The sequence below is a fragment of the Collinsella bouchesdurhonensis genome (genome assembly GCF_900155365.1).
GTDB classification, from domain to species: Bacteria; Actinomycetota; Coriobacteriia; order Coriobacteriales; family Coriobacteriaceae; genus Collinsella; species Collinsella bouchesdurhonensis.
Genome location: NZ_LT699743.1, coordinates 1 through 115,343, shown reverse-complemented (window position 1 = coordinate 115,343; position 115,343 = coordinate 1). Strand labels below are relative to the sequence as shown.

The window sequence follows — 115,343 nt, the reverse complement described above, 5'->3', positions numbered from 1 at the left end:
GCTTCTCGACGACTGGCGGTTTTCTTTCGTTTGAGAACGAATGGCGGATCTGCATGCGTTTGCGGGAGGGAACCTGCTGAATAGTGTGCGAGTTTCCGCCACTTATTTCGAAAACGTATGAATTTCCGCCACTCATTCGTCGGTAATGTCCTGGATGGATGCCGAGGTGGACAAGGGGAAGATGCCCGGCGGTTCTGCATACGTTTTGAGTTGCCGCAGTGGAATCCCTGGCGGTTCTGGATGCGTTTTGGGTTGCCGCGGCGGACGACTGGCGGCTTTTCGTTTGTTCTGGACTGGCTGGCAAAATCGCTGGCGGAAATCCGCGTCTTTTCTAAATGGCTGGCGGAAAACGGTGCATTAAACGACTGTTTTCCGCCATTTTTTGTTCGAGAAATCGCCATTCATTTGCGATTGTATGTAAAATCGCTATTCATTGGGGGCGGACTCACGCCTCCAGGAGGAGCTCATCGCCTGCACGAGCTGCCGCAGCACGGCGGGCGGACTCACGTCTGTTGATGTTCACTAAGAAGTGGTCCGAGTGATCATCGGGAAATGAGCACCGTGAGCACGAAAAATTGAGCAGTTTAAGCAAGAGGGCCAAGCTCCGGGGCTCGCGTTTCCTGTCAATTTTTTTCGGCTCGCTGACTGAGAAGAGGCGACCTGAGAATCGTTTTTTAAAAAAACGATGGAAGGTTCGCCGCCTGGTTTCATTTTCCGCGCTCAGAGACTGTCACCGGGGGCACCAAGACGGAGAGAATCGCTCAATGGGATTCTTGGAATGCCCGCAAGTTCCATTTTTCTATAGAGACGTTCCGGTACGTTCACGTCTTCCATGGTGAACCTCATGACCGTGAAGCCTGCTAATGAAAGACGTGATTCGCGTTGCCGCTCGCGCATCATGACGTTGAGCGCGTGTTGTTCGTCATCTTCTGTCTTGGCTGCGCGGTATTTTTCGAGCCCATCGAGCTCGCCGATAACGGGTTTTGTGAGGTGGGACCAGAGGAAATCGACACGATAGGGGTTTCCTGGATGCTCGGGATCGTCGATTTCAACCTGTAGATCGGGCGTTTCCCATCCGCCTTCGATCATTACGGCGCGCGCTTTCGATTCCCCACCGTTCTCTGATCTTTCGTCGGCGTAGCGAGCAACTCTGAGCGCACATGCTTTGCCGGGTCTGTTTTTTCCGATGCATAGAAACTGGGTGTACAACTGCCTGCTATCCATGTTGTTGTTTCGCAGAAAAGAGTCGGCAACAATCAGTCCTTCCGAGAAACCTCCGCGTGCGGCGCAGCAAAAGACCGTCTCGACCTCTGGGGTAGTTTTAAGTCCATTGATGGTGACGACCGAGAGCTGAGACGGACGATAGCGGACCACACCAGTTGGCGCCTCTCCGCAATGATTGGCTGGAGAGGCAATGTGGATTGCGCGAAGCTGCTTTTTCGACACCGCAAGTCCTTGGATGACAGCAGCGCTAAACGAGCAAAACACCCAATCCGGATGTTTTGCGGCCATACTTCGCAGGACGTGGAGATAGCGTTGCCGATCACCGAGCTTGTTCCAGCAGTCGACAGGCGCGAATACTCCGTGCCGTGGCTCTACGACCTTTTTCTGGTTCATTCGCCTTTTGAGCAGCTGATAGTCGCGCTGCATAGCGGGAGCCAGACATGCCCCGCGCGCGATGGCGTCTTCGAATTGCGCCGCGAGCCGCAGCTCTGCTTTTCTGCTGTTCATGATCGCCCCTCGAGTCTGGAGTTTTTTAAGGAGCATATGCGGTCGTATTCAGCGATTTTCCCCGTTGTCTTCCAAATAACTGGACGGCTTTTCTGCAATATCTCCCCAAAAACTAACAGCGCTGGTCAATGTCCTGTTTCGTGCGATTTGCTCACGGTTGTTTGCTGGGTGTTCGGTTTGCAGCATGGATAAATACAGCTCTTTTTCATAAAGACGCATGTCGGAGAGTGAATGCGCGGCGAGCGCGAGCATTTGTGTAAACGCTGGGGCGTCATTCCCCTTTGAGAGCCGATGACGTGTTGCTTGAAGCGGCCTATTTTGCCTGGCATGAAAGAGCTCTTTACGGTTGCTAATAGGGCTTATCTTTCGGAGCGGCGGCTTGCCGCCCGGGTTGTGCTGGATCGCGTGCGGGTCTTAGGTGTGGCTCATCTTTCAAAGTAACGCTTCTGTTGATCGTCTTAGGGGTGCCTGGTCCGGTTGTCATCCATTTGATACAGAGGCTCCTGATGGGTACCGAGACGGGAGAAGGAGAGGCGACTGACGGCTTTGAGTGTGTTTTGCGGTTCCTGCAGCAGATGGCTGGCGGATTTTTTTCGTTTGAGAACGAGCGGCGGATCCGGATACGTTTTTCTGTCCCTCTGCCCCCGAACGACTGGCGGTTTTTCATTCGTTTTTCGATGATTGGCGGGTCTGTGTACGTTTTAGTGACGAATTTAGCCGGATAGCGAGTGATTCTCCGCCAGTCATTTCGGAAACGTTAGTATTTCCGCCGGTCATTTCCGCCCGGCATCGGAAAAAGCGCGATATCCGCCAGTCATTTCGGGAACGTTAGAATCTCCGCCAGTCATCCGGCGGCGGGGACGGAGTGCAAATAAAAGAGAAAGCCGTTTTAGTAGCCGTTTCAGGCAGCCGTTATTGGAGAGGTTTTCAGGCAGTCGTTTTAGGCAACCGTTTTAGGCGGTCGTTTTAGAGACCCGTTTTTGCATTGACGGGAAATCGGGCTTCGGACAGAGTCGCGGTAAACGAAAGGAGAGCCGCCGTCTGCTGCTCGCCACCAGTCGCCCGCGACCGATGCGGCACGTTGCGGATATGTGGATTTCACCTGCTTATAAACCTTTTTGTGGCACAGGCGGCAAAACACGCGTATAGTAACGACTGTTTTGTCGGCTCCTGTCGAGGTTTCGTCATGCCTACTTTTAGCCATAAGGGCATGTCGTACGACAGGAGGCATGAGGACAACCCGCAGCTCACGGTTGGTGAGTTGCGTGGCCAAGCCCCATGCTTAAAACCCCATGAAGGAGTGAACAATGGCTGAAGAGAAGTACGTCCCGCGTCTCAAGACCAAGTACCAGAACGAAGTCAAGCAGGCTCTGCACGACAAGTTCCAGTACGAGAATGTCATGATGATCCCGAAGTTCGAGAAGATCGTCGTGAACATGGGTGTCGGCGAGGCCGCTACCGATTCCAAGGCAATCGAGGGCGCTGTCCGCGACCTGCGCGCCATCACTGGCCAGCAGCCGATGGTGACCCGTGCTCGTAAGTCCATCGCTACCTTCCACCTGCGTGCCGGTATGCCCATCGGCGCCAAGGTCACTCTGCGCGGCGACCGCATGTGGGAGTTCTTCGATCGTCTGACCTCTGTGGCGATCCCCCGTATCCGCGACTTCCGCGGCATTTCCGCTAAGAGCTTCGACGGCCGTGGTAACTTCTCCATGGGCGTTACCGAGCAGCTCATCTTCCCCGAGATCGACTTCGATTCCGTCGATCATCAGCGTGGTATGGATATCACCATCGTGACGACCGCGAAGACCGACGAAGAGGCCAAGGCCCTTCTCGACGCCTTCGGGTTCCCGTTCAAGAAATAGGTTCATCTGCTCCGATGCCGGCGGGCACGTGCAAGACGCGCGTGCCCGCCGCGGAGCGAACAATACTCAATGTGAGGAGGAAATAAGTGGCTAAGACATCGATGATCGTCAAGTGCAGCCGTGAGCCGAAGTTCTCGACGCGCAAGTACAGCCGTTGCCAGCGTTGCGGCCGTCCGCATTCGGTTTACCGCAAGTTCGGCCTGTGCCGTGTCTGCTTCCGTGAGCTTGCACTGAAGGGCGAGCTTCCCGGCATCAAGAAGGCCAGCTGGTAAGTCACTACCAGTGCATGCGGTGTGCAGCCGCAATGCAAGGAAGAACGTGCGAGGTAGGCTCAATCGCTATGGGCGAGGGAGAACCACTGCACGTGTTCATCAAGAACGAAGGAGAATCTGCATGAACGTCACAGACCCGATCGCAGACATGCTTACGCGTATTCGTAACGCGAACTCTGCGAACAAGGCCACGGTCTCCATGCCGAGCAGCAAGAAGCTCGTGGAGATCGCTCGTGTCATCTACGAGGAGGGCTTCATCGAGGGCTACACGGTGGAGGACACCATGCCCCAGAAGACCCTGCACATCACCCTCAAGTACGGTCCCAAGAAGGCTAAGGTCATCAACGGCATCCGCCGTATCTCCAAGCCCGGTCTGCGCAAGTACGCCGGCGTAAAGGACCTCCCCCGCGTCCGCGGTGGTCTTGGTACCGCGATCGTTTCTACCAGCAAGGGCGTTATGACCGACCGCGACTGCCGTGCTAACGGTGTCGGCGGCGAGATCATCGCTTTCGTCTGGTAATTGATTCGGCGAGTAGAAGGAAAAGGAGATCACCGTGTCTCGTATCGGTAATAAGCCTGTCCAGATTCCCGCTGGAGTCGAAGTGGCAGTCAACGGCACTCACGTGTCCGTCAAGGGTCCCAAGGGCACCCTTGAGAATGATTTCTATGAGAAGCTGACCATCGAGGTCGAGGGCGACACCCTGCATGTCTCCCGCCCCGATGACGAGCGTGAGACCCGCGCTATGCACGGCCTCACCCGCGCCCTCATCCACAACATGGTCGTGGGCGTTTCCGAGGGCTACACCAAGGGCCTCGAGCTCGCCGGCGTCGGCTACCGTGTCCAGCTCAAAGGCAAAGACCTCGAGCTGTCCCTCGGTTATTCTCACCCCGTCAACTATGCAGCTCCCGAAGGCATCACCTTCGAGGTGCCCGATAACACGCACATCAACGTTAAGGGCATCAACAAGCAGCAGGTCGGCCAGGTTGCCGCGGAGATCCGCAGCAAGCGCGCCCCCGAGCCTTACAAGGGCAAGGGTATCCACTACGTTGGCGAGCACATCCGTCGTAAGCTCGGTAAGGCCGCTAAGTAGTAGGTCCCACCTAATGCGCAAGTCCGATACCCCGTTAGGTGTCGGCACTGACTTCTAAGGAGTATTCAGCATGAATAAGCATAAGGCGAAGTTGGCGGGTCTCAAGCGTCGTCAGCGTCGTGTTCGCGGTAAGGTCTCGGGCACTGCCGAGCGTCCGCGTCTGCGCGTTACCCGCACCAACGCCAATATCTACGCCCAGATCATCGACGATACCGAGGGTTCCCGTACCCTGGTTTCCGCTTCGACGCTCGAGGCTGAGTTCGAGGGCATGACCACCTCGAACAAGACGGCTGCCGAGAAGGTTGGCGAGCTCGTCGCCAAGCGCGCTCTCGAGGCCGGTATCACTACCGTCGCTTTCGACCGCGGTGGCCGCATCTATCACGGCCGCGTCAAGGCCCTCGCCGACGGCGCTCGCGCCGCTGGTCTCAAGTTCTAGGAGGTTTGTAGCACATGGCTCGTAATCAAAAGCAGCGCGAGGCCTCCGAGTTCGAGGAGCGCGTCGTTTTCATCAACCGTGTTTCCAAGACCGTCAAGGGCGGTCGCCGCATGTCCCTCGTCGCTCTCGTTGTCGTGGGCGATGGCAAGGGCAATATTGGTCTTGGCATGGGCAAGTCCGCTGAGGTGCCCCTGGCCATCTCCAAGGCTTCCCTGGACGCCAAGAAGAACATGTTCCACGTGCCCGTGACCGAGGATGGCACCATTCCTCACGAGGTCGAGGGTCACTTCGGTGCTGGCCGCATCGTTATCAAGCCCGCTGTCGAGGGTACCGGCGTTATCGCCGGTGGCGCAGTGCGTCCCCTCTTCGAGCTTGCCGGCATCAAGAACGTCCTGTCCAAGTCTCTCGGTACCGATAACGGTCTGAACATCATCAAGGCCGCTTGCGAGGGCCTCAAGGAGCTCTCCGCTCCCGAGGATGTCGCCGCTCGTCGTGGTATCACCGTTTCCGAGATGTTTACCGGGAAGGTGAAGTAGGAATGGCTAACACCATCAAGATTCGTCAGATTCGCAGCACTAACGGCTGCAAGGACGATCAGGTTAAGACCGTTCGCGCCCTCGGTCTTCACAGGATCCGTGAAGAGCGCGAGATCACTGATAACGAGAGCGTTCGCGGTATGCTCTTCAAGGTCAAGCACCTTGTCGAGATTGTAGAGGAGTAGCAATGCAGCTTCACGATCTTACTCCCGCACCGGGCTCTACGCACAAGCGTAAGCGTGTCGGTCGCGGTAATTCTTCCGGTCACGGCACCACTGCCGGCCGTGGTCAGAACGGCCAGGGTTCCCGTTCCGGTGGTACCAAGGGCGCTGGCTTCGAGGGTGGCCAGACCCCGCTCGCGATGCGTCTGCCTAAGCTCCCCGGCTTCCGCAATCCCCGTCGTATCGAGTACAGCCCGATTAACATCTCCGCTCTCGATGCCCGTTTCGAGGATGGCGCTGTGGTCGACGGTGCTGCTCTGAAGGCCGCTGGCCTCATCAAGAGCGAGTTCGAGCCCGTCAAGGTGCTCGGCAACGGCGAGATCAGCAAGAAACTCACGGTCAAGGTCGACAAGGCTTCGGCTTCTGCCAAGGCTAAGATCGAGGCCGCCGGAGGGTCGGTCGAGCTGCCGTGCTAACTGGTCTTAAAAACGCATTCTCTATCAAAGAGCTGCGCGGCAAGATCATTTTCACCATCGCCATGCTTGTGCTGTACCGTCTCGGTGCGCACATTCCCGTGCCCGGTATCCCCTTCCAGGGGATAACGGGCCTTTTCTCGAATACCGGTACCTCGGTGGCTTCGGGTGCTATGGCCCTGCTGAACTTGTTCTCCGGTGGCGCTTTGGCGTACGTATCGGTGTTCTCTTTGGGCATCATGCCCTACATCACGAGCTCGATCATCCTTCAGATGCTTCAGGCCGTGGTGCCGTCTTTGCACGAGCTTGCTCGTGAAGGCGAGGTCGGTCAGACCAAGATCACCCAGTATTCGCGTTATCTCACGCTTGCTCTCGCGATTCTGAACTCGATCGGTTATCTGTTCCTGTTCAAGAGCTTCGGTATCAGCTTCAACGGCGCCGATGCTCCCGAGATCATTTTCGATATCGTGATCGTGGGTACGCTTGTCGCCGGCGCTATGCTCATCATGTGGATGGGCGAGCTCATCACTCAGCGCGGTATCGGCAACGGCATGAGCCTTATCATCTTCGCCAACATCATGGCGGGCCTGCCTCAGTCGATCTACTCGAGTGTTGAGAACGGAAACAGCGGCATCCTGATGACCGTTATCGTTTGCGTCGTTATCCTGATCGTCATTCCGCTGATCGTCTACATTGAGCGTGGCCAGCGTCGTATTCCGGTGCAGTATGCCAAGCGCGTTGTCGGTCGTCGTATGATGGGCGGCCAGTCCACGTATCTTCCTATTAAGGTCAATACGGCGGGCGTCATCCCCATCATCTTTGCGAGTGCACTTCTGTACTTCCCGGCGCAGATCGCTGTGTTCTTCCCCGGTGTGGCTTGGATTCAGGTTGTCGCTGGCGCGCTGTCTTCTGGTTGGCTCAACTGGGTGCTTAACGTCGTGCTCATCGTGTTCTTTGCGTACTTCTACACCTCTATGGTGTTCAATCCCGAGGATACTGCTGACAACTTGCAGAAGCAGGGTGGCTTTATCCCTGGCGTGCGCCCGGGTCGCGCTACCGCTGCCTACATCAAGAACGCGCTGTCCAAGATCACCCTGCCTTCTGCCATTTTCTTGGCAATTATCGCCATTGTGCCTTCGATTGTGTTCAGCTTCACCGGCAACACGCTGATCCGTGCTTTTGGCGGTACTTCCATCCTTATTATGGTGGGCGTCGTTCTCGATACCATCGCTAAGGTGGAGAGCCAGATGAAGATGTACGATTACGACGGGTTCTTTAAATAACTCGAAGAAGGAGCATCTCATGAATCTCGTACTTTTGGGAGCACCCGGTGCCGGTAAGGGCACGCAGGCTCAGCGTCTTGTTGCCGAGTTTGGCGTCGCTCACATCTCCACGGGCGACTTGCTTCGTGCTGCCGTCAAGGGTGGTACCGAGCTGGGAGTTCAGGCCAAGAAGTACATGGATGCTGGCGAGCTTGTGCCCGACCAGTTGGTGATCGATCTGGTCAAGGAGCGCCTTGCTGCCGACGATGCCCAGAAGGGCTTCATCCTCGATGGCTTCCCGCGCAACACCGCTCAAGCCGTGACGCTCGATTCCGAGCTCGCTGCTATGGGCCGCTCTCTTGACTGTGCCCTGCTGGTGGACGTTCCTGGCGATGTTATCATCGGACGTTTGTCTTCGCGTCGCACCTGCCGTGACTGCGGCTACACCGGTACCGCTTCCGATACCGTGTGCCCCACCTGCGGTGGCGAGATGTATCAGCGCGACGACGATAAGCCTGAGACCATCAAGAACCGTCTCGATGTCTACGAGAAGAACACCAGCCCGCTGGTTGAGTACTATCGTGGACAGAACATCTTGAAGGTCGTTGACGGCGATCGCGATGCCGATGTCGTTTATAACGAGGTCAAGGACGTTCTCAGTCTATGATCAAGATCAAGACCGCGGCACAAATCGAAGAGATGAAAAAGGCTGGAGCGCTATCTAAGATGGCGCTCCGCCATGTTGGAGCCATGGTGCGCCCTGGCGTTTCCACCTTCGAGCTCGATCAGCTGGCAGAACAGATTATCCGTATGCATGGGGGCAAACCTGCCTTCAAGGGATACGGTGGGTTTCCTGGAACCATCTGCGCCTCTGTTAATGATCAGGTGGTTCACGGGATTCCCAATCCCGATGTCATCTTGCGCGATGGCGACATTTTGTCGGTTGACACTGGTGCTGTCGTCGACGGCTGGGTAGGGGATAACGCGTGGACGTTCTATTGTGGAACTCCCTCTGCCGAGGCACAGACCTTGTGCCAGGTTACACGCGACTGTTTGATCGCAGGCATCAAGCAGGCAGTGCCCGGTAACTCCATTGGGGATATCGGCTATGCAATTCAATCACTTGCCGAGTCTCATGGATTTGGCGTCCTGCGCAATTATGTAGGTCATGGTGTTGGCCGTGACATGCATGAGGAGCCTAACGTTCCCAACTTTGGTAAGAAGGGGAGGGGCGTGCGCCTTCGTGCGGGTATGGTCATTGCCATCGAGCCCATGATCACCTTGGGCTCCAATCACGTTTCCACGGGAGCGGACGGTTGGGTGGTCTCTACTCGCGATCACCTATGTGCCGCCCACTTCGAGAACACCATTGCCATCACAGAAGATGGTCCTGTGGTTCTCACCGCCGACGAGCACGGCGCGTGGTGCAGTCTCCAAGGTGGCTGCATGTAATGTCAATAACGCATTTGTTGTGGAGCGATTACGAATCTTTTACTGCTCTGCCTATTGTGTTATAGAATTCTCAATTGCTGTCGTTTTATAGAGAAAGATGATTGCTTGTGAAGAAGGAAGATGCTATCGAACTCGAGGGTACGGTAACTGAGCCGCTCCCCAACGCCATGTTTCGCGTCGAGCTCGAGAACGGTGCAACGGTTCTGTGCTCTATTTCGGGCAAGATCCGCATGAATTACATCCGTATTCTTCCCGGCGACAAGGTTGTCGTGGAGATTTCCCCGTATGACCTGACGCGCGGGCGCATCACCTATCGCTATAAGTAGCGATAAGCACAAAGTGCATGTCGTCGATCGCAGGAGTGCTCAACCCGCGATCGCGTTTGCATGTGTATCCAGCCTATCGTTTTTAACGCCTGCGGCTGGGCGAGTAGATATAGTACGTTGTAGTTTGAGCACTACCGAGAGGAAGAACGATGAAGGTACGTCCTTCGGTCAAGAAGATGTGCGATAAGTGCAAGATCATCCGACGCCACGGCAAGATTCTCGTTATCTGCGAGAATCCTCGCCACAAGCAGCGTCAGGGCTAAGAGAGGAGACCAACGTTGGCCCGTATTAATGGTGTCGACCTTCCGCGCGAGAAGCGTGTTGAGATCGGTCTGACCTACATCTACGGCATCGGCCGCACTACCGCCACCAAGATCTGCAATGAGTGCAACATCAATGTTGACACCCGTGTTAAGGATCTTACGGAAGACGAAGTCGATGCAATCCGTAAGTACATCGACAACGCCCAGCTCATGGTTGAGGGCGATCTGCGCCGTGAGCGCAACATGAACGTCAAGCGTCTGATGGATATTGGCTGCAACCGTGGCCTCCGTCACCGCAAGGGCCTCCCTGTCCGTGGACAGCGCACCCACACTAACGCTCGTACCCGCAAGGGTCCGAAGCGTCAGATCGGTGCCAAGAAGAAGAAATAAGGGAGACTGACGCATCATGGCTACTGCTAAGAAGAACGTTCGCAGCGCCCGCATCAAGCGCTCTGATCGTAAGAACATCTCTGTTGGACAGGCGCATATCCGCTCCACGTTCAACAACACGATCGTTTCCATCACCGACGCCCAGGGTAATGTCATTGCCTGGAAGTCTGCCGGAACGGTTGGTTTCAAGGGCTCCCGTAAGTCCACCCCGTTCGCTGCTCAGATGGCTGCCGAGGCTTGTGCCAAGATCGCCATGGAGCACGGCATGCACAAGGTTGCCGTCTTCGTTAAGGGCCCTGGTTCTGGCCGCGAGACCGCAATTCGCTCCCTCCAGGCCGCTGGCCTCGAGGTTTCGAGCATCCAGGACAAGACTCCCATCCCGCACAACGGCTGCCGCCCCAAGAAGCGTCGTCGCGTGTAACTGAAAGGATCGATAAACTATGGCAATCGACAGGACTCCGGTTCTCAAGCGCTGCCGTCAGCTCGGGATCGATCCCGCTGAGCTTGGTTACAGCAGCAAGAAGGAATCTATCCGCCAGCCCAAGCGCCGTCGCAAGGAATCCGAGTACGGCATGCAGCTGCGCGAGAAGCAGAAGGTTAAGTTCATCTACGGCGTGCTCGAGAAGCAGTTCCACAGCTACTTCGTCCGTGCTCGTAAGATGAAGGGCGTTACCGGCGAGAACCTGATGATCATTCTCGAGACCCGTCTCGACAATGTTGTTTTCCGTCTGGGCTTTGCCCGCACTCGCAAGGAGGCACGTCAGTCCGTGCGTCACGGTCACTTCACCGTGAACGGCCGTCGTGTTGACATCCCGTCCTATCTCGTCAAGCCCGGCGACGTTGTCGCTGTCGGCGAGAAGTACCGTGATCTCCTTCCCATCAAGGAGGCTCTGATCTCCTCCGAGCGTTTCGAGGTCCCCGGCTGGCTCGAGGTCGATATCGAGAAGCTGTCTGGTAACGTGCTCGCTCTGCCGACGCGTGAGCAGATCAGCGGTGATATCCACGAGCAGCTCATCGTCGAGCTCTACTCTAAGTAGTCCATTCGGGCTGCTGAGGCTGGAGGTAATACATGTCAGAATTCATTAGGCCCCAGGTTCAGGTCGAGGAAATCAACGAAACGTCTGCGCGCGTCTCCGTTGAGCCTCTCGAGCGTGGTTATGGCGATACGCTTGGTAACTCCCTGCGTCGCGTCCTGCTTTCCTCGCTCGAGGGCGCTGCGGTTGAGGCCATCCAGATTGATGGTGCGCAGCATGAGTTCATGACTATCCCCAACATGGTTGAGGATGTCACTGATATCGTTCTGAACGTCAAGGGTCTGGTGTTCCGTTCGCTCGGTACCACCGATGAGGCTACTGCGACCATCTCGGTCGACGGTCCTTGCGAGGTTACCGGTGCAGACTTCTTCATTCCTTCGGAGTTCGAGCTCGTCAACCCCGAGCAGCACATCGCTACCCTCAACGAGGGCGGCCACCTCACGATGAGCATGCGTATCGGCTATGGTCGCGGTTATGTCTCCTATGAGTCGAACAAGCGCGACAGCGATCCTATCGGCATTATTCATGTCGACTCGCTGTACTCGCCCGTTCACCGTTGCGCCAAGCTCGTTGAGGCTTGCCGCGTGGGTCAGCACACCGACTACGATCGCCTCGTTCTCGAGGTCGAGACCAACGGTGCGCTTTCTCCTCGTGACGCCGTCGTGCAGGCTGCCAATATCATCAACCAGCACATGGCTGCCTTTATGAATTTGGCTGAGACCCCCGAGGAGGAGGAAGAGATTTCGATCTTTGCTCCCGAGCAGACCAGCGACAATGCTGAGCTCGACAAGCAGATCGAGGATCTTGACCTCTCGGTTCGCTCCTACAACTGCCTGAAGCGCGCGAGCATTCACTCCGTGCGTCAGCTGGTGGAGTTCTCCGAGAACGACCTGCTTAACATCCGTAACTTCGGTGTTAAGTCGATCGAGGAAGTCAAGGACAAGCTTGAGTCTATGGGCCTGAGCCTCAAGGCATAGTGCCCTGTTTTTAGAGGAGAAACCAGACAATGCGTCACAACGTCAAGAAAGGCCTTAAGCTCGGCACCGACGCCAGCCACACCAAGGCCATGAAGAAGAGCCTCGCTAAGGCTCTCTTCGAGAACGATCGCATCAAGACCACCGAGACCCGTGCCAAGGCCCTGCGCTCTTTCGCTGAGCCTATCATCACGTGGGCCAAGAAGGGCGACCTGCATTCTCGTCGTCTTGCTATCGCCAAGCTTGGCGATAAGCAGCTTGTGGCTGAGCTCTTTGACAAGGCCGCTCAGGGCATGTGGGCCGACCGTAACGGCGGTTACACGCGCATCATGAAGCTTGGCCGCCGTAAGGGCGACAATGCCGAGATGGTCATCATCGAGATCGTTTCCGAGCCTGTTACCAAGAAGGCTCCCAAGAAGGCTGCTAAGAAGGCTGCTGCCCCCAAGAAGGTTGAGGCAGAGGTCGAGGAGACCGTCGAGGCTCCCGCAGCTGAGGTCGATAAGACCGCTGACGCCGAGTAGCGTCAAAGATCATTTGATCAAATTTAAAAGGGGTGCGCGCATGCGTGCCCCTTTTTTCGTATGATGGGCCGATGTGCCCGCAAGGCGTAAGGATGCCACGATCGATAGCTGGGGGGTGAATATGCTCGAGGTAAGACACGCTGCTGTTTCGCTGGGGGATACCGGTGGGTCTCGTTTTGCCCTGCACGACATCTCGCTGAGCGTTGCTCCCGGTCAGATTGTCTCCTTGGTTGGCTCCAATGGAAGTGGCAAGTCGACCCTTGCGGCATTGATGTGCGCTGTGCGTCTTAGCCTTGAGGGGATGGTTGTTGTTGACGGGTTCGATCCCGCTGTGGATGAGCATTCTCGTCTCGAGGTCCGTCGTCTTGTGGGGCTGGTGAGGCAAAACCCCCTTGATCAAATTGTATCGACACTCGTTTTTGATGAGGTTGCTTTTGGTCCGCGCAACCTAGGCTTGCCCGAGCTGCAGGTTCGTCAGCGCGTTAAGGAGGCTCTTGAGCAGTGCGGCCTTTTGGGCTTTGAGAAGCGCGATACGACGGCGCTTTCGGGCGGGGAACAGCAGCGTTTGGCTCTTGCTGGCGTACTCGCCATGCATCCGCGTTATTTGGTTCTTGATGAAGCAACCTCGATGCTTGATTCTGCCATTCGGTCCTCGTTTCGCACGCTTGTTTTCCAGCTGGCACGGGAGCAGGGTATTGGCGTGGTTCAAATCACCCACGAGCCGCAGGAAGTGCTCTCGAGTGATCGCGTTGTGCTGATGCACGATGGCGAACTTGGCTGGGAGGGCACTCCGCTAGAGCTTTTGTGCCATGATGGAGATCTTCCGGGCGATCCTCTTCGGGACAGCGGCTTTGTCAGGGCTCTGAGAGCCGCTATGCGCCTTGGATTTAAGCCGAGCGCGAGCGTTGCACCTAACACCATTAAAGAGTGGCTTATTTTGGCTCTGGAATCCCGTGCGATTCGAAAGACAGACGTTTTGTCTGTGATAGAGGCATCCCGTGCACGTGCTCATTCTTATGAGCGGGGGACTGTTCCCGAGCAGCCCGGAATCGTGGCAGAGCACATCGTTCATTCTTATGAGCCCGGCAATCCCGTTCTAAATGATGTTAGCCTCGAGGCCCCGGCCGGTACGGTCACTCTCCTTGCTGGTGCTTCGGGCGGCGGTAAATCGACGCTTTCGACGATCCTCGCGGGCTTGGTTAAACCCGATTCTGGTGCCGTGAGCATCTGCGGTACACGCCCGTCTCCGGGTGTGTGCGGTATGTCTTTCCAGCGACCCGAAAATCAGCTGTTTCTCAATTCTGCGTATGATGAGATTGCCCTTGCGCCACGTTGTGCGCATCTTGATGCGGTGGATGTGGACAAGGCGGTGCGTCATGCGGCACGCCTTGTTGGTCTTTCCGATGAGCAGCTCGATTTCTACCCTTATGCGCTTTCGGGCGGGCAGCGCCGTCGTGTTGCCATCGCATCCGTTCTATCTATTGGCGTGAAAGCCTATCTTTTTGATGAGCCGACGGCCGGTTTTGATGTTCAAGGCCGGCGCGACATGCATCGTTTGGTGCGAGAGCTTGCCAATGCGGGCGCGCCGGTTGTTGTGGTGAGCCACGACTTGGAGGAGTGGCTGGCCGTTGTTGACCGCGTGGCGTTGCTTTCTTGCGGCAGCATGCTATGGCAAGGCGATGCTGCGGAGGTGTGTTGCCATTTTGAGCTGTTTGAACGCGCGGGCATAAAAGCGCCCGAAAATGCCGTGCTGGCGCAGGCGCTTTCCGATGCCTTGCAAGTTGATGGCGAAACGGGGGAGGACAATGCGCAGTAATCCTTTGGGCTCTTTTGTTGCCGCCGACACGCCCCTCTCTCACATCGATGCCCGCGTCAAGCTGCTTTTGCTTCTTGTTTTCACCGCAGGGGTTTTTGCCTGCCAGGCGGCATGGGCGATTATCGTTTGGTTCGCGCTGTTGGCCTTGGCGATGTACGCTGCGCGCGTCGAGTGGAGATCGCTTGTGCGCGCCGTACGACCGGTGACGGTCATCTTGCTGTTTACTCTTCTGGCAAATGCCTTGGTGTTGGACGGGCACGGCGATATTGCGATCGCGGGTCCGCTTGGCATCAGCAGCGCTGGCGCGATACGAGGCGCCTGCGCCGTTTTGCGCATCGTGCTTCTTGCCGGGTTTGCCTGTGCGGTTTCGGCGTCGACCACGCCGCCGGAGATTTCCGATGCATGCGTGCGCCTTTTGCGTCCCCTGGGTGCTGTGGGGGTACCGGTTGCCGATATTGGCCTTGTTCTTTCTTTAGCGTTGCGCTTTATTCCCATTGTTGCCGAGGAATATGGCCGTATCCAGATGGCCCAACGCTCGCGAGGGGTTCGCTTTGACGAAGGCGGTCTATTTGAGCGCGTTCGCGTTTGGGCGTCGGTTCTCACGCCGCTGGTTGTGGGCCTCTTTCGCCGGGCGGACAGCTTGGCGGAATCCATGGCGTCGCGCTGTTATGCGGACGGCTCTTCTATAGAGATTCCCGCGCGTGGTTTATGCCGGAGTGATTGGGTCCTTTTGATTGCTGGTATTGTTGTGACGTGTTCCATGGTGCTTACGGGCGTCTTGGGCTGGTAGACGACGTTTGGAAAGGAATGCCGTGATGGGTCGGGAAACGCGGGAATTCGATGCCCCCGAGGTGCTTGATGGGACCATCGTCTTGCAGCTGGGCTACGACGGTACGGGCTACAGCGGATTTGCCGAGCAGCCGGGCCAGACGACCGTTGCGGGCGAGATCCGTCGCGCGGTGGAGACCTTTTTGCGTCGCCCAATCGAGTTGACCTGTGCCGGCAGGACCGACGCCGGCGTTCATGCCATTAGCCAGTACGTGAGTTTTCCCGCCACGGCGGCGGAACTCGAGATCACGCGCTCGCGTTGGATGCGTGCGCTGGTGGCGCTGTTGCCGCGCGATATAGCCGTGCGCGAGGTGTGGCATGCGGCGCCGGGTTTCTCGGCACGTTTTGATGCGCGCTCGCGTACGTATACGTATCGCATTGCTACAGGTGATGCACCGCCGTTGCTCACGCGCAGTGTGACCTGGTGGCACAGGCAGACGCTTGATGTGGAGGCGATGCATGCTGCCGCTCAGCGTATGTTGGGGGAGCGTGATTTCAAGAGCTTTTGCAAAGCGTCTTCTGCCGAGGGCAAGCCTACGCATCGCTGCGTGATATCGGCGGGGTTTGGTCACGAAAACAGCTTGGGAGAAGACTGCATCACCTTTACCATTTGCGGAAACGCCTTTTTGCACTCGATGGTCCGAACGATTGTGGGGACTCTTGTCGAGGTGGGTATGCATCGGCGCGAGCCCGAATGGATCGATGAGGTTCTTGCCGCCCGTTCTCGACAGGCAGCTGGCCCCACAGCCCCTGCGCAGGGTCTGTGCTTCATGGCGGTGGAATATGACGAGGGCGCATTGACGCAAGCTGAGTAGGCACGTTGAGTAGTCAGCGGCTCTAAACCGTTCCAGCGTGCTGTCCTACCGTTTAATGGTGTTGTTATTTTGCACATGTGCGGCGCGACGGGGGACAAGGACGGCAACGTGGGTAGAGATGCTACCATCAGATGCAATTGAGGTCTGTATCGGAGGGTCTGCTCTTGGCTCATCGCGAATCAAAACGTCCGCTTGTCTCCGTCGTGATGGTGCTGCATAACGACGCCGATACTGCTGTGCGCGCGATCGAGAGCGTGCTCAACCAGTCGTTTGAGGACCTCGAGCTGGTTATAGCGGATTGCGCCTCGAGCGATCGGACACCTTCGATTTGCGAACGTTTTCATGACCGCGATATCCGTGTTGAGTACATCCACCTGGATACCGACAACCTGGCGGTTGGCAACCATGCCGCCTTGTGTGCGGCGCGCGGCTCGTACGTTATGATGCTGCGCCCCGGCGACTGGCTGGGCAGCGGGCTCTTGTACGATGTGATGCCTTTTATGCGCGCCAACGATTTGCAGCTGGCCATTCCCACGCAGTCGTTCGATGTCTATTCCGGGCGCAATCACGAGCGCTCTTCGAGCGTTACGACGTTTAACACAATGACGTGGAAGACCGCTGCCGATTTTCATCATGCGGTGGGCGAGCTGCTGATGCTGGGTGTCCTGGACGATCCCTTTGGGATGGTCATCGATGCCGATGTTATGCGCTCGTTTGTTCTTTCTCATATGTCTGAAAAACCCCTCGATGTCGTTATCGCCTGCCTTGAGCGCGTGGAACGTGCGGGCGTGTTTGCCGGCCCCAGTTACCATGTGACGAGACAGGTGCCGGCGGCCCTGTCGTTCGATCCAGACCGTTATCCTTCGTGCGAACGTGAGCATACGGAGCTTTTGGATCTGTTTCGTAGCTGGGGTTTCGATCTGGATGCCGAGGAAATGGAACCCGTTTATCGGCGTTACTTGTTCGATGTTATCAGCTGTATTGACAATGCCTGCATTGGCCACAGTTCCGTATCGTCTGTGGAGCGAACCCAGCGCGTGCAGGACATGCTTGATGACGAGGGTACGCAGCGTGCGGTACAGAGGATGAGCCATGCCGCTCGCGAATTTGGCTGTATGTACAAGCCGATGGCAAAAAAGAACGCTGCTGCCTGCTGCATGGGCTCGAGGCTGCGCGAGGTGGCGCGCATTTCGCATATACCCTTGGGACCCATCGTGCGTTAACGTACGCTCATACGTAAATCTGGCGTTACTGGCTGGATATATTCGTTTTCTTGCACATTTTGGTAAAACTATGCAGCTATAATCATTCCGTTAAAGATGTACCCCTGTGGTGCATTTCTCTTTTCAAAAAACGGAGAGGACGCGTACGGGCATGGCAAAAAAACGCAATGGACGCCAGGACGCGATTCGTGACATCGTGCGCAATCGCGATGTCCGCACGCAGCGCATGCTTGTGGATGAACTCAAAGCCGAGGGTTTCGATTGCACACAGGCGACGGTTTCGCGCGATATTGCCGAGATGGGGCTGCGAAAGCTTCCGGAGGGCGTATATGTGCTGGCAGAGGATCTTCATCTGCAGCGTATGGTTTCCGAGCTTGTGGTAGATGTGCATCGCGCGGATAATATGTTGATCGTCAAGACGCAGCCGGGCACGGCAAATGGCATTGCCGCAGCAATCGATGCCGCCGAGCTGCCCGATGTTTTGGGCTCGCTTGCCGGAAACGACACCATTTTCGTGGTCTCACAAACAGGGGAGGACTCCCAGCGCCTGGAGGCGCTGCTTCAGAAGTTGAGGTGTGCCAAAAGCTAAGGGATTCCCACCCGGTATCGGGATGTGACAGAGTATGTATGGGGGGGCGCAGGCGTTGATGCCGGCGCCCCCCATACGTTTGAATAGGTGCGAAGTGCTGCTGCAACGCGCCCACGAGATCAATGCATCGAGCGATAAAAAATCCCCCAGCGATAAAGCTGGGGGATAAAGAAGCTGGCCTTATGAAGTGGTTCCGCCTGTACCGGGGTCTGGCGTAGGCGCCGGATCCGGAGTGGGCGTTGGCGTGGGCGTGGGCTCCGGAGTAGGCGTTGGCGTTGGCGTGGGCTCCGGAGTAGGCGTTGGCGTGGGCTCGGGTGTCTCGCCGCCGCCGGTGCCGTCGCCGCTAGGAGTATCGCCTTCCGTCTCCTCGGGGCTCTGCTCTTCCTCTTCTTCCTCGTCCTCCTCATCGTCTTTCTTGGCGCTGCCGCCAACGAAGGTCCAGGAGGAGTTGTCCTTATAGGAAGGCGTTTCGCCCGTGGGGAATTCCTCGCGAGCAACGCCGGCAAGAACCGTATTCATGAACTTGCGGAAGATAGGCAAGGTGATCTGCGTGTTGTGCCAACGCGTGATGGCGGCGTTGGAGTTGGAGCGGCCTGCCCAGATGGCGACGGAGTACTGCGGGGTGTAGCCGCAGAACCAGATGTCGCTGGTGGTGCCAGCGTCACCGGCGGTACCGGTCTTGCCGGCAACAGGCTGATTGACGGAGAGGGCGCCGGAACTGCCCGTGCCGCCGCCTTGCATGACGGTCTTGAGCACGTTGGTCACGGCCTGGGCTTCGCCGGTGGTGAGCACCTGGTCGTACTTGTCCTCGTGCTTGTAGAGCGTGGCGCCCGAGCGCGAGGTGATCTCGGTTACGGCAACGGCATTGCGATGCTGCCCGCCCGAGGCGAAGGTCGCATAGGCCTCTGCCATCTCAAGCGGGGTGATGCCTTGTGCCATGGCACCCAGGGTAAGCGAGAGAACGGAAGGATCCATGCCCGCGGCCTCGGTATCGATGCCAAGGTCCTTGCACATGGAGATGATCTTGTCATTGCCGATAGCGAGGGCCACCTGGGCGTAGCCCGTGTTCGAGGAGACCGCCGTTGCCTGTGCAAGGGTTTTGGTGCCGTAGTTGGTGCCGCCGTAGTTTTGCACGGTGTAGCCATCGGCGATTTTCATAGGCGAGGTGCAGTTGAGCGTGATATTGGGGTTCATACCGTCGTGGATGGCGGCGGCCAGCGTGAGGCCCTTAAAGGTCGAGCCCACTGCGCGGCGCGAGGTGGCATGGTTGATGTGGCTGTCGTTGGCGTAGTAGTCGCGGCCGCCTACCATGGCGCGGATATAACCGGTCTGAGGCTCAATGACGACCATGCCCACGTCGAGCTCGTCGGCGCCGGCGTCAACGAGCTGCTGGACGGCCGCATCCTCTGCTGCCTTCTGGATCGTGGGGTCGATGGTGGTCTTGATGGTCAGGCCGCCCTTGAAAAGCACGTCGGTGGAGAACTGCTCCTGAAGCAGACTGCGCACGTAGTCGACAAAGTAGGGGTAGGCGATGGTGCCCGACTCGCTGATGCCCGAAACGTTGAGTTTGAGCTGCTCGGCCTTGGCAGCATCGGCCTCTTCCTGTGTGATGGTTCCCAGGCGCAGCATGTTGTCGAGAACCTTGTCGCGACGGGCGAGGGCACCTTCGGGGTTCACCGTGGGGTCGAGGTAGGAGGGCGAGTTGGGCAGGCCCACGAGCAGCGCCGCTTCGGCGAGCGAGAGCTCGCTGGCATGCTTGGAGAAGTACATTTCGCTTGCGGCTTCGATACCGTAGGCGCCGTGCCCGTAGTAGATCGTGTTGAGGTACATGGTGAGGATCTCGTCTTTAGAGAAGATCTTCTCCATCTGCAGGGCGATCCAAGCCTCGCGGACCTTACGCTCGATGGTGTTGTCGAACTGCTCCTCAGACAGAATGGTGTTACGCACCAGCTGCTGGGTGATGGTCGACGCGCCCTCGGAGCGACCGGAGAGCTGGCTTAGCACGGCGCGGCCGATGCCGATAAAGTCGACGCCGTTATGCTCGTAGAAGCGCTCGTCCTCAACATCGACAGTGCCCTTAAGCACGTATTTGCTAATCTGGTCTTCGGTGACGCTGTCACGGTTTTGCACATAGAGCATCGCGATCTGGTTGTTGTTGGCATCCAAGATCGTGGTGGGCTCGGAGGCAAGGTAGGCGTTGGCGTCGGTATAGTCCGGAAGATCGGACAGCCAACGCGAGACATTGCCCACCATGCCCACGGCAAAGGCGATGCCGCAGATCAACATGAACCCGAAGAACGAGCCCAAGATGATGGGGATGGTATGTGTCTTGGCGCGGGTGCGTGCGTGTCGCTCGCGAGGACCCATGGAGTACCTCCTGTGGATGTGACGGGGCGCGATTGCGCTCCGAGAGCATACGGTCATGCATACTCAGACACATTAGCGCAAAGCGCGTCCATCGTCCTCGTGTATCCTTATTAGTGCTAAATTCCAGACCGATTGCATACCCGGACACACTGGTACCGGTATGCCTCGCAAGCGATAGCCAGGTGAACATGAATCGACCCTTACCAGAGCTTTTGGCCCCTGCGGGCTCTATCGATGCGCTCCTTGCGGCTGTTGCCGCGGGTGCCGATGCCGTCTACTGTGGGCTTGGCGCCTTCAACGCCCGCGCGAGTGCGAAAGATATCGAGCCTATCGAGTTTGCGCGCGCGGTGCGCTTGGCGCATGCGCATGGTGTGCGTGTGTACGTGACATGCAATGTCTACCTGCGCGAACATGAGCTCGTGCCCGCGCTGGACCTTGTGCGTGAGGCCGATGCCGCGGGCGCAGATGCCTTCATTGTTGCCGATGTCGCACAGGTACGGGCAATCCGGCGCGCCATTCCTCATGCCGAGATTCATCTCTCTACCCAAACGGGGGTCATGTCGCCTGCGGGTGTCGAATATGTGCGTGAGCACTTGGGGATCGAGCGCATCACGGTTTCGCGCGAGCTCTCCTTGCCTGAGATTGCGAGCGTATGCTCCGTTGGCATGCCCATCGAGGTTTTTTGCCACGGAGCCATCTGCATCTGCTATTCGGGGGCGTGCGCGGCGTCCGCCTTGCGAAGGGGGCGCTCGGCAAACCGCGGAGACTGTACGCAGCCGTGTCGCTTTACCTACGATTTGCAGGATGGAGAGGGGAGCTCCGTTAACGTGCAGGAGGGGGAGCGCCTGCTGTGTCCGCGCGACTACTGCTCGATTGATCATGTGCGCGAGCTTGTGGAGGCAGGTGTTTCGGCCCTCAAGATTGAGGGGCGCATGAAGAACCCCGATTACGTCTTCAACGTGGTGGGGGCCTATCGCCGTGCGCTCGACGCCGTGGGTGCGGGCTCGTGGGACAGCGATGTTGCCGCTGCATGCAAACGCAAGCTGGGCATGTCGTTCAATCGCGGCTTTACCGATGCGTATCTGCGGGGGGCCTCGGGTGCAGAGCTCATGAGTTTCGAGCGCGCGTGTAACCAGGGATTGCGCGTGGGAGAGCTCGTCGAGCGCCGGTATGAGGAGGTTTCCGTTCGCCTGTGCGCCGCCGTGCGCGCGGGTGACATGCTTGAGATTCGCTCGACGCCCGGCCCCGACGCTCCGGCAGATGTTCCCAAACGCTGGCCGCAGGTTCCCTGCCCTGTCGATGCGAAAGCTGGCGAGGTAATCGACGTCCATTGCAAGCGCAAGGTCGAAGTGGGGAGCATCGTCAATCGAATTAGCTCGGTTGAGGTGCTGGAACGTACCGATGCCGCGCTTGCGCGCATGCACGCCGAGTTGGAGTCCTATTCTTCCGATTATCTACCGGCGCATGTCGGTCGGTGCGCTTCTGAGCCTTTGGGCCTGTCGGTTGAGCCTGCTGTTTCTACCGCTAGGGGTGCCTGTCTTTCCGTGGCGGTCGACACCCCCGTGCGAGCGGCGGCCTTGCTTCACGACGTTCGAGTTGACGAGGTGGTCGTGCGTCAGATGGCGCTTGACGAAGACGCGGATGCATGGGAAGACCTCTTGCCGCGCCTTACCGTCATGCTCGACGAGCCTGCGCGCATGATCGATGAGGCGCGCACGCGCTACCTTTGCCGTCGTGCCCGCAAGGTCATCTGCCGCAATTACGCGCATATGCAGATGGCAAAGGAGGCGGACGTTCCTTTTGATGTGGCCGCTCCGCTTTCGGCGACCAACGGGCAAAGCGCCGCGTGGTTTGGGCAGCGCGGTGCGAGCTGCGTTTGGCTGCCCGATGAGCTCTCTTTGGACGAGGCGCGTGAGGCGGTGTGCAGTGCTGCTCACGAGGGAGTGCGCGTTGGCATGCTTGCCTGCGGATATCCGCAGCTGATGGTGACTGAGCATTGCCTTCTTACTGCCGAAGGCCCGTGCTCGCATTCCTGCGGTACATGCGAGCGTCGCCGGCAGGAACGCTATCTGGTGGAGGCTTCGGGCGCACGCCTGCCGGTTCGCGTGGATGCCCATGGCCGCACGCGCACCTTTGATGCTTGTATGCTCAATCGCACCGAGGATGTCGATGCGCTGCTGCGCTTTGGCGCGAGCGGCTTTGCCATCGACGCCATGTTGCTTGACGAGGGCGAGCTCGAATGCGCCATCGACACTCTTGCTGCGGCATGTGCCGCTGCCAGCGAGGCGTGAAGCTTGCTCATGTCGGGCAAATGACCTCGCACGAAACTTCAGTCTTCGCTACAATCAACGAGTTACCAACCATAATCAGCACCGCTCTATCGGGGCGAGGGCGCTATAACCGTTTAAAGGAGAAGCGATGCTTCCAGTCGACGAACAGATGAAGATCATTACCTCGGGCGCCGCCCAGATCGTCCCCGAGGTAGACCTGCGCAAGAAGCTCGAGAAGGGCACGCCGCTCAACATCAAGCTCGGCGTCGATCCTACCTCCCCCGACCTGCACCTGGGTCATGCCGTTCCGCTGCGCAAGATGCGCCAGTTCCAGGATTTGGGCCACAACGTTACCCTCATCATCGGCAACGGTACCGCGCTGATCGGCGATCCTTCGGGCAAGAATTCAACGCGTCCGCAGCTGTCGCAAGAGCAGATCGAGGCCAATGCCGAGACCTACGTCTCTCAGGCAATGAAGATCCTCGATCCCGAGAAGACCACCATCGTGCACAACGGCGACTGGATTTTGTCGATGGACCTGGCCGGCCTGCTGCAGGTGTGCTCCAAGTTCACCGTTGCCCGTATCCTCGAGCGCGATGACTTCACCAAGCGTTATCAGTCCCAGACCCCCATTGCCTTGCACGAGTTCCTCTATCCCGTGATGCAGGCTTACGATTCGGTCATGATCAAAGCTGACGTCGAGATGGGCGGCACCGACCAGCTGTTCAACCTGCTTGCCGGCCGCGAGCTCATGGAGAAGATGGACATGGAGCCGCAGATCGCGCTCACCATGCCGCTGCTCGAGGGCACTGACGGCGTGCGCAAGATGTCCAAGTCCTATGGCAACTATATTGGCCTGACCGACGAGCCCAAGGATATGTTTGGCAAGACCATGTCCATTCCCGACGAGATGATTGGCAAGTACTACCGTCTGGCCAGTTCCCTATCTCCCGCTGAGGTCGATAAGATCGACGCTGCCCTTGCCGATGGCTCTGCCGACCCGTACGAGCTCAAGCGCGCCCTTGGCCGCGACCTGTGCGACACCTACCACGGCGCCGGCGCGGGCGACGAGGCACAGGCCGAGTTCGATCGCGTGTTCAAGGAGGGCCAGCTCGCCGACTTCCCCGAGAAGCACGTTGAGCTTACCGTCAACGACGAGGGCATGATCTACCTTGCGGGTCTGCTCAAGGACCTTGGTCTTTCTGCCAGCGCGGGAGCGGCTCGCCGCGACATCGACGGCGGCGGCGTGAAGATTAACGGTCAGGCCGTAGCACCCAAGAGCTACAACATCGATCCGTCCGAGCTCAAGGTGGGCGACACCCTTTCCGTGGGCAAGCGCAAGGGCTTCAAGCTGATCTAAGGACGGGCTTGTCTTTTCTTATTTGGGCTACGACAGCGAAGCGGCGTCACATCGGTGGCGCCGCTTCTTTTTTGCATTGCTGTTGGGTTTAGGTGTCGCCGCGGCGTTATAGGACGTCGACGCCCGCGGCGGTGCAACGCTCGAGAAAATCGGCGGGCATGTTGCCATCGGTGACGATGACGTCAAACTGGTCGATATCGCAGATGGCAAACGTCGAGATTTTGCCCAGTTTGGTTGAATCGAGCAGCAATACCTTCTGTTCTGCCTGCTCGAGGCATGCGCGCTTAAGCTCGGCTTCCTCGTCGGAGCCGCAGGAGAGCCCTGCCGTTTTACTGTATGAGGCGGCGCCGATGAAAACCTGGTCGAAGCGCAGCTTGCGAATCTCGCGGATGGCGCGGCTGCCATGCAAGCACATGTTGTAGCGGTTGAGGGTGCCGCCCGGTACGATCACGTCAACGGTGTCAAAATGGCCGAGCTCCATAACGTTATAGATACCGCAGGTGAAGACCATGAGGTGCTCGTCGGGTAGCGCGGCGGCGAATTTGGCGAGCGTGCTGCCCGAATCCAGATAGATGGTGGTGTTGGGTCGAACGAGCTTTGCCGCCTTTTCCGCTATGGCCGCCTTGGCATCGACGTTTTGATTGCGGCGCACGTCAAAAAGGCCGTCGGCGCCCACGGCGAACTCGAGCGAACGCACCCCGCCGTAGACGCGCACGAGCTTGTGCTCACGGTCGAGCGCCTTGATGTCGTTTCTAATGGTCATCTCGGAGACCTCGGGAAAAGCCTCTTTAAGCTGTGCGATGGACACGCTGCCCATCTTGTTGACGAGCTCCACGATGGCTCGGCGGCGTTCTTCCATGGGATCTCCTGGTTTAGAAACTATAACGATTGACGTCTCTCATTATAGTTTCTGCAAAACAAAAGGCTCTAATAATTGAATTCTAAAACAATAATTTGAGAAACTAGCCATTTGGCGTTGGATTTCGACCGTTTACAGAGCCTAGTTTTACAGTTTCTACAATCAAAACTATATATTTCTATAGTCACAGGTGAGCAAAGAGGTGCTCGCGCGGCTGCGCTGCAAGAGGGGAATGCGGCCGTTCGAAACGAGGCGAAGGAGACTGATCCGTATGCTCGAGCCCATGAAGGACTTGCTGGTGGAAGCAAAACGCGGCGGCTACGCCGTGCCTGCCCCCAACGTGTTTGACAAGGAGAGCGTCGAGGCGGCGTTTAACGCGGCCGAGGAGCTCGATTCCCCGGTGATTCTTGATGTGGGCTATGCCATGGGCATTGAAGAGACGGGAATGATCGCCAAATACTACGGTACCAAGCATCCGCGTATCCCCTGGGCGCTCAACCTCGATCACGGCGGCCCGTTTGAGCATGTCATCTTGGCTATTCGCTCCGGTTATAGCTCTGTGATGGTCGATCGATCAACGCTTTCGTTCGAGGACAACGTGGCACAGGTTGCCGATGTGGTTCGCATCGCCCATGCCGTGGGCGTCTCCGTTGAGGCGGAGCTGGGTCATGTTGGCCAGGGCGTCGAGTACGAGGCGACGCGCGATGCGGGCCTCACGCATCCCGAGGAGGCTGCCGAGTTCGTCGAGCGCACGGGTGTCGATTGTCTTGCCGTGGCGGTGGGCACCTCGCACGGTGTCTACAAGGGCACCCCGCATCTTGAGTTCGACCTGTTGTCAACCTTGGCTAGCGACCTTGAGATTCCGCTTGTGCTCCACGGTGGTTCTGGCACCGGCGACGAGAATCTCCAGCGTGCAGTTAAGACGGGCATCCAGAAGGTCAACCTCTATACCGATCTGGGCGAGGCCTGGCTGCAGGCCCTCAAGCGCGAGATCGCCATTCATGAGGGTACGGCCGAGGAAGTAACCGAGGACGAGTTCAAGAACGCCAAGAAAAAGATCACCCAGCTTATGGAGGACAGCTGCAAGAACGGCTACCAGAAGAAGCTCATGCACTACATGGAGCTCTTTGGTTCCGCCGGTCGCATTTAACTCCATTCCCGGAAACCTATCATCTGCCCCACACCTGCGTGCGGCACCGACGACACCATCTTCAAAAGAAAAGGGGAGACCATGAAACCCATCGTTACCGAAACCCGTACCGCCATCATCAACGCCGCTCACGACGCGCAGATTGTCGTTCGCCCCATCCACGACTTGGGCGAGCACGATGTGCTCATCAAAATTTTGTCCTGCAACCTGTGCACGTCCGAGTACGGCCTGTGGAGCGGTGCTCGCACCAATAAGCCGCTGCCCATGACGTTTGGCCATGAGTGGGCGGGCGAGATCATCCAGGTGGGCGAGAGGGTTTCCGGCCTTGCCGTGGGCGACTTCGTGGGTGGCTCCTACACCTTTGACCCGTACTCTACCGAGGCGCTCGAGGGCCGCACTTCCGAGGCTCCCGGTGTGAAACCTTACGATACTCAGTGGCCCGACGGCTACTATGGCCGCTATGACGGTTGTGCCGAGTACCTGGTGCAATCGCAGGAGTCTATCTATAAGTTTGAGAACAAGATTCGTCCCTCCGAGGCAGGCTTTTTGGAGCCGCTCGCCACGGTGATCAACGGCATCAAGAAGCTCGATATCAAAAAGGGCGAGACCGTGGTGGTCATTGGCGGCGGCACCATGGGCGTGCTCAATGCGCTCGTTGCCAAGCAGAAGGGCGCTCGCGTGATCGTCTCCGAGCTCATGGAGAAAAAGATCCGCGTGGCAGAACAGCTTGGCCTTGAGGTTATCGACGGTTCTATGGTCGATCCTGTAGAGGAGGTGCGTGCGCGCACCGATGGTCGCGGAGCTGACACCGTGATCTTGGCAGTTGCCGCGACGGCGGCCAACAAGCAGGGCTTCGCTATGCTCAAGAAACTACATGGCAAGGTTTTGATGTTTGCCGCCGGCTATCCTGCGCCGGAGTTGGGCGTGGACGCCAACAAAATCCATTACGGAAAGATGCAGATCTTCGGCACCTTCCTGGGCGAGTTTGCAGACTTCAAGGAGTCCTGTCATCTGCTGGGATCGGGCGAGATCGACGTGTCGCCGCTCGTCGATAAGGAGTATCCGTTCGACCAGATTCAACAGGCCTTTGAAAACGCGATCATCCCGGGCGGTTACCGCACGACCGTCGTCATGCAGTAAGGAGGCTACCACGTGGCACGTTTGTTTTTGATGCCCTCGCGCATTGTATCCGGGCAGGGAGCGCTCGACGATTCGCTCGACATCCTGCGCGGTTTGGGAACCAAGGCTTTTGTGGTGACCGACCCCATGATGGTCAAGCTTGGCAACTGCAAAACGGTAACCGACGCCCTTGAGCGTGCGGGGCTTGGCTTTGAGGTGTTCGACCAGATCACGGGCGAGCCGAGCGACGTCATGATCGAGGCGGGAATCACCGCATTCAAGGCATCGGGCTGCGATATGTACGTGGGCCTTGGCGGCGGCAGTCCCATCGATGCCATGAAGGCCATCGCCATGATGGCTGCTTGCGATGGGGATATCGACGAGCAGATGGGCGTTGCCCTGGACTTTGATCGCCCGCCGCTTGTGGCCATCCCCACTACGGCGGGTACGGGTTCGGAAGCCACGCAGTTCACGATCATCAACAACACGCGCCAGGGCATCAAGATGCTCCTTGCGGGTGCCAAGGTTTTGCCCGACGTTGCCATTGTGGACCCGCAGTTCACATGCACGGCGCCGGCGAGCGTCACGGCAAACACGGGCGTTGACGCTTTGTGCCACGCGCTCGAATCGGCTACGTCCAAGAAGATGCAGCCCATGAGCTATACCTTCTCGATAAGTGCCATCAAACGTATCTTGGCACATCTTTACACGTGCTATACCGAGCCCGAAAACGTTGAAGCGCGCACCCAGATGGCCATTGCCGCGACCGAGGCGGGTGTCGCCTTTAACAATGCGAGTGTGACTATCATCCATGGCATGAGCCGTCCCATCGGTGCGCTCTTCCATGTGCCGCATGGGCTCTCTAATGCCATGATCATGCTGGAGTGCCTGCGCTACGTGGTGGACGGAGCCTATCCGGAGTTTGCTTCCGTGGCGCGCGAGGTAGGCGCGTCTGTTGCGGCCGATGACAAGGTGGCGGCAAACGATCTGCTCGATGTTATTGCCAAGCTGCTGCGAAAGCTCAATATCCCTACGCTTGCCAGCTATGGCATCGATGTCGATGAATTCCGCGCACAGATTCCCAAGATGGCAAAGGACGCTATCGATTCGGGCAGTCCGGCAAATACGATCAAGCCTTTGACGGTTGCCGATCTCGAGGCGATCTACGAGCGTTTGATTTCTGCCTAACGCAGTTTCGACATCACGCTAACGGTGCCCCCTTTTTTCGCGTGCGCCCGCTTGTGACGATTGTTGCAAGCGGGTGCATTGTTGATATGGCGGTAATGAGAAATGGGTATGCTTGGCGTGAGAGAAAGCTATCGCACAGGTTGTTTAGGAGGCCCTGTTCGCATGATCAAACTTATCGCTTCTGACATGGACGGCACTTTGCTTGACGAGCACAGCAAGGTTCCGCCCGAGACGTTCGAGCTTATCGAAGCCCTGCGCGAAAAGGGCGTTCATTTTGCCGTTTCTTCTGGTCGTCGCTATGATCGCCTGTGCACGTTTTTCGAGCCGGTGCGCGACCACATGGATTTCGTGGCGTCAAACGGCGCGCAGGTCTACGCAGACGGCAAGTTGATCGATCGTGAGGTGTACTCGCATCTTGCTATTCGCGAGCTTGCCCGCGTGATCGAGATGTTCGACAACCTTCACCTGGCGTTGTTCGACCGTACGAAGTCCTTTTTGCTTGACGACGAGAGCAAGTTCGTGCGCGAGGTGGACAAAGACCTTCCCAACGCCGAGCGCATTTGGGATCTGCCCGATCCCGAGGTGAATATCCTTAAGGCGTCGATCTTTTGCGATGACGGCAACGTGATGGATAACGCGTACGTGCTTCAGCGCGAGCTGGGCGACAAATTTGTGTTCGCACCTTCCGGCAACGCATGGATCGACGCTCTCCAGCTTGGCGTGACCAAGGCTTCGGGCATCGCTCAGATCATGGGCCACTACGGCATCAAGACCGAGGAAGTCATGGCCTTTGGCGACTCCATGAACGATTACGAGATCGTGCGCATGGTGGGCTGTGGTTGCGCCATGGCAAATGGCCGTCCCGCCCTCAAGGCCGTGGCCGACCGCGTGGTGGGCTACAACTACGAGCATGCCGTTCAGGCCGAGATGCGCCGCATTTTGAGCGAGCAGAAGTAAGTTTCCGTGCTTGGGCGCGCGAGACCCCGATACGCATCCCTCCATGCTCAAACATACTCGAAAGGCCTTGGCTCAGCTTTGCTGAACCAAGGCCTTTCTGCGTAACTGCGCGTGGAGGGATGCGTAGCGGGGCCTCGCACGGCAGCCTTTGGCAACTTGTTTATTTCTCACTGCAGCTCCGTACGCCGACATCTCTCGACCGCTGCCGAGAACTATGGGCAGGGTGCACAAAGGGGAATCTCATCTTCCCCGTAGAATCTCATAGCAGCTATGGCAAATGCTCGAGGACGGATGCGGCTATGGGATATGCAGACGAGCCGGACTATACGGAGCTCAATCGGATCACGGAGCAGCTCCAGGCCCATATGATGCGCGGTGAATACGCCCTTGCGTATCCTGTGGCATGCGAGGAGCTTGCGTGTGCGCGCTCTGTCTGTGCGCCGGGGGATGTACATCTGGCCATTGCTTTAAACGATGCCGCTTCGGTCGAGCGCTATCTTGGCCGCTACGACGATGCCCGCGAGCACTTTATCGAGGCTGGGGAGATCTTGCGCGAAGCGTGGGGCGAAACAAATTCCGAGTATGGTACGACGGTCAACAACCTGGCTGGTCTTTACCGTCTCTGCAGGGATTTCGATAAGGCCGAGGAGACGTTCAAGCACGCCCTTAAGATCTATCAGGCAAGCTTGCCCGAGGACGACTGGCGTACCATCAGCTGCTACAACAACATCGGCCTGCTCTACCAAGACCAGGGCCGCTATGATGAGGCGCGCGCATGTCATGAGCGCGCTTTGGCGCTGCTCGAGGGTTCGGCTGCCGGCACCCAGCATCCCAATTCTATTGCAACAACGCTTATGAACCTTGGTGTCTGTCTGTGGCACGCGGGCGATATCGCGCGTGCAAAAGACCTTTTTGAGCGCGGACGCGCTATGACGCTCGAGCTTAACGGCCGCGTGAGCGCCAGTTACGCGAGCGCTCTTAACAACGTGGCAGGATTCCTTGCAGATCAAGGGGAGCCCGAGCATGCGCTTGAGCTTTTTGAAGAGTCGCGCGAAATTGCAGGTGAGCTGTTCGGTACCGAATCGCGCGCCTATACGATAGTCTGTCAAAACATCGAGCGCGTGCGGGGGGACCTGAATGCAAGGTCTTGAACTGACGCGTGAATATGCCACCAAGGTGGCCTTGCCCGAGCTGCGCCGCGGCCTGGGAGACGAGGCGTTTTCTCGCATTGCCGTAGGCAGCGTTGGCGACGGATCGGATCGTTTTGGCTTTGATGACGACGTTTCTCGCGATCACGACTGGGGCGTTTCCCTGTGCGTTTGGGTCCGCGACGGAGAGCAGGCGCTCGCTGCCTCCGCCGACCAAATCATGCGAGCGCTTCCTTCGAACTATTGCGGCTATCCCATCTTGGGATTTCATGCTCCGGTTCCTCAGGGGAGGGCCGGTGCATGGACCGTGGCAACTCACTACGCGTACTTTACGGGATGCCCCGAGGGCCCGTGCACGCTTGCCGAGTGGACACGTACGCCCGAGCACGCCCTCGCGGCAGCCACGAACGGCGACGTTTTTTACGATGGGCCGGGCGATTTTTCGCGTATACGCGAGCGCTTGCTTTTGGGATACCCCGATGCCGTGCGACTGCAGCGCATCGCGCAGCGATGCATGGACTTTGCTCAAGCGGGCCAGTACAACCTGGTGCGCGCTGCGGTTCGTGGCGACGAAGTTGGCTGCTGCTTGGCCTATGCGCGTGCCGTCGAGGCCGCATGCCTGCTTGTGCACGAACTGTCGCATCGCTTTTGCCCGTACTACAAATGGGCCCTTATCTCGTGTGAACGCTGCTGCGGAGAGCTGGGCCGTGCCGTTGCGGCGCATCTGCGCGCTGCCGGGTCGTTTACGGGTGCGCTTGGAACTTGCAACGCGCGCGCCCTCCAAAACGAGCTTGACGATGCAGCCGCGCTGATCGTGGCAGAGCTGGCGCGTCAGGAACTTACGGATGATACATCGGTCTTCTTGCTTGACCATGTGAACGCCATCAGGACATTGGGCACCGCGGCGGGAATGGCGCCGTGCGCGATGCCGTGCGACTAGAGACAGGAGTGACTATCATGTCCAGAGCAGAACTTATCGACACAATCGTACGCATCGAATGGGAGGACTTCCTGCATGTGAATAACGAAGGCGGTGTTGCGTCTTGTCAGCGGCGCCCCGACACCTTCAAGATCATGCGCACCTCGCTTTTGCAGACCTATTCGGACGAGCTTCTCGAGTCGTATCTTGATGATGTCTCGACCGCTTCGGCAACTGGTCGTTCTTTGATGACCGAGAAATACGCCTGGATGATGGAAAACACCGACGACACGGCGTTTAAGCAGATCGCCTCTCAGCTCCCGCTTCTTCCGTATGAGGTGTGTGAGCGCATCGAACATATCGTCAAGTTCTTCCTGGTGTGGCAGGCGCAGGCAAACGTTTTGTTCCCGCGCATGGCCGAAGGTGGGCGCCCGCTTCTTTCCGAGGACGACAAGCCCGATTCGACTTCGTTTGAAAGCTACCTGCGCGGCGAGCTCAAGAGCTATTCTGCCCGCACGATCGCGATTTACGAGCGCTATGCAATTTCGTGCTGGCATAACGGCGTAAACCTTGCCATTGCGAACATGGATAACATCGCGCGCCACTACGGTTATGCCAACGCCACCGATGCTGAGCACAACAGCGGCAGGGGGAAGTGAGGCTTCTCGATGTATGCGGCGGTCTGCGGAATGGTTTGTTTCGCGACCGCCGTTTTCTTGCAGGCGATTATGGGCGGCTGCTGCGACAGCGTTTGGACTCCAAATAATTCTGACGAGTGGCGGCTTTTCAATCATGTTTAAATGAGTGGCGGTTTTCGAAGCGTTTTGAGCTCGAATGTGACGCCAGGATGCACGATTATCCGCCACTCGTTCGAAAACGTTTGATTTGCCGCCACACATTTGCGTTTCAAAAGGGCCACCTGGACCCACGCGTTGTCGTTAACATGCAGTGATGCAGAAAGCTCTGGCTCGATTTTGCTGAGCCGGAGCTTTTGGACGCATTTGAGCATGGGGAGCGGGGTTTTACCGTCCGAGCTTTTCCATAATCACTTTGGCAACGCCATCTCGATCGTTGTAGTCGGCAACCAGGTTTGCTGCCGCGATGTCTTCGGGCTCGGCGTTTTTCATCGCCACGCCGCAGCCCGCCGCTTCGATCATCGAGATGTCGTTGATGTTGTCACCAAAGGCAACCGAATCTGCAATGTTGATGCCCAGGTGCCCGCACAGCCAGGTAAGGGCGCCGCCCTTGGTTGCTGCAGGGTCGGAAAGCTCGATGTTATTGGGCGCGGAACGCACAATGGCGAGCGTGGGGTCTTGGCTATAGGCGGCTTTGAGCTCGATGGCGTCGCGCTCGTTTTTCCAATAAATGGTAATGCGCTCAAAATCGTCGTGCTCGGCAATGAACTTCTCGCAGGGCTCGTCGTAGGGCGTGCGGTTGCTCTGGAGCGACTCCAAGGTGGAGAGCTTGCCGGCGAACTCGGCAAGGCGATCGTAGCGCGCCCGCTCAGAATAGCAGGTGCCATTGGAAAAGATGTCGAACGTGATGTCGCGATAGCCGCGGGCCACCTGGTAAATGTCAAGCACGTGCTGTCGCGTGAGATGCACGGCGTGGATTTGGGCTTGCGTTTGCAGGTCCACAACCGAGGCACCGTTCGATGTCACGACGTAGCGCACGGACGGATGCGCCAAAAGCTCCGCCGGCACGCCGTTGAAGGCACGCGCTGTGCAGGGGACGAATTGCATGCCCGCATCGTGGATCGCGTCGAGCGCAGTCCAGGTTTCGGGCGTGATGCGCTTGTCGGAGGTGAGCAGCGTTCCATCCATATCGGAAAAGAAAATCATAGGGTCCTTTCGGAGGACAAAGCGAAAAAGCCTACTGACGTTCGTTGATGGGCAGGTAAGTGACGTCATCCAGCACCGATTGATAGCCCGGGCGGATGATGCGATGTGCGCAGAAGAGTTCCTCCATGCGGTGGGCTGCCCAACCTGCCATGCGTGAAACGGCGAACATCGGGGTGAAGAGCGTCTCGGGGATGCCGAGCATCGAATAGATAAAGCCGGTGTACAGGTCGATGTTGGCGCAGATAGGTTTGGTAATGCCGCAGACATCGCGCATGAGCTGCGGTGCGAGGCCCTCGATGCGCTCGATGAGCGCAAACTCATCGCCCAGGCCCTTCTTTTGCGCAAGACTGCGCGCATAGGTGCGGCAGAGTTCGGCACGCGGGTCGGAAAGCGTGTAGACGGCGTGGCCCATGCCGTAGATGAGGCCGGAGCCGTCGAATGCTTCGCGCTTGAGGATGCGCGTGAGGTACGCGGCGAGCTCGTCTTCGTTCTCCCAGTTCGAAACATTCTTGCGAATGTCCTCGTGCATGGCAACGACCTTGGCGTTGGCTCCGCCGTGGCGCGGACCCTTGAGGGAGCCGATCGCGGCGGCATAGGCGGAGTAGGGGTCGGTTGCCGAGGAAGAGAGCACGCGGCAGGCGAACGTCGAGTTGTTGCCGCCGCCGTGCTCGGCGTGCAGCATCATCATGACATCGAGCAACATGGCTTCGTCATGGGTGAAATCGTTTCCGCCACGCAGGACCTGCAGGACGCTTTCGGCGGTGGAGAGGTCGGGGGAGGGCTGGGGAATCTGCGGCATGCGCCCCTCGCGCTGGGCGACGCGTGCCATGTGGGCGAGAGCGGCGATGCGCGGTAGACGCGCGATCATGGACATGGCGACGTCGATCTCGTGTTCCGGCGAAATCTCGTCAGGCTCGGCGTCAAAGCGGTATAGCAGCAAGACGGCGCGTGCCAGCGTGTTCATGATGCTTTTGGAGGGCGTGGTGAGCGGGAACTCGTGGATGTAGTCGCCGGAGAGGTGACGGAATGCGCGCAGGCGCTCGCAAAAGCCCTCGAGCTCTTCCTTGTTGGGAAGGGAACCGGTGAGCAGCAGGTAGGCGACTTCCTCGTAGCCAAAGCGGTCTTCTGCTTGGGCGTGATTCACTAGGTCGTCGATGCTGTAGCCGCGCAGGCTCAAGCGGCCCTCGTCGGGGACGACGCGACCGTCGATCCGGTTGTAGCCGTGGACGTCGGAGATGCGCGTAAGGCCCGCGACGACGCCGGAGCCGTCGGCATTGCGCAGGCCACGCTTGACGTTATGCTGCTCGAAGAGCGATTCGTCGTAGGGCGCATTGGGAAAACCGTGGTACAGGCGTTCACTGTCCTCGTCGATCTGGCGGCTTGCCTCGTAGTCGAGCACCAGGCGGCTCAGATAGTCGTCGAAGCGGTAGTAAATCTTTTTAGCGTCATATGCCACGGTTAAGGCTCCTTTCGCAAAGCGCTGTTTGAATGTCGTTGGAATACCGTAGGGCTTAGAGGCGGTACATGAAGTTAAAAACGTCCTCGCGCTGAATGTTCACGGTTACGCCGGAGAGCTCGCCTGCTTGGACCAGTGCTTCTTGCAGGTCGGTGAAGTCGAGCGTGGACTCGGAGCAGTCTGCGAGCATGGTCATGGTGAAGATGTCCTCGAGGATGGACTGCGTGATGTCGCGGATGTCGACGTTGGCCTCGCCCAGCACGCGGGTGACGCCGGCGACGATGCCGGGGCGGTTTTCGCCCAGGACGGTGATGACGATACGGTTGGAGGCGGTCTCGGCCATGAGAGTCCCTTCGACGTGTGCGCAAGGCACGGCGCCGCGCACAGAGATAACAATACTCACCATTGTAGATGTACCGGCGCGCTTTACACATGCCATTCACGCGGGTAACACGGCGGAAATCGGAAGGGGGAGAGCAGCTCGTGCCCAGGGCGCGCCGTGCGCGAGTATTGGCGTGGTGCTTTTGTGGGCTTGGCGAGGTCGATGGGGTCTGTGCTATCCTAGGCAGGCTGTCTTGTCTTGGTCGGAAACCAAGACACCCCTAGTCCTGGTCGGAAACCAGGACGCGATTCCAGAGGAGCCCTGCCATGAAGCAAGGAATTCATCCGGAGTACGTCGAGTGCACCGTCCGCTGCAGCTGCGGCAACGTGTTCAAGACCCGCTCCACCAAGTCTGAGATTACCGTCGAGCTCTGCAACGAGTGCCACCCGTTCTACACTGGCCAGCAGAAGTTCGTTGACACCGGTGGACGCGTCCAGCGCTTCGCCGACAAGTTCGGTGGCGCCGCCGCTGCTCAGCTCAAGAAGGCTGAGGAGGCCAAGGCTGCTAAGGCCGCTAAGGCTGCCGAGGCCGAGGCTGCTCGCAAGGCTGCCGCTGAGGCTAAGGCTGCCGAGAAGGCAAAGCGTGCCGAGAAGTTCGCTGCTGAGGCTGCCAAGAAGGCCGCCGAGGCTCCTGCTGAGGCTCCGGTCGAGGAGGCCGCTGCTGAGGCCGAGACCACCGAGGCTGCCGAGTAGCATTTGCTGCTTGCAACAAAGTGCACGTATGGGGGCTGCGATCCTGTGGGTCGCAGCCCTTTTTCTATTTCGAGGGGACGTTGCCACGGGTCAGATGATCGGCAGCTGATACAGGGTAGCTGATGAGTGGCGGCTGACGGTCGGCGGCTGACGGTCGGTGGCTGATGCACGGTGGCTGATGAGTGGCGGTTTTCAAACGTTTTTAAATGAGTGGCGGTTTTTGAAACGTTTTGGGGAGGAAATCGACGAGATTGCGCGCGTTTATCCGCCACTCGATTCAAAATGAGTGATTTACCGCCACTCGTTTTAAGGGAGGCGTGCGTGAGAGCCGGGAACGGTCATCGATTTGGGACATCAGGCCGCCGTCTTGGGGTTGAGATAAAGGGGACGTTCTCGATAATAATTAACAAGATACAATAGTCTGTCCCCATATGTCGGGCGACATCGAACGAAAGGAGCATGTCGTGCAGTACAAGATTCTTGGAGGAACCTTCCCGGTTGTTACGTGCAATCTTGCCGATGGTGAATCGATGATCACCGAGAGCGGCACCATGGTTTGGATGACCCCCAACATGGAGATGTCTACCACGGGCGGCGGGCTTGGCAAGATGTTTTCAAAGGCCGTATCGGGCGAAAGCATGTTTCAAAACATCTGGACCGCGCACGGCAGCGCCATGATCACGTTTGGCTCGTGCTTCCCGGGTCGTATCGTCCCGATCGAGATCGGTCCTAACAAAAGCTGGGTTTTGCAGAAGCGCTCGTTCCTCGCTGCCGAAAGCGGTGTTGAGCTGAGCGTTCATTTTAATAGAAAGGCAAAGACCGGCATCTTTGGCGGCGAAGGCTTCGTCATGCAAAAGCTTACGGGCAGCGGCATCGCTTTTGCCGAGATTGACGGCGACCTTGTTGAATATCAACTTGCCCCGGGACAGCAGATGATCGTCGATACCGGCAACGTTGCCGGCTTCGAAGAGACGGTCAAAATCGATGCACAAATGGTCAAGGGCGCCAAGAACATTGTCTTTGGCGGCGAGGGCCTGTTCAACACCGTGCTTACGGGTCCGGGCCGTATCTGGTTGCAAACGATGCCCGTCAGCAATCTTGCGGCGGCTATCGCGCCGATGGTCTCTAGCGGCAATTAAGGCAATTAAGAATAGACGCGAGGGACGCGAGGCGAGCCGTTGCGGGTTTGCCTCGCGCTGGAGTCTCACCTATTGCTTGGGTGCGCGCTCCTTGGCCGAGAGCGTGTCAACATCGATGCGAAAGATCGCGACGCGCGCGAGCGCATCGGGCATGAAGACAGGGGAGGGCATATCGGGCGCCGCGTGCGCCATGATGAGGTGAAGGGCCTGCTCCTTTTCTGATGGATCATCAACCGCAAACACGATGCCCGATCCCATGATGGAGCGGTATGAACGCGAGTACGCGCAGGCAAATGTGCCTGTGATGTTGCCACGGTCCTCTTCAAGTTCGATCGCTACGCGAACGCCGCCTTTGCCGCCCGCGAAGAACGCCTCGGCTTTGCGACCTTCTCGTGCCGAATGCAGGTAGAGCGATAGACTTTCCGCTCCGTCGCGCTCTTTGTGCCACCGGTAGCCGTAGTTCACGGGAACGACGAACATGCCGTCGCCATCCATGGCGCCAATGTGCAGTATCTGCGCGGAATCTACGATGTCCTTGATTGCGTCGGCGTCGGTTACCTGACGCTTGATGAGTCTCATCGGTCGCATTGCTCCTCCTGGCTTGAGCTTGTCTGCCACGTGCGGCTTTGCATGCGGCTGATCGCCACATGATACGCCTGCGGCATGTTCTATACCGTCTATACCGAGCATGGTTTATACGTGGGGGAGCAATATATGACTCTGCCAAGGTGCAAATATGGCTAAAGTAAACTCAACTGTGTATTCATCGAGCTTATTTGGCTCGGTTAAGTAAAGGACACCGTCTATGGGTTTCATGTCTAAGCTGCTCTCGTTTGGCTCCGACAAGGACATTAAGCGCTACGAGAAGATCGTTGAAAAAATCAACGGCCTCGAGCCTGATTTCGTCAAGATGTCTGACGAAGAGCTGGCGGGCCAAACGGTCAAGTTCCGCGAGCGCTACGAGGCGGGCGAGACGCTTGACGCGCTGCTGCCCGAGGCATTCGCCACCGTTCGCGAGGCTTCCAAGCGCACGCTTGGCATGCGTCATTTCGATGTGCAGCTCATCGGCGCCATGGCGTTGCATGAGGGCATGATCGCCGAGATGAAGACAGGCGAGGGTAAAACGCTTGTCTCCACGCTCGCCGGCTACCTTAACGCCATTCCCGCCAAGGGCGTCCACATCGTTACCGTTAACGATTACCTGGCAAAGCGCGACTCCGAGTGGATGGGCAAGATCTATCGCTTCTTGGGCATGACTGTGGGCCTGCTGCAAAACGGCATGCCGCTCGAGGACAAGCTGCCCGCCTATGCCGCCGACGTCACCTACGGCACCAATTCCGAGTTCGGCTTCGACTATCTGCGCGACAACATGGTGGTGCGCGCTGCTCAGCGCGTGCAGCGTGGTCACGCCTACGCCATCGTCGACGAGGTCGACTCCATCCTTATCGATGAGGCGCGTACGCCCCTCATCATCTCGGGCGCTGGCACCAAGTCTGCAAGCACCTACAAGGACTTCGCCCGTGCCGTGCGCGGCCTGGAGCGCGGCGAGGAGGTCCAGCACGATATGCTTGCCTCCGTCGAGCCCCAGGAGGAGACCGGCGATTACGTGATGGACGAGGCCAAGCACACCATCGCGGCTACCGAGCGCGGCTTAAAGAAGATCGAGCAGCGCCTGGGCATCGAGGACATCTACGCCGACCTGTCCGGTCAGCTGGTCAACCACTTGCAGCAGGCGCTCAAGGCCCAGTACATGTTCCATCGCGATAAACAATACGTCGTGCAAAACGGCGAGGTTAAGATCGTCGACGAGTTTACCGGCCGCATTATGGAGGGCCGTCGTTACTCCGAGGGCCTGCACCAGGCTATCGAGGCAAAAGAGGGCGTGCTTGTGCGCGAGGAGAATCAAACGCTCGCCACCATCACCCTGCAAAACTACTTCCGCCTGTACGACAAGCTTTCTGGTATGACCGGTACCGCTTTGACCGAGGATGCCGAGTTCCGCGAGATCTACAAGCTTCCCGTTCAGGTGATTCCTCCCAACAAGCCCGTTATCCGCGTGGACCACGATGACTTGGTCTACCGCACTATCGATGCCAAGTTCAACGCTGTCGCCGACGACGTCGAGGCTCGCCATGCCAAGGGCCAGCCTGTGCTGGTGGGCACCGTTTCTATCGAGAGCTCCGAAAAGCTCTCGCGCCTGCTCGATAGCCGCGGCATCAAGCATGCCATCCTCAACGCCAAGTTCCACGAACACGAGGCTCACATTGTCGCTCAGGCCGGCCGTTATGGTGCCGTGACCATCGCCACCAACATGGCTGGCCGTGGTACCGACATCCTGCTTGGCGGCAATCCCGATGAGCTCGCGCGCGAGATGCTCGCCAATGCGGGCATCGAGATGGCCGACGCCACGCTCGAGCAGCTCGAGAGCGCACGTGAGCAGGCCGTTGCCACCTGCAAGGCCGAGCGCGAGCGCGTGCTTGCAGCCGGCGGCCTGACCGTCATTGGCACCGAGCGCCATGAGTCCCGCCGTATCGACAACCAGCTGCGCGGCCGCTCCGGCCGTCAGGGCGATCCGGGCGAGACGCAGTTCTATCTGTCGCTCGAGGACGACCTCATGCGCCTGTTTGGCGGCGACAAGATGGACCGCATCTCCAACATGATGATCTCGGCAGATATGCCCGACGACATGCCTATCCAGCACAAGTTTGTGTCCAAGGCCGTGGAGAGCGCCCAGCGCAAGGTCGAGAATATCAACTTCTCCATGCGTAAAAACGTCCTTGAGTACGACGACGTCATGAATAAACAGCGCCAGGTTATCTATGCCGAGCGCAACATGATTCTGGACGGCAAGGACCTTAGCGACCATGTCTCCGATGTCATCAAGGACACCGTGGCCCGCTGCGTGCAGGAGTTCTGTGCCACCGATAGCCATGAGGGAGAGCGCGACCTTGAAGGCCTGCACAAGTGGGTTGTGGAGCTTACGGGCAACGTGGACGCTCCCCAGTTTGCCGACAGCGCTTATGACGAACTCAACGCCGAAGTGCTGGCGTATGTTCAGAAGTGCTACGACGCCAAGGCCGAGCGCCTGGGCGAGGACCTTATGCGCGAGCTCAACTGCCAGGTTATGCTGCGCGTAATCGATACCCGCTGGATGAACTACCTGCAGGAGATGGACTATCTCAAGACCGGCATTGGTCTGCGAGGCTTTGGCCAGCGCGACCCATTGGTCGAGTACAAGTCCGAGGCCTTCGCTGCCTTCCAGACGCTTGTCGACACCATGTACGAGGATTACCTGCGCACCGTTTTGCGCATCGAGGTCAAGAACGCTCCCGCGCCTACGCACGACGCCCCTGCCGAGCTTGAGGGCGCCCAGTACTCCGGTCCGGGCGAGGTCGATGGCGACGACGCATCTGCGACCGTTCGCCGCGAGGCTGCTGCCCGCGCTCGCACCACCGTCACGGGCGGCTCCGGCGCTGCCAATTCCTTTGGCCACGTGCAGACCTACCGCAAGGACGAGTCGGACGACCCCTATGTCAACGTGGGGCGCAACGAGCCGTGCCCTTGTGGCTCGGGTAAGAAGTTCAAGAACTGCCACGGTAGGAACCGATAAGTGTCGACTGAAATCATGACAACCTCGGCCGAGGTCCTGGACGCCCTGAGCGCGCGTCTGGCCGAGGTCGAGGCTTATCTTCATTTAGATGAGAAGCGCGCCCGCGTGGCGGAGCTTGAGGCAAAAAGCGCCGAGGCTGGCTTTTGGGATAACCCCGATGCCGCCCGCACGCTTATGGCCGAGCTTTCCAGTTGCAAAGAGGACATCCAGGCCGTGGCGGATGCGCGTGAAGGCATCTCCGATGCTCTTGCCGCACTCGAACTTGCCGACGAGATGGGCGGCGACGAGGAGCTGTTGACCGAGGCGGCGTCTACGGCGCAGGCCCTTGAACGCAAGATCGACGATATGGAGCTCTCCAGCTGGTTTACCGGCGGGTTTGACCACGGCAACGCGATTCTCACCATCAAGCCCGGCCAGGGAGGTCTTGAGGCGCAGGACTGGACCTTCATGCTCTTTAAGATGTACATGAAGTACTGCGCGCGCCGCGGTTGGAAGGTGACGGTCAACGACTGCCCCGCGGCAGAGGTTATCGGCATCGACCGTGCCACCATCACCGTTGAGGGCAAGAACGCCTTTGGCATGCTGCGTGCCGAGGCGGGCGTGCACCGTTTGGTGCGCATTTCGCCTACGGACGATAAAAAGCGTCGCCAGACTACATTTGCGGGCGTAGAGGTCATCCCGGTGCTGCCCGATGATATCGAGGTCGAGGTCGATCCCGGCGATATTCGCGTGGACGTGTACCACGCGAGCGGCCCCGGCGGACAGGGCGTCAACACCACCGACTCTGCCGTGCGCGTCACGCATATCCCCACAGGTATTGTGGTCACCTGTCAAAACGAGCGCAGCCAGATACAGAACAAAGCCGCATGTATGCAGATCCTCAAAGCGCGCCTCTACGAGCTGGAGCTTCAAAAGCGCGAAGAGGCTCTCGACGAGATTCGCGGGCCCAAGCATACGATCGGCTTTGGCAACCAGATTCGAAGCTATGTGCTCTATCCGTATCAGATGGTCAAAGACCTGCGTACAGGTGTAGAGACGGGCAACCCCGATGCTGTTTTGGAAGACGGGGACCTAGACCCGTTTATCTTTGGCTATCATCGCTGGGCAACCGGCAATGCCGAGGGTCCGTCTGCAGAGGATACCTTGCTGGACGAATAGCCTACGCTGACGGAAGGGGCGGTGTTCGAGCCGCGCTTCATCCGGTACAATCGAGCCGTTGATACCTAAGGGGCGCACCGCGAACGTTGCGATGCGTCCTTTCTCATGAGGAGGAATAGTGGGACATCGTTTGGATATCAAGCGCATCATCCAATCGAACTTCGTGCGCGATCTGCCGATGGTCGTGCTCGGTTGCGCTATCGCGGCGTTCGCAACCGACATGTTCATGATTCCCAACGGTCTTGCCGCGGGCGGCGTTACCGGCGTGGCGACGATTATCCAAGAGCTGGGCGCCCGCAATGGCCTGACGCTTCCCGTTGGCATCCAGACCATTGTGATCAATGCCGTTCTGCTGCTGGCGGTGGCACGCGCCGGAGGCCTGCTCTACGTTATTCAAACCGTGACGGGATTTGTTTTGCTCGGTGTGTTCACCGACCTCTTTGCGCCTTTTGTCACGCCGCTTGGCGGCGAGGAGCTGATGCTTTCGGCTCTTTGGGGTGCGCTGGCGTGCGGCCTGGGTTACGGCTTGGTGCTGCGTTGCGGCTCCAATACCGGCGGGTCGGATACCATCGGCCAGATCATCTCGCGCAAGACGTCGTTGCCGGTGGGCGCTACCACCATGGTCATCGACGTTACCGTCTGTGCGCTTTCGATTCCCGTGTTCTCGCTCATCAATGCGCTTTACGCTGCGCTCGCCATGGTGCTCATGGGCATCGTAGTCGATGCCGTGGTCGACGGCGGCAACAAGCGCCGCATGGCTTTTGTCATTTCCGATAGTTTTGACGATATCGCGGACGATATCTTGCACGGCTTGGGGCGCGGCTGCACCAAGCTGAGTGCGACGGGCATGTGGAGCGGTAACGACAAGCCAGTGCTCATGGTGATTTTGGAGCGCCGCGAGCTTTCGCCCCTAAAGGCTATTGTGGCCGAGCGCGACCGAGACGCCATCGTCATCATCTCCGATGTCACCGAGGCGTTTGGCGAGGGATTCAAAGAGCTGGGCGTGTAGCGCGGCGGCGGGTGTGCGATGCCCGCTGCTGTTTTTTACATGAGTGAAAAAACGTTTGCGCCCACTGGCCGATTGATAACCCCGTAGCGCAGTTGTGCCTGGCAATGGGAGGCGCTTGGTTCATAATGGGGAAGCGTACGTGTCGCTTTGCAAACCAAGGCGGCGCGGACGTATTCGTAACCGACGACACAACGTGCGAAAGGAAGGCACCATGAGCGATGAAGAGCTCGAGCACCTTGCCAACGAAGTGAGGAAGGGAATCGTCACCGGTGTCCATGCGGCGAAGTCGGGACATCCCGGCGGCTCGCTTGGAGCTACGGAGATCATGACCTACCTGTATTTCGAGGAGATGAATATCGACCCGGCCGACCCGCGCCGTGCCGATCGCGATCGCTTCGTGCTCTCCAAGGGCCACTGCGCGCCCGCCCTCTACGCCGTACTTGCCGAGCGCGGCTTTTTCCCCAAGGAAGACCTACTTACGCTTCGCCACATTGGCAGTCACCTGCAGGGCCATCCCAACATGAACGATACCCCGGGCGTGGACATGTCCACCGGCTCACTTGGCCAGGGCGTCTCCGCTGCCGTGGGAATGGCGCTTGCCGCTCAGCATTGGGGCGATACCTATCGCACCTATGCCCTGTTGGGCGACGGCGAGATTGAGGAGGGCCAGGTGTGGGAGGCCGCTATGTTTGCGGGCAACCACGCGCTCGATAACCTCTGCTTGATCGTCGACCACAACGGCTTGCAGATCGATGGCACCATCGAGGAAGTCAACTCCGCGATGCCCATCGCCGATAAGTTCCGTGCGTTCAAGTTCCATGTGATCGAGGTCGCCGACGGCAACGACTTCGCTCAGCTGCGCGCCGCCTTTGCCGAGGCCCGCGAGACCCATGGCGTGCCCACGTGTATCGTGTGCGAAACCACCAAGGGCAAAGGCGTTTCCTTCATGGAGGGTCAGGTTGGCTGGCATGGTAAGGCTCCTAACGACGAACAGTACGCTCAGGCCATGGCCGAGCTCGACGCTCATGACAAGGAGGGCGAATAATGGCAGACGTGAAGAGAATCGCCACTCGCGCGAGCTATGGTGAGGCCCTGGTCGAGCTGGGTGCCGAGCACGACGACTTTGTCGTATTCGATGCCGACCTGGCGGCTGCTACCCAGACGGCAAAGTTCAAGGCGGCCTATCCCGATCGCTTCTTCAACGCCGGTATCGCCGAGTCCAACCTGATGGGCATGGCTGCGGGCGTTGCCACCACCGGTCGCGTTGCCTTTGCGAGCACCTTTGCGATGTTCGCTGCCGGCCGCGCTTTCGAGCAGGTTCGCAACTCCATTGGCTATCCGCACCTCAACGTCAAGATCGGCGCCACGCACGCCGGTATCTCGGTGGGCGAGGACGGAGCTACGCACCAGTGCAACGAGGATATCGCCCTCATGCGCACCATTCCGGGCATGACGGTGGTTGTTCCTGCCGATGACGTCGAGGCAAAGGCATGCGTACGTGCCGCCTATGAGTTCGATGGCCCTGTCTACATGCGCTTTGGCCGCTTGGCTGCCCCCGTCATCAACGACCCCGAGACCTATGAGTTCGAGCTGGGTCGCGGCATCCTTATGCGCGAGGGCTCCGACGTGACTATTGTCGCCTGCGGCCTTATGGTCTCTGCCGCCCTCGAGGCTGCCGAGGCTCTTGCCGAGCGCGGCATCGATGCCGAGGTCATCAACATCCACACCATCAAGCCCATCGACGCCGATATCATTTTGAAGAGCGCCGAGAAGACCGGCCGCGTGGTGACGGTCGAGGAGCACTCCGTGATCGGTGGCCTGGGCGATGCCGTTGCCGACGTCTTGGTCCAAAACCACCCGGTTCCCATGAAGAAGATCGGCGTGGAGGATGTCTTTGGGTACTCCGGTCCCGCGCTCGACTTGCTCCAGGAGTTTGGTCTCGATGCTGAGAGCATCACCAAGAAGGTTGCTGCCTTTATGGCGTAGCACCCGTTCTCACTGTCATCGCAAAGCGGTTTTATTGGGCTTCGTTCGTCTTTTTTGGCGAGCGAAGCCTTTTTGATGGCGCACGGTGGCGTGCCTTTCGTGCAAATGACGTTCAAACATATGCCACTTTGATGACGCGCCAAGTGTCTTGCTACAATAGGTGCGCTCATGTAGTTTAAACGCACGACGTAAAGGAGCTTTTGTGGGTAACCACTTCCGTAAGCCCGGAGACGGGCAAGCGGCGCCGAAGGTCGAAGACCCTCGGTTGTCGGTTGTCTCGGCAGACGATATCGTCGCTCCGGAAGACACGGGCTATGAGCCCGTAACCGATCCCTTTGCATACACTCCTGCACCCGACGTGACCGCTCCGGTGGCCCCGCTCGATATGGCCGATGCCGCCGATGACATCACCATGTCATCTTTGGATGCCGATATGGACCCGCAGGTTACGCAACCCGGACTCCTCAACATCCCTTCGCCGACAGATCCCGTTGCTCCGTCTTCCACGGGCGCCTTCATGACCTCTGCCGGTGCGGTCGATCCCGCATCCACGGATGTTTCCGAGCAAAAGCAGGTTGCCTCGCTTGACGCCGCCCTGCAGAATCCAGACTTTACCTCTGTCTTTGCTCCGCAGGTGGATTCGCGCAAGAAGATGGCCCGCGATGCGGGCGTTGAGCCCGTTATCCTGATGGAGCACCTTACCAAGATCTATGCCGCGCAGCCCAATAAGCCCGCGCTGGACGATGTGAACATCGAGATTTACCCCGGTGAGTTCGTCTTCCTCGTCGGCCACTCCGGTTCCGGCAAGACCACGCTGCTTTCCACCTTGATGCGTGATGTCAAGCCCACGTCCGGCCGCGTGCTCGTTGCCGGCCAGGACCTCATGCGCATCAAGAACCGCAAGGTCCCGTTCCTCCGCCGTCAGATCGGCGCCGTCTTCCAGGACTTTAAGCTCCTGCCCAACAAGACGGCTTACGAGAACGTCGCCTTTGCCCTTGAGTGCATCGGCAAGCCGCGCGGCGTCATTCGCAGCCAGGTTCCCGAGGTGCTGCGCCTTGTTGGCTTGGCAGACCAGATGGACTCCATGCCCGACCAGCTCTCCGGCGGCGAGCAGCAGCGCGTTGCCGTTGCCCGCGCTATGGTCAACCGCCCGCCGCTGTTGATTTGCGACGAGCCCACCGGTAACCTCGACCCCGCCATTTCGCTTGGCATCATGAAGCTGCTCGAGCGCATTAATCGCACGGGCACCACGGTTATCGTGGCCACGCACGACCGCGCCATGGTCGACTCCATGCGCCGTCGCGTTATCGCGCTCGAGGCCGGTCATGTCATTCGCGACCAGGAGAGGGGAGGTTACGGCAACTATGGCGCCTAGCAATCTGGGTTATTCCATCAAGGAGGCCAATAGGCACTTCTTCCGCAACTGGACCACGTCTCTGGGTGCGGTCATCACCATTTTCCTGTCGCTGTTCATCATCGGCCTGTTCATCGTCGGTTCCGCGATGGTCAATGCCGCGATCGGTACGGTGGAGCAGGAAGTTACCATCAACGCGTTTATTTCCGACGACGCCGCCGACGATGATATCAAGGCATTCGAGTCCGAGCTCAAGAGCTGGGATAACGTCAAGAACGTAACCTTCAAGACGAAAGAAGATGCCCTTTCCGACTACAAGAGCAAGGTGTCCAACAACGCCGATGCCACTATGTCGGCACTCGACGGCGAGAACCCGCTGCCGCGCTCCTTTGTGATCGAGATGGAGGACCCCTCGCAAGTTGCCTCCACCGCCACAAAGATCAAGCAAAGCTCGAGCTTCCGCAAGATCGTTGACGACGAAAACACCGGCGTAGACGATAAAGACGCCGATGTCGAGGCAAGCGTTTTGTATGGTCAGGAGGAGGTTGGCCGTCTGTTCCAGGTGACTAACTACATTCGCATCGCCGCTATTGTGGTCGTGGCGCTCCTCACGTTTATCGCCTTCATCTTTATCAACAACACGATTCGCCTCTCGATCACCGCGCGTCGTCGCGAGATCGCCATCATGCGCCTTGTGGGCGCTTCGAACGGCTTTATCCGTGGACCGTTTATCACCGAGGGTGTTTTGCAGGCCCTGCTGGGCTCTGTGCTCGCCATTGGCGTGCTGGAGATTATCCGCAACGTGGGTATCCCCGCGCTGCAAAACAGCATCAAGTTCCTCACCTTTGCGATTCCTATCCAGATGTTTTTGGCCACCTATGGCGCGCTGCTTCTTGTCGGCGTGGTCATTGGCCTGTTTGGCTCTGCCATCGCTATGAGGCGCTACCTTAAGGTATAGCCTGAGGGCCCAAAGGGGTACACGATAGGGGCGGGTCGCATTATGCGGCCCGCCCTTTGCTGTTTTTTGTGAATCGATTGGAGGTTCGCCTTGGGGCGTAAACATAAGACGAACGGGCACCGTTCTCCCGTGCGTTCGCGCCGCGTAGCGGGCCTTTTGGGCGCGGTGCGCGTGACGGGCGGCGTCGCTACGGTAGAGACTGCCGAGGGCGTGCTCAGACTTACCGAGCGCGGTATGCGCGAGGCCATGCCGGGTGACACCGTAACGGTGAGCTTGCATCGCGGGCCGGGCGGCGAGCACCGCGCGCAGGTCGAATCGGTGGAGGAACGTTCCCAGACCGTCTTGGTGGGAACCTATCACCAGGCGGGGCCGCTGGGCGTCGTGCGCCCGCTGGATAAACGAGCCAAGCTCGATTTCTTTGTTCCCCCGCGTGACCAGTCGCCCGAGCGGTTGGGCGTGACCGATGGCGACCTTGTCGTCGCGCGGATTGTGAGCTATCCCACGCGCATGGAGTCGGGCGTGGTGACAATCGAGCGGTGCATCGGTGGAGAAGACGCCCCGGATGCTGGCATTCAGACCGTCATGGCGCGCTACGACTTGGCCGACGGCTATGCGCCGATTGCACTCGCGGAGGCCGAGTCACTGGAGCTCGATGTCGAATCTGCGTTGCAAGATCCGCTGCGCCGCGATATCCGCGACCGTTTCTTGCTGACGATCGATCCGGTGGATGCGCGCGACTTTGACGACGCCATTTCCGTTGAACGCACGCCAGCGGGCGGTTGGAAGCTTGGGGTGCATATCGCCGACGTGTCGCATTACGTGCTATGGGAGAGTTCTATCGATCTTGAAGCTCGCATGCGCTCCACCAGTGTTTACCTGGCCGATCGCGTGTTGCCCATGCTGCCCGAGCGCCTGTCGAACGATCTGTGCTCCTTGCGGCCGCACGAGGATCGCCTTGCCTTTACCGTGGATATCGAACTCGATGCGCGCGGGCGCGTGGTATCGAGCCGTGCCTATCCGAGTGTGATTCAGTCGCGCGTGCGCCTTGATTACGATGCTGCCGATTGGTTGCTTCGGGGCGGAGAGGCAGCAAGCGATGGGGAAGACGCCGAGGATGTCGATTTGGCATGCGTGGAGCGTGCCGAGCGGGCGCGTCGAGACGCTGCTGCCTGCGGGATCGAAATCACTGCGTTTCTTCGCGATGCCGACGAGCTTGCACATGCGCGCCAGGGGGTTAGGCGTCGCCGCGGTGCTATCGATTTCGAATCAAGCGAGGTCCATGCGGTCCTTGACGACGAGGGCGTGCCGGAGCGCATCGATGTGCGCCGTCGTACCGCGGCGACGTCGCTTGTGGAAGAGGCCATGCTTCTTGCCAACGAGTGCGTGGCAAGAAAGCTGGTGGCGGCGGGGGTGCCTGCGGCGTTTCGCGTGCACGAGGACCCTTCGTCCGACGAGTTGACGGCTGCGGCAGAAGTGCTGATCGAGGCTCAGGCGATCGACCGCCAAGAGGCGCTGGGCATCATGACCGGTGACTCCCATGCTATCGAGGCCGTGCTGGAGCGCAGCGCCCAGACCTCTCAGGCCCCTATGGTGAATGCTTTGCTCCTGCGTGCGATGCAGCGAGCTGTGTATCGTCCGCATAACCTGGGGCACTATGCCCTGGGCGCCGAGGCATACTGCCACTTTACAAGCCCTATTCGACGCTACCCGGACCTGCTGGTCCACCGCGCCCTCAAGATGCTGCTCGCGCGCGAGCGGCTGGGCGCCCGCGTGGCGCACGAGCGAGCGCCGCACCTGGTGGGGACGGGCGCCCAGGATATGGAGCACATTCTGCCGGCACTTTGCCGGGAGGCGTCTTCGCGCGAGCGCATCGCCGACGCTGCCGCGCGCGACTCTCAAAAGGTGAAGGTTGCCCAATACTACGCTCAGCGTGTGGGCGAGCGCATGGCGGCAACCGTTACCTGGATCGACCAGATGGGCGCTTTCGTGCGCGTGGACGAGACCGCGGCGGAAGGCTTGGTGCGTATGAGCGCGCTGGGCGGCAACGAGTGGTGGGAGTTCGATGAGCGTCGCCTTACTCTTACCGGCACGTCTTCTGGCGAGGTCATCTCGCTTGGTCAGCGGGCAATCGTGGAGGTTGTGGGCACCGACTGCATGCGAGGCCACCTCAACTTCAAGCTCATACATACCTTGAGCATTTAGGCTACACTGAGAAACCGAACCGAGACTCAGGAGGACATGTGGAAACGCCGATTTCCGAACAAGATATCGAGTACGCCGAGACGTATCTGGCGGCGGGCGACATTTCGACGGCATCGCAGATGCTTGAGCGTTATCTGGAGCTTGCCGAGGAGTATATTGCCGAGGAGTGCCAGGCAACGGACGAGGTGCAGTACTTTAGCTTCCAGGACTCCTTTGAGCGTCTATGCTATGCGCGCGTTGAGCATGATCCGCGCCGTATCGTTGCGGTGCCGGCTCCGTTTGATCGCCTGTATTCCGATGTAGCATACGTGTGTATTCAGCAGCAAGATTACGAGCGCGCACGCGATGCGCTTGTTCAAGCGGTGCGCTGGAACCCCATGAACTGCAAGTATCGTCTTGATTTGGCCGAGATTTTCCGTGCGCTGGGCGATATTCAGGAGTGGGCGGCACTCTCCAACTCTGTGCTCGAGCGCGCTTCCGATGGTCGCGTCGCCGCGCGCGCCTATTCCAATCTGGGCCAGCTCTTTATCGACCAGGACAACGCCGTTGCCGCTTCTGGGTGCGCGCGCCTGGCCGTGCGCTTGGCTCCTGCCGATGCGCGCACGGTAGCGCTGATGGACCGCCTTGCCAAGGAACATCCCGAGGTCGCTAAGGATTCCGACGACCATGTTATGGGCGAGCTCTCGATCCAGGGCATTCCCACGAGTCCTTCGGCCGATGTTGCCATCTGCCTGCTCATCTGTGCGTCCGATGCCGCAATGGCGGGGGACCGCGCCCGGGCTGCCGAGTATACGGCACGCGCAAACGGGCTTATTGGCAAGGAGGCTTGCTCCGCGCTGATCAAGATGATTCGCGAGGCAGATAACGAGGGTGGCGCCAATGCCCAGTAAGAAGGAGCACAAGCTCATCTCTAAAAACCGCTCGGCGCACCACGAGTATTTTATCGACGAGACCATCGAATGCGGTGTTGAGCTTGCCGGTGCCGAGGTGAAAAGCATTCGCGAGCGCGCCTGCCAGATTACGGACACCTTTGCGATTATCCGTGGGGGAGAGTGCTGGCTTGTGGGCCTGCACATCCATCCGTACAGCAACGGCGGCGTGTGGAACCGCGACCCCGATCGTCGCAAGAAGCTTTTGCTTCATCGTAAAGAGATTGATTACCTGGATGGCAAGCTGCGTAACCGCGGCTATGCGCTTGTTCCACTGGAGCTGTACTTTAACGATTCGGGCCGCGTGAAGCTGCTCCTTGGTTTGGGCCGCGGCAAGAAGCTCTATGACAAGCGCGAAGATATGGCCAAGCGCGATGTGCAGCGGGAGATCGACCGAGCCCTCAAAACACGCCTGCGCGGCTGAGATGCCGCACCTCGGCGCTCAATCGTCGGGCGCCGCACGCAAGGCGTGCGCCCTCCTCTTTCACGCCGATCTGCGGCATCTCAGCCACGCAGGAAGGGCGACGGGGTCGGGCGCAGAATCTTGGCGTCCAATCGTCGCTTACGTACCTTGTGTACGCTGCGCTCCTCTTTCGCGACAACCTGCGGCACCCCAGCCCCGCAGGGGCGTGAACGGGGGCACCACACTTCGGTGCTCAATCGTCGGGCGCCGCACGCTAGGCGTGGTACCCTCCTCGGTCAAACCGCTCTACGGCATCTCAGCCATGCGGGTGCGCGGGCGTCATGGCGACTTCAATTACGGCTTCCTTTGGGAGGCCGTTTCTTTTTGCTCAACTGGCATGAAAAGACTTGCGTTTATTAAATAGGAACTTATACTATTAATAAGTACATAGCCAGTTCTAGGGAGGACATCATGGCTGAAGAGAAGAAGACCTACAAGTTTGTCTGCACCGTTTGCGGCTACGAGGTCGAGGTCGATACGCCTGAGCTGCCGGAGGACTACGTTTGCCCGGTATGCGGCGTGGGCCCCGATCAGTTTGAGCGCGTCGACGAGTAACATGTGCTAGATACATCATGCGTTTCCCAACGCGGGGCGAGGCCATAGGGTCTCGCCCCGCGTTCGTTTTTTGCGTACGCGTTACGCATATGTTTCGAAACAGCGGGGAAACATCTCCGTAAACCTACCGCCGTAGTATGGAGCCCTCACGCACTACGTGAATACTGTGTGTGCGTGATGGAGCTAGAAGCTATCGGGGAGGTAAACGATGCAGGAGCAGGGAAATCCCGCTGACCAGCACCATCAGGGACTGTATCGTCCTGAGTTCGAACACGACGCGTGCGGCATTGGCGCGCTCGCTAATCTTCATGGACAAAAGAGCCATCAGATTTTGGACGATGCGCTTTCGGTACTCGTCAATTTGGAGCACCGTGGCGGCACGGGTTTGGAGAAAAACACCGGCGACGGTGCCGGCATCCTCTTTCAGGTTCCGCATCATTTTTTCCGCAAAGAAGCACAGAAGTGCGGTCAGATTCTGCCCGCCGAGGGCGATTACGGCGTTGCCATGCTTTTTTTCCCGCAGGACGAATGCGGTGTTGAAGACGCGCGCCGCGTCTTTGAAGAAGGCTGTGCCGAGGCCGGCGTGCCCTTGCTGTTTTGGCGTCGCGTCCCGGTAGACCCGCATGATCTGGGCGAGACGGCCCGTGCCTGCATGCCTACGATCCTGCAGGCGTTTTTGGGCCGCCCCGAGGGCGTTGAGGCCGGTGACGACTTTGAGCGCCGCCTGTACGTTTGCCGACGCACCGTCGAGAAGCGTGCCGATGCCGAGTATTCCCTGAAGGGAAAGATCTTCTACGTTTGCTCCATGAGTTCGCGCACCGTGGTCTACAAAGGCATGCTCGTGGCTACGCAGATGCGCCGCTTCTTTATCGACCTCAACGATGCTGCGGTCAAGACGGCGGTGGCCCTTGTCCATTCCCGTTATTCCACCAACACCACGCCCAGTTGGGAGCGCGCGCACCCCAACCGCTACATCATCCACAACGGCGAGATCAATACCCTCAAGGGCAACGTCAACTGGATTCGCGCCCGCGAACCAAACCTCTACTCGCCGGTGCTCCAGCACGACCTTGAGCGCGTGCTGCCTATCATTAACCGCGAAGGTTCCGACTCCGCCATTCTCGACAACGTCCTTGAGTTCCTGGTCATGAACGGGCGACCCCTCACGCGCGCTGTCTCTTTGCTGCTGCCCGAGCCGTGGGACCACAACGCGAATCTGTCCGAGGCACGTCGTGCCTACGACGCCTACCAGTCCATGCTTATGGAGCCCTGGGACGGTCCTGCCGCAATCGCCTTTACCGACGGTCGTACCTTGGGCGCCGCGCTCGATCGCAACGGCCTGCGCCCGGCTCGCTATTATGTGACGCGTGACGACCGCTTCCTGCTCTCCTCCGAGGTGGGCACCATCGAAATCGATCCGGCAAATGTGCTTACGGCGGGCTGCTTGGGCCCGGGCGAGATGCTCGAGGTCGATTTTGCGCAGGGCCGCGTGAAGTACAACGACGAGATTCGCCGTGCCCTTGCCATGCAAAAGCCCTATCGCGACTGGATTGCCGAGGAGACGCTCGATATCGAGGACCTCGATGCCGCTAAGACCGAGCCTCCCTGCGAGGACGCCGATGTTCCCGAGGTTGTGCGCATGGCCCGTTTGGGCTACCACTGGGACGACGTCGACGAGGCGGTGCGTCCCATGGCGCAGGCAGGCAAGGTGCCTCTGGCCTCTATGGGCATCGATGCGCCGCTTGCAGTGCTCTCCAAGAAGAACCGTTCGTTCTTTGATTACTTCTATCAGCTGTTCGCGCAGGTTACAAACCCGCCGATCGACGCGTTGCGCGAGAGCTTTGTGACTTCGACCAAGCTGTACCTGGGCAACCACGGTAACTTGCTTGAGGATTCCCGCACCGCCTGCCAGCTGGTGCGCCTGCCGCGTCCGCTGCTGGATAAGGAGCAGTTCGAAGCTATCTGCGCCATTGATCACGTGGGCTTCAAGACAGCGCGTTTCCGTGCGGTCTATAAGCGCGACGATGCTCCCGGTGCCTTGGCTTGTGCGCTCGACAAGCTAGCGCAAGACGTTGAGTCCGCTGTTCGCGACGGCGTGAATATCGTGGTGCTTTCCGACCGCGCTGCCGCAGGTGAGGTCCCCATCCCATCGCTTTTGGCCACGGGCGCTGTGCATAACCACTTGATCCGCGCCGGCGTTCGCACCTTTGCCGACCTTGTGGTCGAGACGGGCGACGCCCTGTGCGCGCACGATTTCGCAACCCTGGTGGGCTACTCCGCAAGTGGCATCTACCCCTATATGGCACACGATTGCATCCGCGGCCTCGCCGCGCGCGGAGACCTGGACGTTTCTGCCGAGGAGGGCATTGCCAACTACAACCGCGCCGTGACGGCGGGTATCGTCTCCATCATGTCCAAGATGGGCATTTCCACGGTGCAGAGCTATCACTCTGCGCAGATCTTCGAGGCCGTGGGCTTTAATGACGAGTTTATCGACCGCTATTTTGCCGGCACCGTCTCGCGCGTGGGCGGCATGGGCATAGCCGATGTCGAGCGCGAGGAGAACAAGCGCTATGACGATGCCCTTGCCATCTTAAAGACCGCAGCCCCCAACCAGCTGCCCACCCTTGGCCTTACCAAGTGGCGTCCGGTGGTTGGCGAGGACCATCTTATCGACCCGCAGAGCATCTACCTGCTGCAGCGTGCCTGTCAGCAGGGTGATTACGACCTGTTCCAGGAGTACAGCGCTCATGTGCACCGGGCCGGCCGTGCCGTTCGCCTGCGCGACCTGCTCGACTTTAACGCGGGCGGGCGCACGCCAGTGGCGCTTGACGAGGTGGAGAGTGCGCGCGACATCGTGCGACGCTTTAACACCGGCGCCATGAGCTACGGCTCCATTAGCCAGGAGGCACACGAGTGCATGGCTATTGCCATGAATCGCCTGCACGGCCGTTCCAACTCCGGCGAGGGCGGCGAGGATCCGCGTCGCGAGACGCCGCTTCCCAACGGCGACTCCAAGAACTCCGCCATCAAGCAGATCGCTTCGGCACGCTTTGGCGTGACGAGCCGCTATCTGTGCTCGGCTATCGAGATTCAGATCAAGATGGCCCAGGGCGCCAAGCCCGGCGAGGGCGGCCACCTGCCCGGCAAGAAGGTGTACCCCTGGATTGCTGAGGTGCGCCAATCCACGCCCGGCATCGGCCTCATCTCGCCGCCGCCTCACCACGACATCTATTCCATCGAGGATCTGGCCGAGCTTATCTTCGACCTTAAAAACGCCAACCCGGGCGCGCGCATATCGGTCAAGCTCTGCTCCGAGGCGGGCGTGGGCACCATCGCCACAGGCGTTGCAAAGGGCGCTGCCAACAAGATTTTAATCTCTGGCCATAACGGCGGAACGGGTGCTGCTCCGCGCGATTCCGTCTGGCATGCTGGTTTGCCGCTCGAGCTTGGTCTTGCCGAGGCTCAGCAGACGCTGCTGCAAAACGGCCTGCGCTCCCGCGTGGTGCTTGAGGCCGACGGCAAGCTCATGGACGGCACCGACGTCGCCGTGGCATGCTTGCTGGGCGCCGAGGAGTTTGGCTTTGCCACCATGCCGCTCATCACCATGGGCTGCCTTATGCAGCGCGATTGCCAGCAGGACACCTGCCCGGCCGGCATCGCTACGCAAAACTGCCGTCTGCGCGGCGGATTCCGCGGCAAGCCCGAGTACGTTGAGAACTTCATGCTGTTTGTGGCCGAGCAGATGCGCGAGGTCATGGCTCGCCTGGGCTTCCGCACCGTCGAGGAGATGGTGGGCCACCCCGAGTGCCTGCAACAGGTTGAGGTCGAGGGCAACTGGAAGGCAAATCTGCTCGATCTTTCCGCGTTGCTCGCTCCCGGCGAGTGTACCTTTGGCGCCCATATCGAGGGTGCCGATGGCAAGCACTATCTGCCCGAGATGGCTGCCGATTCCGGCTTGGAGCGCGCACTTGACTCCACGCTCTTCGTGCCGCTTACGGCCGATGCCCGCCGCCATCTGCGTCCGGTGCACTTCCGTGCCGATATCGCCAACGTCAACCGCTGCGTGGGCACCATCTTGGGCAGTGAGGTGACGCGTGCGCATCCCGAGGGCCTGCCGGAGGGTTCTATTACCATCGACTGCGACGGCTCCGCCGGCCAGAGCTTTGGCGCGTTTTTGCCCGCGGGCATTACGCTCAACGTGCGCGGCGACGCCAACGACTACTTTGGCAAGGGTCTTTCAGGCGGCATTGTCTCGGTGCGTCCCAACGAGAGTGCAACCTATAAGTTTGACGAGAACATCATCGTGGGCAACGTCGCCTTCTTTGGTGCCACCTCGGGCCGCGGCTTTATCAACGGCCTTGCAGCCCAGCGTTTTGCCGTACGCAACTCCGGCGCCACCGTGGTGGTGGAGGGCTGCGGCAACCATGGCTGCGAGTACATGACGGGTGGATGCGCTCTGGTGCTTGGCGAGGTGGGCCAAAACTTTGCCGCTGGCATGACCGGCGGCGTGGCCTACGTCTTTGACGAGTACGGCACGCTGGCCTCTCGCTGCAACCAGGAGAGCGTGGAGCTCAAGGCCCCGACCGATGCCGAGCTTGAGCAGATTCGTGCGCTCATCGAGGAGCACGTGCGCTATACGGCAAGCCCGCGCGGCATCAAGCTGCTCTATCGCTTCGCTGCTCTTTCGCGCCACTTTGTGAAGGTTATCCCCACCGAGTACGAGCGCGTCTTGCGGATCGTGGCCGATGCCGAGCGTGCGGGCAAGACCCATGCGCAGGCCGAGGAGCTTGCCTTCGAGATCGTCACGCGCGGTGCCACCGCACCCGCATCCGCACCCGCCGCATGCCCCGCATGCGCTATGAACCAGAAGGAGGGACGCTAGTCATGGGTAAGCCAGGAGCGTTTCTTGAGCATGATCGCACGGCCCATGCGCTGCGTCCGGTGGACGAGCGCGTGCGCGATTTTGATGAGCTGTATGTTGAGCTGGATGACGATGCGCGTCGCATCCAGGCGAGCCGCTGCATGATGTGCGGCGTGGCGTTTTGCCAGATGGGCGCCTCGTTTGGCAAGGCGCGCCCATCGGGCTGCCCGCTGCATAACCTTATCCCTGAGTGGAATGAGCTGGTGTATCGCGGGCGCTGGAAAGAGGCCGCGGAGCGCCTGGCGCTCACAAGCCCGCTGCCGGAGTTTACGAGCCGCGTGTGCCCAGCGCTTTGCGAGGCCGCCTGTAACCTGGGTTCGGTGGACGGTGAGCCCACGACCATTCACGATAACGAGCGTGCCATCTCCGACCACGAGTGGGCGACGGGCGGTCCGCGTCGCTTTGAGCCTGCGGACGAGGATGCCCCACTCGTATCTGTGATTGGCTCCGGTCCTGCCGGTCTGGCGGCAGCATGGGAGCTTGCGCGCCGTGGTGCTCGCGTGCGTGTGGTTGAGCGCGATAACCGCCCCGGTGGTCTGCTCATGTACGGTATCCCCAACATGAAGCTCGAGAAAGATATCGTGAAACGTCGTTGCGACCTTATGGAAGAGCTGGGTATCGAGTTTGCCTGCGATACCGATGCGGCAGATCCTACGGTGGCAAAGGAGCTTCTTGAGCAGAGCGATGCTGTAGTTGTTGCAGCGGGTGCTCGCGCGGCGCGTGGCCTCGGCGCCCGCAATATCGATGCGCCCGGCGTGGTCTATGCGGTCGATTACCTTACGGCGTCTACCAAGGCCGTTCTCGATGGGGGAGAGCCCGCTATCAGCGCCAAGGGCCTCGACGTCATCGTCATTGGCGGCGGCGACACAGGCAACGATTGCGTGGGCACGGCAGTGCGCCAGGGTGCCAAGAGCGTACGACAGTTTGAGTTCTTGCCCGCCGCACCCGATAAGCCGCTGCCCAACAACGCATGGCCCGAGTGGCCCAACGTTAAGAAGACCGATTACGGGCAGCAGGAAGCCATTGCTTTGATGGGCGGCGAAATGCGAGAGTGGGCGATCGATACGCTCGAGGTCGAACTTGATAAGGAGGGCGCCGCACGCGCCCTGCGCGTGGTCGACCTGGACTGGAGTCATGGCAAGCCCGAGCGCCTGGATGATACCGAGCGCGAGTATCCCGCGCAGCTCGTGCTCATCGCCTGCGGCTTTACCGGCCCCGAGCATGACGTTTTCGATGCTCTGGACGTCCAGATGGCTACCGAGGGACGTCCCCTGCCCGTGACCGAGCCCGCCGCGCACCAGGCGCGTCGCACGGCCGAAGCAACCACTCCCGTCTACGTAGCAGGCGACGCCCACACCGGCAGTTCCCTTGTGGTCAACGCCATCGCCGACGCCATGGCCTGCGCCACCGAGGTCGCCACCCGCCTCTCCCTCTAATGTGACAAAAAGCCGACAGGTTTAATTTGTCACATTTTGCCGCGCACGGCTCCAAAACGACCGTTCACGGCCGATTGTTCACGGTCGCCCAGCAGCAAAAAGCCGCCTCGCAGGTTCCAAAGAACATGCGAGGCGGCTTGCTCTGCCTATGCCGCGATGCGCCGCAGAGCCGCGCGGCGGTACTGCCGGAGGCGCTACTTGATCACGCGCACGCGGTAGATCGCGGGAATCTGCTTGAGGGCCTCGATGGTCGTGGCATCCAGATGCTCGTCGGTATCGAACATGGTGTAGGCGTTTTCGCCGGCGCTCTCGTTGACCATGCGCTGCACGTTGGCGTTGTCCTTGGCAAGGATGGCCGTGATCTGACCGATCATATTGGGCACGTTTGCGTGCAAACAGGCAATACGGCTTGCGGCGCGCGCCTTGCCCATGCTGCAGGCGGGGTAATTAACGGAGTGGACGATGTTGCCGTTCTCCAGGTAATCCTTGAGCTCGGAAATGGCCATATCGGCGCAGTTTGCCTCGGCCTCGCCGGTGCCGGCGCCCGAGTGCGTGGTAATAAACGTGTTGGGCATCTTGACCGTCTTGGGCGTGGCAAAGTCGCAGGAGAACCAGGAGAGCTTGCCCTCGCGCAGGGCGGCGTCCACGGCGTCCTCGTCGATGATGGTCTCGCGCGCGTAGTTGATGAGCACGGCGCCGGGGGCCAGCAGGTCAAGCTGCTCGGTCGAGATCATGCTAATGGTATCGGCCTTGCTGGGCACGTGTACCGTCAGGTAATCGCAGCCGCGGCAAAGGTCCTCGAGGGTACCCACGCGCTGAACGCTTTGCGAGAGAGCCCACGCGTGCTCAACGGAAATGAACGGGTCGTAGCCATATACGTCCATGCCCAGGTCCACGCAGGCATTGGCCACCTTGGAACCCACGTTGCCCAGGCCAATCACACCGATGCGCTTGCCCTTGAGCTCACGGCCCACAAAGGCCTTCTTGGCCTTCTCGGCGTTGACCAGGATGTTGGGGTCCTCGGCGTTGTCGCGCACCCATTGCATGGACTGCACCACGCCACGGCTGGAAAGGATGAGGGCGGCAAGCACGATCTCCTTCACGGCGTTGGCGTTGGCGCCGGGGGAGTTAAATACCACGACGCCGCGCTTGGCGTACTCCTCGATGGGGATATTATTCACACCTGCGCCGCAACGAGCAATAGCGCGAATGCCTTCGGGCAGCTCGTAGCCGTGCAAGTCGGTCGAGCGCATGAGGATGGCGTCGGCGTTCTCGGCCTTGTCTACAAACTCGTAGCCGTTGCCAAATTCGACCGCGCCGTCTTTGGTGATGTCGTCGATGGTTTTGATTTTACGCATGGAAGTCTCCTTGTGGGGAACGCCGCGCGTGGCGGCAATGGTGATACAGCTGAGGTGGGCCCGCGTTGTCGCAGGCTACAAAGATCGCGGAGACGGTGCGTGCTCGGCTTCAAACTCGTGCATGTAAGCGGCGAGTGCCTCGACATCTTCCATGGTAACGGCGTTATAGACGCTTGCGCGCATGCCGCCTACCAGGCGATGCCCCTTGATGTTCTCGATGCCGCGCTCGTGCGCGCCGGCGACAAACCGCGCGTTGAGCTCGTCGGAATCGGTGCGGAACGTGACGTTGGCGATGGAGCGGCTGTCCTTTTGCGCCGTGCCATGGAAGAGCTGGCTGTTGTCGAGCAAATCGTAGAGCAGGTTTGCCTTTGCCCAGTTGCGCTGCGCCATGGCCTTAAGGCCGCCGGTTTCTTCCACCCAGCGAAAGACCTTGCCGCATACGTAGATGCCAAAGGTGTTGGGCGTGTTGAGCATGGAGCCCTTTTGAGCCTGCAGACGCAGGTCCATGTACTGGGGGGTTTGCGCGAAGGCCGGGCCGTCTTCCAGCAGGTTGTCGCGCACGATGATCACCGTGACACCCGCGGCGCCGGCATTTTTCTGCGCGCCTGCATAGACCAGGCCGTAGCGCGAAATATCGAGTGGCTGCGAAAGAAAGCAGCTCGAGACGTCGGCAAAAAGGGGAGTGTCGCCGCATTCGGGCAGCTCGTGGAACATGGTGCCAAAGATGGTGTTGTTTTGGCAGATGTAGACGTAATCAAGGTCGCCTGCGGCCGCGCGCTCGCGCACGGGGGCGAGCGCGGGGATACGGTCGAAATCGGTGCCTTCGCTTGAGGCGAGCTTGACGGCATCGCCGTACTTGGTTGCCTCTTTCCAGGCCTTCTTGGCAAAGTTGCCCGTGACCACGTAACCGGCGCGACCGGTGCGCATGAAGTTCATGGGGATGCCCGCAAATTGCAGCGTGGCGCCGCCCTGTAGGAAAATCACACGGTAGTTTTGCGGAATATCGAGCAAACGGCGAAGCGTGGCCTCGGCGTCGTCGATGATTTGCTGGTACATACTCGACCGGTGGCTCATTTCCAAGACGGACATGCCGCAACCCTGGTAATCGAGCATCTCGTTTGCAATCTGCGTCAAGACGCTCTCGGGAAGCGCGGCGGGGCCGGCCGAGAAGTTGTGCACGCGGGCCATAAAACAAACCTCCAAAAACAGACTCTGAGGTACGGCCACTTTAGCATGCTAATCCGAGTATTTCTCTATGGTTTACGATTCTGTTACATGGAGATTGCTGCATGAGCAATTTGCTTCGGGCGCTTTTAATGCGGCACGCTTGCCGAGTTTATTGATAACGGGCGAGAGCTCCTTCATGTGTGCCCTCGGGGTCTGCGCATAAAATGCCAGGGGACTTCCCCGGCTCTTGGAGGTCCTTCTATTCGAGAGTACCGATTTCTTTATGGCTCGAATTGTAGTTCGGGTCTACCGGATGCGTTTCGTTCGTATTTTTCTAAGATGGTTTTTCTTGAAATCTCGGTAGCTTCCAAAGAAGATCTGTTCGGTTTTCGATTGCTCAGATCTTTCGTATTTAATCCTCGCTAGTTCGATTTCACAGATATAGTCTGCAATTTGCTGGAGCCTGAAGTGCCTTGGGTCGCATTCTTTATAAATGACTGCCTGGGCTCCAAGAACGTATCCGAACGCCGCATGGAGGACGTTGGTTACTTCGTTTTGTCCATTGTCGTAGTAAATCTTGACAGCGTCGTACTCTTGAAAAGACTGCAGCGTATCGAATAAAAAAGAGAACCAAATCACGCCGCATCCTTGCGAACATGGTTTCATCGTTGGTGAATCTGTCTCTCTGGTAGCTGAACGTTGCATATGTGATGGGGCATTTGCTCGCAAACGAGGCAAAGCCTGCAAGAAGTCGACTTCGCATGCGAGTGTCCATGGCCTTGTATGATTCATTGCCGTGCATCAGGGGGTTCATATGGAGTGGAATATCCGGAAGTCCACGTGTTCTAAGTGCATGCTCGTAATTTTCGATGGGTTCGACGATAGATGCTGATTGATCGTGGAAAACAAGCGTTATCAAATAGTATTTAGCGCTGCGCCCTCCGTAGTTGCCGGATTCATCGACGAAAACGGAAAGCTCCTTCACGATGCAGTCTCCCTAAAAATAAAAATGCCGGGGTGATCCCCCGGCCCTTGACTGCCCTCCATAAAGGAACGCAATCCATTTATACCACGAGACGGGGCGTCTATTCAAGTAATAATTATAAACACCAAACATATGTTCGTCAATCTAGCAGGGAGTTTGGCTTTCTGGCGGAGTTCTCTGCGATTTTTGCCGTTTGGTTTCCATGTCCAGCCCTACGCGCCCGTGTGAGCATTCGGCATGGTGTCGCAGCGGCGACACCGCACAACCTATGCGGCATCTGCAGCCGAATCCTGTGGGTCCGAACGACCAAAGACTAAAATGAAAGCCAACGCCCGCGCGTAGAAGGAGACTTCCAGCCATGTCATATACCGATGACGATACCCCCGACTTCGAGGGCCTGCGGGCCTTTTTGATGGACTACTGCGGCACGGCGTTCGCGGTAGGGGCGGGGCCGGCGCTCATAGACCTTGCGCGCATTGAACGTGCGGATCCCCAGGAGCTCTTGCGTATCGCGCAAGAGCTGGGCATAAACGTGCGCTAACGCAACGGGGCAGCGGGCAAAATTCAATCGCCCGCCGCCTCCGTTTTTCTATCCCAGAGTGGCTATGACCACGTCGTCTCCCGGCAGCAATTGCGTATCGCCGTTGGGAATGATCGTCTCGCCCTCGCGTTTGAGTAACACGACGATAAAGCGTCGCCCCCCGTGTGGAAGCTCGTGCAGGGCGCACCCTGCCCAGTGGTGATGCTCGCCAATGTGATGCTCGCGCAGCGAGACCCCGGCGCGCTCCTCAAAGGTGGGCGCGGCAAGCACAAGCAGATCGCCCGTCTCGATCACGGTATCGCCGTTGGGGATAACGGGCTCGGCGCCATGCCTCAATATCAAGACGACGAGCATGCTTGCCGCCTCGCCAATCTGTGCCAGGCTGCGTCCGGCAAAGGGGTGCCCGGCGTCTACCTTGAGCTTGATAAACGAAAGGTCGGTCTCCTCCTGATAATCGTTAAAGGTGCGGCCTACGTCGCCTGCCTTGTCAATCATCTTTAGACGTTTGGCCACGGCGGGCAAAAGCGAGCCCTGCATCACGATGGAGATGATGGCGACCATAAACACCAGGTCAAAAAGGTCGCGACTGCCCGGCACGCCAGACACCACGGTGAACAGCGCAAAGACCACCGAGGCGGCACCGCGCAAGCCCGCCCAGGATACCAGGCCAATCTGTCCCAGGCGTTCTCGGCGCGGCGGCATGATCGCGCACACCGCCACCGGCCTGCCAATAAAGAGCATAAAGAGCACAAGGCCTAGTGCCGGCAGAATGGCCTGCGGCAGGCGGGTGGGGGTCACCAAAAGGCCAATCAAAAAGAAGATCGCCATCTCGGCCATCTCGGTGAGCACGTCAAAGACATGCACCATCTCGCGCTTGGAGGGAATGTCCGAGGCGCCCAGCACGATGCCCGCCAGGTACACAGAGAGAAATCCGTTGCCGCCCAGCTGGCTGGGTACCGCAAACGAGAGCAGCGCGATGGCGATAAGCACGATGGTCTCGCTTTGAGACTCGAGGTTCATGCGGCAGGCAAGCTTCATGCCAACCCAGCCAAACGCCAAGCCAAACGCGGCGCCAAAGACAATCTGCTGCGCGATAAGCACGGGCAGGTTGACGGCTTCGCCCAGCGCCAGGGCACTAAACACGGCAGTGAGCATGTAGGCGAGCGGGTCGTTGGAGCCAGACTCGACCTCGAGCAGCGAGTCGGTGCCACCCTTGAGCGAAAGCCGGTGCTCGCGCAGGACGGAAAAAACGCTTGCGGCGTCTGTGGACGAGATGACGGAGCCCAAAAGGAGCGCCAGCGGCCAATCAAAGCGCAAGGCAACATGGGCAAACACCGCGGTGAGGCCGGCGGTGATCACTACGCCTGCGGTGGAGAGCAAGACGGCGGGGGCGGCCACCGGGCGTGCGCGCTCGATGTTGGTGTTAAAGCCACCGTAGAACATGATGAAGATAAGGGCTGCGGTACAGACGCTCTCGGTTGCCTTGAAGTCGTTAAAGTTGATATGCAGCGGCCCGTCGCTTCCCAAGAACATGCCGAGGGCGATAAAGATGAGCAGCGTGGGGAAGGGAAGTTTGGCCGCGATGGGCTTGAGTAGGATGCAGGCGATGATAACGGCGCCTACAAAGAGCAGAATCATGTTCATGCGGTCTCGTCTTTCGAGCGATGCAGCGAGGTCGCTGCCAGGGCGATACGGTCCAACGCTTTTAATCCTACCCAGATGGTCGATTGAAAACCGCCGGCGCACCCATCTGGCGCCATCGTCATGAACTCTCAACTGGATATACCTCAAACTTTGTCAACCTGCCCTTGTGCGTATACAATAACGTTCAAGTTGACGTTTAAGGATGGTGCCCCATATGGCGACGTATATCACCTCCGATGCCCACGGGCATCTGCGCGCCCTCGACCAAGCGCTCGAGCAGGCCGCCCCCGGTGCGGACGATACCGTGTACGTGCTGGGCGATATGATTGATCGCGGTCCGGAGCCGGTGGGCGTCATCAATCTGGTGCGAAGCTTGCCCAACGTTCATGTTTTGATGGGCAACCACGAGCGCCTGATGCTCAACGCCATCGAGCGCGGAAGCCAGATGGATATCTTTACCTGGGAGCGAAACGGTGGCTACACCACGTCCGCCCAGTTTGATGCCCTGCCCCTCGCGGAGTATCGCGCCGTTATCGAGTGGATTCGCGAGCTGCCGCTATCAGATGCGATTGAAGTGGGGGATAGGACATACCTGTTGGCGCATGCTGGCATAGAACCCAGGGCTTTTACGTGCTGGCTCGCGGGTGCGGGCTATACCGGCGAGGACGGCTATGCGGACGTTCCCATTGATGTGCTGCGTCAGGCCATGGCTGCTCAGGATGAAGAGGATCTTCTTTGGATTCGCGAGGCCTTTTGGGGCGTGCCTACGGGGCTTGTGGGCCCTGACGGGCGAGGCCCCGTGGTGATTGCGGGGCACACGCCTTCGAGTTTGCTGTTCCGCTATGCCGCAAACATGTGTGGCACGGGCTGCAACAAGGACGGCCTGGGCTGCATGGTCGAGGTGGGGCCCACGCATGATACCGGCGGCGTGGCAGACCATCTTGCTATCGATTGCTCCGCTGCGGCGGGCGCAGGCGTTGGCCGCGTGGGCGTGATGCGTCTGGACGATCGCCACGTGTGGTACGGGGACATCGCCGAGTGAGAGTAGTCTGGGCCGTGTTCCCGGCTACTTGTAGTGCGGCCTGCGCGCGAACGGGTCGCCGGTGGTGCGCGAGATGATACCGCGGATGCGCACGTACTGCATCGTGAGCAAAACGAGCAGCAGCGCCATGACCGCAAGGTAGCTCAGCACGGCACCCAGCAGGCCAAAGATGCGCACCAGCACGATTGAGAGCACGATTGCCGCGCCAAACGAGATAAGGTACGGCTTGGTTGCTAGGTCCTGGTGGCGCAGCACGGTGATGATCTGATACAAAAAGTCGATTGCCGCGGTAAGGCCGCCGGCGGCCACCATGAGAAACGCGAGCATACGGTACTCGGTAAAGTCGATACCGTACATAAAGCTCATGATGCCGATGCCAATCCAACCCATAAAGGCGATGACAGCGAGCGTGAGCACAACCACAACGGCCAGCACGGCAAGCATGATAAGGTCAAAGCGGCGGCGCCTGCGCGGGTTTGACCAGATGTTTGCCAGACGCAGGAGCTGCGGCTTGTACACAAAGCCCACGGCGAGCAAAATCGCCTGCGCAGGGAAGTACAGCGCACTAAAGTAGAGCTGTGCGTCGTAGCCCATCATGCTTTCCATGGCAAACTTGGGGCAGCTTTCAATAAGGTTGAACAGGAAAAGCGTCGAGAAAAGCGGGAAACACTGGCGAAAGAGCCCGCCCACCTCGCGCATGCGCCACGGGCCGGATTTTTCCGTCTCCAGTAACGACAGCGGAAACGTCATGAATACAAGGGAGAGCACGGCCACCACGCCCGCGGCGACGCAAGCCACAGGTAGGCTGCGCGTGATGAAAAGCATCACGCTGAAGATCGCGACCACGGCAACCGAGCGCAGCGCCTGGCTCATGCCTGCAAGGTAGAGCTTGTCTGCCTGCTGCAGGCGTCCCTCGTAGACATCGGCCATGCCGTCGACGATCTTATATACATAGATGCCCATAGAGAGCGTGAACATCGCCGCGTCGTAGGCGCGCAGCATGCAATAGGCGATACCAACGAGGAGCGCCAGAAGCGAGGTGAGCCAGCGATTGAGCTGGTAGGAGGAAAACGAGGTGGCCTCGTCGATGTCGGATACCTGGAAGGTGCGCACGCCAAAGTTCGAAAGAATCATCAAAAGCGTGCCCGCCACAAAGGCCATGGAGAACATGCCCGCCTGCTCGGCGCCCACGAGCTGCGTGCATACAATGGTGAGCAGCGGGAAGACCATGCCCCAGATGCTTGTGCCCACGGTGTTCCAGATGTAGTCGCGCCCGGTGGAGCCGGATTCGTATTCTGCTTCCTGCTCGGAAAGGGACCCCTCGTAGATAGCGCCAATCAGGCGGTTCCACCATTGGTTTACAAGGCGTGCAAGAGGGGAGGACAGACGGTTACGTTTGTGCTGTCTGCTGCCGGCGCCCGTGGTGCCCGGTCGTGTGGCGGAGCGCCTGCCATTTGATGCTTTGTGGTTCGTTTGCCGTTCGTTTTGCTTCGGGCGGAGTGTCACGTCGAGACCTCCCTTGTGTTTGTTGGGTCGATTATAACGCTTCAAACGTGTTAACTCTGTTTCTAGGCATGATTTCGAGGCGCTATCGAAATTATTTCGGTATCCTTTTGAGGCGGATCTTTTTGAACCGGATCTGACACTCAGCGTACTGCCGAAACAAGTTCATTAGGGAGTTTATACCTATGGATGCCATGGCCTTTGTGCTTGCGCTCGTGCCGATTTTGTGGCTCGTCGTTGTCCTGCTCGTGTTTAAGTGGCCGGCCTGGAAGGCCGCGATTGGATCGTTTGTCCTTTCGTGCGTGCTAGCGCTGGGAGTGTGGAAGCTTCCTGCCGGTCAAGTTGCCACCGCAAGCCTCGAGGGTTTCCTCATGGCCCTGTGGCCCATCGTCCTTGTTATCATCGCCGCGGTCTTTACCTATAACCTGTGCGTGAAGACGGGTGCCATGGATGTCATCGGCGGCATGATCACCTCCATTTCGAGCGACCGTCGTCTGCTCGCGCTGCTCATCGCTTGGTGCTTTGGCGGCTTTATGGAGGGCATGGCGGGCTTTGGTACCGCCGTCGCGATTCCCGCGAGCATGCTTGCGGGCCTGGGTTTTGCCCCCATCCCCGCCGTGCTGCTGTGCCTGCTTGCCAACGGCGTGCCCACGCCGTACGGCTCCATTGGCATTCCCACCGTCTCTCTCGCGGGCCTTGTGGGTCTCGACTCGGCTCATCTTGCCTTTGTTCAGATGGTGCAGCTTGCTCCGTTCTACATCGTCGCCCCGTTTTTGATCGTGCTTGTTGCGGGTAAGGTCGAGGGCGCGAGCGTCGCCGACCGCCTGCGCGGCGTTGTTGTGCCCACCCTTGCCGCTGGTCTGGCCTTTGCGCTTCCCACCATGGCGGTTGCCGCCTTTGTGGGCCCGGAGCTTTCTGTGGTCGTGGGTTCCATCTGTGCGCTTGCGGTTACGGCGCTGCTTGCCATGCGTGCCGAGCACTCTGGCAAGCTCGACAAGCGCTTCCATGTTGCCGTGGAGCCGCACGAGGCGCTTACGCTGGGCGGCGCCCTTCGTGCATGGTCTTGCTTCATTCTTATTTTCATCTTGCTTATGGGTACCTCGAAGCTCGTGCCGTTTGTGAACTCCGCACTGGCTCCGCTTTCCTCGAGCGTTCAGGTCTTTAGCGGCAAGAACCCGGGCACGCTTTCCTTTATGTGGGTCAACACACCGGGCATTTGGATTTTCCTTGCGGCCATCGTGGGCGGCTTTATCCAGGGTGCGCGTCCCGCGCAGATGCTTGAGGTTCTGGGCGCTACCGTCAAGCAGATGATGCCGACGGTCATCACCATGCTCTCTGTCCTTGGCTGCGCCAAGGTGATGGGCTATTCGGGCATGATCTCGTCCATCTCGGCTTTTTGCATTGGCGTTGCGGGTGCGGCGTATCCGTTCATCGCCCCGTGGATCGGTGCCGTGGGCACGTTTGTCACGGGTTCCGGCACGTCTTCGGCAATGCTTTTTGGCCCGGTGCAAAAGCAGGCGGCGGACGCCTTGGGCACCGACCCGTACTGGATGGTTGCCCTTAACATGCTGGGCGTCTCGGCGGGTAAGATGCTCTCTCCGCAGTCTCTCGCCATTGGCCTTGCCTCGGTACGCGTGGTAGGAAAGGATGCCGAGCTCATGCGCGCGATCATTCCCTATGGCATTGCCTTCCTTGTGCTCATGAGCATCCTTGCGCTGGCCGGTGCGGGGCTGGTGCTTTAAGCCGTACAGCTTGTTTTACCGTTTCTTTGGCAGGCCCGTCTTCGATTTGCGCGCAAGCGCATCGAGGGCGGGTCTGCTTTTGTATGTCAAGGAGGCTTGCCCGAGGTGCGATGTGCCGCGGTCTTGCGAATTCGGCGTATGCCTTGGGGCGCGCGTTGCAGCTCCTGGGCATGCGAGGGGCCATGCGATGCGTTCGCCTAGCGCGGCCAGCGCCTCGCCGAGATGTGGTGCCGCCCGCCGCGTACTTGGAGTACACCCAAAGGAGCACTTTGAGCAATAACGCGCCCCGTGCGCGACGTGGAGAGGGTGGTTTGGATGAAGAAGGCAGCGCTCGATCAGGTTTTGACCACATGTGGCATAACCGGGGAGGCTGCGGCTGGCGCCGAACCCGCCCGCTATGTGGACCTTCCTGTAGCTTCCCTGGTAGAGCATGCCATTCGTCGCGATGAGGGCGAGCTTGCGTCAAACGGCGCCCTCGTTATCAAAACGGGCGCCTACACGGGCCGTTCGCCCAAGGACCGTTTTATCGTCGACACGCCCGAGGTTCACGACAAGATCGCGTGGGGGCAAACAAATGCGCCCATTAGCCAAGATGTCTACGAGCGCGTACGCGATGGCGTAGCGGCCTATCTTTCTCGGCGCGACCTCTTTATCACCTGCGGCCTTGCCGGTGCCGACCGCAACTATGCGCGTACGTTCTTTGTGGCGTGCGAGCGTGCGAGCCAGGCGCTTTTCATCAAGCAGATGCTTGTGCGGCCGCGCGTGCGCGAGCACGTGAACTTCGAGGAGCCGGACTTCCGTGTGATGGTGGCGCCCGGCTATGAGTGCGACCCCGAGCGCGATGGTGTGCGTTCCAAGGCCGCCGTCCTCATCAACTTTACCGAGCGCATGATCGTTATTGCGGGCACCGGTTTTTCGGGCGAGATCAAGAAGAGCATCTTCTCGGTGATGAACTACCTGTTGCCGCTTGAGGATAACGTGCTGCCCATGCATTGCTCGGCGAGCATGGATCCCATCAGCCACGCCACGGCTGTGTTCCTTGGCCTTTCGGGCACGGGTAAGACAACGCTTTCGGCCAACCCTACGCGTCTTTTGATCGGTGACGATGAACACGGTTGGAGCAATGTGGGCGTTTTTGATATCGAGGGCGGCTGCTATGCCAAATGTGACGGTATGGACGAGTACAGTCAGCCCGAGATCCACCAGGCCATCCGCTTTGGCGCCATGGCCGAAAACGTCGTGCTCGACGAGAATCGCGATCCCGACTACGACGACCTTTCCATCACGGCAAACACGCGCGTTGCCTATCCCATCGAGCACATCGCCAATGCCTGGACGCGTGGCGTGAGCCCCAACCCCAACGTGGTCCTCTTCCTCACCTGCGATGCCTTTGGTGTACTTCCACCTATCTCGCGCCTTACTCCCGAGGGGGCGATGTATCACTTTGTGACGGGCTTTACCTCCAAGACACCCGGGACGGAGCAAGGTATCACCCGACCGCAGCCCACGTTCTCGGCGCTTTTTGGCGAGCCGTTCATGCCGCTCGATCCTATGGTCTATGCCGAAATGCTTGGCGAGCGCCTGCGCCGCAGCGACACGCGCGTGTACTTGGTCAACACCGGCTGGATAGGCGGAGACTTTGACCATGGCCATCGCATCGAGCTTGCCTATACGCGCGCCCTTGTAGCACGTGCACTTGATGGGACCATCGAGGAGGCCGATTTCATCCATGACGAGATTTTCAACGTCGATATTCCGGTGACGTGCCATGGTGTGCCTGACGCCATTCTTGTGCCCCGCACCTACTGGAAGAGCGCGTCGCTCTACGATTCTTCTGCCCACGAGCTGGCAGCTATGTTCTGCGAGAACTTTGAGAAGCGCTATCCGCATCTGCCGGATTCCGTTCGCAACGCCGGCCCGCGTGCGTAGGTTATGTGCCTGCTGTGGGAGTTGTTGACCTGTTAACACGCAGTCATACAATGGTGAGCTGTCAATTTGAACTAGGGGAGGGACACGTGGATACGGCATCTCGGGACGAGGCGCGCTTTGAGGACTTTACGGGGCTCATCGCGGCCATCAACAAAGAGGTGACGCGCATCAAGAGCGTGGAGAGCGCCAAACTGGGGCTCACCGGTGCCGACATCATGTGTCTGTACTACTTGGGCAAGCACCCGCAGGGCATGACCGGAGCCGAGCTTGCGCGCGCAGCCAGCGTGACGCGCGCCGCCGTCTCGCGCACGCTCGCGCGCATGGAGCGCGAGGGCTTTGTGGAGGTTCAGGCAGAGCAGGGTGCCACGACGCGTTACCGTGCCGCCGTGGTGCTCACCGAGCGCGGTCGAAAGAGCGCACAGGGTGCCGATGTCGCCATCACTCGCGTGCTCGACGAGGTGTATGCCGCCCAAAGTGACGAAGAGCGCGAGCAGATGTACGCATCGCTTCGCTCCGTGCTGGGGCGCCTGCGCACGATTTCGCGCGAGGACAGGTAGGCTCCCTTCCAAGCAGGAAGGCATCGCCGCATGGCTGTACGTATCATCACCGATTCTGGCTGCGACATCGTGGGGGCGGATAATCCGCAGCTCGATGTCCTGCCTCTTTCCATCACCTTTGGCTCGACCGTCTACGCAGATGGCGTGGACCTTTCGCACGAGCATTTTTATGAGCTGCTGGTTGAGGGCGACGAGCTGCCCAAGACCGGTCAGGTGAACCCTTATGCCTTTGCGCAGGCGATCGAGCGTGCCGAGCACGACGGGTTCGAACCGCTGATCATCACGCTTTCGGCAAAGCTTTCGGGCACGTATCAGAGTGCTTGCATGGCGGCCTCCGAGGCATCGTCTCCCGTGCGCGTGGTCGACTCCGGCCACGTTACCGTGAGCGAGCGCATCTTGGTTGAGTATGCGCTGGGCCTGGCGAAGAAAGGTCTTGGCGTCGAAGAAATCGCCACTCGTGTTGAGGCAGCGCGTGAGCGCGTTGTGGTCATCGGCCTTTTGGATACCCTCGAGTACCTGCGCCGCGGCGGTCGTATTTCGGCTGCGGCAGGGGCTTTTGGCGAGATGCTCTCTATCAAGCCCGTCATCACCATCGAGAACGGCGAGGTCAAGATGCTCGGCCGTGCGCGTGGCTCCAAGAACGGCCGCAATTTGCTCAACCAGCAGATCGAGGCGAGCCGCGGTATCGACTTCTCCATGCCGGTTGCCCTGGGCTACGCGGGCCTTTCGGACGCCTTGCTCCGAAAGTATATTCACGATAGCCGGGCGCTGTGGGAAGCGTATCCAGGCGACGAGCTGCCGGTGCATACCGTGGGTGCAACCATTGGTACTCATGTAGGACCGGGCGCCATCGCGCTTGCGTATTTTGAGCCGGAACAGTAACGCTTGTCTTTTTGGTATCAGTTGATGTCATGCGGGGTAGTATGGAGTTCGTCCGTACTGCCCCGTTTTCAATACATGGAGGATAGCCATGGCGTTCAAGGAACTTCCGCTCGGCGAGGTCTCGCTCAATCCCTTTACCAAGCTCGACAAGGAATGGGGGCTTGTGGCTGCCGGCAACGCGGATGCGTCCAACGCCATGACGGTGAGCTGGGGCGGCATGGGTACCATCTGGAACAAGCCCGTGGTGACGATCTATATTCGTCCGCAGCGCTACACCAAGCAGTTTGTCGACGCGAACGGCCACTTCACGCTTTCCTTTTTCGATTCGCAATACAAGCAGGCGCTGAGCGTCTTGGGAACAAAGTCGGGCCGCGATGGCGATAAGATCGCCGAGGTCGGCTTCTCGCCGGTACAGCTAGATGGCACCACCACCTATGAACAGGCAGACCTCGTCTTTGTTTGCCGCAAGCTCTACGCCGATACCATCAAGCCCGAATGCTTTGTCGATGCATCTGTAGACGAGCAAAACTATCCCCAGCGCGACCATCACACCCTCTATATCGCCGAAGTCGAGCACGTCTACCAGCACATCTAATCGAGTCCTTGGCGAGTCTTTGGCGTTGTGGCCTACTCCTTGCATCCCGCTCTCCCAAATGAAGCAGAAAATCCCATTTAGACGGCACCTAGCCCGTTCTAAATGGGATTTTCTGCTTCATTTGCGATGTGGATTGCAGCGCCGCCTCGTCACCGTGGCGTACCATCCCCTTCTTCCGCCACCAAACCCCGACGGGCCGCGATTGCAAGGCGGCTCTCCCCCTGGTCCCGGAAGCCTGTGAAGCCCGATTCCGGGACCAGGGGGAGAGCCCGCCGATGGGACAGAACTCCCGTTTTGCTACAATGTGGGGCTGAAAAACCCTAGAACCAAGAAAGCCGGGCCCCATGATCAAAGCTGCCTTTTTCGATGTCGATGGAACGCTGCTTAATTCGTCGCACAAGATGCTCGAATCCACCAAGCAGGCTCTGGCGCAGCTTCAGGCAAACGGTATCCGGACGGTTCTTGCTACGGGTCGCGGCTCGTTTGAGCTGCCGCCGTGCATCAAGGGCCGCTTTGACTCCTATATCTGCTTTAACGGTCAGCTTTGCTTTGACAACGAGGGCGACTATCGCGATTGTCCCATCGACCCGCAAGACGTGAACGGCATCATTGGTGCTGTGGAGGCGGGGATCTTTGACGTCTATGCCCTTACGCGCACGGAAAGCTTCTTGAGCCGTGCCAACGCGCGTACCGAGGATTTTGCCACTAAGCTGGGGCTTTCCACCAAGGCAAACAACATCTCTCGGCTCAAGGGCGCTGCTGTGTATCAGTTCTGCGCGATTGTCGACACTCCCGAGGAGCATCTGGTGCGCGAGGCTGCAACTCACGTGCGCACCACGCGCTGGACGCCGCTTTTTTGCGATGTGATTCCGGAAGAAGGCGGCAAGGGCACAGGGATCGTCGCCACGTTCGAGCGCTACGGCATTGCTCCCGAGGAGGCCATCGCCTTTGGTGACGGCGAGAACGATCTAACGATGTTTGACGAGTGCGGATGCTCCGTTGCCATGGGCAATGCGTGGGACCTGGTGCGTGAGCGCGCGGATTATGTGACCGACGACATGGATAACGACGGCATCTGGAACGCCTGCAAGCACTTTGGCCTTATCTAGGGATTTGCCTAGGCGGATGCTTGGGCATCCTCGTTTTGGACTTTCTTCTCCTGGCAGCTGGGGCAGATGCCGTAGAAAAGGGTCTCGTGCCGCGTGATTATGTAGCCCGTTTGCCTCTCGACCATGCCATCGAGCGTGTGGTCATGCTCTACCATGGCGTCGCAGACGGCGCCGCAGCTGCAGCAGATCACGTGCGCGTGCGGGTCGCAGCGACGGTCAAAGCGATTGCCGCCCGGCACTTCGATACTGATGATATCGCCCGTCTTTTCTAGTAGGTTGAGGTTGCGATATACGGTGCCGCGGCTCACCTTGGGATTTTGCTCGTGAACGTTGCGGTAGATATCCTCGGCGGTGGGGTGGTCGCCGTGGGCGCGAACGATGTCCAAGATCAGCGTGCGCTGTTTGGTGTTTCTGCGTTGCATGCGGTGCCGCCTCCTTACCCGTGCATGGTTAACTATGGCAACTATATCAAATAATTGCGATTGATTCCTAATAACTTTTTAGGTGGCGGTGAGGCTAGAAGCGCACCTCAAAGGAGCCTTCGGTATCTTCAAGCTTAAGCTCGTGCGCGGCAGAAAGACAGATGTTCGCGCCCCAGCCGGCATAGCAGTCTTGCAGGTCGTCCATCAGTGCCGATATCTGCACGCTCGGCCCCTGCAGCTCCATATCTACCGATCCGTCCTCTCGGTTGATCACCCAACCGGTGAGATGGCGCTCGCGTGCGATGTTTTGCGTGGTCCAGCGAAAACCGACACCTTGAACCGTACCCGTATAGTGCAGGCCCCAGCGAACGGGAGAGAAGTCGCCCGCAGCGCCGCGTTCGCGCAGCTTTTGCGTAAGTTCGCATTCAAGTGCGCTGCGGGCGATTTTCTTGCTGCCGTCCGGTCCGGTCAAGCGGCGGAATTTGCTGAGGAACTTCATGGCGAATCTCTCCTTCGCAGGCGATGGGTGCTTGCGCTTAGGCTTGGGTGCCCGTGCGGTCTGCGGGAAAGACGATACCTGCCTGTGCGCGAGCCCGGTCCATCACGTCCATGGTGGCAAGGGTGAGGTCGCGGAAATGCGCCATGGTGCCGTGGGCCCCGCATGTCGCCTCAAAAGCCGGCGTGCCTGCCTGCGTCTGCTCCACCGCATGGATGAAATCGGCAAGTTCGTAGCACATGCTGTTATCCGTCTGCGGCAGGTCCATTTCTTCGGTGCTGCCTGAGCTCGCACGGGTCCTGGCTGCCATGCGTACGGCCACGCCCATCATATCGATGCGCATATGGCTGGGCATGGAGATGGAATCGAGCGTGATGGTGCCGCGTTCGCCCTCAATCTGCACGGGCGAGAAGTCCTGCGTGAACTTGGAATAGTGGAGTGTCGCCACGGCGCCCGGGTAGGTGCACATGATGGTTCCCGCAGCGTCGATGGGACCGTGGGTGATGTCTTGGGCTTGCGCATCGATGAAAATGGGGGCGAAGGCGATGGTCTCGGGTGCGCCCAAAAGGTCGATCATGGGCTCCACGCTGTAGACGCCCATATCCATAAGGCCGCCAGATGCCATATTGCAGTCAAAGATGTTGGTGTGACGATGCGCGAGGATATCGTCGTAGCGCGAGGAGTACTTACCAAAGCGGATGGTGGCGCGCTGGATGCGCCCGATCTGCTCGAGGGCGTCCTTAAACTGATAATAGGCCGGATCATGCAGGGGGCGCATCGCCTCGAGCGCAACAACGTTCGCACGCTCGGCGGCGTCGAAGACCTCTTGGGCCTCGCGGCGGTTTGAGCAGAAGGATTTCTCTACCAGCACGTGCTTGCCGGCGCTGATGAGTGCAAGCGCCTGAGGTGCATGACAGGCATTGGGGCTGCCGATGTAGACCGCGTCGATTGCAGGGTCCGCGGCGAGCTCTTCCACCGATGCATAGCCTCGCTCGCCGCCGTGCTTCTGCGTGAAGGCGTGCGCGCGCTCGGCATCGCGCGACTGCGCGCCAACAAAGGCGGCACGGTCGTTTGCGCCCAGCGCCTCGATGAAGTTCTCGGTGATGGGGCTCGTTCCGATGGTCGCGATGCGAAGCATATTGCGCCTCCTGTGGTTCGGCGAAGTTTGTTCCCATGATACCACGCAAGGCACGGCGGGGGCGTTGCGTCAGTCTGTGTCGCCCTCTACAAAGCCGGTATCGACGATGCGCGGTCCTTTATCGGCAGCGACGGTGGCGAGCTCGTCGCAGCGCTCGTTATACTTGTGGCCCGCATGTCCCTTGACCCACAGGAAGGTAACGTCATGCGGCTCCTTGGCTGCGATCAGGCGTTTCCAAAGATCGGGGTTCTTCACCGGTTTTTTGGCCGCGGTCTTCCATCCGCGCGCCTGCCAGCCGGCAATCCAGTTTTTGTTAAAGGCGTTCACCACGTACTGCGAGTCGGAGTGCAGCTCTACCTCGCAGGGGCGCTTGAGGGCCTCGAGCGCGGCGATGACGCCCATGAGTTCCATGCGGTTGTTGGTGGTGCGCTCGTAGCCGCAAGAGAGCTCGAGCACGTGCTCCTTGCCGGAAGGGGAGGTGTAGCGCAGTACGGCGCCGTAGCCTCCGTGTCCGGGGTTGCCGCGCGAGGCGCCGTCGGTGTAGACGATGACTTTCAAGGTTCCTCCTGCAAGGTCGTGTGTGCTGGGGCCATTATACGGCGCTACCGTGGGCGCCACGGCGGTCGCAGCGGCGCGCCATAGGCTTTCTTCGAGTCGAACAAACTATGGGGCTTTCTGGGGTGGCACGGGCGGCTCGGTGCGTGTCTGGGGCGTGCGGTAGAATGCTTCGAGCAGAGAAATCACGCACATACGCTTGCCACCGCGCATATCAGGGAGTTGCTTCACATGGCCTTCGTTCACCTTCATAACCATACCGAGTACTCGATGCTCGACGGGGCAACGCGCATCTCAGACATGGTGAAGCGCGCCGTCGACCTGGGCATGCCCGCCGTTGCCATCACCGACCACGGCTACATGTACGGCGTTCCCGATCTGGCGCTCGCCTGCGATGCGGTGAACCATAACGCGCCCGATTACAAGGTGTGGAGCCACGACAAGGCCTTCTTGGAGAAGGGCCGTCGCGATGAGCTGGAGGAGCCCAACCGCGAGGAGAACCCTCAGGGCTGGGAGCAGTACCACAAGGATATGGAGCTGTGGGATAAGCAAGGTAACATCGACGAGCTCAAGCCCGCGCCCGTCATCAAGCCCATCTTTGGCTGCGAGGTCTATTTCACTCCCGACGACACCCTTGCGCGCGATCGCAAGCCCGAGCTCTACCACATGATTTTGCTCGCCAAGAACCAAGAGGGCTACGTCAACCTGATGCAGACGGTCTCCGAGGCCGCTGTGCAGGGCTTTTACTACAAGCCGCGCGTGACCCTGGACAATCTGCGCCGCCATGCAAAGGGCCTTATCTGCAGCTCCGCCTGTATCGCGGGCATCATCCCGCGCTACATCGACCGAGGCGACATGGCCGGCGCCGTATCGTGGGCAACAACCCTGCGCGACCTCTTCGACCCCGGCGATTTTTACATCGAGATCCAGGAGCACGGCATCACCACCGACAACGGCATGACCGACGAGCAGCTGTCTCATCATCTCATCGAGATCGCGCAGCAGATCGGTGTGAAGGTCATCGCCACCAACGACTTCCATTACCTCACGCGCGAGGATGCTCCCATCCAGGACGTGATGATGTGCATTGGCACGGGCTCCAAAATCGACGACCCCAACCGCATTCGCATGACGGGCTCTGAGTTTTACATGAAGACCGAGGAAGAGATGCGCGCGCTCTTCCCGTATTGCCAAGAGGCTATCGACAACACGCTCGAGATCGCCGAGAAGTGCGACGTTGAGCTTGACTGGGATTCCATCATCCTGCCGCGCTTCCCGCTGCTCGACCCGGGTGAGACGCACGAGAGCCAGTTTCGCCGTGAGTGCGAGAAGGGCCTGCGCAAGTATTACGGCGAGGATTGGGAGACGCGCTCCATCAATGGCGTGTCTATCAAGGAGCGCTTCGAATACGAATACAAGGTTATCTGCGACAAGGGCTTTGCCGCCTACTTCCTGATCGTTGCCGAGTACGTTAAATGGGCCAAGGAAAACGGCATCGGCGTTGGCCCGGGCCGTGGCTCGGCCGCAGGCGCCATCGTTGCCTACGCCATGAACATCACCTCGTTTGACCCGTTGGAGAACGGCCTGATGTTCGAGAGGTTCCTGTCCCCGCAGCGTACCGAGATGCCCGATATCGATATGGACTTCGACGATGAGCGTCGCCTCGAGGTCGTGGAGCACGTGCGTCAGCTCTACGGTCCCGAGAAGGTCACCCACGTCATCACCTACTCGACCATCAAGGCAAAGCAAGCTATCAACGACTCTGCCCGCGTGCTCGATTACCCCGTGTACGTGGGCCAGCGCCTGTCCAAGATGGTGTCGAGCGACCCCTCCACCAAACTGCGCCAGGTACTTGAGCAGCAGCCGGGTAAAGAGGAGCTCTACAACCCCGATTTTGCCGATGCCTACAAGAACGACGAGGACGCGCGTCGCATCATCGACACGGCGCTTTCCATCGAGGGCCTCACGCGCGGCGAGGGCGTGCATGCCTGCGCTGTTCTGATCTGCCGCGACCCGGTGAACGAGCACGTGCCCACGAAGCTCGATACCAAGGGCGGCGTCGAGATCACCCAGTACGAAGGCCATACGGTTGCCGACATGGGCCTGCTCAAGATGGACTTCCTGGGTCTTCGCACTCTCACCGTTATCTCTAAGGCCAAAGCCAATATCAAGGCAAACTTCGGTATCGATATCGACCCCGATACCATTCCGTTCGATGATCCCGAGATCTTCAAGCTCATGGGTTCGGGCCATACTGCCGGCGTGTTCCAGGTCGAATCCGCCGGCATGACCGCCACTATCAAGAACATGAAGCCCACCGAGTACAAGCACGTCGTGGCATTGATCGCCCTGTATCGCCCGGGTCCTCTTGGTGCAGGCATGGTCTCCTCCTACATCAACCGTATGAATGGCAAGGAACCGGCGGTTTCCTACGACCCGCGTCTGGACGACATTCTGGGCGAGACCTACGGCACCATGGTCTATCAGGAGCAGGTTATGCTCATCTCCGTCGAGATGTGCGGCTTCTCCAAGGGCGAGTCCGACTCGCGTATCCGTAAGCCCGTGGCCAAGAAGAAGATCAAGCTGCTTACCTCTACGGTCATGCACTGGGAGGACGGCTCGGACGAGACCACCTACGACCATTGGATGAACGGCGCCGTCAAAAACGGCTACAAGAAGGAGACCGCGCAAAAGATTTGGGACGACGTTTTGGAGTTCGCCTCCTACGCCTTCAACAAGTCGCACTCTGCCGGGTACGCCATTCTCGTTATGCAGACGGCCTGGCTCAAGGCTCATTATCCCAACGAGTACATGGCGGCCGTGCTTACCTCTTATACCGGCAAGACCGAGAAGATCGTGCATTACGTCTCGGCCTGCCGCCACGACGGCATCGCCGTGCTTCCGCCAGATGTCAACGAATCGGGTATCGAGTTCACCGCGACCAAGGACGGCGTGCGCTTTGGCCTCGCGGGTATCCGCGGCGTAGGCGAAGGCGTGGCAGAGGTCATTATCGAGGAGCGCACCAAGAACGGTCCCTACAAAAACCTTCACGATTTGGTTGACCGTGTGGATTCGAGCAAGGTGAACCGCCGCGTTATCGAGGCTCTCATCAAGGCAGGCGGCTTTGACTCGACGGGCTATCCGCGCCGCCAGCTCATGACGTTCGTGGACAAGAACAACCCCGAGAATATCATCGACTCGGCGGCTAAGCGTCAAAAGGACCGTGCGTCGGGGCAGACGTCGCTCTTTGACATGTTTGGCGATGTGGAGGGCTCCGGCTTTGAGATTCAGGTTCCCGAGCCCGACGGCCAGGAGTGGGACCGCCATATGAAGCTCTCGTTCGAGCGTGAGGTCTTGGGCATCTACGTTTCCGACCACCCGCTGCGCCCCTTTGAGTACGCGCTGGGAAAGGCGCGCGAGTTCTCGCTTTCGCAGATCGATACCGGTGTGGAGCGCATGAGCCCCACAGGTGAGGGCATGGTCAACGTCGAGATTCCCGAGGGCAAGCCCTATTGGTTTGCGGGCATGGTCGCAAGCGTGCAAAAGATGGTCACCAAAAAGGGCGCCGCCATGGCAAAGGTGCAGCTTGAGGACATGGAAGGCGAGGCCAGCGTCATCATGTTCCCCAAGGTGTTCGAGGCTGCCGAGGAGTTTTTGTATGGCGAGACCGACCCCGAGACAGGTGCTGTGCTTTCCGACGCGTTTATTCGCGTGCGCGGTAAGCTCGAGCGCAGCGACCGCGGCGATCAGATCATCGCTGTGGAGGTCATGCCGCTGGAGCTTACCGAGGAGAGCAATCGACCCAAGGTCTTTGAGGTAATGATTCCTTCCAATCGCTTTAGCCAGGGCAACATGAGCCGCTTGGCTGCGGTGTTTGCGGCCAACCCCGGCGGCGACCGCGTGGAGCTGTTTGTGGAGCAGGCGGATGGTCAAACCATGCGTGCCGAGATTCCTGTTCGCGTGAATGCCAAGTCGATCCCGCTTTTGGCCGAGACGCGTGGCATCGTAGGCAACCAGGGCCGCGTTACCGTCATCTAGTCCGTGACAAAAAGTCCTCAGGTTTATTTTGTCACATGGGGTACCTAACTAATTATCGTGGGGTCTAGAGGGGAGAGCTGGCATGCCGTTTTCTATCGTGAGGTCCGATATCGCTCGGTTGGACGTTGACGCTGTTGTCAACGCTGCGAACGAGGGGCTGATCGCAGGCAGTGGCGTGTGCGGTGCGATTTTCTCTGCCGCGGGTTATGAGCAGCTGCAGGCGGCGTGTCGCAAGATCGCTCCGTGCCCCACGGGTGGTGCCATGGTGACGCGGGGTTTTGATTTGCCCGCGCGTTGGATTATTCATGCGGTGGGGCCGCGCTGGATAGATGGCCACCATGGCGAGGAGGGCCTACTGCGCCGCACTTATCGCTCGGCACTTGACCAGGCGGCTCGACTGCAGGTTGCAAACGTCGCCTTTCCGCTCATCTCTGCGGGTATCTACGGCTATCCTCCTGCCGCCGCCCTCAACGTGGCGTGCGAGGAGATCGAGTACTTCTTGAGCGATCGGGCCGGTACCGCCGCCGGAGACATGCATGTGGTGCTTGCTATATACGATCGCCGGGCCTTTGCGGCGAGCCTCGATTGTTATGACGAGGTGGCGCTGTGCATTCAAGATGCCCAGGGTGAGGAATCCTTTTTTGCATGCGACAGCGCCGTATGCGCGCAAGCCGCGGAGAAGTCTTGCGATCTCGGCTTTGGTCCCGGTTTTGACCTTGACCTTGACCTTCATGCCCTCGCCGCCCCCGCCGCGGCGTCACGCCGTCGGAATTGCGCCGCCGCCCCGCGCGCAATTGACGAGACAGAGATCGCTGAGTTGCTCAATAAACTTGATGCCTCATTCTCGCAGACGGTCCTGTCGCTTATCGATGCCCGCGGTCTGACTGACGTCGAGGTCTACAAGCGCGCGAACCTGTCGCGCCAGCTCTTTAGCAAGATTCGCCGAGACCAAGGATACAAACCCACCAAGGCTACGGCGGTGGCGCTCGCCATTGCGCTCGAGCTCTCGCTTGACGAGTGCAATGACTTGCTCGAACGTGCCGGCTTTAGCCTTTCCACGTCGTCGAAGTTCGATGTGATCGTCCGCTACTTTATCGAGCGCGAATGCTACGACATCTACAAGCTCAACGCGATGCTCTTTGCATTTGACCAGCCGCTTTTGGGGTCGATGTAGCCTTACATGGCGCCTCGCACCGTGCCCCGTGCCATTGTGGCTCTGCGTCCACGGTCGCATCGATGTCGCTTGACGGTTTACCTCTCGCGGCACCTCGCCTCCTATCTTTGAGATAGGCGGACGGGCATCGGGCCCTCCGCACACCTTAAGGAGGCAATCATGAAGAAAAACCTGACCGAGCTTGTATTCATCCTTGATAAAAGCGGCTCTATGTGGGACCTGTCAGACGACACCATCGGCGGGTACAACGCGCTGCTTAAGCAAAACAAGATGATGGAGGGCGAGGCCCTCGTATCCACGGTGCTGTTCAATCACAAATCGCAGGTGCTGCACGGTCGCGTACCCATCGAGGACGTAGCCCCGTTGACCTCGCGAGATTACGTGCCGAGCGGATGTACAGCGCTTCTTGATGCCGTGGGCGGCGCGATTCATTATCACGAGCACGTGCAGCGCATTTTGCCGCCCGAGTTGCGCCCTGAGCACACCCTGTTTTGCATCACTACCGACGGCCTCGAGAACGCGAGCAAGGAGTACAGCTACGCTCGGGTCAAACACATGATCTCGGCGGCACAGGAACGCGGCTGGGAGTTCATGTTTTTGGGCGCCAATATCGATGTTGCCAAAGAGGCGGACCGTTTGGGCATCCGCGAAGACCGGGCCATGCCATACGAGCCAACGTCGGACGGCATGTCGTTTGCCTTTGATACGCTGTGCCGAGCCTCTGCTGCCGTGCGATGTGGCGAGCCAATCGATGTCGATGATCACTAGCGCCACCAATCGGTTTAGTCGTCGCGTTTTATTGCCGGGGGCGACGGTTCCTTTTGTACTTTCCGTCATTCGCCCCTTTAGCTGATGTTGTATCGCAAGGCCGCTGTCGAAGCATTTCGGCAGCGGCCTTTTCTTTTTTCAGCCTTGCCTACGCTCTTTCAATTTGCTATTCTAAACAGCGGGGTAATACATAGTAATACTAAGTAATACCAACATGACATAAACGAACCAGGCGCGAGTTCAAGCCCAGCCGCATGCTCGCGCACACGTAGCACATCGATCCGCAAAGGAATCGACATGGCAGAAAAAATGACCCCAGTTGTCGCGAAGGTTTTGCCCGAGGAAAAGGCAGCCTTCGCGGCAGCAACCCAACTTGTGGGGACCACGCCGTCAAACGCAATACGCATGTTTATCGCCGCGTTCAACCGATGCGGTACGTTTCCCTTTGACATATCTCCCACCGGAGCGTTTGGGCGCGAGGTGGATGGGAACACTTCACCCGAGGTGAAAGCATGAGCGAATTCAATACTCCGGTTTCCTGCGAGCAGGTCTCGCCGTCGCGAATCGCTCCCGCGGATGCCGTCAAAAACGGCGTTGCATATCTACTGGCAGGCCTTGGCGTGTTCGGCATCGTCGAGGGCGCGCAGCTCATCGTCGGCTTTGTGTGGGGTGTGGGCTTTGCGGCCCTTTGGGCTGTTGGATTTTTCACTGGAGACGTCGAGGCCGTATTCGACGCCAGCCTTGTCTATGCCCTCGCGCTCGCGCAGCTGCTAACGCTTACCGTGACCATGCCTTGGTGGTGGTGCCGTATCCGGCCGCGCTCATTCTCGAGCGCGCGAGACCGTAGGCTTCCGCGAGGCGGCGCGTCGTTCATGCGCGTTGCCGGCATCATCTTGCTTGGCGTTGCGATGCAGATGATCATCTCCTACATCCTCTCGCTGGTGTTGCCCATGTTTCCCTCGCTTGAACAAGGCTACGACGAGATGATGAACGACGGAGCGACGAGTGAACTGAGTGCCATCTCGCTTTTGGTGGTTGCCGTGGGCGCCCCGATTTCCGAGGAAATCGCATGTCGTGGCCTTATGCTCGAGTTTTCCCTGCGCGTGGTCTGTCCTGAATGGCACGATGCTTGGCGTGAACGCACCTGCCGGCATCGTGCACGCCTTCCCTTGGGCGACGCGAGCGCGATGCGGGTTCCTCCTGCGCGCTTTTGGATTGCGAACCTCATCCAGGCCGCGCTCTTCGGCATCCTGCATATGAATCTCGTGCAGGGAATCTATGCGGGAGCGATGGGCCTTGTCTTTGGCTGGGTCTTTTGGCGCAGCGGAAAAATGCGCTACAACATCGGTCTGCACCTGGTGCTTAACTTCTCGTCATACTTCGTAGGCGGTATCGATACCGTACTTGGCCTGCTTGGGCCCATAGTCGAGCTTGCCGCTTTCATGGCGATGCTGGTGCTTGGCACTGTTTTGTTCTGGCTTGGCACAAAAGAGGGGCAAGGTCCCTCGAAGGTCTTGCCCCTGTAATTACGTTAACCGCGGCGACCTTGACGATTGGCCCCTTGGCGTCCCTGGGCTGCGCGATTGCGTGCTGCTGCATTTTGCGCGCGGTTCATCTGCTGGGCTCCGCCTGGCCCGCGATGCTGCTTTGAGGCCGCGCCTGTTTGCTTGTGGCGGCTATCGGCATGCGGGCGTTTGGCTCCACCCGTACCCTTGACTTTGCCGCTGCCCTTCTTGGGCGCGGCGCCTTCATGCGGAGGAACGGGTCGAATAAGGCAATGCTTGTCGTAGCCAATCAAATCGCGCCTGCCGGCGGCAATAAGCGCTTCGTGCACGAGCTTGTAGTTCTCGGGCTTGCGGTATTGGATGAGTGCGCGCTGCATCGCTTTTTCGTGAGGATCGCGCGCCACGTAGACCGGTTTCATGGTGCGTGGGTCCACACCGGTGTAGTACATGCAGGTGGACATCGTGGACGGCGTGGGGTAGAAGTCCTGCACTTGCTCGGGCATATAGCCCATGTCGCGTACTGCGCAGGCGAGTTCCACGGCCTCTTTCATGGTCGAACCGGGATGCGAGCTAATGAGATAGGGCACCACAAACTGATTGAGTCCGTATTGTTTGTTGATCTTGTCAAAGCGGCGGCAGAAGGCGTCATAGACGGCACGACTGGGTTTACCCATTACGCTGAGCACGGCATCGCTTACATGTTCTGGCGCTAGGCGCAGCTGGCCGGAGACGTGATGCTGCAGCAGCTCGAGCATAAATTCATCCGAGGCGTCGGCCATGGTGTAGTCAAAGCGAATGCCGCTTCGGATAAAGACCTTCTTGATACCGGGAATCGAGCGCAGGTCGCGCAAGAGCTGCGTGTAGCCGCTCTCATCCACCACCATGTTCTTGCAAACGCTGGGCCACAGGCAGCGCTTGTTCTTGCACACGCCGTGCTTGAGTTGCTTATCGCAAGCGGGACGGAAAAAATTGGCGGTGGGGCCGCCCACATCGTTGATATATCCCTTGAACTCGGGATCGTGGGTGAGCGCTTCTGCCTCGCGCATGATGCTGTCGTGGCTTCGCACCTGCAAAACGCGACCCTGATGGAAGGTGAGCGCGCAGAAGCTGCATTCGCCAAAGCAACCGCGGTTGCTCGATATAGAGAAGCGCACTTCGGAAAAGGCGGGGATGCCGCCCGCTTTGTCGTAGTCGGGATGCCAATGGCGCGCGTAGGGGAGTTCGGCCACCTCGTCCATTTCCTGCGTGGTCAGCGTTGCCGAAGGCGGGTTTTGTACTACAAAGATACCGTTGGGGTAGGGCTCTACCAGGCGTTGCCCCGTGATAGGGTCCATGTTTTGCTGCTGGATGTTAAAGCTCTTGGCGTAGGTGAGCCGGTCGCTGTTGAGCTCATCCCAGCTTGGGAGTAGGTGGTAATCGTACACGGCATCGAGCGCGCCTTCTCCGCTTGTGCGATAGACTGTGCCGTCGACATACGTGATTTGATCGACGGGCAGACCGGCGTCGAGGGCATCGGCAATCTCGATGATGGCGTGTTCGCCCATGCCGTAGATGAGCAAGTCGGCGCCCGAGTCGAGCAATACCGAGCGCTTGAGCTTATCCTGCCAGTAGTCGTAGTGCGCAAGGCGCCGCAGGCTTGCCTCGATGCCGCCAATGATGATGGGCGCTTTCTTGTAGGTGCGGCGAATGAGGTTGCCATAGACCGTTACCGCCCTGTTGGGCCGTCGTCCCGCCTCGCCGCCCGGGGTGTAGGCGTCTGTGTGGCGGCGATGCTTGGTCACGGAGTAGTGATTGACCATCGAGTCCATGTTGCCGGCGCTCACCAAAAAGCCCAGGCGCGGCTCGCCAAGAATCGATATGCTTTCGGGGTCGTTCCAGTCTGGCTGGCAGATGATACCCACGCGATAGCCGTGTGCTTCGAGAATGCGGCTGATGATGGCCATGCCAAAGCTGGAGTGGTCAACGTAGGCGTCGCCGCAAATATAGACAAAATCGCATGCATCCCATCCACGAGCATCCATATCGGCGCGTGAGACGGGCAGGAACTTTTCGCGTCCGGGACGCGGAACGGTGCGCTTTTTGGACGATGCCGTTGCTTTGCGAGGCGCGGTCGCGCCCTCGGCCGTCTTCTTGTTTTTATGTTCGACCCGCTTTGCCATGAGCATCCTTCATACGCTTTTCCCTTTGAGGATTGATTGTACCAATTGGGTTACCCAGGCGCGCGTTCACGCGCTTTTCACAGTCGATGCGTTAGGATAGGGCACATTATGCTTGTCGGATAATGCAAATTGGGGGACACGCTTTCTATGCAGCGTGCAAAGCAGATTTCGGAATCAATCGAACTCGGTGCTATCTTGGCACTCGCGGGCGGCTTCATGGACGCCTATTCCTACATCGGTCGCGGAGGCGTGTTTGCAAATGCGCAGACCGGCAACATTCTTTTGGTAGGAATCCATCTTTCGCTCGGAGAGTTTTCCCAAGCGCTGCGATTCTTGCTTCCCGTTGTCTCGTTTGCCTTGGGCATCATGCTTTCCGACCTGATTCACGAGCGTTTCTCGAGCCTGTTTCACTGGCGCCAGGTGACGGTATTGATCGAGGCCATCATCCTTTTTTGCGTGAGCTTTATCTCTGGAGACCTCAACCTGCCTGCGAACTGCCTCACTTCATTTGCGTGCGGCATGCAGGTGGAGTCGTTTCGCAAGATCCATGGCAAGGGTATCGCGACCACCATGTGCATTGGCAATCTACGCTCCGGGCTGCAAAACGTGGACGATTACATCATCACGCACAATCGGGGCTTTCTAGAAAACGGCGTGCTCTATTTTGGCGTCATTTTGTGCTTTGTGCTGGGTGCCGTGCTGGGTAACTGGTGCATCGAGCATCTTGGCCTTCACGCGATTGCGGTTGCGGCAGCCTTGCTGGCGCTGGCTTTTGCCATCATGTTTATCGATCGCGAACATTCGTATGGGAAGACGAGTAAGTAGCTTGCTGCCCTCTCGAGGTCGTTGGCGTTGTGCTTGAACCGCGCCGCGGGGGCCGTTGAGCGATATTCCTATATACGAACTAATTGTTCAAAATACGAACTGCTTGCCCTTTAGAGTTTCTACCTGCGGAAATAGATCTTCCGAACCATCCTTGATAGCAAGTTGGGAACGCCGATTGTCCAAGATATCGCTTGATGTTTCTGCCGAGCGGGTATATTGAGTGCCGTCAGGGGATGGCGCATCGTCTGCGTCCATCCGCATTGAGGAGCCAGGAGGCACATATATGGCTAACCGTTTCGTTCTCAACACCATCTCTTACCACGGTTCCGGCGCTATCAAGGAGATCCCGGGCGAGCTCCAGCGCCGCGGCTACAAGAAGGTCTTCGTCTGCTCCGACCCCGACCTGGTGAAGTTCGGCGTTACCGCTAAGGTGACCGACGAGCTCGACGCCGCCGGCATCGCCTGGTCCCTCTACTCCGAGATCAAGCCCAACCCCACCATCAAGAACGTCCAGGACGGCGTCGAGGCCTATCAGGCCGCCGGGGCCGACTCCATCGTGGCCATCGGCGGCGGCTCCTCCATGGACACCGCCAAGGCCATCGGCATCATCGTCAACAACCCCGAGTTCGCCGACGTGCGCAGCCTCGAGGGCGTCGCGCCCACCAAGAACCACGCCGTGTTCACCATCGCTGTGCCGACGACCGCCGGCACCGCTGCCGAGGTGACCATCAACTACGTCATCACCGACCCCGAGAAGGTCCGCAAGTTCGTGTGCGTCGACACCAACGACGCCCCCGAGGTCGCCGTCGTCGACCCCGACATGATGGCCTCCATGCCCGCCGGCCTGACCGCCTCCACCGGCATGGACGCGCTCACCCACGCCATCGAGGGCTACACCACCAAGGGCGCCTGGGAGCTCTCCGACATGTTCCACTTCGAGGCCATCAAGCTGATCAGCGAGAACCTGCGCGACTCCGTCGCCGAGGCCAAGTCCGGTCAGCCCGGCTCCGGCCGCGAGGGCATGGCTCTCGGCCAGTACGTCGCCGGCATGGGCTTCTCCAACGTCGGCCTGGGCATCGACCACGCCATGGCTCACACCCTGTCCGCCCACTACGACACCCCGCACGGCGTCGCCTGCGCCATGCTGCTGCCGATCGCCATGGAGTTCAACAAGCCGGTTTGCGCCGAGCGCCTGGCCAAGGTCGCCATCGCCATGGGCGTCGACACCACGGGCATGAGCACCGACGAGGCCGCCGATGCCGCCATCGCCGCCGTCAAGCAGCTCTCCGCCGACGTGAACATCCCGCACGTCTGCGAGGCCATGAGGGCCGACGAGATCGAGGTCCTGGCCAAGGACGCCATGGCCGACGCCTGCTTCCCGGGCAACCCCCGCGAGGCCACGCTCGACGACGTCATTGAGCTCTTCAAGAAGATCTGCCCGGCAGCCTAGCCGCGCGTCTTTATTGAGTGATGCTATATATGCCGGAGAGGGTTCGTCCCTTTCCGGCATTTTTCTGTTTGTCGCGCGTCTTGTGTACTATGGAGAAAACCGACCGGGAAGGAGCCCGATATGACAAAACCCCGTTTTGCCACAAAGGTGGCGATCTGCCTCGGTTGCATTGTTGCTCTTGGCGCAGTTGCCCTGGTTGCACATCATGTACTATCCGGACAGGATGTCTCGTGGACTGCTGAGCAGGACGATTCGCTCGACATTCTTGCGACGAAGGCCGCGGGTGATGACGAAGTGGCTCAGCCAGAAGAGGGCTGGGCGTCCCGTGACGGCTACATCCAGCTTCAGCTTTTGGGCTCCTCGATCCCTGAGCAAGAGATCGAATCGGTCGAGCAGGACGGCGACGAGCTTACGGTTACGCTCAAGGTGCAAGACGGTCCTATGACCATGGATATCTTGCTTACCGAATGGCGCCTCACGGGCGGCGACGTTGAGAGTGTCAAATCCGTAACCATCGATTACGGCAAAGGGGATACCCGCCGCGCCCCTCAATGCCCCTAGAGTGTGACAAAAAGTAGACAGGTTTATTTTGTCACATTTTCATATTTCGACCACATTTAAGGCATCGATCCTAAGGAGAGAAAATGACCGACACGCTCGATTACATCGGAGAGCAGCTCAAAGCCCTCACTTCCATCCCTAGTCCTACGGGATTTACGCGCGCGGTGACCGATTATGTAATGAAGACCCTCAAGGAGATGGGCTTTACGCCCGAACGCTCGACAAAAGGCAACGTGCTTGTGTGCCTGGGCGGCGAGGGCGAGCCTCTTGTGCTTGCAAGCCATGTGGACACGCTTGGAGCCATGGTCCGTTCCATCAAGGACAATGGCCGCCTGCGCCCGACGACTCTTGGCGGACATCAGTGGTCCACGGCAGATGGCGAAAACTGCACCGTTCACACGCGCGACGGTCGCGTTTACACGGGTGTGGTCCTAAATACCGAGCCTTCTTCTCACGTTGCAGACGAAAAAGTCGAGACGATCGAGAAGAATATGGAGATCCTGCTTGACGAGAACGTTGACACCAAGGACGACGTGGCGGGCTTGGGTATCCAGACCGGCGACATCATCGCTATGGATCCTCGTACCGTGATCGCCAAGAGCGGCTACATCAAGAGTCGCTTTTTGGACGATAAGCTTTCCGCCTCGGTTTTGTTGGGCCTGGCTCGGGCGGTTGCCGCCGGCGAGGTGAAGCTCGCCCGTAAGGTCTCGCTGCTCTTTACCGTGTACGAGGAGGTTGGCCATGGCGGGGCATTTGTTCCTGCCGACACGTGCGAGATGATCAGCGTTGACATGGGCTGTGTGGGCGACGACCTGGGCTGCACCGAGCGCATGGTTTCTATCTGCGCCAAGGATTCGGGTGGTCCCTACAACTACGAGCTGGTGAGCGCCCTTGCCGATACGGCCAAGCGGCTGTCCCTGGGCTACGCTATCGATGTTTATCCGCATTATGGCTCCGACGTCGAGGCGACGCTTCGCGCTGGCTACGATATTCGCCATGGTCTTATCGGTCCTGGCGTGTATGCAAGCCACAATTACGAGCGCTCGCACATGGATGGCGTGCGCAACACCTACGAGCTGCTGCGTGCATACGTAGGGGAGTAGCAAAAAGGCGATTGCCCTTTGATGCATTAAAACGCCGAGACGGGCCGCAATGCTCGCCTCGGCGTTTTCCTAATGAGTGCGACGAGCGCTCTGCGTTAATGCACGCGTCGTCGTGCTACTCCTTGAGGGCAGCAGTCACGGTTCCACCGCCAAGAACGACATCGCCCCGATAGATGACAACGGCTTGGCCTGGGGCGACGGCGTGCTGGGGTGCATCGAAGACGATCTTCATCTGTCCGTTGGCCTGACGCGTGATCGTTGCCGGCTGGTCCGCCTGACGATAGCGGTATTTAGCACGCACGCGAATACCGCCGGCGGAAAGCTCGACTTCCATGCGGTCTTCCGGTGCGCTCCAGATCCAATCGTTCGCGAGCAGGGCACCGACCGTCAGGTCCTCGAGCTCGCCCAAGTGCACGGTATTGCTTGCTGCGTCCACGCCGGTGACGTAGACGGGATGCGCCATCGCCACGCCAAGTCCCTTGCGCTGGCCGATCGTGTAGCGCAGCGCACCGTTGTGACGTCCGACCACGGTACCGTCGCGCCATACGATGTCGCCCGGCTCCGCTGCGTGCCCACATCGGCGTTCGATGTAGCCCGCGTAGTCGCCATCGGGGATAAAGCAGATATCCTCGCTCTCGGCTTTCTTTGCGTTGGCAAAACCCTGCTCGGCGGCAATGCGGCGCACGTCGCGTTCTTTATTCATGCCCGCCAGCGGAAAGATCGTGCGAGCCAGGCGCTCTTGGGTGAGCGAATAGAGAAAGTAACTCTGGTCCTTTTTGGGGTCTTCTCCGCGGTGAAGCTGCCAAGTGCCGTCGGGCGCCTGATCTGTTTTTGCAAAATGGCCCGTGGCGATATAGTCGCAATCCATGTCGAGCGCGGCGTCGAGTAGCGCTCCAAATTTGATGCGTCGATTGCAGATGATGCACGGGTTGGGCGTGAGTCCCGTCTGATAAGCGGTAACGAAACGATCGATGACGCTCTTCTCAAAGGTTTCTTGAAGATCGAGCACGCGATGGGGGATGCCGATGCGGGTGGCAACGGCTTTTGCATCGGCGATGTCGCGGTCGACTTTGCTGATGCCCGTTGCGGGGTCGGGTGCAGGGCAGGTGAGACGCATGGTCACGCCTGCGCATTCATATCCCTGCTGTTTGAGTAGATAGGCGGTTACGCTCGAATCGACTCCGCCGCTCATGGCAACAAGTACGCGCCCTTTGGACATCTGTGCTCCTTACGTGATGCCGTTCGAGTCTGAACGGCATTAAAACGGCGCGGGGCACATCCTGTCCCGCGCCGCTGATCTTTCCGATTGTACTGCATGCGTCGCACGATATCGTTTGCGTGCGCCGCGTTCGATTTTGCCCGCCTGCAGAGGGGCGCCGACAACAATCGACACCGATGTAGGCAGACTTCCGCGCCTCGGTTTTTAGGCGAACAGAGCCGTGGAGAGATAGCGCTCGCCGGTATCGGCAAGAAGTGCCACAATCGTCTTACCCTCGTTCTCGGGGCGCTTGGCAAGCTGGATCGCTGCCCATACGGCGGCGCCGGAGGAGATACCTACAAGCACGCCTTCCTTGTAGCCGACGGCGCGGCCCGTGGCAAAGGCGTCGTCGTTTTCGACCGTGATGATTTCGTCATAGACCTGGGTATCCAAGACGTCGGGCACAAAGCCTGCGCCGATGCCCTGAATCTTGTGCGGACCCGCCTGGCCTTTGGAGAGCACGGGCGAAGAAGCGGGCTCGACGGCAACAACCTTCACGTTGGGGTTTTGCTCCTTGAGGTACTCGCCCACGCCGGTCACGGTGCCACCGGTGCCCACGCCGGCAACAAAGACATCAACGTCGCCATCGGTATCGGTCCAGATCTCCGGACCGGTCGTTGCCTTGTGGATGGCCGGATTTGCCGGGTTCACGAACTGCCCGGCGATGATGCTGTTGGGAGTCTCCTTCTGCAGCTCCTCTGCCTTGGCGATGGCCCCCTTCATGCCCTTGGCACCATCGGTGAGCACGAGCTCGGCTCCGTATGCCTGCATGAGCTTGCGGCGCTCCACGGACATGGTCTCGGGCATGGTGATGATCACTTTGTAGCCACGAGCAGCGGCTACGGAGGCGATGCCCACGCCGGTGTTGCCGGAAGTCGGCTCGATGATGGTGTAGTCGCCACCGCGTACGAGCTTTCCTGCGCGCTCCGCCTCGTCAATCATGCTCTTCGCAACGCGGTCTTTAACAGATCCTGCGGGGTTGAAGTACTCGAGCTTGACGAGCACGCGTGCGTGCAGGCCTTCATCGCGTTCAAAGTGAGTGAGCTCGAGCAGGGGAGTGTGGCCGATAAGCTGGTCGATGGAAGTATAGACGTTGGACATGGTGTGCTCCTTAGCAGTTAGTTCTAGAAGAAAATGGACCGAATGCGCGGTAGGTGTGAGGCGCGAGAGGGGCTCATGCGCCGCTGCTACATCGTTTCTGCTCTTCCATATGACAACCTCCGGGTCGCGCCGAAGCAATTAGCCTATAAGTCTGCGGGTATATATGGGTTCCCGTTGGCAGTATTAAACGAGGCAAAACCTAGTATGTCAATAGGAATATAGTTTTGTTTCGAGACAATGAAGCGAACGGGCGCTCCCTGATTGCCTGGAGAGGCGATTTATCCAGCTTGCAGCATGTAATCAACCTAGTATTTTGGTATGATATGGTGGTTAAAGAAAGAGGAAAGAGGGCCAGTCATATGCTTGTTTCCACTAAGGGCCGGTATGCCCTGCGCGTCATGATCGACCTTGCGCAGCATCAGGCTGCTGGCCGCACGCCGCTTAAGAAGATTGCTGCGCGTCAGGGAATTTCCGAGAAGTATCTGGAGAATATCCTTGCTATCCTTGTGCGAAATGGCATGCTTTCCGGCATGCGTGGCAAGGGGGGCGGTTACTGCCTAACGCGCCCCGCCGATCAATACACCGTAGGCGAGATTCTGCGTCTTACCGAGGGAAGCCTCGCGCCCGTTTCCTGCCTTGTCGAGGGCGCCGCCGCCTGCGATCGCGAGGCAACGTGCACCACGCTTGGCATGTGGACCAAACTTCACACCATGATTAACGAATACCTGGACAGCGTGACCGTAGCCGATCTGGTTGCAGAACCTCAGTCGTTCGATTACATCATTTAAAGCGAAGCACACGGCGTGAGCGAATCTCGCGCCGCAAGACATCTAGGCCATCCTGCGAGGCGCCGGGCTGCCCTAAAGCGGCCCGGCGCTGTTGTCTATTCTTCAACTACGCCGTTCAATATCGCGCACATGATGCTCACGATGATGGCGCCCATGAAGGCAGAGCCAAAGCTTGCGATGGATATTCCTGCGCCAAGGATATTGATAGAAAGCCAGCTTGCAAGCTCAAGCATGAAGCTGTTGATGACCAGCTGGAAGATTCCGAGCGTGATGATGGTCACGGGCAGCGAGATGGCGGTGATGATTGGCTTGACAAGCGAGTTGACAAATCCCAAAAACAGGCCGACAAACATGAAGCTCACCCATGCCTCGCTTGCACCAAATGGTGCAATGCCGGGAACGATGAACGTAGCGATCGCAACGGCGATCGAGGTGAGGAGCCAATTGAGCAAAAAGCGCATGATAGATTCCTTCAATCGAAGAGCTATTGGGATATGAATACCCATCATCGCGCCGCGTCTAACACAAAAGTGCCCCATACAGCAAAGACGGGCATGCACACGTGCACGCCCGCCCGGCAAGCTCTCTTGAGGATGATGCTAGTTTTGGCCAAAACCTTCAAACGTCTGCGCGATGCGTGCCTCGACATCGTCTTCGCTCACGCCAAGGGCAACGGCAAGCTCCTCGACCGAACGGCGATGGGCTTCCTTAAGAATGCGCATATAGTAGCTACTGGGCTTCTTTGCCTGAGATTCTGCGTCATGAATGCGGCAACGCATAGTCTTTGCGACCTGAATCGTGGTGGGGGCACCTTGCTTGAGCAGCTGCTTGAAATAGCTCTCCTCAAGGGAGCTGTTGCGCTCGGTAAACGAGTCGCATGCTATCGAATCGTAGTCGGAGAGCAACTTTTCGGCCTGGTCCTTGTCGATACAGGCGTGAAGGCGGTCGACCTGCGATACAGGATAGAGGAGCTTGGTCTTCGAGTGTCCGGAGTGGGCTTCGAGTTCGATCATGGGGGTGGGGGAGTCCTTGAACCCCGTCACCGTGCAGACGCCCTGGCCCGGATGTATCACGTGCTCACCGATCTTAAACATGCTTCCTCCATCTTTTAGACGCGTACCTGTTTCAGAATAGCATCTCTACGTGCGCTTTTGTTGAAAATGACCAGAAAAATCCCACATGATTGCACGGTTGGGTAAAAGCGCGTCGGCAGGTCGGTGTGCTAGAGTATTGCCTGCTTGTGCCGATAGTTGGCGCAGCGCTCGGCAGGCGATCAAGAGCCTGCGAGATTCGTTATAGAGGAGGACCCATGTCCCAAAAGATCGAACAGCTCCTGCGCGATGCCCTTGCTGCCGCCATCGACGCCGACGAGCTGCCCGCATTCGAGCTCGACGACTATGCTCTCGAGCGCCCGGCAGACACCTCGCATGGCGAGTGGACCACTACGCTTGCCATGAAGTCGGCAAAGCTCGCGCACTGCGCCCCGCGCAAGATCGCCGAGGCGATCGTGGCGCACCTTCCCGAGGACGCTTCGGTCGAGAAGGTCGAGATCGCAGGCCCCGGCTTCATCAACTTCTATCTCTCCGCTGCCGCCAAGAACGCCGTGTTTGGCGAGGCGCGCGCTCAGGGTATGGATTTCGCTCGCAGCAATGCCGGTGAGGGAGTCAAGACCCAGGTCGAGTTCGTATCCGCAAACCCTGTGGGTCCCATGCATATCGGCCATGGCCGCTGGGCAGCCCTTGGCGACTCCCTGTGCCGCGTTATGGAGCATGCCGGCTATGACATCCAGCGCGAGTACTACATCAACGATCACGGCAATCAGATGAATACCTTCGGAAACTCCGTTGCCATGCGCTATATGCAGCTTGCCGATATCGTTCGTACCCGCGGTGTCGATATCGATGAGGCGCACAAGATCCTCGTTGCCGATCGTGACGCCTTTGCTGCCGACGACGCCGACGAGCATCCCGAGACCCATCCGTATCAAAATGAGTTTGCCGAGAAGCTCGGTCGTGACTCCTACGGCGGCTCCTACATCATCGACGAGGCTGCTTACTTCTATCGCACCGATGGCGACAAGTGGGTCGATGCCGACGAGCACGATCGCATGATGGAGTTCCGCGAGCGCGGCTACCTGCGTATGCTCGAGGGCATCAAGCAGCTTTGCCACGACGTGAACTGCGATTTTGACGTTTGGTTCTCCGAGCGTACTCTCTACGTCAAGGATGGCGAGGGAGAGCTTGCCGGCACTTCGGCCGTCGACCGCGCCTTCAAGAAGCTCGACGAGATGGGTTATCTCTACGAGAAGGAAGGCGCCCTGTGGTTCCGCTCGACCGATCTGGGCGACGACAAGGACCGCGTTCTCATCAAGTCCGATGGCGAGTACACGTACTTTGCTTCTGATGTTGCCTATCACTGGAATAAGTTCCAGCGCGTGGATCATGTGATTGACATCTGGGGCTGTGACCATCATGGCTATATCAATCGTGTTCGCAGCGCCTGCGATGCTCTGGGTTACCCGGGACGCTTCGAGGTTCTGCTCGGCCAGCTCGTAAACCTGCTGCGCAACGGCAAGCCCGTCAAGATGTCCAAGCGCCGTGGAACCATGATCACGTTCCGCGAGCTTGTGGACGAGGTCGGCGCCGATGCTGCGCGCTATACGCTCATCTCGCGCTCCAGCAACCAAGAGATTGATTTCGATATCGAAAAGGTCAAGGCCAAGACGCAGGATAACCCCGTCTATTACGTGCAGTACGCCCATGCGCGCATCTGCTCGATTCTCCGCCGTGCCGCCGATGTGACGCCCGAGGAAGCGGCGGCGCTCGGCATGGATGCCGTTGCAGCCCGCGCTATCGGCGAAAACGTGGATTATGCTTTGCTCACCGACCCTACCGAGCTGGCTCTTTCCCGCAAGCTCTCCGAGCTCTCCGAGCTCATTGCTAGCTGCGCACGCGATCGCGCGCCCTTCCGCCTTACGCATTATGCAGAGGAACTCGCTGGCGACTTCCACAGCTTCTACGCCGCTTGCCAGGTTCTGCCGAGCGAAGGCCGTCCGGTCGATCCCGCGCTTTCGCGTGCCCGCCTGGCCGCGTGCGATGCCGTGCGCTCTGTTCTTGGACTGGTTCTTTCCCTCGTGGGCGTCTCGGCGCCCCAGCGTATGTAGTAAATCGCTGTAAAGTGAGCTAGTTTTTTATTAACCCCTGCTAAGGCGTTTTCTCAAGGGGATTTTGCAAGCCCGTCCGCGGTTCGCGGACGGGCTTTTTTGTTCTTAAAAGCGCTTGCGAATGTCTAAAACCCTCTTTCCACCGGGTATTTAGACATTAAAAAGGCTTATTTTGGTATGCAGGAAATGGTCAAATTTATACATTGATTCGTTAACAATTGTGAAACATGCACAGGTGAACGAGGTCATTCTCTTGTACAGCGATTTATATACAACGTACTTTATTCAACTAGAGTTTATAGTTAACTATAGTAAACCTGCGCATCGTGCTCGCACCACATACCGAACACATCCTCTGAGCGACCGTTCGGCTTGCTTTTGCGCAAAGTACACGTCACTGAACGGTGGTTCACCACGTACTATCCCCCTAGCGATGCGGGAAGCCCGAAGGAGGGACACGAAGGCCAACCGCAACGAAGTTAGGGTCTGCACGTTTGCACACAAGGAGGTACACCGTGGACAAACAGACAAAGATCTTTGAGATTCTCGAGGCACGCAACAGGCAGGATAAGAGCTTGGACGTCTCTGTTGACGCCGGCTACACCGAGGAAGAGATTCCCGCGCCTAGCCCGCGTTTTGAGAAGCTCATCAACATCTACTACCAGATGAAGAACACCATCGATATGGAGATCCCATATTGGTATAACCGTGTCTGGTGGGAGAACGAGGGTGACGTTCCCGAGATTCGTCGCGCTAAGGCTTATGGTGCTGCTCTCGCACACACCACCCCGACCATCTGGCCGGGCGAGCTGCTCGTTATGAATAAGACCAAGAACTGGCGTGGTGCCTTCCCGTTCCCGTGGGTCGACGCTTCGTTCTTCAATGCCCAGGCTGAGGCCCTCCTCGCCGAGGCTGAGGCTCCGGCTCTGGCCGAGGCCGACCGTATGTCCGTCGTCGGTGCCGGTGGCGGCAACGTCACCGAGAGCTATGGCAACGTCGTTTCCATCGCTCAGAAGTTCGGTCTGCGCAAGGAAGAAGTCCCCATCCTGGTGAAGATTTCCAGGTACTGGGATAACTGCTCCATCGAGGTCGTTACCCAGAAGTACTCCGAGGCTATTCCTGACTACTACAAGTACAAGGCCTATCGCGACACCGTTCTCGTCATGTTTGACTCTTGGGCCATCCCTCAGGGTCGCGAGATCATCAACTACTACATGCCTCTCGAGTATGGCTTTGACCGCATCATCGAGATGTGCGACGAGAAGATCGCCGAGATCCTCGGTCTTGCCGAGAACGGCGACGGTCTGCTGGGCATGAGCCGTGGCTACTACTACATGGCTATGAAGGAGATCACCAAGGGTCTCTCCGCTTGGGCCGACAACTACGGCAAGCGCGCCGAGTCCCTCGCTGAGTGCGAGCCCGATCCTCAGCAGAAGAAGGAGTACGAGGACATCGCTGTTGTTATGCACAACATCGCTCACAAGCAGCCCTCGACCTTCCGTGAGGCCCTCCAGCTCACCTTCCTGTGCCACCTCGCTGTCGTCAACGAGGACCCGCAGTCCGGCCAGTCCATCGGTCGTCTGGGCCAGGTCCTGCAGCCCTTCTATGAGAAGGACCTCGAGGACGGCACCATCACCGAGGAAGAGGCCATCGAGCTTCTCGAGCTCTACCGCATTAAGATCACCTCGATCGAGTGCTTCGCCTCCTCCGGCGTTACCGGCGGCGTTCTTTCCGGCAACACCTTCAACAACCTGTCCCTCGGCGGCCTTGCTCGTGACGGTCTGACCGCTGTCACCCCGCTTGAGTACCTCATCGTTGAGGCCGGCACCCGTGCCCGCACCACTCAGCCGACGCTTTCCGTCCTCTATGACGAGAAGACGCCTGAGGAGTTCCTCATGAAGGCAGCTCGCTGCTGCAAGGGCGGCCAGGGCTACCCCGCATGGATGAACAACCAGTGCGGTATGAACTACATGCTGCGTCATTATCACGACGAGGGCATGACGGTCGAGGACGCCCGCGCATGGTGCCTCGGCGGCTGCCTCGAGTCTTCGCCTGGTTGCTTCTTGCCGCTGCACTACAACGGCAAGACCACTTGGATCCCCGGCGGCGCTGCTCCGACCGCTGGCACCGGTATTCACTTCACCGGTTTGCCCAAGCTGCTCGAGCTCGTCCTCACCAACGGTGTCGACAAGCGTACCGGCATCAAGGTCTTCGAGCCGCACAACCGCGAACTCAAGACTATGGACGACGTCTGGGATGTCTGGATGGACTACATGACCGAGCTGTGCGACATCTCGCTCAAGGTCAACAACATCCAGATGGACATCTGGCGTAAGAACAACCCGCCTGTGGTTGCCTCCCTCCTGAAGCCTGACTGCTTCACCAAGGGCCAGACCCTCTCCAACATGGGTTGCCGCTACAACTCCACCATCAACTTCGAGTCCTGCGGTACCGTTACCTTCATCAACGCGATGGCGTCCCTCAAGAAGAACGTCTTCGACGAGAAGAAGTACACGCTCGACGAGATGATGGATGCACTGGAGCACAACTTCGGCTTCAAGACCGCATTCGAGACTGGCGTCTTCTCGCCCGACCGCCGCGAGGCTACCGACGAGGCCGTGAAGTACGAGAAGATCTTCACCGACTGCGTCAACGCTCCTAAGTTCGGCAACGCCGATCCTTATGTCGACGACCTCATGGTGCACTACGAGGACCTCATGACCGCGCTCATGCCGACCCTGAAGTCCTACTACGGCAAGCCGCTGTACATGTGCCAGATCTCCGTGTCCACGCACGGCCCGCAGGGCGCTATCACCCTCGCATCCGCCGACGGCCGCCTCGCTGGCGTTACCTACGCCGACGGCTCCGTCTCGCCTGCCGCCAACACGGACAAGAACGGCATCTACGCAGTGTTCACCTCTGCTACCTGCTACGACCACTCCAGGAACCAGAACGCTCAGATGAACGTCAAGATTCACCCGAGCGCCGTGGCCGGCATCAACGGTACTCGCAAGCTGCTCGACGTCATCCGCGCCTACATGCGCAAGGGTGGCTTCCACGTCCAGTTCAACATCACGTCTTCCAAGACGCTGCGCGAGGCCCAGAAGAAGCCTGACGATTATCGTGACCTCATGGTTCGCGTCGCTGGCTTCACCCAGTATTGGTGCGAGATCGGTAAGCCTATCCAGGACGAGGTCATCTACCGTACTGAGTACGAGATGTAGAAAACTGAGGAGTTGTATTCGATATGAAGCATTACGAGTGCAAGCATTTCCTGGCGCTGGACTGCGAAAAGGGCATGTGCGCCGTCAGCAGGATGATTGTTCCGCTGGACGGCGAGGGCTCCGACGCCTGCCCCAACTTCGAGTGCGGCAAGCTGTGCAAGTTCTGCGCTAAGTTCCACGATGCCGATTCTCATGGCATCGGCACCTGCTCTGGTTTCGAGAAGGAGACCTGGGCATACGGTGACTGCGGCGCCTTCTGCTGCGAGAACTTCGAGAACGCGTAGCAACACGTTCTGACTTCCCTATAGCGGGATTTAGGTCCCGGCCGGTCTATCGCCTGGCCGGCCGGGACTTTTCTATTCCTACCACGTGATCGGAGGGGCCATGAGCGCCGAGCCCACAGGCATGATTTTTGATATTCAGAGTTATTCGGTGCACGATGGTCCCGGCTGCCGCACTAACGTGTTCTTTACGGGATGCCCCTTGAAGTGCCGTTGGTGTGCCAATCCGGAGAGCTGGCGTCCCAAGCTTCAGTTCATGTTTGCTGACCGCGTGTGCAAGTGGGACCAAGGCTGCAAAGCATGCAGGGATGCGTGCCCCCACGGATCGATTCAGTTCGACGAGAACGGAAAGCCGAGTGTAGACTGGAAAATCTGCAACGACTGCGAGACCATCGAGTGCACCACGTCGTGCGCTGCCGGTGCTCTTAAGCAGACCGTTCGCATTATGACGGTATCCGATCTTGTCAATACGCTGCGTCGCGACTACAACAACTGGGGTTCTGACGGCGGCGTCACCTTTACCGGCGGCGAGCCGCTTCTGCACCATGAGTATCTGGATGCGGTTCTTAAGGAGTGCAAAAAGCTCTCGATGCACACCGCTATCGAGACCAGCGGATACGCTACCGAAGAAGTGTTCATGAAGATCTTCCGTCGTCTGGACTTCGCGTTCGTCGACGTCAAGAACATGGATCCCGAGGCCCACAAGTGGGGCACCGGCGTTTCCAACGAGCGCATTCTTAACAACATCCGCGCCCTTAAGCGTTCCGGATGGCCCGGACGCCTGGTGCTTCGCCAGCCGACGATCCACGGTTTTAACGACAGCGATGAGAACGCAAAGCGCCTCATCGAGTTCATGAACGAGAACGGTCTCTACGAGATCAACCTGCTTAAATTCCATCGCTTGGGCCAGACCAAGTGGGAGCAGCTGGGTAAGGAGTACGAGTACTCCGACCATGGCGATATGACTCCCGAGCGCATGAGCGAGCTGCAGGATCTGTATCTCGACAACAACATCGCCTGCTATGTCGGCGATGACACTCCGTTCTAATTAATCTCAATCGTGTAGCTGAGGAGGCGTTGGACATGGTTTTCGACGCTAACGCATATAGAGCGACGGTGAACGATTACCGTCGCCAGGGGGACATGAACGCGCTCGAGGGTTATCTGACCCAGGAAATCGCGCGTTTGCGTGAATCGGGCACGATTTGCGCTGGCGTCGCCTGTACGTGCGGCAAGGATGCCGACGCCCTTGCCGAAGAGGATGCTGCATGGCAGCATAATCGCGAGCAGGGCCTTGTTGTCGCCCTTTCCGACCTAGCCGATCTCTATCGTTCCTCCGGCGCTTGGTACAAGTGCCTGGAGACGTATGAGGAGCTTCGTCAGTGCCTGATCGATGAAGGCCTTGAGAACACGCCTGCCTATGCAAGTGCTCTGGTCAATGCCGGGTATGCCTGCCTGGATGCAACCGATCCGGAGCGCGCTGCTCGTCTTATCGAGGAGGCCCTTAACGCTTTGGGCGATCCCGACCCCGAGGTTCCCACTGCCGTTCTGCGCGCTCGCGCTCACGATGCCCTGGCTGTTTCTTGGGCTATGCGTGGCTTTGCCGAGCAAGCGGAGCAGGCATCGGATGCTGCCGCCGAGGCGGTCTCCGTATGCTGCGCGACAGGGGAGGACTTCATCGGCGCCCTTTCCAACCACATTGCAACTCTGGCGCAGATTGGGCGTGTCGATGAGGCTGTTTCCGCCGTGCGCAGCGCACTTGAATCCGGTGAACAGACTCTAACAGCACAGGACCGCTACACCTTGATGAATCTTCACGCGATGGTGCTCTATCGCGCCAAGCGCTTCGCCGATGCCGGCGATGCCATGGCAGAGCTCATCGACCTTGCCCGCGCTTCAAACGATTTGACGGCACAGCTTCCGTCGATCGCCCGCAACGCGGCAACTATGTACAACCGTGCCGGCGATGCCGAGAGGGCTCAGTCCTTCACTGCATTGGCCGACCAATTGGAAAGCTGAGGTTACACTCATGGCAATCTCCAAAGAGACGGCTAAAAAATATGGTACTTGTACCGTAATCGCTGCATGGCTTGCCGTTTTCTGCCTCTTTGGCTACAGGTCTTCGTTCTCCATCATGCAGACGTCGCTTGTCGACGGCATGGGCTGGACTTCGACCCAGGCCTCGCTCGGCTATTGCTTTATGATGACGTTCTACGCCATCACGGCATTCTTCAGCGGCTCGCTGATCGACAAGCGTGGCACCAAGCCCACCTACATCATCGGCGCTATCTGCTGCTTCCTGGGCTTCTTCCTGACTTCCTTCATTCCTGAGGGCGTCTCCTGGTCCTTCCCGGTCTACCTGCTGAGCTACGGCGTCTTCGCTGGCGTCGGCACCGGTATGCTTTGGGTCTCTTCGACCATCTCCTGCCGTAAGTGGTACGTTGGTGCCTCCTATGGCTCCAAGTGGGGCCTTGCCTTCATGGGCGCCCCGATGGCCCAGCTGCTGCTCACCATCGTGGTTTCCCCGGTTCTTAAGAACGCCGGTTGGTCCATGGGCATGAAGCTCCTCTCCGTGATCATGGCCGTCATGCTGCTTATCGCCGCTGCCGTTGCTAAGCCCATGCCCGACAAGATCGGTGCTCAGCCCTTCGGCCTGGACTCCCTGCCCAAGAAGGACGAGAACGCTAAGCCTGCTCGCACTTGGACTGTTGGCGAAGCCTTCAAGACTCGTGCTCTGTGGTGCGACATCTTCGCCTTCATGTTTGCCGTCATGGGCGAGTTCCTCATCTGGTCTCAGGTCGTTCGCTTCTTCACCATCGACCTCGGCTGGACTCAGGAGTCCCTGTTTGGCATGCCTCTTGCTAACGTTGTCTACATGCTTATCGGTTTTGCTGGCATCTTCGCTATGCCTATCACCGGTAAGATTTCGGACGCCCTCGTTGTCAAGATGGGCGTCGAGCGCCCCGCTCGTCGTCTCATGCTCGTCGTCTCCCCGCTGTTCGGTATCGCTGGCGTTCTTTGCGCACTGACCGGTAACTTCCCGATCGTCTGCCTGGGTATGGTCCTGCTGTCCGTCTACTGGGGCATTGAGCCCGGTGGCGCTGCTGGCTATGCCGGCACCGTCTTTGGTGGCGCTTCCCTCGGTAGGATCTGGGGCCTCTCCACGCTCATCATCATGGGCATCGGTCCTTCGTTCGGTACCTTCATGGGCGCCTTCCTGTTCGACATGACCGGCACCTACACCACGTCGCTCTACTTCGGTCTGGGCGCCTACATTGTTTCCACCATCTTCGCCATCCTGCTTCCCAACAAGATGAAGGGCGAGGAGTAAGCCCGCTAGTTGTTGAAGCATGGTTTAACCCTTAAGGAGCTTAATTATGAAGACTGCCGAATTCCTTCCGAGCCTTTATACCCGCAATGAAGTTGTCGATGGCCAGCACAAAGAGCTCATCAAGCGCATCAACGACCTCTATGCCGCCCTTGCAAGCGAAGACGAGGCCACCCGCGCCGCTAAGGCAGAGGAGACTCTGAACTTCCTGGCCGAGTACACGGTTTTCCACTTTGCTAGCGAAGAAGAACTTATGCAGAATGCAAAGTACCCTCTCTTCACTGAGCATAAAGCTAAGCACGACGCGTTCGTCGAGACCGTCAAGGGTCTTCATGCAGACCTCGTGGCCGGCGGCCCGACCGATGCTTTTGCCGAGAAGGTTGAGGAAGAGGTCACCAACTGGCTCATCAACCACATTAAGGGCACGGATATGCAAGCGATCGAGTGGATTAATAACAAGTCCGGCGATCAAATGCAGAATCTGCAGTAGTTCCATCTGCTAGCCTCTCTCGACGCCCCCGGCTTTACGGCCGAGGGCGTTTTTCTTTGTGCGGCCGCGTTCTAATAAAACGAATCCGGGCGCCCGCAAGTTTCGGGCGCCCGGATCGGAAAGAGGACTCTTTGTTTTTTGCTAGTTGAGCACAAGCTGTTTCATGAAATCGGCTGCCTTGGATACGGAGATATCCTGACGCACACTTTCATTTTCGCCGCTAGCGGCGAAGAATCCCACGAGGCCCTCGGTAGGCATACCGTAGGAGGAGGAGAGACGCTCGACCTCGTTGGCGTAATCGGCGTCAGTGGCCTCGAGGCCTTCTGCCTTGGCGATCGCCAAAAGGACGATGCGTTGCCTGAGCTGCTGCTTCGCCTCAACTTCGAACTCAGCGATAAGCTGGTCCTTGGTGGTCTTCATGGCCTTGAGGTAATCGTCCAGCGAAAGTTGGTCGCTCTCTAGTTTTTGCTGTAGTGTGCGGCCCATGGAGAGGGCTCGTTCGTGTGCAATCTGCTTGGGGACGCGTAGCGTGCTATTGCTGGCGACTTTCTCAACAAATGCAGCTTGCAGGAAGTAGTCGGTAGTGAGCCCCTGCTGGCTTTCGGGCACGGCGGATGCTTGCTGAACGGCGCGCTCACGTTCTTCATCGGTGAGAGTGATCGTGCGATAATCCGCAAGTTGTACCGGGATGCGGAAAGACTCGTAGGTAACTTCCACGGTGTTCGGTGCTTTGGTCATGATGTTTGTTCCTAATCGCGATTCTCGTTGAATTCCAGAGCGGGCTGGGCGATATTTCGCAGTTGCTCGCGGTCCCTGATGCTTACGAGGCCGGTTTGCTCATAAGAGATGATTTTGAGTGCCTCGAAGTCGGAGATGATGTTGTATAGATTGCGGCGGCTGATTCCTAGCTCGTCGCAGGTCTTGGAGACGTTTTCCATGTAGCAATCGTTATCCTCGGCATTGAGAATAAGGTGAGCCGCAAAGCGTTGGCGCGGGGTGAACAGGTCGTAGGACAGTCTGCGACGGTACATATCGTAAAGGCGCGAGCTCATCTTGAAATAGAAGAAGAGTCTGAAGTCTTTGTCCTTGATAAGGTTGTTGAAGATGGGATTTGGAATGCGGATGCAGGCGCAGGGCGTGACTGCGATGCAGTCGCAGTATAGATTCTGTCCCCAGTACTTGCTTAAATGTCCGGTCCACTCGTCTTCAACGTTGTCGTCTACGTGGATGCGCCTGCCGTTGTGCGAGGTCGCCACAACCTCGATTTGGCCTTCGATTACATACCAGTAGTCTTCATTGCGCGCGATGGAGTCGGTGATACATTCGCCCTTTCCAAAACGATGGAGGATTTTGCATTTAGGATAATCCTTGATAAAGGGATAAATTCCAGAGTCCTCAAGCTTCACGTGCCGCCTCCCTTGCAGTCACGGCGGAATCTGTAATTGGCTGTATTATCGACACTTTGGTGGGCAACGTATACGCGCAAAATGCGCAAATCTCGGATGAACGGCAGTATTTTTCGATTAACGTTAAAGGTTGCGTATGGGGTTATTCAAAGCTTGTACGGATGTGCTTTAAATACCTGTGTTTCCAGGGGTTTCCATGCAAAGGGGATTTGTTTTTACCTGCATGTAAAGCAAACTGGATCATTAAATTAATGGCTATGGTTTTATGGCTTTTGATTATGAAATATCCCGCTCGGTTGGCGGGAGTGTCACGGAATACGCGCGCCGTGCGATGGATTTATTAACGATGCGATCCGTAGCGCATCGGTGTTTGCAAGTGTGTGAAGCTCGCTGGCCTATTCCGTTGTGTTGCGCCTTGCATGCTTGTGCTACACTTGGCAAAAGAGCGCAACACAACCACTTTCTACAGTTCTATTACGTATTTGCTGATCGCATATAAGCTTCACCTGCGTATTTGCGCTGCTTTGAACTCGCGCAAGAGGCGAGTTGAATTCTCTCTATTCATAGGAAGCATGCCACGGCAAGAGTGGCTGCATATAAGGAGGTAGTATTCCGCATGAAGTTCTTCATCGACACCGCTGATCTTGACGAGATTGCAGAGGCCAAAAGCTGGGGCTGCCTAGCCGGCGTCACCACCAACCCGTCCCTGTATGCCCGCACGGGCGGCAAGCTTGCGGACTTCGAGCCCCACATGCTGAAGATCGCAGAGCTTTGCGAGGGTCTTCCCGTTTCTGCTGAGTCCACCGCGACAACCGCTGAGGGCATGATCGAGGAGGGCCGCCGCCTTGCTGCGCTCGCCCCCAACATCGTGGTCAAGCTTCCCGTCTGCGAGGCAGGCCTTGCCGCCACGCATGCGCTTGCTGCTGAAGGCGTCCGCATTAACATGACGCTCGTCTTCTCTGCGACTCAGGCGCTTCTTGCTGCTAACGCCGGCGCTCGCTACATCTCGCCGTTCGTCGGTCGCTTTGACGATATCGCCGAGGACGGCATCGAGCAGCTGGCCAACGTCGTTACCTGCATCCAGAATTACGACTGGACCGGCAAGAACGTCGATGACCAGGTCGAGATCATCACCGCTTCCGTGCGCACTCCCAACCACGTCACGCAGGCGGCCCTGCTGGGTGCCGACATCGCGACCGTGCCGTTCGCCGCGCTTAAGAAATGCCTCCAGCATCCCCTGACCGATCGTGGTCTCGCAAGCTTCGAGGCTGACTGGAAGAAAGTAGTTGAGCAGGCATAGTGGCAACTGAAGAAACTCAGATTCCCGAGAATCAAACGCCTGTTGAAGTTGATGCTGCGCCGAAGGCCCCCGCGCGCCCGCGGCGCACGCGCAAGGCTGCGCCGAAAGCTGAGGGAGAGGCTGCTCCGAAGCCCGCTCGCAAGCGTACGCGCACGGTGAAGGAGGAGACGGCAGAAGCCGTCTCTTCGGAGGTGGCGCAGGCCCGTGCCCTTGCGCAAGTCATGCAAGCGCAGGTCGTTCGTGATGAGCGCCAGCGCCAGGAGCGCGAGGTCGAGGTGCTTGTGGGCGATACCCCCGCGGCACCTAAGAAGACAACGCGTCGCCGCAAGGCGACTGACATAGCGAAACCCGCCGATTCGGAGAAACCGTCGGAAGTGTCCGTTCCTGCCGAGGCTCCGACTTCTGCCACCGAGGAGCCCGCTCGCCCTGCTCGCCGCACGCGTAAGCCGAAGGTGGACAAAGCCTCAACGGGCAAAGAGGAGGCCGAGGAGTCATCAAGCGAAGCTCCTGCATCTGACGATTCGCAGGAAAAGGACGTTCGCCCTGGTCGAGCCCGCCGTACGCGCAAGGTGACCGCGACGTCGCAGGAGGCACCGCAAGACGACTCCCTGGCTCCTTCCGAAAAGGCGAATGAGCAGGATACGCCCGCACCTAAAGCCGCACCCAAAGAGGAAAAAGAACCTGAGGGGGCAAAGCAGGTCGAAGAGCCCAAAGCGGCAAAGCGGGGCAAAGGGGATGAGTCAAAAGACACATCCGTCAAGAAGGACGCCTCAACTTCCGAGGGCGATGCTTCGACTGCAGATTCCTCAGATTCCGCTCGTGGCGATAAGCGCCGCAAGCATCAAAACAAGCGCGAACATGCCGAGCGCAACGATCGCAACGGCGATCGCCGCAATGGCCGCCAGCAGAACCGCAAACAACGCGGAAACAATCGCTATGCTGCTCCTCTAGAACCGAGCCTCTCGCGCGAGGAGCTGACGGCAATGAAGGTTGCCGAGCTGCGCGAAAAGGGCAAAGAGCTCGACCTTGATGTGGCTGGCAAGAAGAAGGCCGAGCTTGTCGAAGAGATTTACGTCGCCGCTGCCCGTGCAGAGGGTTTCCGCGACATCCAGGGCATTCTCGACATCACCAATGAAGGCTTTGGTTACATTCGTGCTCACGGGTATATGCCCAGCCGCGATGACGCTTTTGTGCCGCTGAATATGATTCGCGCCGCTCGCCTGCGTCCGGGTGACGTGATCGAGGGAACGCTGCGTCCTTCTCGTGCAAACGACAAGTTCCCGGGTTTGGCAAAGATCCGTGCCATCAACGGTAAAGATCCCGAGGAAATGCGTCATCGCCCCAAATTCTCCGAGCTCACGCCGATTTATCCCAACGAGCCGCTAAAGATGGAGCATGGTCGCGATTCCATTACCGGTCGTGCTATCGATATCGTTTCGCCGATTGGCAAGGGTCAGCGCGGTCTGATCGTCTCGCCGCCCAAGGCGGGCAAGACGACTATCTTGAAGAAGATCTGCCAGTCGATCGCTGCGAATAATCCCGAGGTTCATCTCATCTGCCTGCTGGTAGATGAACGCCCAGAGGAAGTTACCGACATGGAGCGCTCCATCAAGGGCGATGTCGTTGCCTCGACGTTTGATATGCCTGCCGATAACCACACGCGTGTTTCCGAGCTCGTTATTGAGCGCGCGAAGCGTATCGTCGAGATGGGCGGCGACGTGGTGGTCGTACTCGACTCCATCACCCGTCTTGCTCGCGCATATAATCTCGCGGCACCGGCATCGGGCCGTATTCTTTCCGGCGGTGTCGACTCTGCGGCGCTGTATCCGCCCAAGCGCTTCTTGGGCGCCGCACGCAATATCGAAAACGGCGGATCTTTGACGATTCTCGCTTCTGCGCTTATCGACACGGGCTCCAAGATGGACGAAGTTATCTTCGAGGAGTTCAAGGGCACTGGCAACATGGAGCTTAAGCTCGACCGTGACCTGGCCGATCGTCGTATTTTCCCGGCTATCGATCCGGTTGCGTCCGGTACTCGAAACGAAGATCTACTTATCGACGAGAGCATGCGACCTTTTGTTTGGGGCATTCGCCGAATTCTCGCCAATATGAACAACACCGAGCGCAGCGCGGCTGCGTTCATCAAGGGTCTCAAGGGAACGAATTCTAACGAAGAGTTCTTGATTCGATCGGCGAAAAAGGCTGCCGATCACGAAGCTTCGCTCTAGCGCGTTTTCGTAAGAGTTTCTGGGAACCGGGGAGGATTGACCTTCCCGGTTCTTTTTTGCAGCTTTTCCTGGATGTCGTCGTTCATTTATCTGAACAATTCTTGCAATTACCTTGGGTTTTGCGCATAATGGCCATAATACGCGACGGAAAACGCAGATGAAACGAACCATAATCCGTTGCTAGGGGCCCAGCGTTTCCCAGCTACATGAAACTTCATCATTTTCCGCAGGCGCGCAGGCGTGGCTTTTGCCTACCAAAAGATGGCGAAAGCCGCTGATGTTGGATTGTGAGTAGTCGAAGGGATTCTGGTCATGGCTTCTAACGTTTGCGCACATCGCGCTCTTACGGCCGGACTGTCCGCTGGCGCGTGCCTGGCGATTCCCGCGGTTGCGTTTGCGGCGACGATTCCGTTTAAAGACGTCCATGCGGTTGTTGGAACTGCGGCAATGCCATTTGCGATCGGCTCTCTTGCTGGAATGGGCATGCTTGTCGCTACAAAGCGCTTGATTTCTTCGCATGAGGAGCAGCTTGATCAGGCTGCCGAGCATGTTGAGGCCGTCGCGCATCGACGCTCGGAGAATGTCCGCGCTGCGCACCAGCAGGGAGTGCCTGTTATCTCCCGTGCCGTGGATGCGCTTTCGGAAGAGGAGGCGTGGGCAGAGATCGACTCGTTGCTTGATTCGGATCTTTCGGTGAGTTGCGACCCCATCCATTCCAAAGACATGTATCAGATTGCCCTTGAAGAGATCGCGCGTGGGACCGCTTCCAATACGGCCTGCGAATCCACCGACACTTTTATGACGATTCCCGATGCTGCCGTGACGGGATCTTCCCGTTCGCAAGAGCAGACTGCTGCCAGGTCTAGTGCGGTCGCGGCGTCCGTTGCTTCGATTTGTCCTGATCCGGTACCTGAGGAGCTCGAGGAGCCCGAGGCCATTGAGGTGCCCATGGTTGATTACAGTGGGCATGAGGACATGTGGGCGGCGGCCTTGGCGATTCTATCCGAGGATGCGGAAGAAACGCGCGCTATCCCGGTTGGCGAGGCAGTGCCGTTCCAGACTGCTCAAGGGGCGGAAACGACAGCGCCCGTTCCGCAAGAGCGCTGCAGGGCTATTGCGGAGGGCGCACGCTCAACGGGCTTGCATACGCATGTGAACGAGATTCTTGAAGAGGAGTTCGATAAAGTTTCCTCGCAGAGTGTTCGTACGCGCAGCCATGAGTATCTTCGCGTTATTCAGGGCGGAACCATGACGATGCCACGACTTGTCGCCCAGGAAGCATAGGGTACGTGATCGTCTTCTTTCCCTTGAGTGAAGGCGACGCGTTGGCGCCGCTTTCGCGTAGATGGCTTATCGCTGCAGGCTGCATGACCCTCTTTATTTGGGGAAACTCGCTTGTCCCTGGAACGGGCAGTTCCCATCTGAGCCTTTCTGTAGTGTCGATGGCGCGGTCTTGGCTATCTGGAGTGGGATTGCCTTCAGCTTGGCTCACCAATCTCTTGGTGAGAAAAATGGCTCATTTTTCTGAATATGCGCTATTGAGCATATTGGTTCACAGCGCTTTTTCGACAGGTCCGAAGCTTTCGATGCGCCGTTTTGTGATGGTGTGCGTCGTCCCCGTTATGGTGGCTTGCGTCGATGAGACGATTCAGCGTTTTGTCCCCGGGCGTTGCGGGACTCCAGTCGATGTTTTGATTGATTGTTGCAGCGCGGCTTTTGGCATTCTTGTATGCCATGCGATGGGGCGTGCGTTGCGTCGGAGGAAAATTGGACATGAATAGCCTCTTTGTAAGCTTAACGTGCTGGTAAATGGCAAATAGGCTAAAAAAGTTAAAAAAGGGGCTTGCGCGCTTGGTCGTGGGAGTGCATAATAATCAAGCGCTTTGAGAGAGGCACATGGTGGGTGTAGCTCAGTTGGCTAGAGCGACGGGTTGTGGTCCCGTAGGTCGAGGGTTCGAGTCCCTTTACCCACCCCATCATCTCTCATAGAGTAGTTGGACCGTTAGCTCAGCTGGCTAGAGCAGGGGACTCTTAATCCCAAGGTCCAGGGTTCGAATCCCTGACGGTCCACCATTTCATAATCAAAACTCCAGCGATGGAGTTTTTTATTGGACCGTTAGCTCAGCTGGCTAGAGCAGGGGACTCTTAATCCCAAGGTCCAGGGTTCGAATCCCTGACGGTCCACCATCTGATTTTACGGCCTCATTCGTGGGGCTTTTTTATTAGCTATTCGAGACGGTGCTGTTTTCTCCTGCGGATCTGAATCAGTTTTCATCGTCTTGTTTGCGCCCGGTGGCGCCTTCTCCCACACACTGGGGCATACGCGTCGCATTTGTCCTTTCAGCGTCATGTACGAGGTATCAGTAAACATAAGCTTTATTGTGGCACTGCCGTTGCGTTAAAACGTTTCCAAATTATTCCAGGCTTCATTAGCGTTTAATGTCATCCCCTTTGGGAGTACACTCAGCCCGTTCGTACTACCAAGGGGGCAACAATGCAGCCACTGTCCGACCGTACTGCCAGTTTTACCGATTCCGTTATCCGTCGTATGACGCGTATCTCGCTTCGATACGATGCAGTTAACCTGTCGCAGGGTTTTCCCGATTTTGATCCGCCTTCAAAGCTTCTTAAGAGTCTCGAAGAGATCTCAAGGGATCCTTCGCCGCGCTACCATCAGTATTCCATCACCTGGGGTGCCCAGGCTATGCGCCAGGCGCTTGCCGAAAAACAATCGCGGTACATGGGCATTCCTGTCGATCCCGATGAGAATATCGTTGTTACATGCGGTTCAACAGAAGCGATGATGGCTGCGATGATGACTGTGACCAATCCGGGCGATAAAGTGGTTATCTTTAGTCCCTTCTACGAAAACTACGGTGCCGATACGATTCTTTCGGGCGCAAAGCCTGTCTATGTGCCGCTTAATCCTCCGCAATTCGATTTTGATCGCAAGGCGCTAGAGCATGCCTTCTGTGAAAACAGGCCAAAGGCTATTGTCCTTTGCAACCCTTCAAATCCGTGCGGAAAAGTGTTTACGCGCGAAGAGCTCGAGTTCATCGCGAGCCTATGCAAGAAATACGATGCGTACTGTATTACAGACGAAGTCTATGAGCACATCGTCTATGCCCCTTGTAAGCATACCTATATGGCCAGCCTTCCGGGGATGTTCGAGCGCACCATTAGCTGCTCTTCTCTGTCCAAGACGTACTCGATTACGGGATGGCGTTTGGGATACACCATCGCCGCGCCGCAGATTACCGAGCGCATCAAGAAAGTACATGACTTTTTGACTGTGGGAGCTGCGGCGCCTTTGCAAGAGGCAGTAGCGTGCGCTTTGAGATTCGACCAAAGTTACTACGACGAGGTTCTGGCGCTTTATACGCATAAGCGTGATCTGTTCTGCAAAGGGCTTGACGAACTTGGCTTGGTTCATAACACGCCCGAGGGCGCCTACTATGTGCTTATGGACATCAGCGAATTTGGCTATTCGAGTGACCTTGAGTTTTGCGAAGATCTGGCTCGTCTTGTAAAGGTCGGCGCTGTGCCGGGCTCGAGCTTCTTCCGTGAGCCTGTCAACCATCTCATTCGTTTTCATTTCGCCAAAAAGGATGAGACGCTGTTGGCGGCTTTGGAGAATCTGAAGAGCCTGCGCGATACGATTCCTTCCCGTTGCTGACTGGTGGACCGAAGGGGCCCTCGCCCCAATTTATCGTCTGAGCTTCTAAAACAATAGGGCCGTCGCCTTTGATAGGCGACGGCCCTATGAGTCAATTTCGCAGTTGCGAAGAAGGACTAAGCGTTCAGAGCTTCCTCAACGGCAACGGCGCAAGCGACGGTGGCACCGACCATGGGGTTGTTGCCCATGCCGATGAGACCCATCATGTCGACGTGCGCAGGCACGGAGGAAGAACCGGCGAACTGGGCGTCGGAGTGCATACGGCCCATGGTGTCGGTCATGCCGTAAGAGGCAGGGCCGGCGCCCATGTTGTCCGGGTGCAGGGTGCGGCCAGTGCCGCCACCAGAAGCGACGGAGAAGTACTTCTTGCCAGCCTCGATGCGCTCCTTCTTATAGGTGCCAGCGACAGGGTGCTGGAAACGCGTGGGGTTGGTGGAGTTACCGGTGATCGAGATGTCGACGTTCTCGTGCCACATGATGGCAACGCCCTCGCGAACGTCGTCGGAGCCGTAGCAGTTAACGGCGGCGCGGGGACCGTCGGAGTAGGGGATGGTCTCGACGACCTTGAGCTCGCCCGTGTAGTAGTCGAACTGGGTCTTCACATAGGTGAAGCCGTTGATGCGGGCGATGATCTGGGCGGCGTCCTTGCCCAGGCCGTTGAGGATAACGCGCAGCGGCTTCTTGCGAGCCTTGTTGGCGTTCAGAGCCAGGCCGATGGCGCCCTCAGCGGCAGCGAAGGACTCGTGGCCAGCCAGGAAGGCGAAGCACTCGGTGTCATCGGAGAGCAGCATAGCGCCCAGGTTGCCGTGGCCCAGACCGACCTTGCGGTCCTCGGCGACGGAGCCGGGAACGGTGAAGGCCTGGATGCCCTCGCCGATGATGGCGGCAGCCTCAGAAGCAGTCTTGGCCTCGCGCTTGACGGCGAGAGCGCAGCCGAGGGTGTAGGCCCACTCGGCGTTCTGGAAGGCGATGGACTGGGTGTTGTTGACGATCTCACGCGGGTTGAAGCCCTTGTCGGTGCAGATCTGCAGAGCTTCCTCGAGGGAGGCGATGCCGTTGTCAGCGAGGCACTTGTTGATCTTGTCAGCGCGGCGCTCGTAACCTTCGAACGTAACAGTCATTGTGTTTTCCCTCCCTTTCTACTCGTGAACCGGGAACACGCTGGCGACGGAGTGGGTTTCCTCGTCAGTGCGCGGGTCGATGTACTTGGCAGCGTTCTCCCACTGACCATAGTGGCCCATGGCGCCAGCGATGGCCTCCTCGGGGGTCTTACCGGCCTTGACGGCGTCGGTGAACTTGCCGAGGTTCAGGAACTCGAACGCGATGATCTCGTTCTTGTCGTTGAGAGCCATACGGGTGACGTAGCCCTGGGCGAGCTCGAGGTAGCGAGCGCCCTTTGCCTTGGTGCCGAACATGGTGCCGACCTGGGAGCGAAGGCCCTTGCCAAGGTCGTCGAGGGAGGCGCCCACGGGCAGGCCGCCCTCGGAGAACGCGGTCTGGCTGCGGCCGTAGACGATCTGCAGGAAGATCTCACGCATGGCGACATTGATGGCGTCGCAGACGAGGTCGGTGTTCAGGGCCTCGAGGATGGTCTTGCCCGGAAGGATCTCGGAAGCCATGGCGGCGGAGTGGGTCATACCCGAGCAGCCGATGGTCTCAACGAGTGCCTCCTCGATGATGCCCTCCTTGACGTTGAGCGTGAGCTTGCAGGCGCCCTGCTGGGGTGCGCACCAGCCCACACCATGCGTAAGGCCGGATATGTCGGAAATCTCCTTGGCCTGAACCCATTTGCCCTCCTCGGGGATGGGTGCGGGGCCGTGGTATGCGCCCTTAGCGACGGGGCACATGTTTTCCACTTCCTGTGAGTACTGCATGCCTCTCCTCTCTTTCGTGTTTGGGGCCACGCAGGGCTGCCCGAGGCGAACGATCCCCGTGCGCGGTGTGCGCGCTTTGAGAGACGGTTTCCGCGTTTGACCTTGCGCAAGCCTTATGACATGCACGGCTATCATACCGCGTTTTTCTCTTGACTATTCGTCGAACGGCCGAGAATTCAGTCCTGCACGATGTTTCAATTATTGATGCGCTTCAATCTTTCTTTTCGCCTGTGTCATGCGTCAAAACTCTCGCGGGCGGTCTTTTTGAAACGTTCTTGCGCCTTCCATTCTTGCTCGCGGATGAGGTCGAAATAGCCCGTGAGGGCGGCAAAGGGCATGAACTGCGCCGCGCGCTTTGCGCGCGCTTTTCCGTTCGCGCAACGCGAGGGTGCCGCCGTCGAAGCGCCTTCGGCACATTCGTTTTCGTGCTTTTCGCTAAGGGGCGCGCGAACGGCTTCGAATGTCAGCTCCCCCCAGGGCGAGGGGATGTTCTTGCTTGCATCCATATCAGGCATGATGTCCTCCAACTTGTTTGTTCCGTTCCCGGCCCGTTGCTTCCTTTCGGTAGCTGGCGCCACGCATCAGCGCGTTTTTGCCGTACCGATGTTTGACGTCCAAGATTGCGCCTTGTAGGTTGCGCTCTTCCGTTTCATGTTCACAGCCGTTGAAGAGCGTGCAGGTACGCAGCTCTTCGGGAATAAGGTTGCCCACGCCGATGTTGAGTCGTTTTATCGTGCGTTCTTCATCGGCGATTGCCCGATAAAGGGTGTCGAAGTGCGAAAAGAGCAGGGAGAACGAGCCCGTTTGCTCGGGAAGCTTTCGAGATCCCGTGACGCAAAGGTTGGGCTCTCGGGCCATGTTTTGCATGCCGTGCTCTCCGACAAAGATCGTAGGGCTGCGTGCTTTTGTTTGGCTTTTGGGCGTTGCGTATCCGATATAGAGTGAAATACGGTCGCATACTGCACGTTTTTCCAACAGGTCAAAGGAAAGTGATTCGACCATTTCACGCAAGATCGTACGCCCTTCCTCAAAGGAGTAGGGACGGCAGAGGACCTGTCCCTTGCTGAGCGAGGAGGCCGATGGACGGTACGTGTGGATATCGGCCATCGTACAGCTCTCTTGTCCCCAGGCGTGGTCGATGAGGTATTCCGCATTGACGCCGAACTCTTTATAGATGACCTCTTCGGGTAGTTGGGTGACCCCCTTAAGATCAAAGGCTCCTAGACGTTCGAGACGGCGCGCTATTCCCGGCCCGATACCCCAGATATCGGTTATGGGCCGATAGTTCCACACGTGCTGTCGAAAGAGCTCCTCATCGAGGACGCCGATGCCGTCTTCTGCGTGCTTGGCCGTGATGTCGAGCGCGACTTTTGCCAAGAAGAGATTTGTCCCGATTCCAGCCGTTGCAAGTATGCCAAAGCGTTTCTTCACAGCGCCCATCAGCTCTAGGGCAAACGTACGCGCATCGCAGCTATATAAAGAGAGATAAGGCGTGGCATCGATGAAGCACTCGTCGACGGAGTATACGTGGATATCTTCGGGCGAGACGTATTCGAGGTATGTACCATAGATTTGGGCGGAAACCTCCATATAGTGACGCATGCGGGGCTGCGCTACCGTGTAGCGGACATTTGCGGGGATCTCAAAGATGCGACAGCGGTTGCGTATCCCCAAGCGCTTCATGGCCGCTGTGATGGCGAGGCAAATGGTTCCTCGGCCGCGCGTAATGTCGGCTACGACAAGATTGTCTACAAGGGTATCGAGCCCTCGATCGACGCATTCCACACTTGCATAGAACGTTTTCAAGTCAATGCAGAGGTAGATGCGTTTCCCATCTTGCCGTGTTGATCCTTGATTCACACTGCCTCCCGTTGCAAACATATGTTCTAAGAACGTTTGTTCGATAGTATCGACTCGTGCGGACAAGAGTCAAGGAGGGGAAGCGGATGCATATATAAATGGGAATGGCCGGAGCGTGAGGACGGGAGGGCCGCGACGAATCAAAAAATCAAGAGCCTGCCATGAGCACTTCGAAGGCAGGGATCATGGAGAGGACGCTTAACCCTTAAACAGAGAGGTAGAGAAGGGGCAGCGTGAGGGGTGGTGCTTTACGGCAACAAATAAGTCCAATGCGACGGAGTTCCAGAGCGGTCTTGATTCATCGTGAAGAGCGGTCCCTGCACAAACCTCTTTCTAGATAATGCTCTTGTAAGGGCGTGGGCGCTCGGAGAGATCGGCGGGGTCGGATTTCAGCTTTGCGAAAGCCCCCCAATTGTGTGCGAGATGTGGAGACCGATATTCCCGTCCCCGGTCGGCCTCCCCTCTGGCATTATTAATCCCTGCGCGACGGCAGCCGACAGGCGGGCCGGCGCGGGTACCTTGAGAACCGGATACCGCGGGTGGAGCGATGGCATATCGGCTCCATCCGGGACAGATGCACTAAATCATACCAATTCGAAGTATGAGCGAATGTGTACGGAAGAATAACT

At 58.6% G+C, this 115,343-nt stretch carries 106 protein-coding genes and 3 tRNA genes; 81 read left to right on the top strand and 28 right to left on the bottom strand.

The window, feature by feature from the left end:
• Positions 1-117 precede the first annotated feature (117 nt).
• A complete protein-coding gene (locus BQ9843_RS08675) occupies positions 118-516 on the top strand; it encodes a hypothetical protein (RefSeq protein WP_143327644.1) in 399 nt (132 codons plus the stop codon).
• 204 nt (positions 517-720) lie between these two features.
• Here BQ9843_RS08675 and BQ9843_RS06790 read toward each other — a convergent pair whose 3' ends face one another.
• Positions 721-1,731 (bottom strand): PDDEXK family nuclease, encoded by a 1,011-nt coding sequence (locus tag BQ9843_RS06790; protein ID WP_075844415.1) that lies wholly within the window; start codon positions 1,729-1,731, stop codon positions 721-723.
• A gap of 48 nt (positions 1,732-1,779) precedes the next feature.
• Complete coding sequence (locus BQ9843_RS08890) at positions 1,780-1,983, bottom strand: hypothetical protein (protein WP_040221060.1); 204 nt, start codon at positions 1,981-1,983, stop codon at positions 1,780-1,782.
• A gap of 1,055 nt (positions 1,984-3,038) precedes the next feature.
• Here BQ9843_RS08890 and rplE point away from each other — a divergent pair.
• The 23 genes from rplE to BQ9843_RS06665 all read left to right on the top strand — a co-directional run bounded on the left by rplE (position 3,039) and on the right by BQ9843_RS06665 (position 18,058).
• Positions 3,039-3,596 carry a 50S ribosomal protein L5 gene (rplE, locus tag BQ9843_RS06775; protein ID WP_022386601.1) on the top strand — a complete coding sequence of 186 codons (558 nt, stop codon included), beginning with the start codon at positions 3,039-3,041 and terminating at the stop codon, positions 3,594-3,596.
• 86 nt (positions 3,597-3,682) lie between these two features.
• Positions 3,683-3,868, top strand: coding sequence for a type Z 30S ribosomal protein S14 (locus BQ9843_RS06770; protein ID WP_022386602.1), 186 nt, complete (start codon positions 3,683-3,685; stop codon positions 3,866-3,868).
• Between the two features lie 121 nt (positions 3,869-3,989).
• Positions 3,990-4,388: a 30S ribosomal protein S8 gene (rpsH, locus tag BQ9843_RS06765; protein ID WP_022386603.1), complete on the top strand. Its 399-nt coding sequence runs from the start codon at positions 3,990-3,992 to the stop codon at positions 4,386-4,388.
• Positions 4,389-4,422: 34 nt separating this feature from the next.
• Positions 4,423-4,959, top strand: coding sequence for a 50S ribosomal protein L6 (rplF, locus tag BQ9843_RS06760; protein WP_022386604.1), 537 nt, complete (start codon positions 4,423-4,425; stop codon positions 4,957-4,959).
• 70 nt (positions 4,960-5,029) lie between these two features.
• Complete coding sequence (rplR, locus tag BQ9843_RS06755) at positions 5,030-5,395, top strand: 50S ribosomal protein L18 (protein WP_022386605.1); 366 nt, start codon at positions 5,030-5,032, stop codon at positions 5,393-5,395.
• Between the two features lie 14 nt (positions 5,396-5,409).
• Positions 5,410-5,931, top strand: coding sequence for a 30S ribosomal protein S5 (gene rpsE / locus BQ9843_RS06750; RefSeq protein ID WP_075844413.1), 522 nt, complete (start codon positions 5,410-5,412; stop codon positions 5,929-5,931).
• A 2-nt stretch (positions 5,932-5,933) separates the two neighbouring features.
• Entirely contained in the window at positions 5,934-6,116 is a 183-nt protein-coding gene (rpmD, locus tag BQ9843_RS06745) for a 50S ribosomal protein L30 (RefSeq protein WP_022386607.1), read from the top strand.
• A 2-nt stretch (positions 6,117-6,118) separates the two neighbouring features.
• The gene (gene rplO, locus BQ9843_RS06740) at positions 6,119-6,568 is read left to right on the top strand and encodes a 50S ribosomal protein L15 (RefSeq protein WP_022386608.1); all 450 of its coding nucleotides are present in this window, start codon (positions 6,119-6,121) and stop codon (positions 6,566-6,568) included.
• Entirely contained in the window at positions 6,562-7,848 is a 1,287-nt protein-coding gene (gene secY, locus BQ9843_RS06735) for a preprotein translocase subunit SecY (RefSeq protein WP_022386609.1), read from the top strand. The genes rplO and secY overlap by 7 nt, the downstream gene beginning before the upstream one ends.
• Before the next feature lie 19 nt (positions 7,849-7,867).
• A complete protein-coding gene (locus BQ9843_RS06730) occupies positions 7,868-8,494 on the top strand; it encodes an adenylate kinase (RefSeq protein WP_075844412.1) in 627 nt (208 codons plus the stop codon).
• Complete coding sequence (gene map / locus BQ9843_RS06725) at positions 8,491-9,279, top strand: type I methionyl aminopeptidase (protein ID WP_075844411.1); 789 nt, start codon at positions 8,491-8,493, stop codon at positions 9,277-9,279. The genes BQ9843_RS06730 and map overlap by 4 nt, the downstream gene beginning before the upstream one ends.
• Positions 9,280-9,386: 107 nt before the next feature.
• Positions 9,387-9,605 (top strand): translation initiation factor IF-1, encoded by a 219-nt coding sequence (gene infA, locus BQ9843_RS06720; RefSeq protein WP_040221386.1) that lies wholly within the window; start codon positions 9,387-9,389, stop codon positions 9,603-9,605.
• A gap of 149 nt (positions 9,606-9,754) precedes the next feature.
• Positions 9,755-9,868 (top strand): 50S ribosomal protein L36, encoded by a 114-nt coding sequence (rpmJ, locus tag BQ9843_RS06715; protein WP_016309305.1) that lies wholly within the window; start codon positions 9,755-9,757, stop codon positions 9,866-9,868.
• A 15-nt stretch (positions 9,869-9,883) separates the two neighbouring features.
• Positions 9,884-10,258, top strand: a complete 375-nt coding sequence (gene rpsM / locus BQ9843_RS06710) for a 30S ribosomal protein S13 (RefSeq protein ID WP_022386613.1) — start codon at positions 9,884-9,886, stop codon at positions 10,256-10,258.
• A gap of 16 nt (positions 10,259-10,274) precedes the next feature.
• Entirely contained in the window at positions 10,275-10,679 is a 405-nt protein-coding gene (gene rpsK, locus BQ9843_RS06705) for a 30S ribosomal protein S11 (protein WP_040221053.1), read from the top strand.
• 19 nt (positions 10,680-10,698) lie between these two features.
• On the top strand, positions 10,699-11,295 hold the full coding sequence (gene rpsD / locus BQ9843_RS06700) for a 30S ribosomal protein S4 (protein WP_040221052.1): 597 nt from the start codon (positions 10,699-10,701) through the stop codon (positions 11,293-11,295).
• Positions 11,296-11,327: 32 nt separating this feature from the next.
• Positions 11,328-12,269: a DNA-directed RNA polymerase subunit alpha gene (locus BQ9843_RS06695; RefSeq protein WP_022386616.1), complete on the top strand. Its 942-nt coding sequence runs from the start codon at positions 11,328-11,330 to the stop codon at positions 12,267-12,269.
• Between the two features lie 29 nt (positions 12,270-12,298).
• Entirely contained in the window at positions 12,299-12,787 is a 489-nt protein-coding gene (gene rplQ, locus BQ9843_RS06690; protein WP_040221048.1) for a 50S ribosomal protein L17, read from the top strand.
• 121 nt (positions 12,788-12,908) lie between these two features.
• On the top strand, positions 12,909-14,603 hold the full coding sequence (locus BQ9843_RS06685) for an ABC transporter ATP-binding protein (protein WP_075844410.1): 1,695 nt from the start codon (positions 12,909-12,911) through the stop codon (positions 14,601-14,603).
• On the top strand, positions 14,593-15,393 hold the full coding sequence (locus BQ9843_RS06680) for an energy-coupling factor transporter transmembrane component T family protein (protein ID WP_075844409.1): 801 nt from the start codon (positions 14,593-14,595) through the stop codon (positions 15,391-15,393). The genes BQ9843_RS06685 and BQ9843_RS06680 overlap by 11 nt, the downstream gene beginning before the upstream one ends.
• A gap of 25 nt (positions 15,394-15,418) precedes the next feature.
• On the top strand, positions 15,419-16,246 hold the full coding sequence (gene truA / locus BQ9843_RS06675) for a tRNA pseudouridine(38-40) synthase TruA (RefSeq protein WP_075844408.1): 828 nt from the start codon (positions 15,419-15,421) through the stop codon (positions 16,244-16,246).
• 164 nt (positions 16,247-16,410) lie between these two features.
• Positions 16,411-17,469 (top strand): glycosyltransferase family 2 protein, encoded by a 1,059-nt coding sequence (locus tag BQ9843_RS06670; protein WP_195906635.1) that lies wholly within the window; start codon positions 16,411-16,413, stop codon positions 17,467-17,469.
• Positions 17,470-17,620: 151 nt separating this feature from the next.
• The gene (locus BQ9843_RS06665) at positions 17,621-18,058 is read left to right on the top strand and encodes an arginine repressor (protein ID WP_075844406.1); all 438 of its coding nucleotides are present in this window, start codon (positions 17,621-17,623) and stop codon (positions 18,056-18,058) included.
• 180 nt (positions 18,059-18,238) lie between these two features.
• Here the strand turns inward: BQ9843_RS06665 and BQ9843_RS06660 are convergent, their stop codons facing one another.
• Entirely contained in the window at positions 18,239-20,425 is a 2,187-nt protein-coding gene (locus BQ9843_RS06660) for a transglycosylase domain-containing protein (RefSeq protein ID WP_022386623.1), read from the bottom strand.
• A gap of 188 nt (positions 20,426-20,613) precedes the next feature.
• On the opposite strand from BQ9843_RS06660, the gene BQ9843_RS06655 reads away from it, so the two are divergent.
• Together BQ9843_RS06655 and tyrS are read left to right on the top strand one after the other, a co-directional pair.
• Complete coding sequence (locus BQ9843_RS06655) at positions 20,614-22,716, top strand: U32 family peptidase (RefSeq protein ID WP_143327643.1); 2,103 nt, start codon at positions 20,614-20,616, stop codon at positions 22,714-22,716.
• Between the two features lie 127 nt (positions 22,717-22,843).
• Positions 22,844-24,055 carry a tyrosine--tRNA ligase gene (tyrS, locus tag BQ9843_RS06650; protein ID WP_075844404.1) on the top strand — a complete coding sequence of 404 codons (1,212 nt, stop codon included), beginning with the start codon at positions 22,844-22,846 and terminating at the stop codon, positions 24,053-24,055.
• Between the two features lie 106 nt (positions 24,056-24,161).
• Here the strand turns inward: tyrS and BQ9843_RS06645 are convergent, their stop codons facing one another.
• The gene (locus tag BQ9843_RS06645) at positions 24,162-24,914 is read right to left on the bottom strand and encodes a DeoR/GlpR family DNA-binding transcription regulator (protein ID WP_075844403.1); all 753 of its coding nucleotides are present in this window, start codon (positions 24,912-24,914) and stop codon (positions 24,162-24,164) included.
• A 271-nt stretch (positions 24,915-25,185) separates the two neighbouring features.
• Here BQ9843_RS06645 and BQ9843_RS06640 point away from each other — a divergent pair, with 271 nt between their 5' ends.
• The 7 genes from BQ9843_RS06640 (at position 25,186) to BQ9843_RS06610 (ending at position 32,054) form a co-directional block, all read left to right on the top strand.
• Positions 25,186-26,064: a class II fructose-bisphosphate aldolase gene (locus BQ9843_RS06640; protein WP_040221043.1), complete on the top strand. Its 879-nt coding sequence runs from the start codon at positions 25,186-25,188 to the stop codon at positions 26,062-26,064.
• A gap of 81 nt (positions 26,065-26,145) precedes the next feature.
• Positions 26,146-27,204, top strand: coding sequence for a zinc-dependent alcohol dehydrogenase (locus BQ9843_RS06635; RefSeq protein WP_075844402.1), 1,059 nt, complete (start codon positions 26,146-26,148; stop codon positions 27,202-27,204).
• A gap of 12 nt (positions 27,205-27,216) precedes the next feature.
• On the top strand, positions 27,217-28,371 hold the full coding sequence (locus tag BQ9843_RS06630; protein ID WP_195906634.1) for an iron-containing alcohol dehydrogenase: 1,155 nt from the start codon (positions 27,217-27,219) through the stop codon (positions 28,369-28,371).
• Between the two features lie 162 nt (positions 28,372-28,533).
• Complete coding sequence (locus BQ9843_RS06625) at positions 28,534-29,328, top strand: Cof-type HAD-IIB family hydrolase (RefSeq protein ID WP_075844401.1); 795 nt, start codon at positions 28,534-28,536, stop codon at positions 29,326-29,328.
• 299 nt (positions 29,329-29,627) lie between these two features.
• Positions 29,628-30,479, top strand: coding sequence for a tetratricopeptide repeat protein (locus BQ9843_RS06620; RefSeq protein ID WP_075844400.1), 852 nt, complete (start codon positions 29,628-29,630; stop codon positions 30,477-30,479).
• Positions 30,466-31,416: a DUF4037 domain-containing protein gene (locus BQ9843_RS06615; RefSeq protein ID WP_075844399.1), complete on the top strand. Its 951-nt coding sequence runs from the start codon at positions 30,466-30,468 to the stop codon at positions 31,414-31,416. Before BQ9843_RS06620 ends, BQ9843_RS06615 begins: the two co-directional genes overlap by 14 nt.
• A gap of 17 nt (positions 31,417-31,433) precedes the next feature.
• Positions 31,434-32,054, top strand: coding sequence for a DUF4125 family protein (locus BQ9843_RS06610; protein WP_022386633.1), 621 nt, complete (start codon positions 31,434-31,436; stop codon positions 32,052-32,054).
• A gap of 363 nt (positions 32,055-32,417) precedes the next feature.
• Here the strand turns inward: BQ9843_RS06610 and BQ9843_RS06600 are convergent, their stop codons facing one another.
• The 3 genes from BQ9843_RS06600 to BQ9843_RS06590 are packed head-to-tail and all read right to left on the bottom strand — an operon-like array spanning position 32,418 to position 35,035.
• Positions 32,418-33,236 (bottom strand): Cof-type HAD-IIB family hydrolase, encoded by an 819-nt coding sequence (locus tag BQ9843_RS06600; RefSeq protein ID WP_075844397.1) that lies wholly within the window; start codon positions 33,234-33,236, stop codon positions 32,418-32,420.
• 31 nt (positions 33,237-33,267) lie between these two features.
• A complete protein-coding gene (locus BQ9843_RS06595) occupies positions 33,268-34,692 on the bottom strand; it encodes a citrate synthase (RefSeq protein WP_083647973.1) in 1,425 nt (474 codons plus the stop codon).
• A gap of 55 nt (positions 34,693-34,747) precedes the next feature.
• Positions 34,748-35,035 carry an ACT domain-containing protein gene (locus tag BQ9843_RS06590; protein ID WP_022386636.1) on the bottom strand — a complete coding sequence of 96 codons (288 nt, stop codon included), beginning with the start codon at positions 35,033-35,035 and terminating at the stop codon, positions 34,748-34,750.
• A 305-nt stretch (positions 35,036-35,340) separates the two neighbouring features.
• Between BQ9843_RS06590 and rpmE the strand changes: the two genes are divergently transcribed.
• Entirely contained in the window at positions 35,341-35,766 is a 426-nt protein-coding gene (rpmE, locus tag BQ9843_RS06585; RefSeq protein ID WP_075844395.1) for a 50S ribosomal protein L31, read from the top strand.
• A 464-nt stretch (positions 35,767-36,230) separates the two neighbouring features.
• Positions 36,231-36,905: a TIGR00266 family protein gene (locus BQ9843_RS06580; protein WP_075844394.1), complete on the top strand. Its 675-nt coding sequence runs from the start codon at positions 36,231-36,233 to the stop codon at positions 36,903-36,905.
• A 69-nt stretch (positions 36,906-36,974) separates the two neighbouring features.
• On the opposite strand, the gene BQ9843_RS06575 is transcribed toward BQ9843_RS06580, so the two are convergent.
• Positions 36,975-37,484, bottom strand: coding sequence for a pyridoxamine 5'-phosphate oxidase family protein (locus BQ9843_RS06575; RefSeq protein ID WP_083647971.1), 510 nt, complete (start codon positions 37,482-37,484; stop codon positions 36,975-36,977).
• Between the two features lie 226 nt (positions 37,485-37,710).
• On the opposite strand from BQ9843_RS06575, the gene secA reads away from it, so the two are divergent.
• The 13 genes from secA (at position 37,711) to BQ9843_RS06510 (ending at position 57,489) form a co-directional block, all read left to right on the top strand.
• On the top strand, positions 37,711-40,515 hold the full coding sequence (gene secA, locus BQ9843_RS06570) for a preprotein translocase subunit SecA (protein ID WP_075844392.1): 2,805 nt from the start codon (positions 37,711-37,713) through the stop codon (positions 40,513-40,515).
• Between the two features lie 15 nt (positions 40,516-40,530).
• Positions 40,531-41,673 (top strand): peptide chain release factor 2, encoded by a 1,143-nt coding sequence (gene prfB / locus BQ9843_RS06565; RefSeq protein WP_075844695.1) that lies wholly within the window; start codon positions 40,531-40,533, stop codon positions 41,671-41,673.
• A gap of 118 nt (positions 41,674-41,791) precedes the next feature.
• A complete protein-coding gene (locus BQ9843_RS06560) occupies positions 41,792-42,682 on the top strand; it encodes a YitT family protein (RefSeq protein WP_040221033.1) in 891 nt (296 codons plus the stop codon).
• Positions 42,683-42,893: 211 nt separating this feature from the next.
• On the top strand, positions 42,894-43,727 hold the full coding sequence (locus tag BQ9843_RS06555; protein WP_075844391.1) for a transketolase: 834 nt from the start codon (positions 42,894-42,896) through the stop codon (positions 43,725-43,727).
• On the top strand, positions 43,727-44,668 hold the full coding sequence (locus BQ9843_RS06550; RefSeq protein WP_075844390.1) for a transketolase family protein: 942 nt from the start codon (positions 43,727-43,729) through the stop codon (positions 44,666-44,668). Before BQ9843_RS06555 ends, BQ9843_RS06550 begins: the two co-directional genes overlap by 1 nt.
• A 202-nt stretch (positions 44,669-44,870) precedes the next feature.
• Positions 44,871-46,043, top strand: coding sequence for a cell division ATP-binding protein FtsE (gene ftsE / locus BQ9843_RS06545; protein WP_040221027.1), 1,173 nt, complete (start codon positions 44,871-44,873; stop codon positions 46,041-46,043).
• Positions 46,033-46,980, top strand: coding sequence for a permease-like cell division protein FtsX (ftsX, locus tag BQ9843_RS06540; protein WP_075844389.1), 948 nt, complete (start codon positions 46,033-46,035; stop codon positions 46,978-46,980). The genes ftsE and ftsX overlap by 11 nt, the downstream gene beginning before the upstream one ends.
• A gap of 90 nt (positions 46,981-47,070) precedes the next feature.
• Positions 47,071-49,182: a ribonuclease R family protein gene (locus BQ9843_RS06535; RefSeq protein WP_075844388.1), complete on the top strand. Its 2,112-nt coding sequence runs from the start codon at positions 47,071-47,073 to the stop codon at positions 49,180-49,182.
• Between the two features lie 38 nt (positions 49,183-49,220).
• Positions 49,221-50,072 carry a tetratricopeptide repeat protein gene (locus BQ9843_RS06530; protein WP_075844387.1) on the top strand — a complete coding sequence of 284 codons (852 nt, stop codon included), beginning with the start codon at positions 49,221-49,223 and terminating at the stop codon, positions 50,070-50,072.
• A complete protein-coding gene (gene smpB / locus BQ9843_RS06525; protein WP_022386649.1) occupies positions 50,062-50,535 on the top strand; it encodes an SsrA-binding protein SmpB in 474 nt (157 codons plus the stop codon). Before BQ9843_RS06530 ends, smpB begins: the two co-directional genes overlap by 11 nt.
• A gap of 450 nt (positions 50,536-50,985) precedes the next feature.
• The gene (locus BQ9843_RS06520; RefSeq protein WP_022386650.1) at positions 50,986-51,129 is read left to right on the top strand and encodes a rubredoxin-like domain-containing protein; all 144 of its coding nucleotides are present in this window, start codon (positions 50,986-50,988) and stop codon (positions 51,127-51,129) included.
• 208 nt (positions 51,130-51,337) lie between these two features.
• A complete protein-coding gene (gltB, locus tag BQ9843_RS06515; RefSeq protein WP_075844386.1) occupies positions 51,338-56,014 on the top strand; it encodes a glutamate synthase large subunit in 4,677 nt (1,558 codons plus the stop codon).
• A 2-nt stretch (positions 56,015-56,016) separates the two neighbouring features.
• On the top strand, positions 56,017-57,489 hold the full coding sequence (locus BQ9843_RS06510) for a glutamate synthase subunit beta (protein WP_075844385.1): 1,473 nt from the start codon (positions 56,017-56,019) through the stop codon (positions 57,487-57,489).
• A 194-nt stretch (positions 57,490-57,683) separates the two neighbouring features.
• Here BQ9843_RS06510 and BQ9843_RS06505 read toward each other — a convergent pair whose 3' ends face one another.
• From BQ9843_RS06505 to BQ9843_RS08885, 3 genes are all read right to left on the bottom strand, one after another.
• Positions 57,684-58,847 (bottom strand): phosphoglycerate dehydrogenase, encoded by a 1,164-nt coding sequence (locus BQ9843_RS06505; RefSeq protein WP_075844384.1) that lies wholly within the window; start codon positions 58,845-58,847, stop codon positions 57,684-57,686.
• A 75-nt stretch (positions 58,848-58,922) separates the two neighbouring features.
• Positions 58,923-60,035 carry a 3-phosphoserine/phosphohydroxythreonine transaminase gene (gene serC, locus BQ9843_RS06500; RefSeq protein ID WP_075844383.1) on the bottom strand — a complete coding sequence of 371 codons (1,113 nt, stop codon included), beginning with the start codon at positions 60,033-60,035 and terminating at the stop codon, positions 58,923-58,925.
• A 285-nt stretch (positions 60,036-60,320) separates the two neighbouring features.
• Entirely contained in the window at positions 60,321-60,653 is a 333-nt protein-coding gene (locus BQ9843_RS08885) for a hypothetical protein (protein WP_230205631.1), read from the bottom strand.
• A gap of 704 nt (positions 60,654-61,357) precedes the next feature.
• Between BQ9843_RS08885 and BQ9843_RS06490 the strand changes: the two genes are divergently transcribed.
• Positions 61,358-61,540 (top strand): hypothetical protein, encoded by a 183-nt coding sequence (locus tag BQ9843_RS06490; RefSeq protein ID WP_075844382.1) that lies wholly within the window; start codon positions 61,358-61,360, stop codon positions 61,538-61,540.
• A 48-nt stretch (positions 61,541-61,588) separates the two neighbouring features.
• Here the strand turns inward: BQ9843_RS06490 and BQ9843_RS06485 are convergent, their stop codons facing one another.
• The gene (locus tag BQ9843_RS06485; RefSeq protein ID WP_075844381.1) at positions 61,589-63,184 is read right to left on the bottom strand and encodes a potassium/proton antiporter; all 1,596 of its coding nucleotides are present in this window, start codon (positions 63,182-63,184) and stop codon (positions 61,589-61,591) included.
• Positions 63,185-63,398: 214 nt separating this feature from the next.
• On the opposite strand from BQ9843_RS06485, the gene BQ9843_RS06480 reads away from it, so the two are divergent.
• Positions 63,399-64,226: a metallophosphoesterase family protein gene (locus tag BQ9843_RS06480; RefSeq protein ID WP_075844380.1), complete on the top strand. Its 828-nt coding sequence runs from the start codon at positions 63,399-63,401 to the stop codon at positions 64,224-64,226.
• Between the two features lie 24 nt (positions 64,227-64,250).
• Here the strand turns inward: BQ9843_RS06480 and BQ9843_RS06475 are convergent, their stop codons facing one another.
• On the bottom strand, positions 64,251-65,732 hold the full coding sequence (locus BQ9843_RS06475; protein WP_230205630.1) for a lipopolysaccharide biosynthesis protein: 1,482 nt from the start codon (positions 65,730-65,732) through the stop codon (positions 64,251-64,253).
• Positions 65,733-65,914: 182 nt separating this feature from the next.
• Here BQ9843_RS06475 and BQ9843_RS06470 point away from each other — a divergent pair, with 182 nt between their 5' ends.
• The 6 genes from BQ9843_RS06470 (at position 65,915) to BQ9843_RS06440 (ending at position 72,543) form a co-directional block, all read left to right on the top strand.
• Positions 65,915-67,471, top strand: a complete 1,557-nt coding sequence (locus BQ9843_RS06470) for an L-lactate permease (RefSeq protein ID WP_075844378.1) — start codon at positions 65,915-65,917, stop codon at positions 67,469-67,471.
• Positions 67,472-67,768: 297 nt separating this feature from the next.
• Complete coding sequence (gene pckA / locus BQ9843_RS06465) at positions 67,769-69,400, top strand: phosphoenolpyruvate carboxykinase (ATP) (protein ID WP_230205629.1); 1,632 nt, start codon at positions 67,769-67,771, stop codon at positions 69,398-69,400.
• 86 nt (positions 69,401-69,486) lie between these two features.
• Complete coding sequence (locus BQ9843_RS06460; RefSeq protein ID WP_022386662.1) at positions 69,487-69,957, top strand: MarR family winged helix-turn-helix transcriptional regulator; 471 nt, start codon at positions 69,487-69,489, stop codon at positions 69,955-69,957.
• Positions 69,958-69,987: 30 nt separating this feature from the next.
• On the top strand, positions 69,988-70,839 hold the full coding sequence (locus BQ9843_RS06455) for a DegV family protein (protein WP_075844376.1): 852 nt from the start codon (positions 69,988-69,990) through the stop codon (positions 70,837-70,839).
• 88 nt (positions 70,840-70,927) lie between these two features.
• A complete protein-coding gene (locus BQ9843_RS06450; protein WP_075844375.1) occupies positions 70,928-71,434 on the top strand; it encodes a flavin reductase family protein in 507 nt (168 codons plus the stop codon).
• A 344-nt stretch (positions 71,435-71,778) separates the two neighbouring features.
• On the top strand, positions 71,779-72,543 hold the full coding sequence (locus BQ9843_RS06440; protein WP_075844373.1) for a Cof-type HAD-IIB family hydrolase: 765 nt from the start codon (positions 71,779-71,781) through the stop codon (positions 72,541-72,543).
• Between the two features lie 8 nt (positions 72,544-72,551).
• On the opposite strand, the gene BQ9843_RS06435 is transcribed toward BQ9843_RS06440, so the two are convergent.
• The 4 genes from BQ9843_RS06435 to rnhA form a co-directional block, all read right to left on the bottom strand.
• Positions 72,552-72,965, bottom strand: coding sequence for a Fur family transcriptional regulator (locus BQ9843_RS06435; RefSeq protein ID WP_075844372.1), 414 nt, complete (start codon positions 72,963-72,965; stop codon positions 72,552-72,554).
• A 94-nt stretch (positions 72,966-73,059) separates the two neighbouring features.
• Positions 73,060-73,464, bottom strand: coding sequence for an acylphosphatase (locus BQ9843_RS06430; RefSeq protein WP_083647968.1), 405 nt, complete (start codon positions 73,462-73,464; stop codon positions 73,060-73,062).
• A 37-nt stretch (positions 73,465-73,501) separates the two neighbouring features.
• Positions 73,502-74,599 (bottom strand): Gfo/Idh/MocA family protein, encoded by a 1,098-nt coding sequence (locus tag BQ9843_RS06425; protein ID WP_075844371.1) that lies wholly within the window; start codon positions 74,597-74,599, stop codon positions 73,502-73,504.
• 69 nt (positions 74,600-74,668) lie between these two features.
• Positions 74,669-75,157, bottom strand: coding sequence for a ribonuclease HI (gene rnhA / locus BQ9843_RS06420; protein ID WP_075844370.1), 489 nt, complete (start codon positions 75,155-75,157; stop codon positions 74,669-74,671).
• A gap of 228 nt (positions 75,158-75,385) precedes the next feature.
• Here rnhA and dnaE point away from each other — a divergent pair, with 228 nt between their 5' ends.
• From dnaE to BQ9843_RS06395, 5 genes are all read left to right on the top strand, one after another.
• A complete protein-coding gene (gene dnaE / locus BQ9843_RS06415) occupies positions 75,386-79,192 on the top strand; it encodes a DNA polymerase III subunit alpha (RefSeq protein WP_075844369.1) in 3,807 nt (1,268 codons plus the stop codon).
• 82 nt (positions 79,193-79,274) lie between these two features.
• Positions 79,275-80,366, top strand: coding sequence for a macro domain-containing protein (locus tag BQ9843_RS06410; RefSeq protein ID WP_075844368.1), 1,092 nt, complete (start codon positions 79,275-79,277; stop codon positions 80,364-80,366).
• Positions 80,367-80,525: 159 nt separating this feature from the next.
• Positions 80,526-81,134 (top strand): vWA domain-containing protein, encoded by a 609-nt coding sequence (locus tag BQ9843_RS06405; protein WP_075844367.1) that lies wholly within the window; start codon positions 80,526-80,528, stop codon positions 81,132-81,134.
• A gap of 297 nt (positions 81,135-81,431) precedes the next feature.
• Entirely contained in the window at positions 81,432-81,650 is a 219-nt protein-coding gene (locus BQ9843_RS08880; protein ID WP_075844366.1) for a type II toxin-antitoxin system RelB/DinJ family antitoxin, read from the top strand.
• Positions 81,647-82,660 (top strand): CPBP family intramembrane glutamic endopeptidase, encoded by a 1,014-nt coding sequence (locus tag BQ9843_RS06395; RefSeq protein ID WP_075844365.1) that lies wholly within the window; start codon positions 81,647-81,649, stop codon positions 82,658-82,660. The genes BQ9843_RS08880 and BQ9843_RS06395 overlap by 4 nt, the downstream gene beginning before the upstream one ends.
• 5 nt (positions 82,661-82,665) lie before the next feature.
• Here the strand turns inward: BQ9843_RS06395 and BQ9843_RS06390 are convergent, their stop codons facing one another.
• Positions 82,666-84,798, bottom strand: coding sequence for a YgiQ family radical SAM protein (locus BQ9843_RS06390; RefSeq protein ID WP_195906633.1), 2,133 nt, complete (start codon positions 84,796-84,798; stop codon positions 82,666-82,668).
• A gap of 147 nt (positions 84,799-84,945) precedes the next feature.
• Between BQ9843_RS06390 and BQ9843_RS06385 the strand changes: the two genes are divergently transcribed.
• The 4 genes from BQ9843_RS06385 (at position 84,946) to BQ9843_RS06370 (ending at position 88,737) form a co-directional block, all read left to right on the top strand.
• Positions 84,946-85,623 carry a YoaK family protein gene (locus tag BQ9843_RS06385; RefSeq protein ID WP_195906632.1) on the top strand — a complete coding sequence of 226 codons (678 nt, stop codon included), beginning with the start codon at positions 84,946-84,948 and terminating at the stop codon, positions 85,621-85,623.
• Positions 85,624-85,906: 283 nt separating this feature from the next.
• A complete protein-coding gene (gene fucO / locus BQ9843_RS06380) occupies positions 85,907-87,073 on the top strand; it encodes a lactaldehyde reductase (RefSeq protein WP_075844364.1) in 1,167 nt (388 codons plus the stop codon).
• A 120-nt stretch (positions 87,074-87,193) separates the two neighbouring features.
• A complete protein-coding gene (locus BQ9843_RS06375; RefSeq protein WP_075844363.1) occupies positions 87,194-87,634 on the top strand; it encodes a hypothetical protein in 441 nt (146 codons plus the stop codon).
• Between the two features lie 83 nt (positions 87,635-87,717).
• The gene (locus BQ9843_RS06370; RefSeq protein ID WP_075844362.1) at positions 87,718-88,737 is read left to right on the top strand and encodes a M42 family metallopeptidase; all 1,020 of its coding nucleotides are present in this window, start codon (positions 87,718-87,720) and stop codon (positions 88,735-88,737) included.
• Between the two features lie 115 nt (positions 88,738-88,852).
• Here the strand turns inward: BQ9843_RS06370 and mnmA are convergent, their stop codons facing one another.
• The gene (gene mnmA, locus BQ9843_RS06365) at positions 88,853-89,956 is read right to left on the bottom strand and encodes a tRNA 2-thiouridine(34) synthase MnmA (RefSeq protein WP_075844361.1); all 1,104 of its coding nucleotides are present in this window, start codon (positions 89,954-89,956) and stop codon (positions 88,853-88,855) included.
• 204 nt (positions 89,957-90,160) lie between these two features.
• Positions 90,161-91,096, bottom strand: a complete 936-nt coding sequence (gene cysK / locus BQ9843_RS06360; protein WP_075844360.1) for a cysteine synthase A — start codon at positions 91,094-91,096, stop codon at positions 90,161-90,163.
• Positions 91,097-91,455: 359 nt separating this feature from the next.
• Between cysK and BQ9843_RS06355 the strand changes: the two genes are divergently transcribed.
• Entirely contained in the window at positions 91,456-91,884 is a 429-nt protein-coding gene (locus BQ9843_RS06355; protein ID WP_075844359.1) for an RrF2 family transcriptional regulator, read from the top strand.
• A gap of 95 nt (positions 91,885-91,979) precedes the next feature.
• On the opposite strand, the gene BQ9843_RS06350 is transcribed toward BQ9843_RS06355, so the two are convergent.
• Positions 91,980-92,345: a phage holin family protein gene (locus BQ9843_RS06350; RefSeq protein ID WP_075844358.1), complete on the bottom strand. Its 366-nt coding sequence runs from the start codon at positions 92,343-92,345 to the stop codon at positions 91,980-91,982.
• 138 nt (positions 92,346-92,483) lie between these two features.
• Complete coding sequence (locus BQ9843_RS06345) at positions 92,484-92,978, bottom strand: CarD family transcriptional regulator (protein WP_075844357.1); 495 nt, start codon at positions 92,976-92,978, stop codon at positions 92,484-92,486.
• Positions 92,979-93,193: 215 nt separating this feature from the next.
• On the opposite strand from BQ9843_RS06345, the gene argS reads away from it, so the two are divergent.
• From argS to BQ9843_RS06310, 7 genes are all read left to right on the top strand, one after another.
• Positions 93,194-95,047, top strand: coding sequence for an arginine--tRNA ligase (gene argS / locus BQ9843_RS06340; RefSeq protein WP_075844356.1), 1,854 nt, complete (start codon positions 93,194-93,196; stop codon positions 95,045-95,047).
• Between the two features lie 515 nt (positions 95,048-95,562).
• Positions 95,563-98,271: a 4-hydroxyphenylacetate decarboxylase large subunit gene (gene hpdB / locus BQ9843_RS06335; protein ID WP_075844355.1), complete on the top strand. Its 2,709-nt coding sequence runs from the start codon at positions 95,563-95,565 to the stop codon at positions 98,269-98,271.
• 23 nt (positions 98,272-98,294) lie between these two features.
• Positions 98,295-98,555 carry a 4-hydroxyphenylacetate decarboxylase small subunit gene (gene hpdC, locus BQ9843_RS06330; RefSeq protein WP_040220990.1) on the top strand — a complete coding sequence of 87 codons (261 nt, stop codon included), beginning with the start codon at positions 98,295-98,297 and terminating at the stop codon, positions 98,553-98,555.
• Between the two features lie 100 nt (positions 98,556-98,655).
• On the top strand, positions 98,656-99,600 hold the full coding sequence (gene hpdA / locus BQ9843_RS06325; protein ID WP_075844354.1) for a 4-hydroxyphenylacetate decarboxylase activase: 945 nt from the start codon (positions 98,656-98,658) through the stop codon (positions 99,598-99,600).
• Between the two features lie 35 nt (positions 99,601-99,635).
• Positions 99,636-100,571: a tetratricopeptide repeat protein gene (locus tag BQ9843_RS06320; RefSeq protein ID WP_075844353.1), complete on the top strand. Its 936-nt coding sequence runs from the start codon at positions 99,636-99,638 to the stop codon at positions 100,569-100,571.
• A gap of 10 nt (positions 100,572-100,581) precedes the next feature.
• Positions 100,582-101,883, top strand: coding sequence for an MFS transporter (locus tag BQ9843_RS06315; RefSeq protein WP_022386691.1), 1,302 nt, complete (start codon positions 100,582-100,584; stop codon positions 101,881-101,883).
• 46 nt (positions 101,884-101,929) lie between these two features.
• On the top strand, positions 101,930-102,370 hold the full coding sequence (locus tag BQ9843_RS06310) for a bacteriohemerythrin (protein WP_022386692.1): 441 nt from the start codon (positions 101,930-101,932) through the stop codon (positions 102,368-102,370).
• Positions 102,371-102,511: 141 nt separating this feature from the next.
• Here BQ9843_RS06310 and BQ9843_RS06305 read toward each other — a convergent pair whose 3' ends face one another.
• A complete protein-coding gene (locus tag BQ9843_RS06305; protein ID WP_022386693.1) occupies positions 102,512-103,108 on the bottom strand; it encodes a trigger factor in 597 nt (198 codons plus the stop codon).
• An 11-nt stretch (positions 103,109-103,119) separates the two neighbouring features.
• A complete protein-coding gene (locus tag BQ9843_RS06300; RefSeq protein WP_075844352.1) occupies positions 103,120-103,776 on the bottom strand; it encodes a Crp/Fnr family transcriptional regulator in 657 nt (218 codons plus the stop codon).
• A 616-nt stretch (positions 103,777-104,392) separates the two neighbouring features.
• On the opposite strand from BQ9843_RS06300, the gene BQ9843_RS06295 reads away from it, so the two are divergent.
• From BQ9843_RS06295 to BQ9843_RS06260, 8 genes are all read left to right on the top strand, one after another.
• A complete protein-coding gene (locus BQ9843_RS06295; protein ID WP_022386695.1) occupies positions 104,393-105,076 on the top strand; it encodes a transaldolase family protein in 684 nt (227 codons plus the stop codon).
• Positions 105,076-107,304 carry a transcription termination factor Rho gene (gene rho / locus BQ9843_RS06290; protein WP_407641413.1) on the top strand — a complete coding sequence of 743 codons (2,229 nt, stop codon included), beginning with the start codon at positions 105,076-105,078 and terminating at the stop codon, positions 107,302-107,304. The genes BQ9843_RS06295 and rho overlap by 1 nt, the downstream gene beginning before the upstream one ends.
• A gap of 312 nt (positions 107,305-107,616) precedes the next feature.
• Positions 107,617-108,588 carry a hypothetical protein gene (locus BQ9843_RS06285; RefSeq protein WP_075844351.1) on the top strand — a complete coding sequence of 324 codons (972 nt, stop codon included), beginning with the start codon at positions 107,617-107,619 and terminating at the stop codon, positions 108,586-108,588.
• Between the two features lie 5 nt (positions 108,589-108,593).
• Complete coding sequence (locus tag BQ9843_RS06280) at positions 108,594-109,085, top strand: VanZ family protein (RefSeq protein ID WP_230205628.1); 492 nt, start codon at positions 108,594-108,596, stop codon at positions 109,083-109,085.
• Positions 109,086-109,203: 118 nt separating this feature from the next.
• Positions 109,204-109,280 (top strand) — tRNA-His (locus BQ9843_RS06275).
• A gap of 20 nt (positions 109,281-109,300) precedes the next feature.
• A tRNA-Lys gene (locus tag BQ9843_RS06270) sits at positions 109,301-109,377 on the top strand.
• 37 nt (positions 109,378-109,414) lie between these two features.
• A tRNA-Lys gene (locus BQ9843_RS06265) sits at positions 109,415-109,491 on the top strand.
• A gap of 307 nt (positions 109,492-109,798) precedes the next feature.
• A complete protein-coding gene (locus tag BQ9843_RS06260; protein ID WP_075844350.1) occupies positions 109,799-110,980 on the top strand; it encodes a pyridoxal phosphate-dependent aminotransferase in 1,182 nt (393 codons plus the stop codon).
• A gap of 116 nt (positions 110,981-111,096) precedes the next feature.
• On the opposite strand, the gene BQ9843_RS06255 is transcribed toward BQ9843_RS06260, so the two are convergent.
• From BQ9843_RS06255 to BQ9843_RS06240, 4 genes are all read right to left on the bottom strand, one after another.
• On the bottom strand, positions 111,097-112,101 hold the full coding sequence (locus BQ9843_RS06255; protein ID WP_040220977.1) for a GGGtGRT protein: 1,005 nt from the start codon (positions 112,099-112,101) through the stop codon (positions 111,097-111,099).
• An 18-nt stretch (positions 112,102-112,119) separates the two neighbouring features.
• Entirely contained in the window at positions 112,120-112,854 is a 735-nt protein-coding gene (locus tag BQ9843_RS06250; RefSeq protein ID WP_022386132.1) for an iron-sulfur cluster assembly scaffold protein, read from the bottom strand.
• A 233-nt stretch (positions 112,855-113,087) separates the two neighbouring features.
• Positions 113,088-113,369, bottom strand: a complete 282-nt coding sequence (locus tag BQ9843_RS06245) for a hypothetical protein (protein ID WP_040220975.1) — start codon at positions 113,367-113,369, stop codon at positions 113,088-113,090.
• A complete protein-coding gene (locus tag BQ9843_RS06240) occupies positions 113,362-114,735 on the bottom strand; it encodes a Y-family DNA polymerase (RefSeq protein ID WP_075844349.1) in 1,374 nt (457 codons plus the stop codon). Before BQ9843_RS06240 ends, BQ9843_RS06245 begins: the two co-directional genes overlap by 8 nt.
• Positions 114,736-115,343: the final 608 nt, after the last annotated feature.

What these genes read in the sequence shown, in the direction of transcription:
- BQ9843_RS06310 (WP_022386692.1), top strand. Translation starts at nt 101,930, where the DNA reads ATGAAGACTGCCGAATTCCTTCCGAGCCTTTATACCCGCAATGAAGTT.
- BQ9843_RS06345 (WP_075844357.1), bottom strand. Translation starts at nt 92,978, where the DNA reads ATGTTTAAGATCGGTGAGCACGTGATACATCCGGGCCAGGGCGTCTGC.
- BQ9843_RS06485 (WP_075844381.1), bottom strand. Translation starts at nt 63,184, where the DNA reads ATGAACATGATTCTGCTCTTTGTAGGCGCCGTTATCATCGCCTGCATC.
- BQ9843_RS06450 (WP_075844375.1), top strand. Translation starts at nt 70,928, where the DNA reads ATGGCGTTCAAGGAACTTCCGCTCGGCGAGGTCTCGCTCAATCCCTTT.
- BQ9843_RS06655 (WP_143327643.1), top strand. Translation starts at nt 20,614, where the DNA reads ATGAATCGACCCTTACCAGAGCTTTTGGCCCCTGCGGGCTCTATCGAT.
- BQ9843_RS06470 (WP_075844378.1), top strand. Translation starts at nt 65,915, where the DNA reads ATGGATGCCATGGCCTTTGTGCTTGCGCTCGTGCCGATTTTGTGGCTC.
- BQ9843_RS08675 (WP_143327644.1), top strand. Translation starts at nt 118, where the DNA reads ATGAATTTCCGCCACTCATTCGTCGGTAATGTCCTGGATGGATGCCGA.
- rplE (WP_022386601.1), top strand. Translation starts at nt 3,039, where the DNA reads ATGGCTGAAGAGAAGTACGTCCCGCGTCTCAAGACCAAGTACCAGAAC.
- argS (WP_075844356.1), top strand. Translation starts at nt 93,194, where the DNA reads ATGTCCCAAAAGATCGAACAGCTCCTGCGCGATGCCCTTGCTGCCGCC.
- BQ9843_RS06665 (WP_075844406.1), top strand. Translation starts at nt 17,621, where the DNA reads ATGGCAAAAAAACGCAATGGACGCCAGGACGCGATTCGTGACATCGTG.
- BQ9843_RS06730 (WP_075844412.1), top strand. Translation starts at nt 7,868, where the DNA reads ATGAATCTCGTACTTTTGGGAGCACCCGGTGCCGGTAAGGGCACGCAG.
- truA (WP_075844408.1), top strand. Translation starts at nt 15,419, where the DNA reads ATGGGTCGGGAAACGCGGGAATTCGATGCCCCCGAGGTGCTTGATGGG.
- fucO (WP_075844364.1), top strand. Translation starts at nt 85,907, where the DNA reads ATGGCTAACCGTTTCGTTCTCAACACCATCTCTTACCACGGTTCCGGC.
- rpmJ (WP_016309305.1), top strand. Translation starts at nt 9,755, where the DNA reads ATGAAGGTACGTCCTTCGGTCAAGAAGATGTGCGATAAGTGCAAGATC.
- BQ9843_RS06685 (WP_075844410.1), top strand. Translation starts at nt 12,909, where the DNA reads ATGCTCGAGGTAAGACACGCTGCTGTTTCGCTGGGGGATACCGGTGGG.
- rpmE (WP_075844395.1), top strand. Translation starts at nt 35,341, where the DNA reads ATGAAGCAAGGAATTCATCCGGAGTACGTCGAGTGCACCGTCCGCTGC.
- BQ9843_RS06245 (WP_040220975.1), bottom strand. Translation starts at nt 113,369, where the DNA reads ATGCCTGATATGGATGCAAGCAAGAACATCCCCTCGCCCTGGGGGGAG.
- BQ9843_RS06305 (WP_022386693.1), bottom strand. Translation starts at nt 103,108, where the DNA reads ATGACCAAAGCACCGAACACCGTGGAAGTTACCTACGAGTCTTTCCGC.
- BQ9843_RS06240 (WP_075844349.1), bottom strand. Translation starts at nt 114,735, where the DNA reads ATGTTTGCAACGGGAGGCAGTGTGAATCAAGGATCAACACGGCAAGAT.
- rpsD (WP_040221052.1), top strand. Translation starts at nt 10,699, where the DNA reads ATGGCAATCGACAGGACTCCGGTTCTCAAGCGCTGCCGTCAGCTCGGG.
- rplO (WP_022386608.1), top strand. Translation starts at nt 6,119, where the DNA reads ATGCAGCTTCACGATCTTACTCCCGCACCGGGCTCTACGCACAAGCGT.
- BQ9843_RS06440 (WP_075844373.1), top strand. Translation starts at nt 71,779, where the DNA reads ATGATCAAAGCTGCCTTTTTCGATGTCGATGGAACGCTGCTTAATTCG.
- BQ9843_RS08890 (WP_040221060.1), bottom strand. Translation starts at nt 1,983, where the DNA reads ATGCTCGCGCTCGCCGCGCATTCACTCTCCGACATGCGTCTTTATGAA.
- prfB (WP_075844695.1), top strand. Translation starts at nt 40,531, where the DNA reads ATGACAACCTCGGCCGAGGTCCTGGACGCCCTGAGCGCGCGTCTGGCC.
- BQ9843_RS06315 (WP_022386691.1), top strand. Translation starts at nt 100,582, where the DNA reads ATGGCAATCTCCAAAGAGACGGCTAAAAAATATGGTACTTGTACCGTA.
- BQ9843_RS06550 (WP_075844390.1), top strand. Translation starts at nt 43,727, where the DNA reads ATGGCAGACGTGAAGAGAATCGCCACTCGCGCGAGCTATGGTGAGGCC.
- rplR (WP_022386605.1), top strand. Translation starts at nt 5,030, where the DNA reads ATGAATAAGCATAAGGCGAAGTTGGCGGGTCTCAAGCGTCGTCAGCGT.
- BQ9843_RS06425 (WP_075844371.1), bottom strand. Translation starts at nt 74,599, where the DNA reads ATGCTTCGCATCGCGACCATCGGAACGAGCCCCATCACCGAGAACTTC.
- BQ9843_RS06790 (WP_075844415.1), bottom strand. Translation starts at nt 1,731, where the DNA reads ATGAACAGCAGAAAAGCAGAGCTGCGGCTCGCGGCGCAATTCGAAGAC.
- BQ9843_RS06555 (WP_075844391.1), top strand. Translation starts at nt 42,894, where the DNA reads ATGAGCGATGAAGAGCTCGAGCACCTTGCCAACGAAGTGAGGAAGGGA.
- BQ9843_RS06385 (WP_195906632.1), top strand. Translation starts at nt 84,946, where the DNA reads ATGCAGCGTGCAAAGCAGATTTCGGAATCAATCGAACTCGGTGCTATC.
- rpsK (WP_040221053.1), top strand. Translation starts at nt 10,275, where the DNA reads ATGGCTACTGCTAAGAAGAACGTTCGCAGCGCCCGCATCAAGCGCTCT.
- BQ9843_RS06395 (WP_075844365.1), top strand. Translation starts at nt 81,647, where the DNA reads ATGAGCGAATTCAATACTCCGGTTTCCTGCGAGCAGGTCTCGCCGTCG.
- BQ9843_RS06490 (WP_075844382.1), top strand. Translation starts at nt 61,358, where the DNA reads ATGTCATATACCGATGACGATACCCCCGACTTCGAGGGCCTGCGGGCC.
- BQ9843_RS06250 (WP_022386132.1), bottom strand. Translation starts at nt 112,854, where the DNA reads ATGCAGTACTCACAGGAAGTGGAAAACATGTGCCCCGTCGCTAAGGGC.
- smpB (WP_022386649.1), top strand. Translation starts at nt 50,062, where the DNA reads ATGCCCAGTAAGAAGGAGCACAAGCTCATCTCTAAAAACCGCTCGGCG.
- BQ9843_RS06575 (WP_083647971.1), bottom strand. Translation starts at nt 37,484, where the DNA reads ATGAGACTCATCAAGCGTCAGGTAACCGACGCCGACGCAATCAAGGAC.
- dnaE (WP_075844369.1), top strand. Translation starts at nt 75,386, where the DNA reads ATGGCCTTCGTTCACCTTCATAACCATACCGAGTACTCGATGCTCGAC.
- gltB (WP_075844386.1), top strand. Translation starts at nt 51,338, where the DNA reads ATGCAGGAGCAGGGAAATCCCGCTGACCAGCACCATCAGGGACTGTAT.
- BQ9843_RS06590 (WP_022386636.1), bottom strand. Translation starts at nt 35,035, where the DNA reads ATGGCCGAGACCGCCTCCAACCGTATCGTCATCACCGTCCTGGGCGAA.
- BQ9843_RS06640 (WP_040221043.1), top strand. Translation starts at nt 25,186, where the DNA reads ATGCTCGAGCCCATGAAGGACTTGCTGGTGGAAGCAAAACGCGGCGGC.
- BQ9843_RS06375 (WP_075844363.1), top strand. Translation starts at nt 87,194, where the DNA reads ATGACAAAACCCCGTTTTGCCACAAAGGTGGCGATCTGCCTCGGTTGC.
- BQ9843_RS06625 (WP_075844401.1), top strand. Translation starts at nt 28,534, where the DNA reads ATGATCAAACTTATCGCTTCTGACATGGACGGCACTTTGCTTGACGAG.
- BQ9843_RS06480 (WP_075844380.1), top strand. Translation starts at nt 63,399, where the DNA reads ATGGCGACGTATATCACCTCCGATGCCCACGGGCATCTGCGCGCCCTC.
- BQ9843_RS06620 (WP_075844400.1), top strand. Translation starts at nt 29,628, where the DNA reads ATGGGATATGCAGACGAGCCGGACTATACGGAGCTCAATCGGATCACG.
- BQ9843_RS06435 (WP_075844372.1), bottom strand. Translation starts at nt 72,965, where the DNA reads ATGCAACGCAGAAACACCAAACAGCGCACGCTGATCTTGGACATCGTT.
- hpdC (WP_040220990.1), top strand. Translation starts at nt 98,295, where the DNA reads ATGAAGCATTACGAGTGCAAGCATTTCCTGGCGCTGGACTGCGAAAAG.
- BQ9843_RS06320 (WP_075844353.1), top strand. Translation starts at nt 99,636, where the DNA reads ATGGTTTTCGACGCTAACGCATATAGAGCGACGGTGAACGATTACCGT.
- BQ9843_RS06615 (WP_075844399.1), top strand. Translation starts at nt 30,466, where the DNA reads ATGCAAGGTCTTGAACTGACGCGTGAATATGCCACCAAGGTGGCCTTG.
- BQ9843_RS06410 (WP_075844368.1), top strand. Translation starts at nt 79,275, where the DNA reads ATGCCGTTTTCTATCGTGAGGTCCGATATCGCTCGGTTGGACGTTGAC.
- secA (WP_075844392.1), top strand. Translation starts at nt 37,711, where the DNA reads ATGGGTTTCATGTCTAAGCTGCTCTCGTTTGGCTCCGACAAGGACATT.
- BQ9843_RS06260 (WP_075844350.1), top strand. Translation starts at nt 109,799, where the DNA reads ATGCAGCCACTGTCCGACCGTACTGCCAGTTTTACCGATTCCGTTATC.
- BQ9843_RS06680 (WP_075844409.1), top strand. Translation starts at nt 14,593, where the DNA reads ATGCGCAGTAATCCTTTGGGCTCTTTTGTTGCCGCCGACACGCCCCTC.
- BQ9843_RS06645 (WP_075844403.1), bottom strand. Translation starts at nt 24,914, where the DNA reads ATGGAAGAACGCCGCCGAGCCATCGTGGAGCTCGTCAACAAGATGGGC.
- map (WP_075844411.1), top strand. Translation starts at nt 8,491, where the DNA reads ATGATCAAGATCAAGACCGCGGCACAAATCGAAGAGATGAAAAAGGCT.
- BQ9843_RS06695 (WP_022386616.1), top strand. Translation starts at nt 11,328, where the DNA reads ATGTCAGAATTCATTAGGCCCCAGGTTCAGGTCGAGGAAATCAACGAA.
- BQ9843_RS06610 (WP_022386633.1), top strand. Translation starts at nt 31,434, where the DNA reads ATGTCCAGAGCAGAACTTATCGACACAATCGTACGCATCGAATGGGAG.
- rpsE (WP_075844413.1), top strand. Translation starts at nt 5,410, where the DNA reads ATGGCTCGTAATCAAAAGCAGCGCGAGGCCTCCGAGTTCGAGGAGCGC.
- BQ9843_RS06660 (WP_022386623.1), bottom strand. Translation starts at nt 20,425, where the DNA reads ATGGGTCCTCGCGAGCGACACGCACGCACCCGCGCCAAGACACATACC.
- rpmD (WP_022386607.1), top strand. Translation starts at nt 5,934, where the DNA reads ATGGCTAACACCATCAAGATTCGTCAGATTCGCAGCACTAACGGCTGC.
- BQ9843_RS08880 (WP_075844366.1), top strand. Translation starts at nt 81,432, where the DNA reads ATGGCAGAAAAAATGACCCCAGTTGTCGCGAAGGTTTTGCCCGAGGAA.
- BQ9843_RS06600 (WP_075844397.1), bottom strand. Translation starts at nt 33,236, where the DNA reads ATGATTTTCTTTTCCGATATGGATGGAACGCTGCTCACCTCCGACAAG.
- hpdA (WP_075844354.1), top strand. Translation starts at nt 98,656, where the DNA reads ATGAGCGCCGAGCCCACAGGCATGATTTTTGATATTCAGAGTTATTCG.
- BQ9843_RS06370 (WP_075844362.1), top strand. Translation starts at nt 87,718, where the DNA reads ATGACCGACACGCTCGATTACATCGGAGAGCAGCTCAAAGCCCTCACT.
- rpsH (WP_022386603.1), top strand. Translation starts at nt 3,990, where the DNA reads ATGAACGTCACAGACCCGATCGCAGACATGCTTACGCGTATTCGTAAC.
- BQ9843_RS06455 (WP_075844376.1), top strand. Translation starts at nt 69,988, where the DNA reads ATGGCTGTACGTATCATCACCGATTCTGGCTGCGACATCGTGGGGGCG.
- rplQ (WP_040221048.1), top strand. Translation starts at nt 12,299, where the DNA reads ATGCGTCACAACGTCAAGAAAGGCCTTAAGCTCGGCACCGACGCCAGC.
- BQ9843_RS06405 (WP_075844367.1), top strand. Translation starts at nt 80,526, where the DNA reads ATGAAGAAAAACCTGACCGAGCTTGTATTCATCCTTGATAAAAGCGGC.
- serC (WP_075844383.1), bottom strand. Translation starts at nt 60,035, where the DNA reads ATGGCCCGCGTGCACAACTTCTCGGCCGGCCCCGCCGCGCTTCCCGAG.
- BQ9843_RS06430 (WP_083647968.1), bottom strand. Translation starts at nt 73,464, where the DNA reads ATGAAGTTCCTCAGCAAATTCCGCCGCTTGACCGGACCGGACGGCAGC.
- cysK (WP_075844360.1), bottom strand. Translation starts at nt 91,096, where the DNA reads ATGTCCAACGTCTATACTTCCATCGACCAGCTTATCGGCCACACTCCC.
- BQ9843_RS06255 (WP_040220977.1), bottom strand. Translation starts at nt 112,101, where the DNA reads ATGACTGTTACGTTCGAAGGTTACGAGCGCCGCGCTGACAAGATCAAC.
- BQ9843_RS06520 (WP_022386650.1), top strand. Translation starts at nt 50,986, where the DNA reads ATGGCTGAAGAGAAGAAGACCTACAAGTTTGTCTGCACCGTTTGCGGC.
- BQ9843_RS06350 (WP_075844358.1), bottom strand. Translation starts at nt 92,345, where the DNA reads ATGCGCTTTTTGCTCAATTGGCTCCTCACCTCGATCGCCGTTGCGATC.
- BQ9843_RS06355 (WP_075844359.1), top strand. Translation starts at nt 91,456, where the DNA reads ATGCTTGTTTCCACTAAGGGCCGGTATGCCCTGCGCGTCATGATCGAC.
- BQ9843_RS06510 (WP_075844385.1), top strand. Translation starts at nt 56,017, where the DNA reads ATGGGTAAGCCAGGAGCGTTTCTTGAGCATGATCGCACGGCCCATGCG.
- tyrS (WP_075844404.1), top strand. Translation starts at nt 22,844, where the DNA reads ATGCTTCCAGTCGACGAACAGATGAAGATCATTACCTCGGGCGCCGCC.
- BQ9843_RS06285 (WP_075844351.1), top strand. Translation starts at nt 107,617, where the DNA reads ATGGCTTCTAACGTTTGCGCACATCGCGCTCTTACGGCCGGACTGTCC.
- BQ9843_RS06295 (WP_022386695.1), top strand. Translation starts at nt 104,393, where the DNA reads ATGAAGTTCTTCATCGACACCGCTGATCTTGACGAGATTGCAGAGGCC.
- mnmA (WP_075844361.1), bottom strand. Translation starts at nt 89,956, where the DNA reads ATGTCCAAAGGGCGCGTACTTGTTGCCATGAGCGGCGGAGTCGATTCG.
- ftsX (WP_075844389.1), top strand. Translation starts at nt 46,033, where the DNA reads ATGGCGCCTAGCAATCTGGGTTATTCCATCAAGGAGGCCAATAGGCAC.
- BQ9843_RS06505 (WP_075844384.1), bottom strand. Translation starts at nt 58,847, where the DNA reads ATGCGTAAAATCAAAACCATCGACGACATCACCAAAGACGGCGCGGTC.
- BQ9843_RS06635 (WP_075844402.1), top strand. Translation starts at nt 26,146, where the DNA reads ATGAAACCCATCGTTACCGAAACCCGTACCGCCATCATCAACGCCGCT.
- BQ9843_RS06390 (WP_195906633.1), bottom strand. Translation starts at nt 84,798, where the DNA reads ATGGCAAAGCGGGTCGAACATAAAAACAAGAAGACGGCCGAGGGCGCG.